The organism is Chitinophaga sp. 22620 (assembly GCF_052044405.1).
In the GTDB taxonomy this organism is placed as follows: domain Bacteria; phylum Bacteroidota; class Bacteroidia; order Chitinophagales; family Chitinophagaceae; genus Chitinophaga.
Map to the genome: position 1 here is coordinate 418,167 of NZ_JBQEMV010000002.1, position 114,549 is coordinate 532,715.

Below are 114,549 nucleotides of genomic sequence, written 5' to 3' on the forward strand. Positions count from 1 at the left end.
GCCGGCCGGTGGCGATGCCGCCCGCGGCTATCACGGGTATTTCAGGGAAGGCGTTCCTGAGCGCGGGCACCAGCACATGCATGGGGTAGGGGCCGGCATGGCCGCCCGCGCCCGCGCACACCGCGATGAAAGCGTCCGCCCCGTTCCGGGCGGCCTTTTCGGCGTGCTCCAGGTTGGTCACGTCGCAGATCACTTTGGCGCCGTAGCTGTGCGCGGCTTCGGTCACGTCGCGCGGGTTGCCGAGGGAGGTGATATAAAAGGGGACCTGTGCCGCCACGCAGGCGTCCAGGTGTTTTTTATAGAGCGGATTCGTTTTTTGCACAATGATGTTCACGCCGTAGGTACCCTGCGGGTGCTGTGCCTTTGTTTCGTTGAGCCTTTCCAGCAGGGCGGCCAGCTCGCCTTCCTTACGGTAGTTGAGGGAAGGGAAAGTGCCTGCAATACCGCTGCGGATGGCTGCTTTCATCATGGGCTCGTTGCTCACGAGGAACATCGGTGCCATAATGAGCGGGTATTTCATGCCCAGGCTCTGCGTGATGGATGGATTCATGCTGTTATTTAATGGCTTTCGCGCGTTTTCAATTGCCGGGCAACGTATTTGCCCAGGATGTCGAATTCAAGGTTCACGGTATCGCCGGGCCGCAGGTACTGGATATTGGTGTGCTGGAAAGTGTACGGGATAATGGCAACGGTGAAGGCATCGTTGCTGATATTGAACACGGTGAGGCTGATGCCGTTGAGGCAGATGGAGCCTTTTTCCACTATCAGCGGCGCAAACTCAGGCTGGAAGCGGATGCGGTACAACCAGCTGCCGTCCTGCTCCGTAACGGACTCGCAGATGCCGGTGCCGTCTACATGGCCCTGCACAATGTGCCCGTCTATCCGGCTGTTGAACACCATGGCCCTTTCCAGGTTCACGGCCTGGCCGGGTTGCAGCTTGCCGAGATTGGATTTCTGAAGGGTTTCGGTAACCGCCACTGTTTTATACCGCTGCTCTTCCACCGCGGTAACGGTGAGGCAAACGCCGTTGTGAGACACGCTTTGATCTATCTTTAATTCCTGTGCCAGGGGGGAGTGGATGGTGAGCTCCAGGTTGCCGCCGTGCTGAACGGCCCCGGCAACGGTCCCCATTGTTTCGATGATTCCTGTAAACATAATCATCAAAGTTACTGACGAATTGGGTAATTTTGCGCTCCGGCAACAGCAGGAAACACGGAGAGGGGGTGGCGGAAGAAATTTTGACCGGAAAAAGGGAGAAATTTTGCAAATAAAAGAGGATTACTTATCTTTGCCGTCCGTAAAAAACTTAAAGGAGATTTATGTTAATTATCGATTCCAAAGATTGCGAAAACATTGACAAAGCGCTCAAAAAGTACAAGAAGAAATTTGAGAAAGCGAAAATTTTGCTGCAACTGAGAGAGCGTCAGTCATTTACGAAGCCGTCTATCCGTCGCCGCACCCAGGTGCTGAAAGCTGTTTACAAGCAGCAGGTGGCTACCGGCAAGTATGACGTATAGTAAACGAGCCAGTATTTAAATTCTAATACACAAAATTGATGATTGTAAGGTTTTCGATAACTTTACAGTCATCAATTTTTTTGTGTTGGATATGAATGAACTTCCACCGCTTGTACAGGGATTCCTGGCTTACCTTGAGCTGGAGAAGCGGTATTCGCCGCATACAGTGCAATCCTACGGGCTGGACCTCTTCCAGTTCTTCCGTTATCTTTCCGAACAATACGGTGAGCTGCCGTTGACCCGGCTCACGCATTTCCATATACAATCCTGGCTGGCCATGGGGCTGGAGCCGAAGCGGCCTTCCGGCAAAAAGAAGCAGGCCGAGCCTGTAACGCCCGCTACTATCCGGCGGAAGATGTCTGCCCTGAAATCCTTTTTCAAATACGCCATACGCAAAGGCGAGCTGACGCAAAGCCCGATGGCGAAAGTGGTGAGCCCGAAGATGCGGGGCCGCCTGCCCATGTTCGTGGATGAAAAGGCCATGCAGCAGGTGGAGGAGAACCATGCGGACGGAGAGCAATTGTTCGGCGACGATTTTGACGGCGCCACGCAGCGGCTGATACTGGCTTTGCTGTACCAGAGCGGCATCCGCCGGGCGGAGCTGATCGGGCTTACGCACCGGAGCATGGACCTGAGCAACAGCCAGATGAAAGTGCTGGGGAAAGGCAACAAGGAGCGCATTATACCGCTCAGCCGGCCGTTGATCGCAATGATAAGGGAATACGGGGAAAGGCGGCGGAAAGAGGTGGGCGATGCGGGAACGGAGCAGCTGCTGGTAAGGGCCAGCGGCAAAGCGGTGACGAAGGCGTTTGTGTACAGTACGGTGCGGAAGGCGCTGGACAAGGTAACGACCATTTCGAAACGCAGCCCGCACATCCTGCGGCATACGTTCGCCACGCATCTGATGAACAACGGGGCGGATATCAATGCGGTGAAGGAATTGCTGGGGCATGCGAGCCTGGCGAGCACGCAGGTTTACACTCACAATACGATCGAAAAGTTGAAGAAAGTGCATAAGCAGGCGCATCCCAAGGCTTAGCTGGGGAATATCAAGTGTTTTATTGATAAAAAAGTGTACCGCGGCTGACGGAGGTCAGCGGGGGCGGTTGAAATATTGGCTAGCATTGCATTATTGTGATTTTAACAAAATTTTTCGGGGCAAAGTAGGAAAGGGAGTGAAAGTTTATTAAATTAGTAATCCAGTTCTTTACATAAAAAAATCGCCTATGAATGACGACTACATGCTAGAAACTAGATTGTTAAATGTTAAATTTTAGTGCTATGAATGTTCAAATTCAAACTGTGCGTTTTGATGCGGACGCCAAACTCATTGATCACGTGAATAAGAGAATTCAGAAGCTTTCGACCTTTTATGACCGGATCGTCAATGTTGAAGTGTTTTTAAAATTAGATCAGTTAGCCCACCAGGTCAAGGACAAGATTGCAGAAATTAAAGTACACATACCCCGCCACGATTTCTTCGTTAAGCATGAGAGCAAATCCTTCGAAGAGAGCTTTGACCTTGCGTTTGATAGCTTAGTTACCCAGATCAAACGTCAGAAGGAGAAGAATTTACATTAAAATCCTAAAAATATTTTGGAATTCATTTTCTCTTTACTACCTTTGCCATCCCGATTCAAAAAGGGATCGGCGAAGGTAGTAAAGTTCTTTACTGTAGGGCATTTTAGCCAACTTGAATCGGGTTGGAGGATTGCATCCGGGGAGTGAAAAAAATATTTGTTTCTTAAAAAGATTCACGTTTATTTTGCGCTTCCTTTTACAGGATGTGAAACTTTTTCTTGACAGAAAATTGCCAGCATAGCTCAGTTGGCCAGAGCTACTGATTTGTAATCAGTGGGTCGGGGGTTCGAATCCCTCTGCTGGCTCGCAGGTGTTTCGGGTGTAAGAACCTGGCGCGAGAATTTTTTAAGTTGGGCAGGTTCCAGAGCGGCCAAATGGGGCGGACTGTAAATCCGCTGTCTTTCGACTTCACAGGTTCGAATCCTGTCCTGCCCACACCAATTATTACTTTCAAACGAATTACGTTGTGATTTGCTTTCAATTGAAGAGCGTAAAGCTCGGAATTGACGGATGACCGTAATTCGTAATTGAGTATGCGGGAGTAGCTCAGTTGGTAGAGCGACAGCCTTCCAAGCTGTAGGTCGCGGGTTCGAACCTCGTCTCCCGCTCAAAAAAGAATACGCTGTTGTAGCTCAGGGGTAGAGCACTTCCTTGGTAAGGAAGAGGTCGTGAGTTCAATTCTCATCAACAGCTCAAAGAGTAAAAAGGTGAAGGAAGGAATTGCGGCAGAGGTCCGTGGGTTCAATATCTCATCAACAGCTCACAGAGTTTCGGATGCAGGGTAGCCGGATTATCCTTCGGGAAATTTCCGGGGCCGGTGTCCGAAATTTGAAGTTTGACTAAGCCGGTAAGCTCAATGGGTGAGCATCCCGACCGTAATCGGGGAGGAGCGGGTTCAATCCCTGTAATTGGCTCAAGTTTGTTGTGATTTGCTTTCTTTAAAAAATAATATCAAAGTAAACTTTACAAACCATCTTAAAAAAAACATACAATGGCAAAAGAAACCTTTAAGCGGGATAAACCCCACGTTAACATTGGTACCATCGGTCACGTTGACCACGGTAAAACTACCTTGACTGCTGCCATTACTACAATTCTGGCAAACAAGGGCTTGGCTGAGAAGAAAGGATATGATGAGATCGATGCGGCGCCTGAAGAAAAAGAAAGAGGTATTACTATCAATACAGCACACGTTGAGTATCAGACAACCAATCGTCACTATGCGCACGTTGACTGTCCTGGTCACGCCGACTATGTGAAGAACATGATCACCGGTGCTGCCCAGATGGACGGTGCTATCCTGGTGGTTGCCGCTACTGATGGTCCGATGCCGCAAACCAAGGAGCACGTACTGCTGGCACGCCAGGTAGGTGTACCCCGTATGGTTGTATTCATGAACAAAGTAGACCTGGTAGACGATCCGGAACTGCTGGAACTCGTTGAGATCGAACTCCGCGAGCTGCTGAACTCCTATGGTTTCGATGGCGATAATGTGCCCATCATCCAGGGTTCTGCTACCGGCGCTCTCGCAGGCGATCCCCAGTGGGTGGCCAAGATCGAGGAACTGATGGAAGCTGTGGATACTTACATTCCCCTGCCTCCCCGTCCTGTTGATCAGCCGTTCCTGATGTCTGTGGAAGACGTATTCTCTATCACCGGTCGTGGTACTGTTGCTACCGGTCGTATCGAGCGCGGTCGCATCAAAGTTGGTGAGAACGTTGAAATCGTAGGTCTGCAGTCTGAGTCACTGAAATCTACCTGTACTGGTGTTGAAATGTTCAAAAAACTGCTGGACGAAGGTGAAGCTGGTGACAACGCCGGTCTGCTGCTCCGCGGTATTGAAAAAACCCAGATCCGCCGTGGTATGGTTATCTGCCAGCCTGGTTCTATCACTCCGCACACAGACTTCAAATGCGAAGTGTATGTACTGAGCAAAGAAGAAGGTGGCCGTCACACGCCGTTCTTCCAGAAATACCGTCCCCAGTTCTACTTCCGTACAACTGACGTTACCGGTGAGGTTGAACTGCCTGCAGGTGTTGAAATGGTTATGCCCGGCGATAACATCGGCCTGGTAGTTAAACTGATCCAGCCGATCGCTATGGAAAAAGGTCTGAAATTCGCTATCCGCGAAGGTGGCCGTACCGTAGGCGCTGGCCAGGTAACTGAAATCCTGAAATAATCAGTAGCAATACTGACATATAAAAAAAGTCCATTAGCAAGTAACAAGTAATCAATAGTAGATTATATTTGCTAAGACGAACAGTACGGCTAATGGCTTTTTTAAATACGGGTATGGTGCAACGGTAGCATACGGGTCTCCAAAACCTTTGATCTGGGTTCGAATCCTAGTACCCGTGCGGAATAAAAAAATGAATTGCCGGAAAGTTAAATTGCTGGTTTTTTACGGAACACCTGCAATTTTTCTCCACGGCAATTTTTATCGTTCATATCAGGATAACTTATTACCATGAACAAAATCTTCAGCTATTTCAGGGAATCATATTACGAACTGGTTCATAAAGTATCCTGGCCCACCTGGCGGGAGCTGCAATCCTCTACCATGATCGTTCTGATCGCCACTATCATCATTACCCTGATGGTATGGGGTATGGATAGTGCTTCCCACCTTGTTTTAACGCAATACTATAAACTGTTTTCATAATGGACGAAGCACAAGTTCCCACGCAGGAAACCAAATGGTACGTGCTCCGCGTGGTGAGTGGTAAAGAGAAAAAAGTGAAGGAATATCTTGACATCGAGGTTCGCCGCGGTGACTGGGGTGGTATTATCACCCAGATCTTCCTGCCCGTGGAAAAAGTTTATAAAGTGCAGGCCGGTAAAAAGGTGATGCGTGAAAAGAACTTTTACCCCGGTTACGTCATGATCGAAGCCATTGACGGTAAAATGAACGACGAAGTGATCCAGGCCATCCGCAACGTTTCCGGTGTGATCCACTTCCTCGGGAAAGAAAAGCCCATCGCCCTCCGCAAATCGGAAGTGAATAAAATGCTTGGTAAGGTAGACGAGATCTCCGACCAGGGCATTACCATGAGCGAGCCTTATATCGTAGGCGAAACCATCAAGATCATCGATGGTCCGTTCAACGACTTTAACGGTGTGATCGAAGAAGTGCTGGAAGACAAAAAGAAACTGAAAGTAACCGTGAAGATCTTCGGCCGCGCCACACCGGTAGAGCTGAACTTCATGCAGGTAGAAAAGATCAGCTAAGGCTGTTCAGCATATTCAAAAGAAAAAGCCGTCCCGTTTGGGGCGGCTTTTTGATTTCGTTCCGTTGCGTTATTTGCGGGTAAATTTCAGCTCCATACTCTTGTACTCTGTGCCGTTGGACGTCATGTACATCTCCATCACCTGGTTATTATCGTCCACCCATTTAAAGACTTCCCTTACCGGCACCGCTTTGCCTGCAGCGGCATCCGTCATGTTGCCGTTGAAAGTGATGGAACGGGTGGCGTCGTCCCATTTTCCTTCCAGGTACATAATGCCTGTTCCCATGTTGTCGATCCAGGTAGAGTTAAATACTTTCCTGACATTGTCGTAACCCAGCAGGCCTACGCCTTCAAAAGGCTGTCCGTCCATGGTGCTGGTGAAACGGCTTTCCTGGTACCGGCCGCCCATGATCATTTTGTTGGTGCAGGTGCCTGTAGTGGTCATTGGCGGGGCGCCGGGCGCCATCCAGAAGGTCATATCCGTTTTCCATTCGCCATCTGCCATGGCGATCATCTTTTGCATAGAACCGGGAGTGGCGTACTCCATCCAGGCCTTCATGGCGGCCTCGTCCTGTGAGTGCGCGGAGAGCGCAGTAATCATTGCTGTGAGTGCTAACAATATGCGTTTCATAATCGGGGTATTTTTTGGATCATGAAGGTACGCAATAGTTGCTTCAGCAGCTTTTTAGATGGTGCCACATCTAATTTGTTACCAGGTAGTTAGTCCACCCATTTCAGGCAGACCGGCGTGGGTACGGAAAGCTCTTCGCCGGTGGCACTGAGCAGGCCGGTTTTTGTATCCCTTTTGAAGATCACGATCGTATTGCTTTTCTGGTTGGCTGCCAGCAGGTATTCGCCGTCCGGCGTGATGAGGAAATTGCGCGGCTCCTTGCCTAAGGTAGGCTGGTGGCCGATGAGGGTGAGCGTGCCGTCTTTTTCGCTGATGCGGTAGATGGAAAGGGTGTTCAGCTCGCCGCGGGAGGACATATAGAGGAATTTCCCGTCCGGCGAAACATGGATGTCCGCACTACCGAAATTCGAACCTTTATAATCTGCAGGCGCGCCTGAGATGGTTTGCAGCAGCGTGAGGCGGCCGTTGGCATAGCTGAAGGCGGCGGTTTTTCCGCTGATTTCCAGTACCAGGTAGGCATAGCGGCCGTTGGGATGGAAGACGAGGTGCCTGGGGCCGCCGCCGGGTTCTGTGCTTATGAAGGGTTGGGCGGCTGGTTGAAGGGGGCGCATGCCGCGGGTGGGATCGAAGTCGTAGATCATTACTTTATCCGTTCCGAGATCGGGCACGAACAGTTGTTTACCGTCCGGCGAGAAGTTCACAGAATGCACATGCGGGGTTTTCTGCCGTGATTCCACCGGGCCGGAGCCCTGGTGATAGATCTGCTGGATGGGTGCGCCGATGCCGCCGTTAGCCTGCACGGGCAATACGGTAAGGCTGCCGCCGTTGTAGTTGCCGGTGAACACGAAGCGGTTGCCCGGGTCGGTGCTGATATGGCAGGGGCCGGCGCCGGTGCCGGTCTGCTGGTTGATGGCGGTAAGGGCGCCGGTTTGATGGTCGAAGGCATATGCAAACGCGCTTCCGGGGCTGTTTTTCCCGAATTCGCTTACGGCGTATACGTGTTGCTGATCGGGGGAGAGGGTGAGGAAGGAGGGGTTGGGAATGCCTTCCATGGTGTCTGCCGGGGTAAAACGCCCGGTGGCGGGGTCTTTCATGAAAACGTAGATGCCTTTGCTGCCGGTGGATGTGTAGGTTCCAACGAGCAGGAATTGTTTTTTCTGCATGGGTTTGTAGGTTGCGAGGAGTGAAAGAAGGAGGAAAGTGGTGATGATTTTCATTGCGATAGTGATTCTGTGGGATCAAAATACAAAAAATCTGAGGTGTTAACACCGACTTGGAAAATGAATAAACTGAACGGGGGAATTGTGTGGTGGGAGGGGTAAATTGCGGGGGAGGCAATTATAATTTAAACCGTTAAATTTGTTGAAATGCTGGTACACATGAAAAAAGAGGATGCCATCCGTAAACGGCTGCATGACATAATTGACAAAGCGGACAGTAAAACGCTCAAAGCAATGGATAGTGTTTTGGGTGCTACGATCAATGACAAATGGGAGAATAAGGAGTTTTTGGATGATTTGACGAATGCGTGGAAGGAATACATAAATGGTGGAAAAGTGTATACCCATGAGGAGGTGATGGAAATTGCGAAAAGGTCCTTGAAAAACGCTAAACGGCGTTCTGCATGATCTATGAATTGGTGGTTTATCGGCCGTTGGCGTTAAAGGAAGTAAAGGTGGCTGTTAACTGGTATGAAGCAGAGCAGGAAGGCAGAGGGTTGAAATTCTTGCAATATTTGGAGGAAAAATTGCAGTATTTGTGCCGGCATGCTGAAAGTTATCCCATAGTTAAAAGGAATTACAGGGAATTTGTTATAGGGCGATATCCCTATACGATTATATATCGGCTACAAACACGCAAAAAGTTGTTATTTGTCTATTCGGTTTTCCACAATAGCAGAAACCCTGCTGAGAAATATCGGAAATGACGTATCTTTGACCATTGAGGCTACTAACTTATTTTATTGATTAACAATTTGTTAGCCATTAAATTTAATCCCAATCCCCGTATAATAGCAAAAAAAATGCCGAACTCCAAACATTTTTTGCTATTCATTTAAAATATACCTACCTTTGCATCCCCCTTAAAATGTCTTTCTGAGACTTTTGAGTTTTGGGAGTTTTGCCCCGGCAACGGCGGTGGAACGTTTAACCAAATTAAAAACAGACTAATGGCTAAAGAGATCGCAACGTACGTGAAATTGCAGGTTAAAGGCGGCCAAGCCAACCCTGCACCTCCGATTGGTCCCGCTCTGGGTTCCAAAGGTGTGAACATCATGGAGTTCTGCAAACAGTTCAACGCCCGCACCCAGGATAAAATGGGTAAAGTGCTGCCTGTATTGCTGACCGTTTACACAGACAAATCATTCGACTTTGTAATTAAGACGCCTCCGGCTCCCGTACAGCTGCTGGAAGCTGCCAAAATTCAAGGTGGTTCTAAAGAACCTAACCGTAACAAGGTGGGTAAAGTATCCTGGACACAGGTTGAGGCTATCGCCAAAGACAAAATGCCTGACCTGAACTGCTTCACGCTGGAAAGCGCCATGAGAATGGTGGCCGGTACCGCCCGCAGCATGGGTATTACCGTTGACGGTAAAGCTCCCTGGGAAAACTAAATTGTTCACCCTGTTAAAGCAGGTTAACTTTTAAATCATTGTAGAAATGGCAACTAAGAAAAGAAAAGTGGCTGACGTTAAGGTGGACAAAAACAAATCCTATAGCCTGAAAGAGGCTTCCACCCTCGTTAAAGACATTAACTGCACTAAATTCGACTCTTCCGTCGATTTACATATCCGTCTGGGCGTAGATCCCAAGAAGGCCGACCAGGCTATCCGCGGCTCCGTTACACTGCCGCACGGTACTGGCAGGACCAAAAAAGTACTGGTTCTCTGCACGCCCGATAAAGAAGCGTCTGCAAAAGAAGCCGGTGCCGATTTCGTAGGTCTGGACGAATTTATCCAGAAGATCGAAGCTGGCTGGACCGAGATCGATGTGATCATCGCTACGCCTGCCGTAATGCCGAAGATCGGTAAACTGGGTAAGATCCTGGGCCCCCGCAACCTGATGCCTAACCCGAAGACCGGTACTGTTACCAACGATGTGGCAGCTGCTGTAAACGAGGTAAAAGGCGGTAAGATCACCTTCAAAGTGGACAAAGCCGGTATCATTCATGCTTCCATCGGCCGTATCTCCTTCGCTCCCGAAAAGATCGAGGAGAATTCACAGGAACTGATCAACGCGATCATCAAGCTGAAGCCTTCCACAGCAAAGGGCACATACCTGAAAGGCTTATCCATGGCCAGCACCATGAGCCCGGGTATTGTTATTGACACTAAATCTGTTCAAAACTAATTGACCGCCCGGTAGCCGGAGCCCGGAAAGGCGGAGAAGGCGAAAGCGGACAATGTTAAACAAAAAGCAATGAACAAAGATCAAAAGAATGAGGTAATCGAACTGCTGAAAGGCAAGTTTGCTCAATACAACAACTTCTACATCACCAATACAGAAGCTCTGTCTGTGGCGCAGGTGAACCACCTCAGAAGGGTGTGCTTCGATAAGAACGTGGAAATGAAGGTGGCTAAGAACACCCTCATCAAAAAAGCGCTCGAAAGCCTGGACAACGAGAAATATGCAGGCATCTATGAAGCGCTGCACGGCGTAACAGCCCTGATGTTCTCCGACAGCCCGAAAGAGCCTGCATTGATCATCAGCACTTTCCGCAAGGAAAACGCTAAACTGGAAAAACCCGTGCTGAAAGCTGCTTTCGTGGCAGACGAAGTGTACCTGGGCGACAACCAGCTGGCTAACCTGGTGAAGATCAAGACCAAGAACGAGCTCATCGGCGAAGTTATCGGTCTGCTGCAATCTCCTGCAAAACGCGTTATCGCTGCCCTGCTCGAGAAAGGCAAAAAAGAAGACGGTGGCGCTGCAACTGCAGAAGCTGCTGCACCCGCACCGGATGCCCCGGCATCAGATGCACCCGCTGCGGAGTAATCCCGTGGCATATTACACTGGCTTCCAAGTCACAACATAAACAAACATCTGTTTAACAACATTTTAAAAAACTACAAAAAATATCATACAATGGCAGACGTAAAAGCATTAGCTGAACAATTAGTAGGTCTTACTGTTAAGGAAGTACAAGAACTGGCAGACGTTCTGAAAAACGAATACGGTATTGAACCTGCTGCTGCTGCAGTAGTTGTTGCTGCTGACGGTGGTGGCGGAGCCGCTGCTGCTGAAGAGAAAACTGCATTTAACGTAATTCTGAAAGCTGCTGGTGCCAGCAAACTGAACGTAGTGAAAATCGTGAAAGATCTGACAGGTCTCGGTCTGAAAGAAGCCAAAGAACTGGTTGACGGTGCGCCGAAAGCAGTGAAAGAAGGCGTTAGCAAGGCTGAAGCTGAAGATCTGAAAGCGAAGCTGACTGAAGCTGGCGCTGACGTTGAAATTCAGTAATTCTTTGTTTAATATACATCTTTTTTAAGGTCAAAAAGTGCTCCGGTACTTTTTGGCCTTACTCCCTTTGGGAAGGTGTGTTTCCAGGACGTCCGGCAAAACGGGAAATAGGCCGTTCATCTGTGTTGAAACACAATATTTTGGGTGTATTGGCAAAGAATCATTAATTTCCCTTAATCATCAAGTCATATTAACTGCTAACTTCGAATATGTCTCTAAAAAAAGCCCAAACTAACGAAAGAGTAAATTTTGGAAAGATCAAACAAGTTGCTGAGACACCGGATCTGTTGGCTATCCAAATCCAATCTTTCAAGGATTTCTTCCAATTAGAAACCACACCAGACAAGCGTAACAACGAAGGCCTTTTTAAAGTATTCAAGGAAAACTTCCCGATTACAGATACCAGAAATATCTTTAATCTGGAATTCCTGGATTATTTCGTGGACCCTCCGCGTTATACCATCGAAGAATGTATTGAGCGGGGGCTTACGTACTCCGTGCCGCTCAAGGCAAAGCTCCGGTTGAGCTGTAATGACGAGGAGCACGTAGATTTCCAGACCATTGTACAGGATGTATTCCTCGGAAACATCCCTTACATGACCCCCAGAGGTACCTTCGTTATCAACGGCGCTGAACGTGTAGTTGTATCCCAGCTTCACCGTTCTCCAGGTGTGTTCTTTGGTCAATCCATCCATCCCAACGGCACCAAGATCTACTCCGCAAGGGTGATCCCTTTCAAAGGCGCCTGGATGGAGTTTGCTACAGACATCAACAACGTGATGTACGCGTACATCGACCGTAAGAAGAAGTTCCCGGTTACCACGCTGCTTCGTGCCATCGGCTATGAAACAGACAAGGATATCCTGGAGCTGTTTGGCATGGCAGACGAAGTAAAAGCAGACCGCAAGAACCTGGAAAAATACGCCGGCAAAAAGCTGGCCGCCCGCGTTTTACGCAGCTGGGTGGAAGATTTCGTGGATGAGGACACCGGTGAGGTGGTGAGCATCGAACGTAACGAGATCGTTCTGGAACGCGACAGCATCCTGGACGAAAACAACATCGAGCTGATCACGGACATGGGCGTGAAATCTGTATTTGTGCAGAAGGAAGAAGTGAGCGGCGACTTTGCCATCATTTACAACACCCTCAACAAAGATACCTCCAACTCCGAGCTGGAAGCCGTTCAGCACATCTACCGCCAGCTGCGCGGTGCCGATGCGCCGGATGATGAAACAGCAAGGGGCATCATCGATAAATTATTCTTCTCAGACAAACGTTATGACCTCGGGGACGTTGGCCGCTACAAGATCAACCGTAAGCTCGGCCTGCCCACTCCGCTGGACATGAAAGTGCTGACCAAGGCTGACATTATCTCGATCATCAAATACCTGGTGCAGCTCACCAACGGTAAAGCCGAGATCGACGATATCGATCACCTGTCCAACCGCCGCGTACGCACCGTAGGCGAGCAGCTCTACGCCCAGTTCGGCGTGGGTCTTGCCCGTATGGCGCGCACCATCCGCGAACGTATGAACGTGAGAGACAACGAGGTGTTCACACCGGTGGACCTGATCAATGCAAGAACCCTTTCTTCCGTGATCAACTCCTTCTTCGGTACCTCGCAGCTGTCACAGTTCCTGGACCAGACCAACCCGCTGTCTGAGATCACCCACAAACGCCGTATCTCCGCGCTCGGGCCCGGTGGCCTTAGCCGCGAACGTGCAGGCTTTGAGGTGCGTGACGTACACTACTCCCACTACGGCCGCCTCTGTACGATCGAAACCCCTGAAGGACCGAACATCGGCCTGATCTCCACCCTGTGCGTACACGCCATGGTGAATGAAATGGGCTTCATCGAAACGCCTTACCGCAAAGTAAAAGACGGTAAAGTGGATATGGTGAAGATCGAGTACCTGAGCGCTGAAGAAGAAGATTCTGTAAAGATTGCGCAGGCGAATGCTCCTTTGGACGAAAAAGGAATGTTCACCGGCGATAAAGTGAAATCCCGCGAAACCGGCGATTTCCCGATCCTCGACCCGGGAGAGGTGGAATACATGGACATCGCTCCGAACCAGATCGTGGGTCTGAGCGCTTCCCTGATCCCCTTCCTTGAGCATGATGACGCCAACCGTGCGCTCATGGGATCGAACATGCAACGCCAGGCTGTGCCGCTGATCTCCCCGCAGGTGCCCATCGTAGGTACCGGCCTGGAAGGCAAGGCAGCGCGCGACTCCCGCCTGCAGATCACCTCAAACGGCAAAGGCGTGGTTGAGTTTGTTGACGCAAACGAGATCCACGTACGTTACGAGCGTGATGAAATGCAGAAACTGGTGAGCTTTGAAGATGACCTCGTTATCTACCAGCTGACCAAATTCGTAAAAACCAACCAGAGCACCTGTATCAACCTCCGCCCCGCGGTGAAGAAAGGTCAGCGTGTGGTAGACGGAGACTTCCTGACGGAAGGCTACGCCACCCGCGCCGGTGAGCTGGCCCTGGGCCGTAACCTGAAAGTGGCCTTCATGCCCTGGAAAGGTTACAACTTTGAGGATGCCATCGTGATCTCCGAGCGTGTTGCACGCGAGGACTGGTTCACTTCCATCCACATCGACGAATATGAACTCGAAGTACGTGACACCAAGCTGGGTGAGGAAGAACTGACCCCGGATATCCCGAACGTGAGCGAAGAAGCCACCAAGGACCTGGATCAGAACGGTATCATCCGCGTAGGTGCGCATATCAAGGAAGGCGACATCCTGATCGGCAAGATCACCCCCCGCGGTGAATCCGATCCTTCACCTGAAGAGAAACTGCTCCGCGCGATCTTCGGCGACAAGGCTTCTGATGCGAAAGACGCTTCACTGAAGGCGCCCCCGTCTACCGAAGGTGTGGTGATCGACAAGAAGCTGTTCTCCCGTGCTAAAAAAGATAAGAACTCCAAGACCCGCGAAAAAGCGGCGCTGGAGAAACTGGAGAAAATTCACCAGAAGAACGAGGAAGACCTGATGGAAGTGCTGATGGGTAAGCTGCTGACGCTGCTGAAAGAGAAAACCTCCGCAGGCATCACCAACACTTACGGCGAAGTGCTGATCTCCAAAGGTTCCAAGTTCTCCAACAAGAACCTGGCTAACATCGACTTCCAGAACGTGAATCCGCTCGGATGGACGACCGACCAGGAAACCAACGACCAGATCAACACCCTGCTCCACAACTACAACATCAAGTACAACGAGGAGCTGGGCCGTTACAAACGCGAGAAGTTCAACATCTCTATCGGTGACGAGCTTCCTGCCGGCGTGCTGAAACTGGCGAAGGTATACCTGGCCAGCAAACGTAAGCTGAAAGTAGGTGATAAGATGGCAGGCCGCCATGGTAACAAGGGTATCGTAGCCAAGATCGTGCGTGACGAAGACATGCCGTTCCTGGAAGACGGTACACCGGTAGACATCGTGCTGAACCCGCTGGGCGTACCTTCCCGTATGAACCTGGGTCAGATCTATGAAACCGTTCTTGGATGGGCCGGTCAGAAACTGGGTGTTCGTTTTGCAACCCCGATCTTCGACGGTGCAAGCACTGAAGAGATCGCTGAATACATCACGGAAGCCAAGCTGCCCAGCTTCGGCCACACATACCTGAGCGACGGTGAGACCGGTGAACGCTTCCACCAGAAAGCGACCGTTGGTATCATCTACATGCTCAAACTCAGCCACATGGTGGATGACAAAATGCACGCCCGTTCCATCGGACCGTACTCTCTCATTACACAGCAGCCGCTGGGTGGTAAAGCCCAGTTCGGTGGCCAGCGTTTTGGTGAGATGGAGGTTTGGGCACTGGAAGCATACGGCGCATCCAACATCCTGCAAGAGCTGCTGACGATCAAGTCCGACGATATCGTAGGCCGTGCAAAAGCATATGAATCCATCGTGAAAGGAGACAACATCCCGAAAGCCGGTGTGCCTGAATCCTTCAACGTATTGATCCATGAGCTGCGTGGTCTGGGCCTGGACCTGAAATTTGATTGATAATAATATTCCTTCCGTATCCCGGTACAAGCCGGGATACGGTTATATCAGTTTCAGTTCCGGCAATTTTACAGTGAATGTTCGGAAAGCTTAAGGCGGAATACCTGCGGACCAGCTTCACTTACGACATAGAGTTTTCTTTAAAAAACATACAATGGCCATCAAAAAAGAAAATCGTCCTAAATCAAATTTTAGCAGCATTACCATTAGCCTCGCTTCACCGGATACCATCCTGGAGCGTTCTTATGGCGAGGTGCTGAAACCCGAAACCATCAACTACCGTACTTACAAACCGGAGCGTGATGGTTTGTTCTGCGAAAGGATATTCGGCCCTGTGAAGGACTACGAATGCTATTGCGGAAAGTATAAGCGTATCCGTTATAAAGGCATTGTGTGCGACCGCTGTGGTGTTGAAGTTACCGAGAAGAAAGTGCGCCGCGAAAGAATGGGCCACATTCGCCTGGTAGTGCCCGTTGTACATATCTGGTATTTCAAATCATTACCCAATAAAATCGGTTACCTGCTCGGTATGAGCTCCAAAAAACTGGAAACGATCGTGTATTATGAAAGATACGTGATCATCCAGAGCGGGGTGAAACAGGAGAAAGGACTGAACTACGGCGATCTGCTCACAGAAGAAGAGTACCTGGACATCCTGGATACCCTTCCGAAAGACAACCAGATGCTGCCTGACGAAGACCCGAACAAATTCATCGCCAAAATGGGCGCTGAAGCGGTGGAAATGATGCTGGCGCGGATCGACCTCGACGGCCTTTCTTACCAGCTCCGCAACCAGGCGGCTACCGAAACTTCCCAGCAGCGTAAAGCGGAAGCGCTGAAACGCCTGAGCGTGGTGGAAGCTTTCCGTGACGCCAACGGCCGTGTAGACAACCGTCCTGAATGGATGGTAATGCAATACATCCCCGTGGTTCCGCCGGAACTGCGCCCGCTCGTTCCCCTGGACGGCGGCCGTTTCGCATCTTCCGACCTGAACGACCTGTACCGCCGCGTGATCATCCGCAACAACCGCCTCAAACGCCTGATCGAGATCAAGGCGCCGGAGGTGATCCTGCGTAATGAAAAACGTATGCTGCAGGAAGCGGTGGATTCCCTGTTCGACAACTCCAGGAAATCCAACGCCGTGAAAGCTGAAGGCGGACGCGCGCTGAAATCTCTCTCCGATGTTTTGAAAGGTAAACAAGGCCGTTTCCGTCAGAACCTGCTCGGTAAACGTGTGGACTACTCCGGCCGTTCCGTTATCGTGGTAGGCCCCGAGCTGAAACTGCACGAATGCGGCCTGCCGAAAGACATGGCTGCAGAGCTGTTCAAGCCGTTTATCATCCGTAAGCTCATCGAAAGGGGCATCGTTAAAACTGTTAAATCAGCTAAAAAGCTCGTAGATAGAAAAGAAGCAGTGGTTTGGGACATCCTGGAAAATGTACTGAAAGGTCACCCTGTGATGCTCAACCGCGCCCCGACGCTTCACCGTCTGTCCATCCAGGCATTCCAGCCGAAACTGGTGGAAGGTAAAGCGATCCAGCTGCACCCGCTCGTGTGTTCCGCGTTCAACGCCGACTTCGACGGTGACCAGATGGCGGTACACGTTCCCCTGAGCAACGCCGCTATCCTGGAAGCACAGCTGCTGATGCTTTCTTCACACAACATTCTTAACCCGCAGAACGGTACGCCTATCACCCTGCCCTCACAGGACATGGTACTCGGCCTCTACTATATTTCCAAGGGTAAGAAAACCATCGGCGACGAGATCGTGAAAGGCGAAGGCAAGATCTTCTACTCTGCGGAAGAAGTGATCATCGCGCACAACGAAGGCCGTGTGGACCTGCACGCACACATCAAGGTGAAAGCCGATGTGCGTAAAGACGACGGCACGCTGGAGCGCAAGCTGATCGAAACCACCGTGGGCCGCGTGATCTTCAACCAGTTCGTTCCGAAAGAAGCAGGTTATGTAAATGCCCTGCTCACCAAGAAATCACTGCGTGAGATCATCGGCGACATCATTAAAGCGACCGACATTCCGAAAACCGCGAAATTCCTGGACGATATCAAGACACTTGGTTTCCGTACAGCATTCCGTGGCGGTCTGTCCTTCAATATCAACGACCTGATCATCCCCGATGCGAAACAGCTCATGATCGATGGCGCTGCCGGTGAGGTGGATGAAGTGTGGGATAACTACAACATGGGTCTGATCACCAACAACGAACGCTACAACCAGATCATCGACATCTGGAGCCGCGTGGACACGAAAGTGACCGAAACGCTGATCCGCGAGCTGGCTACGGACAAGCAAGGTTTCAACTCAGTTTACATGATGCTTGATTCCGGCGCCCGTGGTTCCAAACAGCAGATCAAACAGCTGGCCGGTTTGAGGGGATTGATGGCGAAACCGCGTAAGAGCGGTTCCACCGGTTCCGAGATCATCGAGAACCCGATCCTTTCCAACTTCAAGGACGGCCTGAACGTATTGGAATACTTCATCTCTACGCACGGTGCGCGTAAAGGTCTTGCGGATACGGCACTGAAAACGGCGGATGCGGGTTACCTGACCCGTCGTCTCGTGGACGTTGCGCAGGACGTTGTGATCACCGAAGAGGATTGCGGAACGCTCCGTGGTATCGCTACTTCAGCGCTGAAAGACAACGAAGAGATAGTAGAACCGCTGTACGACCGTATCCTGGGCCGTACTTCCCTCCATGATATCTTTAACCCGCTGAATGAAGATGAACTCTTCGTGGCAGCAGGCGAACAGATCACGGAAGAGATCGCCCGCAAGATCGAAGACAGCACGATAGACCTCGTTGAGATCCGCTCCGTACTCACCTGCGAAAGCAGGAGAGGGGTGTGCGTAAGGTGTTATGGCAAGAACCTGGCAACCGGGTATACTGCACAACGTGGTGATGCCGTAGGTATCATCGCTGCGCAGTCCATCGGAGAGCCCGGTACACAGCTTACACTGCGTACCTTCCACGTGGGTGGTGTGGCCGGTTCCGCTTCTGTGGAATCTACACTCACCGCCAAGTTCGACGGTACCGTACAATTCGACGGCCTCCGTACCACCACCTACGAAAACAACGAAGGTGAAAAAGTACAGGTGGTTATCGGCCGTACCGGTGAGCTCAGGATCATGGACGTGAAGAACGACCGCCTGCTGATCACCAACAACGTACCCTACGGCTCTACCCTGGTAGTAAAAGACGGCCAGAAAGTAGTGAAAGGCGATGTGATCTGCACATGGGATCCGTTCAACGCCGTTATCGTTTCTGAGATCGCCGGTAAGATCCGCTTCGACAGCATCATTGAAGGTATCACCTTCCGTGAGGAAGCTGACGAGCAGACCGGTCACCGTGAGAAAGTGGTTATCGAAACCAAGGATAAAAACAAGATCCCGTCCCTCCTCGTGGATGGAAACAAGGAAGTGAAGTCTTACAACCTTCCCGTGGGTTCACATATCATCATCGAAGAAGGCGCGCCGGTTAAAGCAGGCCAGGTGATCGTGAAGATCCCGCGTGTGATCGGTAAGCTGAGAGACATCACCGGTGGTCTGCCGCGTGTAACGGAGCTGTTTGAAGCCCGTAACCCGAGCAACCCCGCGATCGTTTCAGAGATCGACGGTGTAGTGGCATTCGGTAATATCAAACGCGGTAACCGCGAGATCATCATCGAAAGCCGTGAAAGCCAGGTGAAGAAGTACCTCGTTCCGCTGACCCGCCACATCCTGGTACAGGACGGCGACTTCGTGAAAGCAGGTACCGCACTGTCCGACGGTTCCATCACCCCGGCAGACATCCTCTCCATCAAAGGTCCTTTTGCCGTGCAGGAGTACCTGGTGAATGAGATCCAGGAGGTTTACCGCTTACAGGGTGTGAAGATCAACGATAAACACATCGAGGTGATCGTACGCCAGATGATGCGTAAAGTAACCATCGAGGATCCGGGAGATACCCGCTTCCTGGAAGGCGACACTACCGATAAATTCGAATTCTTTGAAGAGAACGACCAGATCTTTGACAAGAAAGTGGTAACCGAAGCCGGTGATTCCGGTACCATGAAAGCAGGTCAGATCGTTACCCTCCGCCAGGTGCGCGAAGAGAACAGCATACTGCGCCGTGCAGACAAAAAGCTCGTGGAATACCGCGATGCAGAGTCCGCCACGTCCAGCCCGCTGCTGCTCGGTATCACCAAAGCGTCTCTGGGTACTCACAGCTGGATCTCCGCAGCATCCTTCCAGGAAACCACCAAAGTACTGTCTTCCGCAGCCATCAACGGCAAAACGGACGATATGCTGGGCCTGAAAGAGAACGTGATCACGGGTCACCTGATCCCTGCCGGTACTGGTCTGAGAGAGTTCGAGAACATGATCGTAGGTTCGAAAGAAGAATACGACATCCTCGCATCTTCCAAAGAAGTGTTCCAGTTCGACGAAGAAGAATAGGCCCAAAGCCTTTACTGATAGTCCAGAGGCCGTACCATCCAGGTGCGGCCTCTTTTTTTGATACGGCCACCGCCCGGCTTGTTGCAGGAATATTGTTACCATTTCATAAATTCTCCCGCTGCTATTTTGATATATCCGCCCACCACTGTATTTTGTAACTTTATGTAACAAATATGAAGGCTGAAAGAAATAATCCGTAAGCTTGCGTAACTGATACAAACGAATTCAGAAAACATCCTACCATGCGTTTACGTTATCGATTCATGATCCCGGCATTACTCGCAGCAGCGGCCGTTAGCGGGCAGGTTCCCGCCCTTCACCTGGACAACTACACCATTCCCCTTGGTAAATCCGGGGCAACGGTGGGCAACATCTACACGCCGCAGGGCGCGGCCAAAGGCGTACAGCTGGCGGAAGACACGTCCGGCCTGTTTACCATCAGCAAAAAAGGTGTGCTGCAGCTCAGAAAAGGTAAAAAGATCGGCGCGGACGCGGCCGTGCAATACGCCGTGACGCTTAAGACCGGCGATGCCAGCGAATCTTTCATCCTGGTAAAAGATGAGTTCCACCGCAATAAAGTGGTAGCTCACCGCGGAGCCTGGAAAAACAATGCCGGCAGCCAGAATTCCATCACTTCATTCAGGGATGCCGTGCGCATCGGCTGCGAGGGTTCGGAATTTGACGTATGGCTGTCTAAAGACGGTGTGCCTGTATTGAGCCACGACCCGCATATCGGCGGCAAGACCGTGGAAGAAACGCCCGTTGCGGAACTGACCACCATTGAGTTGAAAAACGGCGACCGTGTACCCTTGTTTGAAGATTATATCAGGGAAGGCATGAAGCAGAACAAGACGCGCCTGGTACTGGAGCTGAAACCCTCCAAAACGGGCCGCAGCGAGCAGCTGGCGCAAACCTGCATGGACCTGATCCGCAAATACAAATGCGAAGCCTGGATGCTGTATATCAGCTTCGACTATACTATCTGCAAGAAGATCGTGGCGATAGACCCGCATGCGAAAGTGGCTTACCTGAACGGAGATAAAACGCCGGAGCAGCTGAAAGCAGACGGTATCTGGGGATTTGACTATAATTTCAAGGTGATCGACAAAGATCCGGGCATCTTCAAAGAAGCCCGTAAGAATAATATAACGGTGAACATCTGGACGGTGAACAATCCTGAGCAGATGACCACCTATCTCAATGCGGGCGCGGACTTCCTTACAACGGACGAGCCGGAGAAAGCACTGGAGATCGTTAAAAAATAATCAGGAGGAGGGCAATGGCCCTCCTTTTTTTCTTTTCCGCTTTGGCAGCTTCCAAACCCTTACCCAGACTTTCTTTTCACGAATTTCATTTTAACGTTTTTTTATATCCCAAAAATGTTATTTTAGCCGCCACAAGATTTTCTATTTCAATTTAAAGGGTTAAAATCTACCGATCAACATGTACACTCGTCAACTTTTTGTGAAAAATGGAATTTTCCTGGCGGCGATTGCCGGAGTATTCGCGGCGTGCCAGCAGGGTAACAACAAGACCGCAGCAACCACCGGCGCCGACTCTTCGGTTCAGACAGCAGGTGCAGCCGGCGGAGCAAGCCAAAAGCTGGCATATGTAGATATTGACTCCCTGGAAGCGCACTACAACTACTTCAAAGAAAAGAAAGCAGAACTCGATAGAAAAAAAGAAGGGGCACAGAACGACATCGTAGGAAGGGAAAGGCAATTGCAGAACGAACTCTATTCACTTCAGCAACGCGCCCCAACCATGACCCAGCAGGAAGGCCAGGCTGCAGAAGCAGGCCTTCAGAAGAAAGCGCAGCAGCATGAGCAGTACAAACAGAACCTGATCGCACAGCTGCAAACGCAGGAAGCACAATTCAACGAAGATCTCCAGAAACGCCTGACCGAGACGATCAAGAAGTATAATGCCAACAAGCGTTATGCTTTCATCTTCTCCTACAGGGAAGGGGCCAGCAACATCCTCTACAAGGATGAAGCGTATGACATTACCGCCGAAGTGATCAAAGAGCTGAACGCGGAAGCCCCGAAAAAATAATGAACGGAAATAACTACATTTAATCCCGGCAATCAGCCGGGATTTTTTTATCAACCATTCATCAACCTTTATGTCAGCAATCAACCAGGAAAACTCTTTTAAACCAAGTCTCAGTCTGGTGGACGCCACCATGATAGTTGCCGGTTCCATGATAGGTTCCGGTATTTTTATTGTATCGGCTGAAGTGGCCCGCTCCGTGGGCTCCGCAGGCTGGATGATGGCCATGTGGGTGCTGGCCGGGGTGGTAACCCTGATCGCGGCCCTGAGCTATGGCGAATTGTCCGGCATGTTTCCCAAAGCGGGCGGCCAGTACGTGTACCTCCGCGAAGCCTACAACCCTTTTATTGCTTTCCTTTTCGGCTGGACGCAGTTCGGCGTGATCCAGACCGGTACCATTGCGGCGGTGGCTATGGCCTTTGCCAAGTACCTGGGTTACCTGGAGCCGGCTTTGGGCGAAAAGAACGTATTATGGTCGCTGGGCGGCTTCTCCGTGAATATGGCCCAGCTGGTGGCTATTGCTTCCATCGTGCTGCTAACCTACATCAATACGCGGGGCGTTAAGAACGGGAAGATCATCCAGACGGTGTTCACCTTCACCAAGCTCTTTTCCCTCTTCGGTCTGATCGTATTCGGCCTTATTCTCGGCGCTAAAGCCGAGATATGGAACGCCAACTGGGAAAATGCCTGGAACAACGCCAGCCTCAGCCTGGTGGACGGCCAGGTGGTGACCACCGCGCTCACCAGCATGGCCTTCATGGGCGCCATTGCCGTTTCCATGAAAGGAACTTTATTTTCCAGCGACGCCTGGAACAACGTGACCTTCATTGCAGGGGAGATCAAGAACCCGCAGAAGAATATCGGCAGGGCTTTGTTCCTGGGCACATTTATCGTGACCATCATCTACGTATCCGCCAATCTCATGTACCTGGCCGTGCTGCCGTTCAACGAGATCGCGTTTGCCGAGCAGGACAGGGTGGGCGTTGCCGCCGCGGAAAACATCTTCGGGGCGGGCATTGGCGCTTATACGATCGCGATCATGATCATTATTTCTACTTTCGGCTGCAATAACGGCCTGATCCTTTCCGGGGCGAGGATCTACTATACCATGGCCAAAGACGGCCTGTTCTTCCGCAAAGCGGGCGAGCTGAACCGCTTTGACGTGCCCGGTTATGGCCTCTGGATACAAGTTATCTGGGCCAGCCTGCTCTGCCTCAGCGGCAAGTATGGCGACCTGCTGGCGATGGTGATCTTCGGGGTGCTCGTGTTTTATGTGATCACGATCCTGGGCATCTTCATCCTCCGCAAAACCCGGCCTGACGTGCCACGCAGTTACAAAGCCTTCGGTTACCCGGTGCTGCCGGCCATTTACATGCTGGTGGCGCTGAGCCTGGCCATACTGCTGCTCATTTATGAGCCGAGATATGCCATTCCCGGCCTGGGTATCATCCTGCTGGGTATTCCTTTATACTTCTTCGCCAAAAAAGAACTGAAATAGCCGTTTCACTGCGGGAAAAGGGCGCGCTGCGAAAGTGGCGCGCCCTTTTTTATGGCGCAACTTTCCGGTTTACAACAATTTAGATGTAACAACACTTAATTTTTCCCACTGCGGAAATATTACAGCCGTTCCTCGTAATTTCGGGGTAAGCCTTAAGACAGCGATATGTTAATGCCAATTTATGCTAACACAGATGTCAACAGTGATTACTAAATAACCCGAACAATACCTGTAGAGAAGATATAACCAGAAAGACACGGAAAATCTCCACCATTTGATTTTCCAGACACATTTTTATTGATCCATGCATAGTTGTTAGCCATGTTGCGGGCGTCTCCAACATGCTAATAACATGCATGAGTATGAAGAATTTAGCAATTTTAATGATTTTCAAAAGCCCTCTTTAGAGAACCATTGAAAGCCTACACAATTGCATTCTCGAACATTCACATGATTTTATGCCCGGCACCTGTTTCTACAGTGTGCCTTTTTTTTGCCCTGAACCCGCGGCGCCTGATGCGGGATTTTCAAAATTCCAGTTTACATTTGCTGCATGTTTACCGCACTTTGTATCAGCACATTTGACCAGAGCATACGGGATTATCACGTTCACGATGATATTCACCGTGTGGTTGAAAATCCTTTTGAAAAGACCACGATAGAACATCTTTTATATGCCAAAAACTGGATCGATACGGTGCAGTGGCACCTGGAAGACGTGATCCGCGACCCTGGCATCGACCCGGTGAGGGCGCTGGAGATGAAGCGCTGGATAGACCGCAGCAACCAGGAAAGGACGGACCTCGTAGAGTATATCGACAGTTATTTTTTAGATAAATACAAAAATGTGATCCCCGTTCCGGACGCTTCCATCAATACGGAAAGTCCGGCCTGGGCCATAGATCGGCTTTCGATCCTGGGCCTCAAGATCTGGCATATGCGTGAAGAAGCCACCAGAGCCGATGCTACGGAGGCTCACCGCGAAGCCTGCCGTAAAAAGCTGGACATCCTCCTGGAGCAGCAGCGCGACCTTGCTACTGCTATTGAAGCGCTGCTGGAAGACATTGGCAGGGGCCGCAAATACATGAAAGTGTACAAGCAGATGAAGATGTACAACGATCCTTCGCTTAACCCTGTGCTGTATGGCCAAAAGCCCTGATAAGAACACGATCCTGGCCATCCGTTTTTCCGCCATGGGCGACGTGGCCATGACCATTCCCGTTATGAAACAGTTGCTGGACGCGCATCCGGAGCTGGTCATCGTGTTCGTAACGAACAAGAGCTGGGGCGCGCTGTGCGAAGGCATTCCTCGCCTCGTATTTTTCCCCGCCGACCTGAAAGGAGCGCACAAAGGCCTGAAAGGCCTGTACCGCCTGTTCAGGGCTATCCGCAAGGCACACCCCGGCATCAGCGCCGTGGCCGATCTGCACCATGTGCTGCGCTCGCGCATCGTGCGAACGTTCTACAAGCTGTCCGGCATCCGCGTGTCGGCCATCGACAAAGGAAGGGCCGGTAAAAAAGCGCTAACGCGGAAGGAAAATAAAGCATTCAAACCGCTGAAAACCACCATAGACCGCTACCGCGACGTGTTCGCCGGTTTGGGATATACCTTCGACCCGGCACTGCCAGGAACGCTGCCGCAGCAACCTGTTGCAGGCAAAAAACAGATCGGCATCGCGCCTTTCGCCACTTACCTTGAAAAGACATATCCGCTCGAAAAAATGCAGCAGGTCATCGGGCAGATACTGCGTGAGGAAGACGTGGAAATTCTGCTGTTCGGCGGCGGGAAAGAAGAAGTGACGAAGCTGGAAACGCTGGCTGCGGGCGATACGCGGCTGACAGTCGTGGCCGGGAAATACAGCCTGAACGAAGAGCTCCGTATTATCAGCGGCCTGTCGCTGATGGTGAGCATGGATTCCGCGAACATGCACCTGGCGTCGTTGTTCGGCGTGCCGGTGGTGTCCGTATGGGGCGCCACGCATCCTTATGCGGGGTTTATGGGTTTCGGGCAGAAGGAGGAGAACGCGGTGCAGATAGACCTGTATTGCCGCCCCTGTTCCGTTTTCGGGAACAAGCCCTGCTTCCGCGGCGACCATGCCTGCATGCAGCAGCTGGCGCCGGAGCTGATCGTCGAAAAAGTGCGTAAAACGTTGGCTGAGCGGGCACTTAGGTAATGTTTCCCGGAAAAAAATGCCAACTTTTTTGGAAGAAATGGAAAAAAGTCTACTTTTGCAATCCCAACGAACGATTGCCCGATAGTATAATGGTAGTACGACAGATTTTGGTTCTGTTTGTCTTGGTTCGAATCCAGGTCGGGCAACGAAACGGTTCTTCACCGGCTTTCAAAGAGCAAAGGACCGGAAAATTCTTAAAAACCGCTGCAGTTATTGATTGTAGCGGTTTTTTCTTTTCCCCCTGCACTAAAAAAGTATTCGCGTAAAGTATAAAAAAAGCCCGCTCACCAGGCGGGCTTCTCCAAATTCAAAGTATTCAATCACTAAAGCTCTTCTTCTCTTTCCAGCATCAGGATGGCGCTTTGCGGCACGATGAAATATTTCTCTCCCTGGTACACCACTTCCGTGGATGCATTCAGCAGGAAGATGGCCAGGTCTCCTTCGCGGGCCTGTAAAGGAATATATTTTACTTTATCCTCTTCCGGCTTCCAGGACTCGCCTTCTTCCGCGGCCGAGGGAATGGCATAACCGGGCCCGGTCTTGATCACGTAGCCCTGCTGTACCTTTTCCTTTTCCTGGATGCCCGGAGGCAGATACAGGCCGCTTTCCGTCCGTTCATTGGGCTGTAGGGTCTTGACCAGCACACGGTCGCCCACTACGATGAGCTTTTTCAACTTGTTATCAGATGTAAGATGAATAGACATTTTTCCCTTCCTTCTTTTTAAAATAAGGATATACCAAATAACGTGCAGATCAAAACGGCCGTGCCATTCTGGCAGAATTTTGCCTCTTATGCACTTTGTGGGCCTCCGTGCAGCTCATCAGGGGAATAAGTCCTTATCCTCCGCCCCATACGTCTGTTTAACGTAATCCGCTATTTCTTCATAGGTATACTGGTTCCGGGTTTCAGCCGTTCTTTTCGCAATCTGGTAAATGAGATCATACTGCTCGTTGTAGCCGGTGGGTATTACCGGGTATGCGGCCATCGGCGTTTTGAAAAGTTCATGGTCAATTTCCGGAACATCCAGCTCCAGCTTCTTCCTGACCTTGAACAGGTTGATCAGCTCCATAGGTACAAGGCCAACGCCAATGAATTCCTCGTAATCCCGTTTATCGGGCTTTAAAAGCGAAAGCTGGTTCAGGTGATATTCACACAACTCGTTCCAGTATTCCTTTTCCAGTTTCGTATAATCATTCCAGTTATCGATCAGAGGCTGGTAGATGCCGTAACCTTTTCCAAACGCAAGCACCTGTTCGAGCGCCGGATTAGTTCCCAGCCATTTTCCCACGAGGAAATGGACGAGATAGGTACTGGGATAAACAGGCTGCTTCTTATGCTCCTTGCTTGTTTTATACACATCAAGGGCCAGGTAATCCAGGGTCTTTTGAATAAGCTGCTCCAGCAGGTCATTCCGCTCTACATACAAAGCGTATTCATAAGCGTTCTTCAGATGGTCCAGCCACTCGTCGTTGAAATCGGATACCGTCCAGAATAAGGCGGTACGTTCAAAATATTTCCAGCATTGATCATTCCCCTGCCACAGCATCTTTTTGGCGGCGCTGTGCGTGGCTTCCGGCAGCCCGAGGAGGGTACCGGAGAACCGGCTGAAATCGTATTTGTTCTTTTTGTAGTTTTTATAGCTGAACTGGTAGTCGTCAAAATATTCCACCGCAGCTTCCTTCACATCAGCCGGTTCATCGTATTTATAATGTTTGATCGCCTTCCTGATCAACTTGTGTTGGTATGGCATGGTTGTATTGTTTACATGTATCCGCAATAGTTTGTTCTACAATCTTCGGTTATATTTTGTTCAGTAGAAAGTGTCGGCAGGTTTTATTTTCCCGGATTTAAATCAAAGGCCGTCAGTTCGTCCCGTCTTCAGCCTGTTTCATCCCATTTCCATCTCCTGCGCCACCGTTCTGGTTATCTTAATAGTCGCAAGCACATTTTCTGAAATTTATATCTCTATAAAAATGAAAAATGTCATTCCAGTTACCCTGCTGCTAATACTGTCCTTACCCTGCCGGCCGCAAACCCAATCCCTTTTCCCGGCCCACAAACGCGCACAGATAGACAGTATGATCAACACCTGGCACCATCACGGTATTTTCAACGGCGGTATTGCCATCATACAAAAAGGCAATGTTGTATACCAACGCTCCGCGGGTTATGCCAACTTCGAAACCGGCGTACTCAATACGGATACGACCCGCTTCAACCTCGCCTCCGTGTCCAAGCCGTTCACCGCGATAGCAGTGCTTCAGCTGGTCCACAAAAACAAGCTGAAGCTGCGTGATGCGCTCGTGCAGTATTTACCGGACTTCCCTTATCCTGTGGTCACCATTGAACAGCTGCTTTCGCATACATCGGGCCTTCCGGAGGCCGGCCAGTTTGAAAAGCCATACATTACGGCGCATCCTGCCGAAATACTTTCGAACCGCAAGATCCATGAAGACCTGGTAGCGCTGAAACCTCCGGTACTGGCCGCTGCAGGAGAGAAGCACTTTTATAACAATCTTAATTTTATACTGCTCGCGATACTGGTGGAAAAAGTTGCCGGGATGCCGTTTGATCATTATATGCAGCGAAATGTTTTCAGGAAAGCAGGAATGAAGAATACCTATGTCCGCAGCCGCATCAGCCCTAATACTGCACGTTACTTCCTGCCAACTTTTTATGATACGGTGTTTCATCACGCGGACTCCATCACCAACCGGAAGATCTATACAGACTACGCGCTGGGCGGCACGCAAGGGGATAATAATGTGATCTCAACCTTGCAGGACATGGTATTGTTCGACAATGCCCTGAACAGCGGGAAGCTGCTGCCTCCGGAGCTGGTAAAACAAATGTATCAACCGGTAAAGCTGGCAAACGGGAAACCTTTTTTCACCGGCGGATCAAAAACTTATACGCTTGGCTGGAACGTCAATGAAAAGAACGCTGCGGGCCAGTTTGCCGTTTGGCACGATGGCAGCCTCGTTGGCCTGACCACTATGCTTTTTGAAAACCGGACGGACGGCATCACTTATATCATGTATGAAAACAGGAACGTTCCCGATTTCTTCCGCCGGTTCCTCGCTATTTCGAATGTGCTGGACAGGAAGAAACCATCCGCGGTTCCGCTGCAAAGATCCCTGGTGAGGGAATATGGGGTAACGCTTGTACAGAAAGGAGCGCATCAGGCGGCCTGCAGGTTCAACGAGCTGAAAACAGATCCGGGATGGTATTTTTATGAGCATGAAATGAATGAACTGGGTTACCAGCTGCTGTTGAAGTCCGGGTTCGGGAACCATGTGGAATTAGCGCTGGAGGTTTTCAGGATGAACACGCTGCTGTTCCCGGGAAGCGCCAATGTGTATGACAGCTATGCAGAGGCGCTGATGGCGGCGGAGTTGCATGCGGAAGCCATTTCGATGTACAAAAAATCGCTCGGTTTAAATCCGGGCAATGAAATGGCGAAGCGTAATATTGAGAAACTAACCAGTCGGTAGTCTAATGCCCTCCTTTCGTATTATATTGTAGTACGTTCCCTATGCTTAACTTTAAAAATCTCAATTGCATGAAAATATCCCTTCTGACTTTAATACTGGCCGCAAGCAGTTTTTTATCCTTTGCACAATCCAGGGCCGTCATGAGTGTAGAAACAGGGGCAACCGCCCAGGAATTGCAAACGATCCTATATTTTGAAGGCATTAGTTATGAGAAATTCAATATCAAATCGGCCGGCCTGAAAGGGAAGGACTTTCAGATACTGATCAAAGAATTCACTAACGGACAACTATCCAGGAAGGATACCGCATTTAACTCAAGAGAGGATGCGTACTTCAGAATAAAGACCGATAGCCTGTCGTTTGCGGTACTCACGAAAATGTCCGAAAGCAATGAGTTTAAAATACACTTCCAGTTTAATGGTTTTTCATCCAGCAGGAAATACAAGGTATTACCCGATGAGCGCGAACAATTCTCATTGAAAAGTTTTTTTCCTCCGCAGCAAACTGAAAAGTCCATTGATCTCAGCAGCAACACTTATATCCTGGCCTATATGACGCCTTATGTCAGGCCGGATAAAAGCACGACGTATTGCGAGGTATCCCAATCAGGTGTTGATCCTGAACAGCTTTATGAAAAATACCAAATTCCTCATTACTTTTTAGTGGAGTTGAAATTTCTATAATCGGCATTTACCGGTCCCGCATAAATGTTCAGTTCCGGACAGCGCCTGTATTGAAAATGGACATATTTTATTTAAATTTAATTTATTTCCTGCTGCTTTGTAATTTCTCGTGGGACTGGTATCCTATTCGCAAAGGGAACAACATATCTTCCCGCGTATGTTTAAAAATTACTTCAAGCTGGCCTGGCGCAGTCTTAAAAAAGACCGTCAATCTTCATTTTTAAACCTGGTGGGGCTTTCCACCGGTCTTGCATGTGCCTTGTTCATTTACCTGTGGGTAACGGACGAATGGCAGGTGGACAAGTTCAATGAAAAAGACAGCCAGGTATTCCGCGTCATGGAGAACCGCATCAGAACAGGCAGCATCTGGACTTCGCCTACTACTTCAGGACCCATGGCCGCCGCCATGAAAGCGGAATTCCCGGAAGTGATGTATGCCGTTGCGGAAATACCTGAGCGGAGATTTACCATTAGCGTGGGAGACAAAAATATCAGGAGCGAAGGGAAATTTTCCGGGAAGGATTTCTTCCATATTTTTTCCTACACGCTGATACAGGGAAACCGTGGCCAGGCATTGGCCGATAACAGCTCCATCGTACTGTCCGAGCCGCTGGCGATGAAATTATTCAATTCCACTGATATCATCGGGAAAACGGTAGAGCTGGAACATGAAGAGCAGCTTACGGTAAGCGGCGTATTTAAATCCCCGTCGGCCAATGCTACAGAGCAGTTCGATTTTGTGCTGCCGATAGAAGGGCAGTTCGCTAAATACAATTGGATCAAAAGCTGGGGAAATACCGGTGTGAATACACGCATCCTGCTGAGGGAAGGAACGGACGTGGATGCGTTCAACCGGAAGCTGGCGGGTTTTGTAACCGCCAAAACAAATGGCGAAACCACTCACCGTACGCCTTTTATCCAGCGTTATTCTGAAAATTACCTGTTCGGCTCTTACGAGAACGGCCTGGTTACCGGCGGGCGCATCTCCTATGTAAGGCTGTTCATCATTATCGGCATTGCTATCCTGATCATCGCCTGCATCAATTTCATGAATCTCTCAACGGCCAAGGCTGCAAAAAGAATGAAGGAGATCGGCATCAAAAAAGTGGCCGGCGCCAGCCGTGGTTCGCTGGTATTGCAATACATGGGCGAATCTGTGCTGCTCAGCTGCATAGCGCTTGCCATTGCGCTGCTCGTGGTGGCCTTGTTGCTGCCGTCCTTCAATACTATAACGGGCAAGCAGCTGGTCCTTACATTTGGCTGGAAACCTGCGGTTTCTTTCCTGCTGATCGCCCTGTTTACGGGACTGCTGGCGGGTAGTTATCCCGCGCTGTACCTTTCCGGGTTCAAACCCGTTACTGTACTGAAAGGCAGGCTGGCCAACTCTATAGGAGAGCTGTGGATACGCAAGGGCCTGGTCGTTTTTCAATTCACGATCTCGGCGGTGCTGGTAGTATCCGTACTGGTGGTTTATAAACAAATAAAGTTCGTTCAAAATAAAAACCTGGGGTATAAGAAAGATAATGTGATCACTATATGGCGGGAAGGGAAGCTCTCCTCCGGAGATCATCTCGAAGCATTCATGGAGCAGGTGCGGAAAGTTCCCGGCGTAGTGAATGCCACATTTATTGCGCACGACATGGCAGGCCACAATAGCGGCACTTCCGGGCTGAAATGGCCCGGCAGGGATCCGGAAGACAGGACCGAATTTGAGAACGTAGCAGTTTCCTACGGCATGCTGGAAACCATGAAATTTGAATTGAAGGAGGGAAGGGCATTTTCAAAAGATTTCGGTGCGGACAGCAATGCGATCATTTTTAACGAAGCGGGCATCAAATACATGGGCCTCAAAGAGCCGTTGGGGAAAACGGTGCAGCTATGGGGCGAAACACGGCAGATCATTGGTGTCGTAAAGGATTTTCATTTTGAATCGTTGCATGAGGAAGTAAAACCCTTATTCTTCCGGCTGAACCCGGGCGCGACATACCAGGCCGCCATCAAGCTGGAGGAAGGTAAGGAAAAGGAGACCATCGCCAGCCTGGAGAAACTGTATGCCGGTTTCAATCCCGGCTTTTCATTCAACTACAAGTTTCTCGACGAAGTTTACCAGCGTATGTATGCCGCTGAAAACAGGATCAGCGTACTTTCCCGGTATTTTGCCGGGCTCGCTATCCTCATATCCTGCCTGGGCCTGTTCGGGCTTGCGGCTTATACCGCCCAGCGCAGGCAGAAAGAAATAGGGGTGCGCAAGGTAGTAGGCGCATCCGTCAGCAATGTGGTGATGATGCTCTCACGCGATTTTCTCAAGCTGGTGATTGTTTCGGTGCTCATCGCTTTCCCGCTGGCATGGTGGGCTACCAACCAGTGGCTGCAGGGGTTTGTGTATCACATCACCCCCGGCGCCGGTACATTCCTGGTGGCCGGCGGGGCCATGTTGCTGATCACCTGCATCACCATTAGCTTCCAGGCTGTAAAAGCCGCGCTGGCCAACCCGGTGAACAGCCTCCGAGCAGAATAAGGTGTAATAACAACTATATAAAAACCGCTACAGACAATAGTTTGAGCGGTTTTTTCGTTTTGGCGGGTCATAACATCATGTTCTTCATCTGGCGTTAATTCGTTAACTTAGTCTGCCAGCTAACACCACCGCTTATGGACAACCTGAGATCAGCTTTCTGGAAAACAGGCTTGCAGGACAATGACCTGGATATCATTTGCGCCTGGTTCCGCGCAAAGCAGTACGACAAAAATGAATACCTGTCAAGGCCGGGAGAGGTTGCCCATAAATTGTACTTCATCGAAAAAGGCAGCGTGATTCTCGGCCAGGAGGCAGACGACCGGATCGTTACCAGGCACCTGGCGCTCGAAAATGAATTCATAGGCTGCCTTGAAAGCTTCAGCAAACAGGCCGCCACACCTGAATTCCTCCGCGCCACAGCGCCCTCGCTGGTGTACGAAATATCCAAAACTGACTTTGATACGGCACTTAAAACGTATCCTCCATTACAACATTTCTACCAGCAGTTCATTTTCGAAACCCTGCTGAAATGCCAGCAAAGAATAACGGACCTGATCGGTAAGGATGCAAAGTCTTATTACCAGGACATTATGCAGAACCGTCCCGATTATATCCGGAAGATGCGCCAGTACGATCTTGCTTCCTACATGGGTATTGAACCGCAAAGTCTGAGCCGCCTGCGCACTGCGCAGAAAAATGACCCGCAGGCGTAATTTCTTAACAAATGTGATTTTTTTGCCGGGAGGTTATTGGTTGTTTTGAAGAAATAACCAGCTAATTATGAAGGCAAAACAAATTTTTCTCCTCTCCATGCTGTTCAGCCTGGCCTGCTCCGCCACCGCGCAGGACACTGCGTTCCGTAAACCCGGTCTTGCCCTGGAAACCCGTATCACTACTTATCTTCAAGGCGGTTACGACCTCGGGATCTTTTGCCACCCGCGGAATACAAGGTTGAGCATCGGCATCTTCGGTGCAAATCATGACATTACCGGCATGACCAAAGAATGGGTGTTCAGCAGCAATAACCACGATAACCTGGATATACAGCTGAACTGGCTGTTTAGCCTGATGACCCGTTATCATCTTGCCGAACATGGCGAAGGTTTTTTCGCGGAACTGGGGTTGGGCATGGAGGAATTTAAAGTATCTGCCAGCGGGCAAAGCATTGCCAACACCAATGGATTTGTTTCTCCTTCCGTCGGTTACACCTGGTACCCATGGAAGAGAAGCGGCCTGTACATAATGCCCAAGCTCACAGCGAACTTTATCCTCTTCAGGGAAGAGGAGCAAACGATCCATACTTCAACCTTTCGTTTAAAGCAGGTGTTTGCCGCGCCCAGTTTTGCCATCGGCTGGAAGTTCGATTTCAGGTAAACCAACTCGAAGCTGATCTTCCGTATCCGGTCCTGCCTATCGCGCCGCACATCCCCGTGAAATTTGATTTCAGCAAATCTTTCGTATTTTTCTCGGGATGATCTCACTGAAAAGAGCATTCCTGCTGCTGTGCCTTACCTTTTCCCGCATGGCGGCCGATGCAGCCGGCAGCCCGCTGTGGCTGCGTTACCCGGCTATCTCGCCGGACGGTAAGACCATTGCATTCACCTACCGGGGAAACCTCTACAAAGTGCCCGCTGCCGGCGGAACGGCCACGCCACTCACCATGGACGGGGCGAATAACAGCATGCCGGTGTGGAGCCGCAACGGGGCCTCCATCGCCTTTGCGGGCAACAGGTCCGGCAACTTCGACGTGTACGTGGTGCCTTCCGCAGGCGGTGAGGCCAAACGCCTCACCTGGCATTCCGCGGACGAATTCCCCTACGACTTTACAGACAAAGGTGTGATCTTCGGCGCAGTGCGTCTGGACGATCCCAATAACCGGCAGTTTCCTTCCGACGCTTTACAGGAACTTTATCTGGTGCCCGCAACAGGCGGCCGCGTCGCACAATTGCTCACCACGCCCGCCGAAGATGCGAAAGTGAGTCCTGACGGGCGCTTCATCGCATATCACGACCGGAAGGGGCGGGAGAACATCTGGCGCAAACACCAAACCTCTTCCATTGCGCGCGATGTGTGGATATACGACAGCCGGCTGAAAACACACCGTAAGCTCAGCACATTCACCGGCGAAGACCGCAGTCCCGTGTGGGCCGGAGGCGGTGATATCTTTTACCTCAGCGAGAAGAACGGGAACTTTAATGTTTACCGGTGTTCCCTCCGCGAAAACAATGAGCCGCAGCAGGTCACTTTCCTGGAAAAACATCCCGTGCGTTTCCTGAGCACCGGCAACGGCACGCTTTGCTTCGGGTTCAACGGGGAGATCTATGTGAAAACACGGGATGGGAATCCTGTGAAAGTGGCCGTCAGCATACCGGCAGCCGGCAAAAACGACGATGAGCAACGCGTCCCTTTTTCAGATATCACCGAAATGGCGGTATCGCCTTCCGGCAAAGAAGTGGCGTTTATCATGCGCGGCGAAGTATTTGCCGGCAGCACGGAAGGTAATATGGTGAAACGTATTACCAGCACGCCGGGAGCCGAAGCCGGTCTTAGCTTTTCGCCGGACGGGCAGGCGCTGCTCTATGCAGGAGAACGCAACGGCCGCTGGAATATTTACCAGAGCGAAATGACCAACCGTGACGAGCTTTTTTTCTTCAATGCAACATCGCTGAAAGAAACCATGGTGATCGGCAACGATCATGAAAACTACCAGCCCAGGTTTTCCCCCGACGGGAAAATGATCGCATTCATAGAAGACAGGACGACGCTGAAGATCTATCATGCCGCCACCCGGCAAACCCACGCCATCATAGGTCCGGACCAGCTTTACAGCCGCAGCGACCACGACCAGTATTTTGAGTGGAGCCCGGACAGCCGCTGGCTGCTCGTGAAATATAACGAACAGGGAAGCGGGAATGACGAAGTGGGCATTATCGCGTCTTCGGGCAAAGAGAAGCTGCTGAACCTTACCCGCAGCGGCTACAGCGACGCCAACCCGCAATGGGCGATGAACGGCAGGATGATGATCTGGCAAACCGACCGGAACGGCCTGCACAGCTATGCGAACAGCAGCACGCGGCAGAACGATGTGTACGCCCTCTTCTTCGACCGCCAGCTGTGGAATGGTTTTAATCTCAGTAAAGACGAAGCCGCTTTGCAAAAAGAACTGCAGGCCCGCTTGCCGAAACCTGCCGAGGCAAAGGGAACAGACATAGACTGGGCCGGGCTGGAGCTCCGTAAAGCGCGGCTTACCACGCATCCGTTGCTGCTGAGCAGCGCCCTGATGAGTAAAGACGGCGAAGTGCTGTATTACCTGGCAAAGTTTGAAAAGGATTACGACCTCTGGAGCTGCAACCTGCGCACAAAAGAAACCAAACTGCTCCTGCCGCTGAACATCGAAAGCGCTTCCATGCAGTGGGGCAAGGAGAAAAAATACTGCTACCTGCTGGCCGGCGGGAAAATGCTGCGCATCGATCCGGCTGCCGCGAAGAAAGAGAACATTTCTTTTACCGGCGAAATGACCGTGAACACTGCGGAAGAACGCAAGGAAATGTTTGAGCACGTTTGGCGCAGAACGAAAGAGACCTTCTACACCGCCGGCATGCATGGCGTGGATTGGGATGCGCTGAAAACGGATTACGAAAGATTCCTGCCTCACATCGATAACAATTACGATTTCGCGGAGCTGCTGAATGAATTGCTGGGCGAGCTGAACGTGAGCCATACCGGCGCCGGCTTCAGCGAAGAAAGAAAAGACGCGGATGTGACCGCCTCCCTCGGCGTATTTTACGACCTTTCGTACGCAGGCCCGGGTATGGCCATCCGCGAAGTGATGCAGGGCGGCCCGCTGGATGATCCTGCTTTTGAAATAACGCCGGGAACGGTGATTGAAGCAGTGGACGGGGAAACCGTGAATGCGAAAAAGGATTTTGCAGCCTGGCTGAACAGGAAGGCGGGCAAAAAGGTATTGCTCACGCTCCGCTCGGGCAATCGCAGCAGGCAGGTGCAGGTAAAGCCCGTAACGCCCGGAAAGGAATTTGACCTGTTGTATGAACGCTGGGTGAAGCGCAACGAAGCGGAAACGGACAGCCTCAGCAACGGCCAGCTGGGTTATGTGCATCTCTACCGGATGAACGACGCCGCATACCGCCGCACTTACGAAGAGGTGCTGGGTCGCTTTCCCGGAAGGAAAGGCATCGTGGTGGACACGCGTTTCAACCGCGGCGGCGACCTCGCTTCAGAGCTGATCATGTTCCTCAGCGGCAAAAAGATACGGAACAACACGACAGACCGCTTCCTCGTAAACAGCGAGCCCGCTTTCCGCTGGACCAAACCTTCCGTAGTGCTCGCCTGCGAGGCGAACTACAGCGACGGGCATTGTTTTGTGCACGACTACCAGGTGCTGAAAATGGGCAAGCTGGTGGGCATGCCCGTTCCCGGCAGCTGCACCTGGATGACCGGGCAAACGCTGCACGACAATTCCATACATTTCAGCGTGCCCACACTGGGCGTCAAAGACCTGGAAGGGCGGTATCTTGAAAATTCACAAACACAGCCTGATATTGAGGTCATGAACACATTCGATACAGTGGCCGCCGGCCGCGACCGGCAGCTGGAAGCCGCCATACAGGCACTGATGAAAGAACCAAGCGCAAACCCGTGACAGCGGAAGAAAACAATAATATCGTTTACTGGGAAGGGATCAGGAAAGGCAACAAACAATCCTTTTTTGATCTCTACAACAATACGTATTTCCATCTCGTCAGGTTTGGGTTGAAGATCACGGCCAATGACGAGCTGGTCAAAGATTCCGTTACCCAGCTGTTTTTACAGATCTGGGAAAAGCGCCACCGGCTGAATGCCGTTACACAGGTAAGGGCTTATCTTTTTACCGCGCTGCGCCGCATGCTGGTGGACCAGCTGGAGTATCACGCCAAAATAGAAACCGCCATCCACAGGATGGGCCAGCAGGAGGCCGCCAGCGAGCTGCCTTACGAGGAGATCATCGTGCGGGTGCAGCAGGACGAAGAGCTGAAGCGCAAGCTGTACCACGCCTTACAGCAGTTAACCCCGCGGCAGAAAGAGCTGATAGACCTCATGTTCTTTGAAGGGTACAGCTACCAACAGATCGCCAGTCACACCTCCCAGAGCGTAAAAACGGTGTACAACACGATGTATGCCGCCATCAAGCTGCTCCGCGGGCTGCTGAAATGAACTTTCTGAAAAAAATCCGGGAATTTTTTGGGCAAAACCGCATTTTCCGCCGTCAGTTAGGGAAAGGTGCATGTAAATGAGCGATCATTACCGTAATGCGGAAGATTTTGTCTGCGACGAATCATTCCAGCGATACTGCCTCGGAACGGACCAGTCCGCCATTGATCACTGGGAAAGCTGGATCATGGAGCATCCTGAAGCTTCCGGCGAGATAGCCGAGGCCAGGAAGATATTTTCCATGCTGAATGGCAGGCAGGGCAATCTCCGTGAGCAGGCGCGCGAGCTGAAAGACGGCATGGAACGCTCCATGTTGCTCAAAGAAGAGTTCGGCCAGCGCGAAGCAGCCGTGCGCAGGCCACGCCGGGTGCTGTACGCAGGCATGGCCATTGCCGCTTCCGCGCTGCTGGTGATAAGCGCGCTTTTTATCCGGAACAGCTACCGCGGCGGCGGGGATCAGTCTTTATTGCCTCCTATGGCCGCCACCGTGCAATCCGGCAGCGAGCCGCGTAAAACGCTGATGCTGGCAGACGGCTCTGTACTCACCATGCGCCACAACAGCACCATTTCCCTTGCCGAAGGTTTCAGCAAAACAAACCGGGTGCTTACCCTTACGGGCGAGGCCTTTTTTGACGTAAAGGCCGATCCTTCGCATCCTTTCATCGTACACACCAAAGACGCCAGCATTGAAGTGCTGGGCACCGTTTTTAACGTAAGCGCTTATCCTGAAAACTCATATACGGAAACCGCACTGTTTAGGGGAAGGGTGGAGGTAACATCCAAAGAGGACCCTTCCCGCAAAACAGTTCTCCTGCCCAGCCAGAAGCTCGTGATACAGTCGGGCGGCAAAAAGGATACGTCTTTTTCCGTACGCTCGCTCGCGGTAGACCCGGTGGACCATAAAGCCAAAGAGATCGCCTGGGTAAGGAACCGGCTTAAGATACAGGATGAGACGCTGGAGCAGATCGCGGGCCGTTTGCAGCAGTGGTACGGCATTCCCATCATCATTACAGACGAAGAAGTAAAAAAATACAGCTATTCCGGGACATTCGAGAGTGAAACTGTCATCAAGGCGCTGGAAGCCCTGCAGTTATCTTATCCCTTCAGCTTTAAAGTAGAACAGACTAGGATCGTTATCAGTAAATAAACAACCAGGATCAGACTGTCGCAGGTAATCAATTAAATACCAGCTGGTAACAAACAGGATTGTTGGCGCAATCAGGCTTGTTGCCGTAATCAACCAGGATCATTTATAAAATAAAAAATGGGAAGTGTTGGCGCACTTCCCGGCGGTTAGAAAATGTATAAGGCTATTCACTCACTAAACCATAACAAAGTTATGAAACTCCCGCTATTGTTGGCTATGAAACTAATTACGCTATTGCTTCTACTGGGTTTCCAGGTGTACGCCGTTACCGGCTCGGGGCAGGACAGGATTAGTCTTGACCTGCACAAAAGCAGCATCCGGAATGTTCTCAACCAGGTAGAGAAACAAACCAGCTACCGCTTTGTATATCACACGGGCACGCTGCCGGAAGGCCAGCGGGTCAGCATTTCCGTGCAGAATGCAGAGCTGTCGCAGGTATTATCCCGTGCCTTTGCCGGCCTTGGGCTGGATTATGTGATCAAGGAAGATAACCTGGTGGTGATCCGCGCCGCAGGGCAGCCCGTTGCGCCGGACAGGATCGTGAAGGGCCGTGTAACCGGCGCTTCCAACGAGCCGCTGCCGGGGGTGGCCGTTCGCGTAACAGGTACCAACACAGGCACCGCAACCGACGGCGACGGCAGGTTTGCCATCAGCGTGGGCGACGCAGCAAAAACCCTCGAATTCTCGTTACTGGGTTTCGTTTCACAGCAGGTGACCATCGGGCAGCTCACGGAATTCAATGTTGTGCTGCAACCTTCCACCACCAGCCTGGGAGAAGTGGTGGTAACGGGCTATACCGGTTATAACAGGAGCAAATCCGTTTCAGCAGCCACTACTATCGGGGCGGACAAGATCAACGAAGTGCCCGCAGCCACTTTCGAACAGGCGCTGCAGGGGCGCGTGCCGGGCTTACAGGTAAACGCAGTGTCCGGCCAGCCGGGTACCAGCGCCAATGTTACCCTCAGGGGCATCGGAACCATCGCGGGCAATACCAGCGTGCTGTATGTGATGGACGGCGTGCCCATCGAAGCGGGCGCTTTCCAGGCCATCAACCCGGGAGACATTGAATCCGTTACCGTACTGAAAGACGCTTCCGCTAAAGCGCTCTACGGTTCACGCGGTTCCAACGGCGTGATCGTGATCACCACCAAAAAAGGAAAATCAGGGAAAGTGGCCGTGGAATACCGTTCGCAATACGGCGTGTCCACCCTTACCACGCCCCGTTTCAATATGATGAACTCCGCCGAAAGAAAAGAATTTGAAGAAGGCATCGGCGTAGAGACCGGCGCGGAAGCAGGCCCTTTCTGGACCTATTCCAAGCTGAACCCCGATTACGGTGGCTACAGCTCGACAGAAAAAACGGAAGCCGACCGCATCGTGGACAGTCTTTTGCAAATGAACACCGACTGGCGCGACCTCTTCATGCGCAACGGCAAATACATGGAGCAGCAGGTAAGCGCCAGCGGCGGCAATGAAAATATCAGGTTCTATACATCCCTTAACTACTTCGACCAGCAGGGACTTGTAAGGGTCTCTGACATGAAACGTTACACAGTAAAAAACAATCTCGACTTCACCGCGGGCAAATTCTCCGCCAACCTGAACGCGAACGTAGGGTATTCAAAAAGCAACCTTATACAGCAGGAAGGCAGCACGGCGGCCAACAACCCGCTGTCTGCCGTGTATTACGCGCTGCCTTATGAATATCCCTATGCTCCGGACGGCAAGCTGGTGACCACCGGCGACGGCGCGGACTATCCTGTGCTGGATCTCCGCGAGGGCAGCGATTCCTACGAAAGAATGCTGAACACCTCCAAAAAGCAGAACCAGCTGAAAATGATCCTGAGCACTTCGCTCAATTACGAGATCATCAAAGGGCTGGTGGCCAAAACCAGGCTGGGTATCGATTATAAAGACCTGACCACCGAAGACTGGTTCAACCCTGATTCCTACGCTGGCCGCAGGGTATCCAACGGCAACCTTGGGAGCTACGGCGAAGGCGTTTCCCGCCGCACTTCCGTGATCTCCACTTCGGGCCTTACTTATACCAATGTGCTCAACAGCAAACATGAAGTGGAAGTATCCGGCTACTTCGAATACCTGAAGAACACCTTCCGTTCCTTCGGCTACACCGGCTACGGGCTGGACCCGCGCCTTCCCCGGACACCCGCCGGCGTGGGCGATCCCGGTACGTATACGCCCCTGCTGAGCGGTGGCAAATCTTCCAACGCTACGGCTTCTTTCATCGGGCTGCTGCGGTATACCTACAACAACAAATACACTTTCAACGGAAGCTACCGCCACGACGGCTCTTCCATGGTGCCTGAAAATAACCGCTGGCACGGCTTTTACTCCGCAGGGGTAAGCTGGGAAGCCAAACGCGAAGCATTCCTCGCCGATGCGGACTTCCTTGCAGTCCTGCGTTTCAGGGCCAGCTATGGTACTACAGCCAGCCAGTTCCTGAATGATTTTGCCTACCTCGCCACCTTTGAAAGAGCCTCCTATGGCGGCAATCCGGCTATCGTGCCTAACCAGCCCGGCAACGCGGATTACGATTGGGAATATGCAAAAGAGCTGAACATCGGTTTCGACATCGGTCTTACCAGCAGCAACCGCATCCGCCTGACCGCTGAATATTACAACCGCATCACCAGCAACCTGTTCATCGACCAGCGCCTGTCTTTCACAGCGGGCGTGCCTGACGAAACACTGCCCATCAGTTCCGGCAAAATGCGTAACAGGGGCGTGGAGATAGACCTGCAGGGAGATATCGTGCGCAGGGCGGACCTCACCTGGACCGTGGGCCTGAACATGGCCTACAACAAAAACAAAGTGCTGGATCTTGGCGGTGCGGATGAATTTGAGCACGGGTATACCGGTATCATCCGCGTGGGCCTGCCCTTCGGCGCGCACTACGCGCCCAAATGGGCCGGCGTGGACCCGGCCAACGGCGACCCGCTTTATTATGACATAGAGGGCAAGATCACCACCGACTACGATGCAGCTACCATGAGCGTGGCGGAGTTCGGTACTTACATTCCGGAACTGACCGGCGGTTTCAACACCGGCATTACCTGGAAGAACTTTTATGCCAACGCGCTGCTGAGCTTCAACGCCAAAGTGATGCGTTACAACAACGAAGATTATTTCAACGAGAACCCCAGCTTTATCACCAGCAACCAAAGCACCCGGCTGCTGTACGACCGCTGGAAAAAACCGGGAGACAATGCCATACTGCCGCGCATCAGCGCAGACCGCAACTTCACCTCGCGCGACATACAGGATGCGTCGTTCCTGCGCCTGCGCAATGCGAACATCGGTTACAACCTGCCGAAGCATGTGCTGAACAACCTTCGTATCATCAAAGGCGCAACAATTTATGTACAAGGCCAGAACCTGTTCACCTGGACGAAATGGAGGGGCTTCGACCCTGAGAACGGCAACGAATACGCCCGCTTCAGCTATCCCACTCCCCGCACCTATGTGGTAGGTTTAAACGTTAACTTTTAATCTTGCGCAGTATGAAAAAATATTTGCTTTATATATCCATCATAACCATTGCCGCTTCAGCCTGCAACAAGCAGCTGGACCTCCGCCCTTCGGATTACATTGATCCTGAAGGAGCCTACCAGAACGTGGAGGATGTGAACCAGGGATTGCTCGGCGCTTATTCCGCGCTGAGCTATTATTCCAGCATCCGGTACACTTCCCTCATTACCGACGAAAACATGCTGCCCTCCGAAAACAGTACCGGATCGGGCTTTGCCACACACCGCTGGCAGTACGACGGCAGCTTCCTGCACGATGCATGGAAAGACAATTACATTGCCATCGACCGGCTGAACAGGGCTTTGAGCGCATCCTACCGTGTGGCCGTAAAACCTTCGGAGCATGAAGCGCTTGCCCAGTACCGCGGCGAGTTGCTGGCGCTGAGGGCTTATTGCCACCTGGAGCTGGTGCGTAATTTTGCCGAGAAGTACGAACCCGGTGCCCTGGGCGTGCCGTATATGGACAGTTCCTTTATCGGCAAGCCCGCCAGGCTGAGCTTTGCTGCAAGCATGAGCAGGATCAACCAGGACCTTGCCGCCGCGAAAGGCATGATCCCCGCCGGTTTCGACGACCGTACCAGGATCAACAAAGCTGCGGTGGCCGCATTGCAGGCGCGTGCGGCATTGTACGAAAAGAACTGGGACAATGCGATCACCTACGCCACCGAAGCGATCGATGCGCTGCCGCTGGCCAACCGCGCACAGTTCCCGCAGATATGGAAAGACAACAGCACCGCCGAAGTTTTCTGGAAGCTCAAACGCGTGACCGGCGATGAGGAGATCGGTAACTTCTACACACAGGCGGGCTTCCTGGACAATCCCGCCGGCAGGAGGTTATATTATGCAGCCTCTTACAAACTCACTAACCTTTTCGACAAGGTCAACGACATCCGTTTTTCCTCTTACATCAGGATCGACGCGGGTCGCCTGGCTGCCGGCAATGTGCCTAATGCCGTGGTGAAATATATTGCCGCCAATACCGCCAGCAACCTGGTAGACATCAAGCTGCTGCGCACCGGCGAAATGTACCTGATCCGCGCGGAGGCATATGCGGAGAAAGATCAGCCCGGCCTCGCGGCAAATGATCTGAACAGCCTGCGTGCCGCACGCATAGCCGGTTACACGCCGCAGACCTTTGCGGATAAAGCCGCCATCATTGCCGCGGTGTATAGCGAGCGATTTAAAGAACTGGCATTCGAAGGCCACCGGCACTTTGACCTGAGAAGAAGGAATCTGAATATTTCCCGGAACCCTGAAGATGCTGTGAATGCGCTCGGCGCGGTGCTGCTCACGCCCAACGACCCGGAATACGTATTCCCCATTCCCAACAGCGAGCTGCGCGCCAACCCTAACATGAAACAAAATCCCGGCTACGTGAATAAATGAGACGGCTAAACGATATTTTGAAATGATGCAACGATTACTGACAGTTATTTTAATAGGGCTCTCCGCTTATGCGCAGGCTCAAAGGCCGGCGCGGCTTGCGGGCGGAAGAACAGCGTCGCTGGGCTTTACGGGCGACACGGCGGACGTGGTGACCAAAACCCGCGGCGGCGTGGCCCTGGTGGGCGGCGGAGGCGATGTGCCCGGCGCATTCAGGTGGATGATCAACAGGAGCGGGGGAGGGAATGTAGTGGTGATACGCGCTTCCAGCAATTACCTCTACAACAATACGATAGACAGTCTTGGCAAAGTGAGCTCCGTGGAAACCCTGCTGATCGATTCCCGCGAGCTGGCCAACAGCCCGGAAGTAGCGAGGGTGATCCGGAACGCGGAAATGCTTTTTATTTCCGGCGGCGACCAGTCCAACTACATGAACTTCTGGCGGGGCACCAAAACCGCTGAAGCCATCAATTACCTGCTGAATGAGAAAAAAGTGCCGGTTGGCGGCACCAGCGCGGGTTGCGCCGTGCTTACCGGCATGTACTACAGCGGCGAGACCGGCAGCGCCACCGCCAAAGCACTGCTCAATCCGTACGACAGTCTCGTGACCCTTTATAACAACGACTTCCTGCAACCGCCATTCCTGCACAACGTGATCAGCGACCAGCACTACGTGGCCCGCAAGCGGCAGGGGCGGCATATGGCTTTCCTGGCCCGCATTATCACCGACTGGAAAGTGTTTCCCAAAGGCATTGCGCCCGATGAAAGAACTGCCGTGTGTATAGACGACAAAGGAAATGCGCAGGTGTTCGGCGAAGGGAAAGCCTACTTCCTGGCCACCAGCGCCAAACATACGCCAGAGCAGTGTGCGCCGGGCAAACCCGTGGAATGGTCAGGCAACCGGGAAGCTGTGAGCGTATACGAATTGCAGGGCACGGAGAACGGCAACGGTCATTTTTCTGTCGCAGATTTTAACCCTGCCAAAGCACAAGGCGGGAAATGGTATTTTTGGTGGGTGGAAAACGGTATCTTAAAAGAAAGAACTAAATAATATGCGCAAAAATTATTTCCATATAGCATTCATCCCCGCCTTAGCCGTACTGCTGGGCGCCTGCATGCAAAAAGCCCCTGAAAGCAAAGCGGGTAATTATGTACTGGTGATACACGGCGGAGCGGGCACCATTCTCAAAAAGAACATGACGCCCGAAAGGGAAGCGCTGGTGCGAGCAGGCCTCGAAGCCGCGCTTAAAAAAGGTTATGAAGTGATACAAGCCGGCGGCTCCAGCCTTGATGCAGTGGAAGGCGCCATCCGCATATTGGAGGACGATCCGCAGTTCAACGCCGGTAAAGGCGCGGTATTCACGCACGATGGCCGTAATGAGCTGGACGCCGCCATCATGGACGGCAGCACGCTGGCGGCCGGTTCTGTGGCGGGTGTGCGTACTATCAAAAACCCGGTCTCGCTGGCAAGGGCTGTCATGGAAAAATCGGAGCACGTGATGATGGCCGGGCGCGGCGCTGAACAATTCGCCGCGGAAGCAGGCATCGAAATAGTGGATACATCATATTTCAGGACGGAAGAACGCTGGCGGGGCCTGCAAAAGGCGCTGGCGGAAGATTCCGCGAAAACAAAGCTGGACCACAGTTCCACTAAACTGGGTATTATGAACATCGATAATAAATTCGGGACTGTGGGCTGCGTGGCGCTGGACAAAAAAGGTAACCTCGCGGCGGGCACTTCCACCGGCGGCATGACCAACAAAAAATACGGCCGCATCGGCGATGCTCCGGTCATCGGCGCGGGCACTTATGCGAATAACAACACTGTGGCTGTTTCCTGCACCGGCTGGGGAGAATTCTACATCCGCAATGTGGTGGCTCACGATCTTTCCGCGCTGATGGACTACAAAGGGCTTTCGGTGGAAGAAGCCGGCAAGGCCGTGATCAAAAAAGTAGGCGACCTCGGCGGCGATGGCGGATTGATCGCGCTGGACAAAAACGGCAATATGGCGATGCCTTTCAATACAGAAGGGATGTACCGCGGGTCCGTTACGAAAGATGGAAAAATAGAGATACTGATATACAAGAACTAACCTGCAACGTGGATAAAGGCCAGCCGCTTTACCGCAAGGGAAGCGGCTTTTCCTTTTCTACCAGATGAATGCGGTAAGCCCCAGCCCGAACACGAAATGGTTAAAACGCACTTTTTCCTGCCCGATATTTTTGAACAGGAATTTCCCGTTGGCGTCCACATCATCCACGATGTCGATGTCAAAGTCATGGTCTGAATCGAAGTAGTTTGCGTAAGCTTTAATGCCCAGGTTGCGCGCAATGCGTTTCTGGATGCCTACTCCTGCGGACCAGCTGAACGTGGCTTCCGGCTTATACCGCAGGTAGGGGAATTCGTTCATCTCCAGCAGCTCTTTCCAGGTTTCGTTCAGGATCAGCACCACATTTCCGTCTGCCCCCAGTGAAGAGCCTGCCAGCACTTTGCCGGTGATAAACCAGTTTTGCGGAAGCGGTACGCTGAAGAACGGCCCCAGGTGCAGGTAACGGATGCCCATGGGCTGGGTGTAATGGGCGTCGCTTATTTCAGTAACATCAGGATCGTCTATCACGAGGCCGTCGTCGTTGATGGGAAAGCTGGTGAAGGCAAATTCCCCGCCCACGCCGATATTCCGGTGGAAGAACCATGCGCCTTCCACGCCGAGATTGAAGCCCTGCTTGGCTTTTACGCCGTTCACTTTACCAGTGAGGTCTTTGGTGGTGGCCGTGGCAAAGCCCATGCGCATTTCGAGGAAGCTGGGCTTGCCGTCTACAGGGATGGGGTCTTTATGCAACACAGGCCGTTCACCTTTATCCTTGTATACTTTTTCGGCAATGAGGTAACCCAGCTCTGTGGAAAGAATACCGATGCCTGCGCCAGCCAGCACATCGCTCACCCAGTGCCGGTTGTTCAGCTGCCGCCCGATGGCCGTGGCGGTAGACATGGCGTAGCCGCCCACACTGTAGAGCGGATGCCGGTACTGCCCATATTCTTTATGCAGGAAAGTGGCGTTCATAAATGAATTGGCGGTATGGCCGGAAGGAAATGAGTTGGCTTCCGAGCCATCAGGCCTTTCCACTTTGGCTGTATACTTGATGGCGTTGACGGTAACGCCCATAATGACCGCGGAAAACGCGTAGGAGAAGAACGCGCGCTTCAAGGTATGTTTTCCCTTCACGCCTGCCGCATTCAGCCCGAAAACCGCCACTGCGGGCACATACTGCATATAGTCGTCGAAATGGTAACGGAAGGTGGGGATGTAGCGGTTGCGCAGTTCCCTGATATTTTTGCGCTCGCCCCAGGTAAGGGCGCTGCCGGCAAAGAGGATGAGGGGAACAGTGGAGATGCGTACCGCTTTGCTTTGCCAGAAGCCTTGCGGGGCGGTGCTGTCTTCTTCCATCAGCCTTGAAGGAAAGGTGAAATGGCCTGCCTGTGCCGGTTGTATGATGGAAGAAGATATACCAGGCGCCTGTTGTAAAGGGAAATGGAAGCCCTGCAACGGAGCAGCGCTGTCTGCCTGTATTTCCTGCGCGGAAGCAGATAATACAGAAGCGGCGGCAAGGCTCATAAGGAATAGTCTTTTGCTGGAGCGGATGATCATATGTTGAAGAGTTAATGGGGGATCAATCTTTATACTTGATGGAACCGGCGCACACATCACCTTCTTCCGTGCCTTCGAGCCATTGTTTCAGGTATTTGGTGCGGTCGAGGGTAATGCCCGTCCAGGCGTTCGACCGGCACATGGGTGTTACGCTTCCCTGCAGCGGGTTAGGTGGGAACTGTGCATCCACATCCGCATTTCTCAGCTGCAGCCATATGCGCTGGGCAGCTTTAAGGTTCCGGATAAAAGCAGTATCTGCTTTGTACTGGACGAGGATTTTCTGGTAAACGGTATTTAATTCCTTTTCGGCTTTCTGCAGATCCTTATCAGCCGAGGCATTCAGGTCGTACTGAGACTGTGCGGAACAAACCTGGATGGAGATGAGGAGCAGGGTTGCCATTGACAGGGTTCTGATATACAGCATATGTCGGGTTTTTCAGGAATAACAATGAAACCTGCGGATTGTTGAGTGCCATTAAAAGGAACAATCCTTCATTCCGGCCGCTCCATCCTTCACTTCAGCCTCTCTTCCTTGCAGGCCGGCCCTGTATTCAGGAGCTTTATTCCTTTTAATCACACTTAGTTATGAAGAAATATTGTTTGCTTTATTTGCTCTGCATGATGATGGCGCATGCCTGCAAAAAATCCCCTGGAAGTCCCGGTCTTATTTCCAGGCCGGAGCCGATCGTATCAGGCAAAGGTATCCCTGAAGGTTCGCCGGTCCGTAAAACCATCGGGCCCGCGGGAGGATCGCTTGCCACTGCGGACGGTTTGGTGACCATTACCGTTCCCCCGGGCGCCGTTGCGGCCAATACGGAATTCGGCATTCAGCCCATCACCAACACCCTTACCGGCGATCCTGCCATGCTCAACTACCGCCTGACGCCAGAGGGGACCACCTTCCCCAAACCGGTGCGTGTGGCTTTTCGTTACGACCAGGCTGGTTATTCGGGCATGGCTGAGAACGGGATATACCTCGCGTATCAAACTGCAGCAGGTACATGGAAAGCCGTGCCCTCAGCGCTCAACAAACAGGCTAAAACGGTGAACATTGCTACTACACATTTCAGCGACTGGTCCATTGTAGCCTCGCTGAATCTTGTTCCTGGTAAAAAAGAGCTGGTCGCGATGGAGGAAACACATTTTAAGATCGAGGGAATATTGCCGGTGGAAGAAGACGACTACCTGCTGGCACCGCTCTCTAAAAGAGAACTGGACGGCTGGGTGCAGAATGTCCGGAACTGGCGGCTCATTGCAGGGCCCGGTTCGCTGAGCGACATTACCAATGAGCCGCTCGTGAAAGTATTCCACGCACCGGAAACCATATCTGCCACGCAGGTCGCGGAAGTGCAGGTGGAACTCACAGGCAACATGTGGGTGCCGGACACCACGGCCCCCGACGGGAGAAGGCCCATGGGACAGGTGATATTATTAAATAGTGTAACCGTGCTGGGCGGCAACTACATGGCGGGCTCTTTTATTGAATCCATCGATACGGACCAGGTATTCGCGTTGTATTCCGCCGGCAAGATCTTCATTACTGCGCATACGTCTTACGGCTCAGTGGGATTTGAATTGAACGGAAGCTCGGCACGCGCTTATCCCTGCGGGGACAGGAACCTGCCCGGCACCTGCTTTGCATCCGCCTCCCGCGACAAATTGCCCGGCGTATATGCCTATGCCTCGGAATATACGCGTTGTGAGCCTCCACATGACATTGTGTATTCGGGGGGCACCTTAAACCTGAAAAGATGGGGCAATGTGGGAGAGCCGGTGGAAGGGGAGTTTACCGGGAAACTGTTTACCGGCTCCTGCGACAATTTAAAGGAAAGAACGTTGAATGTGAAGTTCAGGACGATACGGGCGATGTGAGTTTTTGTCAGGAAGAAAGAGGATATGAACGTTAGCGTTCATATCCTCTTTTAAATTTAAGGCAGCAGCACTTTTACATTCACCTGCTTCCAGTCGCCCCGGTTAGGCGCGGCGGAAGATGCTTCTGAACTGGTCGGGATAAAGGTGATGAAAGACGAGCCCAGCACATCTACCGGCTTCAGCCCGAAAACGGGATGCTGCGTTGGCCCGGCGGAACGCAGCTTCAACTGCCTGCCGTCCGCCAGCCGCGCGAATATCTTGTATTTGCCTATAGGAATATTGTTGATGTTGCAGTGCAGGTTACCTACCTTTTTGCGGATGACGAAGGCCTTTTGTTCGCCATACAGGAAATTGTCCTGCGGAGTAAGGGTGATAATGATCTCCGCATTGGGCGGCAGGGAACCGACGGGGCGCCAGATGTCGTTCGGGTCTCCGATATCATAGTTCAGGAAAATGGAACCGCCATAGTAATTGTTACTATACCAGGGGCGGTTCACAATGTCCGCGGGATTGGCGCGGCCGTAAGACAGCAGCACGAAATGCTTCACCGCACCTCCGGCGGAACTGAATACGCCAAGCTGCCCGTCCGTGGTGTGCAGGCCGAGAGGCACGGTTGCGCCGGCATAATTCACCAGGGTGCCTGCCGCCCAGAAATGCACGCTGCCGAGGGGAACGTCCATTTCATAATACCCTTTGTTGTTGGAAGTTCCGCTGGAATAGCTGTAAGACCCGCCCACGGCTGAACTGCGTACGCCGATGTAAGCTCCTTCGATGGGTTTTCCGCTCAGGTCCGTCACGAAACCGATAAGCTTGCCCGGTTTTTTTGCCAGCTGCGGGTAGCTGGGAATGCGGCCCGGGAGCGCGCCCATGACGTTGACGTTGTCTGCGTTTGCTGCCAGGGAAAACGAGGTGTCGCCGGTTACGGAGGGCAGGGGAATAGTGGTCGGCGCGGGGTCGCCGCCGCCTGGCTGCTCGCCGGGATCTGGTTCGCTGCCGCCTTTGGAGCAGGCGGATGCAAAGCAGATCAGCACTGCGGGGATAAGAACAGATAATTTCATAAAGAATATTTAAATAAATGGGCAAGCTAATACAACCGGTTTGCTGCGGAAACAGCCACAGTAACGGAGTGGCTGACGGGGCTGCTGTAATGGCGGATATGAGATTTGTAATGTTTTTATTTGGATTTCAGTAATTTATTGCGTAATATTGCAGCCCGATTGAGAGAAATTGCCGAATAGTATAACGGTAGTACGACAGACTCTGACTCTGTTTGTCTTGGTTCGAATCCAGGTTCGGCAACAAAAAACGGGCAGGTACACAATTACCTGCCCGTTTTTTTATGATAATATTCCTCCCCGGGATATTTTCCGGGCTTTTTTCGCCCTTGTCGGTTTTGTTCTATTTTCCGGCTTGCCACCGTCCTAGTTTTGTATCATAAAATTTACAAATCATGATAGCAATTACAGGAGCCAATGGCAACTTAGGCAAAGCCACTATTTCATTCTTACTGAAAAAAACAGCACCCGCCAATATCGTGGCTGTGGTGAGGGACGCTGCAAAAGCGCAGGATCTGGCGGACGCCGGCATACAGGTACGGGTAGCGGATTACAACGATCCGGCCTCCCTGCGCAAAGCGTTTGAAAATGCAGATAAAGTACTGCAGATATCCACTGCCAGCTACGGGGAGCCGGCCATGCGCGAAGAAGGTAATGTTGTGCAGGCCGCAAAGGACCAGGGCGTAAAGCACATTGTATATACCAGTACGCTCACACCCGGCGAGGACGTGCATTTCCTGGCCGCCCGCACCTGCAACAATACCGAGCGCGCCATTAAGGCTTCCGGCATGGATTACACCATTTTCAGGAACAGCATGTACCTCGAAACCATTCCCCTGTTCATCGGCAGCGCCATGGAAGACGGGCAGGTATATTACCCCGCCGGCGCCGGGAAAGTGAGCTTCGTGTTCAGGCCCGATATCGCGGAAGCGCTGGCCAATGTGCTCACCAGCGAAGGCCATCAGAATAATGTGTACAACATCACCGGCAGCGAAGCTTACAGCTTTGGCGACATTGCCGACCTGCTGCGCTCAGAAAAAGCAATGGACGCCGCGTATTTCGACATCCCGGCCGATGCCTACCGAGCGGAGCTGGTGAAATTCGAGATGCCCGAATCCGAGATCGACTTCTACCTGAGCATGGCCCACAGCATCAAAGCAGCGGAATTTTCGCGAACGGACGATATGCTGGAAAGGCTGCTGGAACGCCCGCGCCTCGGTATCCGCGAGTTCATCCGGAGCATCTGAATCATTGAAGATCAAATCCCGGGCTGCTTTACAGGCGTAAGGCGGCCCTTTTTCAGTTGTACAAAAGCTGCGCTTTGATGTATATGGAGGCGAACAAATCCCGCCGGATGCGTGTTTTCAGTATATTCCCGCACAAAATCATGCATACATTATGGCACAACTGATTACCGGCATCCACCACATTACAGCGATGGCCGACGACTCGCAGAAAAACGTTGATTTTTATACCGGCATCCTGGGGCTCAGGCTGGTAAAGAAAACCGTGAACTTTGACGCGCCCGATGTGTATCATTTTTATTATGGCGACGAAGCCGGCAATCCCGGCAGCATACTTACCTTTTTCCCTTTCCAGGGCATCAGCAAAGGCCGCCGCGGCAAGGGAATGCTGAACACCACGGCTTTTTCCGTTCCGGCAGCCTCATTGGATTACTGGCAGGAAAGGCTGGTGAAATTCGGCGTCACCCCAAAGCCGCCACAGGAAAGGTTTGCGAAGGAAACGGTTATTTATTTTGAAGACCAGGACGGCATGGGCCTCGAGCTCGTGTTCAACGATGCGGACAAGCGACCCGGCTTCACATATGGCCATATACCGGCTGAACATGCCATCAAAGGTTTTTACAACGTCGAGATCTGGGAAGAAGGATATGAAAGAACCGCCGCGCTGCTCACCGAACAAATGGATCATAAGCTGATCGCCGAAAGCGGCAACCGCTTCCGCTTTGCGGCTACGGATTCGCCGGGGAATTATGTAGATATCCTCTGCTCTCCCGACAGCCTGCGCGGCCTTGGCGGCGGCGGTACCGTGCATCACATTGCATTTGCAACACCCGACCATGCCACGCAGGAACAGGCCCGCGAAAAGCTGCGCATGATGAATCCCACGCCCATCCTGGACCGCAGCTATTTCACCTCTATTTATTTCCGCGAGCCGGGCGGCGTATTGTTTGAGATAGCCACTTCCGGCCCGGGCTTTGCCACCGATGAAACGAAGGATCATCTGGGAGAAGCGCTGAAGCTGCCTCCTCAGTATGAGCCTATGCGTTCCGAGCTGGACCAGTCGCTGCCACCCGTTTCCGTGAACATTGATAAATTCAGGTAATATGCATCAGAAGAAAATATTTACCGGCGGCAAAAAACTGAGCGAGGCAAAACGCGCGCTCGTGCTGATACACGGCAGGGGCGGCAGCGCGGAAGATATACTCACATTGGCGGATCACCTGGATGTAAAAGATTTTGCGCTGGTGGCGCCGGAAGCCGCCGGCAACACCTGGTACCCGCATTCTTTCCTGGCGCCGCCCGCGCAGAACGAACCCTGGCTGTCGTCTGCCATCGCGGTGCTGGAAGAAGTGGTGGACGATATTGTTGCGGAAGGAATAACGAAAGAGAATATTTTCTTCACCGGCTTTTCGCAGGGCGCCTGCCTTACGCTGGAATTTGCAGCGCGAAATGCCGCGAAATACGGCGGGCTGGCGGCTTTCACAGGCGGCCTTATTGGCGACCGCATCTATCCTGAAAATTATAAAGGAAGCTTCGGGCAAATGCCCGTGTTCATCGGCAGCGGCGACCCGGACATGCATGTGCCGGTAAAACGGGTGGAAGAAACCGCCGCCATCCTTGATTCCATGGGCGCGAAAGTAACGCTGCAGCTGTATCCCGGCCGCGCGCACACCATCAGCCTCGACGAGCTTGCGCTGGCGAACAAACTGGTGTTCAATACTGCATCATAAGCTCCTGGAAACATTCCAGGTATTGGCCTACATGGTATCCGTCCATCAGCGCATGATGCACGTGGATGGATACCGGCATGCTGCGCTGGCCGACCGTTTCCGTCATTTTCCCGAAGGATATCTTGGGAATGCTGTCTTTAAAAGAAAAGCTGCGCGCATGCGACAATGCCGTGAACTTTACCCAGGGAATGGAGGAATAATGGATCACATTTTCGCCGGATACCGCGGGGATGAGGCCGGTGCTTTGCTGCACTTTTTCTATTTCCTGCTGCGCGGAAGTCTGGAATGCGGCAAAGTCTTCGTGGTAGTCCATATAGGCAAAACCAAAAGTGCCGTCAGGCCGGTTGATGGTGGGAGAGGCGTGTACTGCATCGTACTCCCACACTTCGCCGTCCGCGATCCTGTACCGGAAGGGCGCAACCTGGTTGGCCGCTTTCAGGGAACGGTAGAGGTAATACAGGAAGAAGGAAATGCCCTGGGCTTTAGCTGCATCGTAGGCGCGCGTGCAGTCTATTTCGGCGCAAAGGCCGAAGTACGGCTCTTCAAACTGGCTGAAGAATGTAAAATGGTCCCGGCGGGGCCATTGCTGAAGGTCTATTTTTTGTTTCATGCCAACAGTACCGGTAAGATGTCAGAAATGGTGTTCAGCTGGCGGAACTGTGCATGCTCCACGTTGTGGTCCACCTTTTCGTGGGTCCAGGTAACGTGGTAGGGGATATGCACGGCATGCCCGCCGATGGCCAGCACGGGCATTACGTCTGACTTGAGCGAATTGCCGATCATGAGGAATTCCTCCGGCTTGCAGTCCAGGTGGCGGATGAGTTTTTGATAATCTTTCTCCTGCTTGTCGCTCATGATCTCGATGTGATGGAAGTAGTGGGAGAGGCCGGATTTGAGCAGCTTCCGCTCCTGGTCCAGCAGATCGCCTTTTGTGGCCACTACGAGCCTGTATTTTCCTTTCAGCGCTTTCAGCACATCTTCTACCCCTTCCAGCAGCTCCACGGGTTTATTGAGCATTTCCTTGCCTGTTTCGATGGCTTTCATGATCAGCTCGGGGCTGGCGGTGTTGTTCGTTACGCGGATGATCGTTTCGATCATACACAGCATAAAAGCTTTGATGCCGTAGCCGTAGAGCGGGAGGTTGGCCATTTCCGTTTTGAAAAGCTCCTGCGAGGTGGAATGCATGGGCAGGTAGTCTTCCAGCAGGGCGCAGAACTGCTGTTCCGTTTCCTGGAAGTAAGGCTCGTTCACCCATAAAGTGTCGTCCGCGTCGAATGCAATAACCTGTATGTTAGTCATGGTGCCTGATGTCTTTTGGTAATTGTCCGAAATGTTTTTTGAATGCTTTGGAAAAGTTGGCCGTTTCGCTGTACCCCAGGGAATCCGCCACGTCGAATACGGAGCGGGAGGTATCCCTGAGCAGCTGGAGCGCATGGTTCATTTTCAGTTCGTTAAGATAACCAAAAACCGTGGCGCCGAACAATTCCCTGAAACCTTTCTTCAGTTTAAAATCATTCAGCCCGCAATACCGCGCCACTTCCAGCAGCGAGAAGGGTTCCAGCATATGATCTTTCACAAACTCCCGTGCTGCGTACAGCTTTTCCCGGTCCGCCGGCCTGATGCGCGGCGGGCGCAGGCCCTGCAGCTGCTGCGCCTGTTCCATCTGGAGCAAAAAAAGGTCTGTAATGCGCGACTCCAGGAACAGCTGCTTCATAAAACCGCTGTAACGGCCGTATTGAAGGTCCGATATGGCTGCCATCTGCCGGCCGGTAACGGGCATGGGCCGGGAGGTAAGACTGGCGGCCTCGCCGTTGCGCACCCTTTCCCAGAACCTGTCCGAAAATCCGTCTTCGTCAGACATGAACCGTTCAAAGAAAGGTTCTTTCATTTCAATGCTCAACAGCCTGATGACCGGGCTGCTGATGCTGTAATACCCGTGAAACTCAGGCGTGTAAAAGATGGTATGCTGGGCATCGCCCATGGTGGGCGACACGGGGTTGTCGTAAGAATGCGCCCTGCTGCTGCCTTCCAGGCAAAAATACATGTCCAGGAAAGGTTCCGTGCGGTCGTCTGTCCTTTTCACTTCTTTTTGCTGGAACCCGCTGGCGAAAATGATGCTCACCCCTTCGAACGAAGCGGTACGCACTTCCGCGTCAGCATGGTCATCCGTTTGCCGGAATTTTTGTTCTGTAAGCGTGTATTGTGCAGGCATTCAGCGTATGTTAGGCGGAGCGGTTAAACAAATCGGGGATCAAATATAAACCATTTCCGCGTTCGCAACGCCTGTTTACAATAAGAAAAGTGAGAGTACATACACAATGGCAAAAGTGACCGTGCCCATGATGATCGTGGCGCCGGAATAAACTTTCAGCATCGGGTTCATTTCCAGGCCGGAAAATTTGCTGATCACCCAGAAGTAGGCGTCGTTCGCATGGGAGATCATCATGGAACCTCCCCCGAGCGCCAGCATGCACAGCAGGCGGCCCATATCGCTGTCCAGCCCCAGCACCGGCAACAGCGGCTGGATGATGGACGCGGCGGTGATAATGGCTACGGTGGAAGAGCCCTGTGCGGTTTTCAGCAATACGGTCAGCAGGAAAGGGAAGATGATGCCGATATGGCCCAGTTGCAACGAGGAGGAAAAATGATCGCCGATCTTCGTGGTGGCGAGTATGGCGCCAAAAGCGCCGCCTGCGCCGATGATCACGAGAATGCCGCCGGCTTTTTCGGCGGCTTCGGTCATCAGGTGGCTTACGGCCGCGCGTTTCCAGCCTTTACCCGTGTAAAAAGCAAGCAGCACGCCCACTGCAAGGGCTATCACCGGGTCGCCGAGCACATGCAATACGCCGCCGCCTTTTTTCAGGTCGGTAAAAGCGCCCGCGGCAATCAGCACGATGGGCAGTATAATGGGCAGGAATGCTTTCCAGGCGGGCGTATCCGGTAATTCTTCCGGTTCATGCTCCTCTGCGGTATCTGTAACAGGTATGCGTTTCCCCATGAACGCAGCCCACCAGCAGCCCGCCACCGCGGCGGGAATGGCTACCAGCGCGCCGGTGAGTATCAGCTTCCCGATATCGGCGCCGATGATGCCCGCGGCGGCCGTAGCCCCTGGATGCGGCGGTATCAGGCAGTGTACCGCGTACAGGCCCGCCGCCAGGGAAACGGACATCACCAGGATGGACGCCCCGCTGCGCCTCGCTACAGAACGGTTCAGCCCGCTCAATACAATGTATCCCGAATCGCAGAAAATAGGCAGGCCCACGATAAAGCCGGTGATCCCCATCGCCACCGCCGCTCTTTTTTCTCCCACGATCTTCAGGATGGCAGCGGCCATCACCCGCGTGGCGCCGGTGTATTCCAGTACCACGCCCAGCATGGTGCCCAGCATGATGATAAAACCAAGGTTGCGCAGTATGTGCCCGAACCCGTCTTTCATGGTGTTGATAACGTCGGCAAAGGAAAGCTGAACGCCCAGCCCTACCACGAAACAGGCAAGGAACAGCGCGAAAAAAGCGTGTACCCTGAACCGTACGGTCAGCAAAACAATGAGGCCAATGCCCGCTGCGAGAGAGAGCAGTACTTGCAGGAAGGATGTGGTCATAACCACAATATAATGATAAATCCCGGTCAGATCAGGTCAAATGCCTGCGCAAAACGCGTGATGTCGTAAGAGGATTGCGCATTGAGCTTGTTCTTGATGTTGCGGCGGTGCGTAGACACTGTTTTTTCTGAAATATTGAGGGTGGCTGCGATGTCCGCGGAGTTTTTCCCGAGCGCCATCAGCCGCATTATTTCCTTTTCGCGGTGCGTGAGCGCGGCAAACACATGTTTGTATTTGCGGAGGAAATTATTTTCTTCCAGCAGCCGGTTCACCTTCACGGTGATGTGATGCCCGGGATGGATGGGCATGGCCAGCGTGATGCAATGGGTGGGCGCGCCTTTGTCGTTGCGCATGAATATCCGCGTGGCGCTCAGGTACCACTCCCAGTCGAGCCCGGGATGCGCGCGCACCTGCTGGAAAAAGGAAACGAACGCATCGTCACGGTTCTCGTTGATGAGCTGCATGATGCGGGGAAGGTAATCTTCCATTTCCTGCGGATTAAAAAAACGGTGATGGTATTCAGGGCCCATGGCGCGGAGTTCGGCCAGGTTGGTCTGCAGGATGGCCTGCCCCTTGGGCGACATGTATTCTACGGATTGTGTGTCGAGGTTGTGGACGATGATAACAGCAGGGAATTCTTCCCCCATTCTCTCCAGTGCTGCTATTTTCTGATACAGGGATTGCGCCGGATTGCTCATATACACAAGATACACAGAAAGTTATGCATCAGGAAACGTTTGCCGGAAATAATCTCAGCCGCTGCCGGTCTTCTTAAACCTTTCGCGGGAGCCGGAACATACCCTGCGACGCCAGGTGCGGCAAATGCTGGAAAAAAGCCATCCAATTGTTTAATTTAGCCGGATCACAACTACGAGCAACCATGAGATGGATATTTATACTAATGCTTTTTACCTACTCCGCGCAGGCGCAGAAAAAGATCACTTACGCGGTTAAAGGCAAGGACACCCTTTACCTGGATCACTACGAACCCACCACAAAGCCCAACGGTATGAGCATCATGTTCGTGCACGGCGGCGGTTTTAACAGCGGGAACCCTGGGGGCCAGAAGCCTTTTGCGGAAGGTATGCGAAAAAGGGGATACAATGTGTTCGTGATCTCTTACCGCCTGTACCTGAAAGGCGGCAGCTTTGGCTGCAACACGGCCACGCCGGTGAAGCTCAAAGCTGTCAGCACCGCGGTGGAAGACGCTGCCGATGCCGCGAAATATATCATCGTGAACGCATCCGGGCTCGGCGTCGATACGTCGAAATTCTTTATTTCCGGCAGCAGCGCGGGCGCGGAAACCATTCTCCAGCTGATGTATAATCCATGGGCTGCTACAGATAAAGCGCGCTACGGCTATTTCGCCACGCCCCGCTTCAAAGGCGCGCTGGTGTTTGCCGGCGCTCTCATAGATATCAACACCCTCAGGCAGGACAATTGGGTGCCTATGCTGCTGATGCATGGCACGAAAGACCAGCTGGTGCCCTACGGTACGGCCGTTCACCATTACTGCAATGCCAATAGCGACGGCTGGCTGATAATGTTCGGCGGAAAGACCATCCTGGAGCAGGCCCGGCAATGGAACAAACCGGCCATCCTGTATACGTATACGGGCGGGGGCCATGAAGTGGCCAACTTCATGTTCCGCGAATTCGACAAGATCGACGCATTTATGCAGGATGTGGTAAAAGGGAAAGAGATTAAACCGGAAGATATAGTGTTGAATGCGCCTGTGAAATAGGCTGCTTTTTATTTTTTTGAAAGCCTCGCCGGATGGCGGGGCTTTTTGTTATCAGAGCAGTTTGCCCAGCTCATCCGGGTCCGGCAAAATGTCTTTCATGGAGCTGGGTACTTCCGTTGTTACCTTTATTTCTTCCGGCAGGCTGAGATCGAAGTTGTGAGATATCTTACCCTGTTTCTGGAAATATCCCGTATCAATGTGGAAATCCAGCATGCGGAAGGACCATTGGTTTTTGTAAGCCGCTGTCATGTAAAACCATCTTTCTGCGGGATCTTTTAGCGCCATTAACCTGCAATGAAGAGTGAATCCTATTCCCTTGAACATTTCAAGAAACGTATCTGCATTTACCTGCTGAAGTAATGACGGGAAATTCTCGGAGGATTCACTTTTCTCCAATTGGCTCAACACTGTTGAGCCAATTATAATTGATTGTAAATCAGGGTGCGACTGATAGAATATCCGCATTTTTTCAGGTTTTGAGCGCTGAATCCTTTTGGAGATTCTTTATAAAAGAGTAGTCACAAGAAGCTATTTTAAACGATTTATTATCAATTTATTGGGGTGCATTGGAAATATTAGTAACGATTTGATGGCTTAAAGCAAGTGAATGATACTTGATTCCCGGTATAATGGGACTCCGAAAAAAAGAGATAATTTTCTCCCCCGAACAATGTATTTTGAGGCCCTCCTAACAACCTGTCACTGTTTATGAAAGTATCCGGATTCACCTTTGTGCGAAATGCAGTTAAATTTGATTATCCCGTGGTGGAATCCATCCGCTCCATCCTGCCGCTCTGCGACGAAGTGGTCGTGAGCGTAGGGGATTCGGAAGATGAAACCCTGGCGCTCATCGAATCCATCAACTCTCCCAAGATCAAAATATTCCATTCCGTCTGGGACGATTCCTTGAAAGAAGGAGGGCGCATTCTCGCCGTGGAGACCGATAAAGCTTTCGCGCATGTAAGCCCCGACGCTACCTGGGCCTTCTACATCCAGGCGGATGAAGTGCTGCATGAAAATGATTACGGCAACATCCGCGCGGCCATGGAGCAATATAAGGACGATAAAAGAGTGGAAGGCCTGCTTTTTAAATACCTTCACTTCTATGGCAGCTACGACTATATCGGCGATTCACGCACCTGGTACAACCAGGAGATCCGCATCGTGAGGAACCTTAAGGACGTCCGCTCATACAAAGACGCACAGGGCTTCCGCCTCAACGGCCGGAAACTGCGCGTGAAGCCCGTCAACGCCTGCGTTTACCACTACGGCTGGGTGAAAGACCTGCTGCACGCAATGAATAAATGGAAGAACACGGCAAAACTCTACCATGGCAACCACCCGGAGAAGATCAAGCATGTGATAGAAGCGGAATGGTTCGACTATTCCGGGATCGATTCGCTGAAACACTTTACCGGTTCGCACCCTTCCGTGATGAAAGACCGCATTGCCGCCAGGAACTGGGAGTTCAAGCACGATGTGAGCAAGAAGAAATTCAAAAGCTTCAGCAAAAAGCTGCTTTACTGGATCGAGCAGAAAATGGGAAAACGTTTATTCGACTACAGGAATTACAAACTGATAAGATAAAAAAAGAGCCCATCGGGCTCTTTTTCGTTTATGATTTGCGTATCTCTATTTTATAATCCCCTTTCACTCCCTGCGCTTTCCCTTTCAGGACGATCCTTTCCAACCCGCCGGGCCAGCTTCTTTCCAGCCTCGGGTCTTTGTTGTCGATGTGCTCGCTGCTGGCTTCCAGCTGGCGCGCGTTGTAGCTCATGCTCAGCGTGAAGTTCTGGCCGGTGAGTTTGATCACGCCGGGTACGGAGGCATCCACTTTGCAGGCCGTGAGAAAGTGCAGCTCAGGCGGCGCCACAAAGGAATCCAGCACATAAGCGTCGCTGATGGTGAAGGATTTTCCACGTTGCAGGGAATATCCTCTTTTCCATGACTTTACTTTAGCCTCAGCAGGGTATGCGGTCGCAATGTCTGCCGTGAAATTCACCTGTTTGGCGGTTGCGGAAAACGCTGCGGATGCGGCTTTGAACTCGCGGCCGTTCTTCTGCTGCACGCCGTTGATCAGCGGCAGGTTGTGGTAGGCGGACTGCATCGTCCATATCTTGTAACGGTCCGGGCTGAAGGTCTGCCGCACGTAAGTGCCTACGCCGGCGTCCACGAGGCAGGGCAGGCCGTTGTAGTAAAGTATGAAAGTGCCCACATCGTTGTGGTTATGCGATTCTGCGTTATGCCCGCCTTTGCCGGCAAAATAGAATCCCTGTTTGCTGCCGGGGTATTCCCTGGCGATGGCCACCTGGTTGTCCGGGTACCAGGCGTGGTCTGTAAGCGGCTCGCGCGCGGGGCTGGCCATGATCTCCTTCATGGAGGTGAGGTCTGTGATCACTGCTTCGATAGTCCCGGAGGAAGGGTGTTCATCCATTTTTTCCTTCTGTGCATAAAATGCGCCGAAGCCCATCATCACCGGGTCGCCGATGGCTTTGCCGTAGCGGTACACCATGCCTTCGTTGATGCCGCCTTTGGCGCTGGCGTCCGCGAAGTTCACGAAATAAGGGTCGTTGATGTAAACATTGGCGATGTATTGGCCCATGTTCCTGATCAGCGGGTGGGAAAAAACGTTGAGCTTGCCGCGGGTGGCGTGGTGCAGCAGCTCAAGGCATTCAAAATATTTGCCGCCGGCATGGCTCCAGTACGAAGGGCCTTCGTCGCATGCGCCGTCTGGATGGTACCAGTCGGTGAACCGGTCTATGGACTGCATGGCTTTGTAAATGTTCTTCGAGCGGGCGGCCTGGTCTTCTTCCAGCAGCAGTATGCACTGCATTACGTTGTAGTTGATCCATGGGTTCCAGTTGTTCTGCGGGCGGTCGTTGAAGCCCATCCACCAGAAATCATTCCTTTTGTAATAGGGCTCCAGGATCTTGTTGCGCACTTCGTACCGGATGCGCGCGGCAATGAGCGGGTTCACCTCATCCAGCTTTGCGCGGAAGAAATGATGCACCCAGGCCAGGAGTGCGCCCGCATCGGCGGAGCCAAGGTCTATCACCGGGTTGGTAACGTCGGGCACCAGGTCTTTGCCGCGGGTAACGGGAAGGTGGGCGCTCAGCACCCATGAACTTTGCTCGCAAACGGCCCATATGCCGTTGATGAGCTGGTCGGTGAACCGGCCTTTCCCTTCAGCCAGCTCTGCCAGCGCAAGGGCCTGCAGGGCGTTCTTGCGGTCGCTGTTCGGGTTCTGCATGATATTGCGGTCGCCCGTCCGGGTAAATTCCATGTAATCGGTGGCTTTCACAACGCCCCAGTTGAATTTGAGCAGGCCTTCACCGCGTTTGATGAACTCGCTCCTGATGGAGGCGGGAAGGCCGTCCCAGAATCCGCGGTTGGAATAGGCGGGAAGGGTCACCCAGTCCTGGTTGTTGACGAGCATGCCGCTCAGCTGGGCTTCAGAGTAGCTGCGGGTAAGCAGTTTTTGGTGATCCTGCGCATGGGTAATGACTGGCAGCAGGAAGGCCAGTAAGACTAGTGTTCTTTTCACGTGGAAATAAATTTGATACAAAATAGCACCAAATTTATTGGGATCAAATAGCGCCGGCCGCTATCTTTCCTTCAGCTTGTTCAGGTTGATCTTGAATGTTTGTCCCACGGGCAGGCTCTCATCCAGTACCACCACATGCCGCGGCCCCCATTCTTCCACTTTGTCCGCCGCTATGATATAGGATTTGTGGATGCGCACGAAGTGGCAGTCCGGCAGCAGCTTTTCCATTTCGGCGGTGGTGGCGTTCACGATCAGGCATTTGTTTTCGAGGTAAACCTTCACGTAGTTGCCCATGCTCTGCACGTAGTAAATATCCATCGGGTCCACCGTGGTTTGGGTGCTGCCTGTTTTGAGCACCAGCGGCTCTACGGGCGGCGTGCTCACGGGGGCTTCCTGCTGGAGGATCTTGTTCACCGCTTTGAGGAAACGCGGGAAGCTGATGGGTTTGAGGATATAATCCACCACATCGTACTCATAGCTTTCCAGCGCAAATTCGCTGTAAGCAGTGGTGAGTATGATCTTCGGGTGATTGTTGTTGAGCGTCTTCAGGAGGTCCAGCCCGCTTAGTTCCGGCATATTGATGTCCAGGAATACCACGTCCACTTTCTCGCGGTGGAGGAAGTTGGCGGCCTCCATGGCGTTGTAGCAGTGACCCACTACCTGCAGGGCCTGTACTTTTTCAATATGGGCTTCCAGCACGTAGTGCGCCCCGGGTTCGTCATCTACGATCAGGCAACGGAGTGTTTGCATGGCGGTCCAGTGTTAAGATAAGTTCTGTATAATAAATATTGTTCTCTTCATGCGTAATGAGGGTGTGCCGCTTGGAATAGGCCAGCGCCAGGCGCTGCTTTACGTTGTTCAGCCCCACGCCCGTCGAAGATACGGATTGTTTGTTGTCCGGCACGGTATTGCGGATCTTCATATGCAGCGTTTCCCCCTTTATTTCCAGCTCCACCTTGATGTAGCTGGCGCTCATGCTGGAAGGGGCGTATTTGAACGCGTTCTCCACGAAAGCGATCAGTATCAGCGGCGTGATCAGCAGGTCTTTTTCATGGCCTTTTTTCTTGAAGTTCACCTGGCAGCGCTGGCGCACGCGGGCCCTTTCCAGGTGCACGTAATTGCGGATGAACTGGAGCTCGTCTTCCAGCGGCACAAATTGCTTGCGGGAGCTTTCCAATTGGTAGCGCATCAGTTCGGATATGCTGAGGATCAGCTCAGGCGTTTTGTTGGGATAGCGGAGGCTCACCCCGTAAAGGTTATTAAGGGTGTTGAAGAAGAAGTGCGGGTTGAGCTGGCTTTGCAGGTATTGCAGCTCTTTTTCCCTTAACAGGAGCGAGTTGCGCAGCTCCATGGTTTGCAGGGTGGCGCCGCGGTAAAGGAACCAGAGCCCGATGCCGATCAGCAGGCAGGCCAGGGCAAACACGAAATCCCCGATCCAGAGCATGTCCATATCGGTTTTGAATACTTCCACCCGCAGGGTATAGGTCACAAAGGTGGTCACGGCCAGCCCGCTGCAGATCACCCCGAAGTATTGCCAGTAATGCCTTTTGATGATGAGCAGCTGCAGGGCGAACTTATTGTGCAGCGCGGCCATGATGTAAACGAACACCAGCGATACCCCCTGGTAAACGTAAAGGTTGGTATTACTGATAGGTTCATATTGCAGGTTGATGAGCAGGTTCACTCCCAGCAGCACTATCAGGAACAGAATATTGACTACCCAGCTATTGTTGAATATGTTCTTAAAAGCCATACAAACGGCAAATTAAGACGATCCGGGAGTAAATGGAGCCATTTTTCTGATATCCCGCATTCGTCATTTCCCACGCGGCTTTGGTCAGCTATTTTTGGCAGTCAACTTTTCAAGTCGCAGCTTTGTGTCCTGAAAAACAATTCAGCCGCCATTCTAAAACTGAAGTTGTTAGTTAGTCTCAAACCATTGTTAACCATTTAACCGCCAGGGGCGGGCCTTCAGCCGGCCTGCCTCTTTTCTTTATCACCTGTTTCCCGGCCTGTACATGTTCTTCCCACCGGTGCTTTTCAGCCCCAGCAGGTGGCTCAGCAGCACCAGGGGCACTACCAGTGCGGGCAGCAGTACATAAGGAAAACGGCTGACGGCGGTATTGGGCTGGCCGAAGCCCAGCTGTTGAATGGGGGAAGGAGCGGAAAGGATGGCCATGGTGACGATAATAGCGAGAAAAACGATCCCTGCAATATTCCATATCCTGTAAAAGCGCCGGCCGATGCCCTTGCCGGAGTACCCGCGCCTGGCCAGCAGCGCGATGGCAGACAGCCCGATGATGATATCAAAGTTCCAGCCTTCGAAGGTCATGACCTGCGGCACGTATCCCGCCAGGAAAAGCCGGTACAGCACGATCTCCACCGGCACCCGCAGCGTGTGAACGGCCAGCAGGTAGTTCTGGCTCACTTTGCCTGCATCCAGCCGGCGGTAGAGATAAACAGCATACGCGGCAGCCGGGAGGATCAGGCTCAGCATCATTTTCGGCAATCCCAGCTTTTCATCCCGGAAAAAGCCCGTCAGCGATACGGCGGCCACGAATACGCTCCACAGCGCGAGAACGGCCAGCACGCGGGCATTTCTGCCGGTTCCCAGGTAAAAAAGCAGGATGGCGGCTGCCACGATGGCGATAAAAAACGCGCTGAGCATACAAGAGGATTTAATGATTGAACTGCCGCAGGTGATGATCCGTATGTTTGAAAACATACTGCCCGATCTGCTCCCGGGTCATTTCTCCGAAAAAGGGATGTACGAATGCCTGGACGCTGGCGAGGTGGTAGGCGTTCAGCAGGTTGATCCATTTTTGTTTCTCCGCCTCAAAATCACCGCTGCCGCTGATCCTGAACTCGGGATGGGTAGGCTGGTTCCTTTTCATCGGGCTTTCATCTTTCAGGATGCCGCGAAGCGCCATAGGGCCGAACAGGCGGCCGATGAAAAGGCGTTTGTACGTTTTCATGCCCAGGAACATTTCTTCGCTTTTCGTGCAATGCCGGAGCATCTGGAAAGCGGTCATTTTGCCCCATAAAGCAGTGCTGCCGGGCGGAAGGGATTGTATCCGTTCTTTCAGCAAGGCAAGGGTCGGTTGATCGAATATCGTTTTCATGATCCGGGGATTTACATGGGGAGGTTGTTTCTTACTTCCACGGTGCCGCCCCTGAAGAGGAGCATAAAATCCTGTAGCTTTTCCATTGTGTAAGGTTTAGGGTGATGGAATGATGTAAAGCTACCCGCAATGGAAAAGATTTCTCTTGCCATATGGCAAGAAAGTTATTCGCTGGAAATTTCCTTCCGTATCCTGCTCAGCGAGGTGTCTGTAATGCCCAGGTAGGTGGCGATCTGCTTGAGCGAAACGTTCTGAAAGATCTGCGGTTTCTCCTTCATCAGCCTTTGGTAACGGTCTTTCGCCTGGTCCGCGATCATGGAAATGTTATGGCTTTTTAATTCGAAGTAACTTTGCACCAGCCGCTTGCGGCCCGCTTCCCTGAAGGATTCTATGCTGTGGAAGAGCTGCTGGAAAGTTTCGAAATCCAGCTGCCAGCAGGTGCAGTCCGTTAACGCCTGGATGTTTTCCCGGGTGGGAGTGCGGAGGAAAAAGGAAGTCCAGTCGATCACGATATCGCCCGTGGTGTAAAAATCGATGCTGATATCTTTTCCTTCCGTATCGGTCACAAAAGAGCGGGCATAACCCTGCTGGATGAACCAGTAATGCTGGGCTGTTTTTCCTTCGGCCAGCAGGTAATCGTTCTTTGCAAAGCTCACTTCACGGAATTGCGGGATGATCCGTTCCAGCTCCTGCGGGGTGAACTGGTCTTCTCTGAAGATGTTGGTGAGGAAATGTTTTTCCATTTTCGGCTGCAGGTTAATAGTGGCGAAAATCAAATATAACAGTAAAAGCTTATAGTAATAGGATACCGGTTTCAGTGGTTATTATTGAATATTTTTCATTAAATTGCCTGAAAATCAGAATATTTTCTATATAACACGGAGGTGTTTTGAATTTTGAAATTAGTTCCTACATTTGCACCGGATTACAATTATGAACAACAACGTACATACACATCATCACCATACTTACCCGACCGGTAGGCAGGGGATGCTGTAGTATTACCTTACAGATATTCACCATCAAAGGCTTACCGGACACGGTAGGCCTTTTTTGTTTCCGTAAAAAATGCCCGGATGAGGCCGTGAGGCCCCATCAGGCTTATAAAAAAGACAAACAACTACTGATGAAACTGCGAATTGCCATTCAGAAATCCGGCCGCTTACACGAAGATTCTATCAAACTGCTGAAAGAATGCGGGATAGACATCAACAACGGCGTGAACAAACTCAAGACAGAAGCCACCAACTTCCCCCTGGAAGTGTTCTTCCTCCGCGATGACGATATTCCGCAGTACGTGGAAGACGGCGTGGCAGACCTGGGCATCGTAGGCGAAAACGTAGTGCTGGAAAAGAGCCGGCCGCTCAACACCGTGGAAAAGCTCGGCTTCGGCAAATGCCGTTTAGCCATCGCCGTACCCAAAGCCATGCAGTACAACTCCATCCGCGACCTCCAGGACCAGCGCATCGCCACCAGCTACCCCGTGATCGTGAACGATTTCCTGGGAAAACTGGGTATTCAGGCCGAGATACACGAGATCAGCGGTTCCGTGGAAATAGCCCCCGGTATTGGTTTGGCGGATGCCATCTGCGACCTCGTGAGCAGCGGCTCCACCCTGTTCATGAACGGGCTGAAGGAAGTGGAAACCGTATTGCGCTCAGAAGCCGTGCTGGTATCCAACGACAGGCTGGCGCCCGAACAGCAGCAACTGCTGGCCAAGCTGCAATTCCGCATACAGGCCGTGAAAAAGGCCAAGAACAACAAATACATCTTGCTGAACGCGCCTAACAACAAGCTGCCCGAGATCATCGGACTGCTGCCCGGTATGAAAAGCCCCACCGTACTGCCTTTGGCGGAAGAAGGCTGGAGCTCCGTCCACTCCGTACTGAATGAAAACGATTTCTGGGACATCATCGAAAGCCTGAAGGCCGCCGGTGCGCAAGGCATACTGGTAGTGCCGATCGAGAAAATGGTCGTTTAAAAAAAAGAGCTATGCAAATTATCCGTTACCCGGAGAAAGATACATGGGGCGAACTGCTGAAACGCCCTGTTTTTGACACACGCCAGCTGGAATATACCGTTTCCGCCATTCTCGGCGACGTGAAAGAGAACGGCGATGAGGCCCTGCGCCGCTACACGGAACAGTTCGATAAAGTATCGCTGGACGGTATCCTGGTATCCGCAGAGGAGTTTGAAGCGGCGGACGCTGCGCTGGAAGAATCCCTCAAAAGCGCCATCCGCACCGCTGCCGCCAATATTGAAATGTTCCACCGCGCGCAGGTGGAACCGGTGACGCTGCTGGAAACCATGCCCGGCGTACAATGCTGGCGCAAGCCGGTAGGCATCGAAAAAGTAGGTTTATATATTCCCGGCGGCACCGCCCCGCTGTTCTCCACCATCCTGATGCTGGCCATTCCCGCCAGGCTGGCCGGTTGCAGCGAAATAGTGCTTTGCACGCCCCCGGGGAAAGACGGCGCCGTGCATCCCGCGGTGCTCTGGGCCGCCCGTTATACCGGCATCACGCAGGTGTTCAAGATCGGCGGCGTACAGGCCATCGGCGCCATGGCTTACGGTACGGAAAGCGTGCCGAAAGTGTATAAGATATTCGGGCCGGGCAACCAGTACGTGACCTGCGCCAAGCAGCTGGTAAACAGCGCAGGCGTAGCGATCGACATGCCGGCAGGCCCCTCCGAAGTAGCCGTGTTTGCAGACGATTCCTGCGTGCCCGCCTTCGTAGCGGCAGACCTGCTTTCGCAGGCGGAACACGGGGCGGACAGCCAGGTGCTGCTCGTAACCACTTCCGAAACAGTGATCGCAGCCGTTGAAAAAGAAGTGGCCGCCCAGCTGGCCCTGCTTCCCCGGAAAGAGCTTGCCGCCAAAGCGCTGGACAACAGCAGGCTTGTGCTCGTAAAAGACCGCGACGAAGCCATGGACATGCTCAATGCCTATGCGCCGGAGCACCTCATCATGGCCTGCGAAAACGATGAGATCCTTGCCACCCGCGTGGTGAACGCCGGTTCCGTTTTCCTCGGCAACTATTCCCCTGAAAGCGCGGGCGATTACGCATCCGGCACCAACCACACCCTGCCCACTAACGGCTACGCCACAGCTTACAGCGGCGTGAGCGTGGACAGTTTCGTGAAGAAGATCACCTTCCAGCGCCTCTCCCGCGAAGGGCTGAAGGCCCTGGCGCCGGCCATCGAGGCCATGGCGGCGGCTGAAGGACTGGAAGCGCACAGGAACGCAGTTTCAATCAGAATTAAAAACATGTAGACATATGTTCGACCTGGATAGTATTTTAAGGGACAATATCAAAAGACTGGTGCCTTACTCCTCCGCCCGCGACGAGTTCAAAGGCGAGGCTTCCATATACCTGGACGCAAACGAGAACAGCTTCGGCTCCCCGCTTCCAACGGCCTATCATCGTTACCCGGACCCGCTGCAGTGGAAGGTGAAATACCGCCTGGCGGAGATCAAGGGCGTGCCGCCGCAGAATATCTTTCTCGGCAACGGCAGCGACGAAGCGATAGACATCCTTTACCGCGCCTTCTGCCGCCCGGGTATAGACAACGTGATATTGTGCCCGCCCACTTACGGCATGTACGAAGTGAGCGCCAACATCAACGATGTGACCGTGCGCAAAGCCTCTCTCACACCGGATTTCCAGCTGGACCTGGAGGCGATCGAAAGCGCAATGGATGAAAATACGAAACTCATCTTCATCTGTTCCCCCAACAATCCCACCGCCAATGCCATCAACCGCGAAGACATTGAAATGGTGCTGAACAACTTCGACGGCATTGTAGTGGTAGACGAAGCGTACATCAATTTTTCCCGGCAGAAGTCCCTCATACAGGAACTCACCGAATACCCGAACCTCGTGATCCTGCAAACGCTTTCCAAAGCCTGGGGCCTGGCCGCATTGCGCGTGGGGATGGCCTTTGCCAGCGAAGATATCATCAACGTGTTCAACAAGATCAAGCCGCCTTACAATATCAACCAGGCTTCACAGGAGCTGGCTTTGCAGGCGCTGGACAATATCGACCAGGTGAATGGCTGGATCAAAGAAACCGTGGAAGAGCGCAATAAATTGCAGGCAGGGCTGGAGAAGCTGCCCATCGTGGAGCTGGTGTATCCCAGCGATGCGAACTTCCTGCTGGTGAAAACCGTGGATGCAAAAGGCATTTACAACAAGCTGGTGGCACAGGGCATTATCGTGCGCGACCGTTCCAAAGTGGAGCTCTGTGCCGGCTGCCTCCGCATTACCATCGGTACGCCTGAAGAAAATGTTACATTGCTTAACACTTTACAATCTATACCTGCATGAAACCGAGCGTAATTAATTTATCACTGGGGGATGAGCTGCGAGGTTCCATCCGTCCCGTAAAAAATAACTTGAACGGATGAAACGCGTATTGTTTATAGACCGCGACGGTACCATGATCCGCGAAGTACCGCCCACTTACCAGATCGATTGCCTGGAGAAGGTTGAATTCTATCCCCAGGTATTCACCTACCTCGGGAAGATCGCCAGGGAACTGGACTACGAGCTGGTGCTGGTGAGCAACCAGGACGGTATGGGCACGGATTCCTTCCCTGAGCACACCTTCCACCCGCCGCACAACCATATCATCCGCACATTTGCCAACGAAGGCATTGTGTTTGCCCGCGAGCACATCGATGCGTCGCTGCCGGCAGACAACAAGCCCACGCGCAAACCCGGCATCGGTATGCTGAGCCAGTATTTCACCCCGGAATACGACCTCGCCAATTCTTTCGTGATCGGCGACCGTATTACAGACGTGAAGCTCGCCCAGAACCTGGGCGCAAAGGCCATCTGGCTGAACGAAGGCACCGGCCTGGGCGCCGCCGAAGTAAAAGGCGATGAAACCCTCAAAGAGGTGATCGTGCTGGAAACAACGGACTGGGCGAAGATCTACGAGTTCCTCAAGATCGGGCTGCGTACGGTAAAACATACCCGCACCACCAAGGAAACCGATATCCATATCAAGCTGAACCTGGACGGTACCGGGCAGGCGGACATCCATACCGGCCTGGCCTTTTTTGACCATATGCTGGACCAGATCGCCCGCCACGGCAGCATAGACCTGGCCATCCGCGCCAAAGGCGACCTGCATATCGACGAGCATCACACCATCGAAGACACTGGTATTGCGCTGGGAGAGGCCTTTGCCATGGGGCTTGCGGACAAAAAAGGCATGGAGCGCTACGGCTTCTGCCTGCCCATGGACGACTGCCTGGCCCAGGTGGCCATTGATTTCGGGGGCCGCAACTGGATCGTGTGGGATGCGAAGTTCAGCCGCGAAAAAGTGGGGGATATGCCTACGGAAATGTTCTTCCATTTCTTCAAATCCTTCTCCGACGCGGCTAAATGCAACCTGAATATCAAGGCGGAAGGGGAGAACGAGCACCATAAGATAGAAGCGATCTTCAAGGCGTTCGCCAAGGCCGTTAAAATGGCCGTGAAGCGGAATCCGGACAATATGCAATTACCCAGCACCAAAGGCGTACTGTAACATGAATAAAATAAAATTTGCATTTTCCGATAAAACCCTGCATATTTGCCTCCATAATGCAAATGAACAACACATACAAACTCTGGTGGCACGCAGGCAATTTCTCCGCTGTGTAGCAGTGCCGTGTTTGTATTGAACATACTAAAAAGAAGGCTCGCTGTACACAGCGGGCCTTCTTCGTTTTCAGCCGGTTCCGTACCGGAAAAAAAGAGTTACGAATGGCACCGAAGGTGCCATTCGACAAATGAAAAGTCAAATATGCACGTATGACACCGAAGGTGCCATGCGGCCTTTAAAAAAGACAAAAGAGTTTCGCATGAAACAAATTCAGGTAAAAACAAAGTCAAAGAAGATGCTCGCTGATGTGTTCACACCCGTCAGCATTTACCTCCGCATCCGCGACAAATTCCCCGGCTCCATCCTCCTGGAAAGCACGGATTCAAATGCCAGCGAGAACAGCTGGTCCTTTATCGGGATCAAGCCCATTGCAGGCATTGAAGTGACCTCCACGGACATCTTCGAGTTCAAATACCCGGGCCAGCCCGTTGAGCGCAAGCAGCTCGCCGGCAAAGCCGCCGTGCTCAAAGAGATGGATACCTTCCTGAAAAGTTTCACCTTCGCCGAAAAACCGCCAATCCCCTTCGGAGAAGGCCTTTACGGCTACAGCGCTTACGATTCCGTGCAGTTCTTCGAAAAGATCAGCTTTAAAAAACGCGCGGCCGCAGGCAATACCATCCCGCTGATGCGCTACCGTTTTTACCAGTACGTGATCGCCATCAACCATTTCAAGGACGATATGTACCTGATCGAAAACCAGGTGGACGGACAGGAAAGTGAGTTCGAATTCGTGGAGTCGCTTATCCGCAACAAGGACTTCCCCATGTATTCCTTTGCCGGTAAAGGCGAGGAACAGTCGAACATGACGGACGAAGCCTATATGGAAATGGTGGAAAAAGGCAGGCAGCACTGCTTCCGCGGCGATGTGTTCCAGATCGTGCTCTCCCGTGCCTTTCACAGGCAATTCAGCGGCGACGAGTTCAACGTTTACCGTGCCCTCCGCTCCATCAATCCTTCCCCTTACCTCTTTTATTTCGATTACGGCGATTACAAGCTGATGGGGTCTTCGCCTGAAGCGCAGCTCATCATCAAAGACCGCAAGGCCGTGATACACCCGATAGCGGGCACTTTCAGGCGCACCGGCAACGACGAGCAGGATAAGCTGCTGGCGGACCAGCTGCTGGAAGACCCGAAGGAAAACGCCGAGCACGTAATGCTGGTGGACCTTGCACGCAACGACCTGAGCCGTTACGCTAAAGACGTTGAAGTGGAAACCTACCGCCAGATCAAATATTACTCGCACGTGATCCACCTCGTGAGCGAGGTGACCGGCCGGCTGGAACCCAATAGCAGCCCGTTCGACATACTGGCGGCCACTTTCCCGGCAGGCACTTTGTCCGGCGCGCCCAAGTACAAGGCCATGGAGCTGATAGACAGCTATGAGCCTACCGCGCGTGGGTTCTACGGCGGCTGCGTGGGTTTTGTGGGCTTCAACGGCGATTTCAACCATGCCATCATGATCCGCTCCATCCTCAGCAGGAACAATACGCTGTATTACCAGGCAGGCGCGGGCGTGGTGGCCAAATCCGTGGCCAGCTCCGAATTACAGGAAGTGAACAATAAACTCAATGCATTAAAACAGGCCATTATCCTGGCGCAAAATATCTGACATGAACATCCTGGTATTTGATAATTACGATTCGTTCACCTACAACCTCGTTCACCTCGTGGAGAAGATCATCGGCGGAAAGGTGACCGTGGTAAGGAATGACGAGATCAGGCTGGAAGATGTGGACCAATACGACCGGATCATTCTTTCCCCCGGCCCCGGCATTCCCGAAGAAGCGGGCTTGCTGTTGCCTTTGATCAAACAATATGCGCCCACCAAAAAGATATTTGGCGTGTGTTTGGGCCAGCAGGCCATCGGCGAGGCTTTCGGCGCAAAGCTGACCAACCTTACCGATGTGTACCATGGCGTGGCCACTCCTGTGAACATCATTTCCCGCAGCGGCAGGCTGTTCAGCAACCTGCCCGAAGAGCTGGAAGTAGGCCGTTACCATTCCTGGGTGGTGGATGAGTCCACGCTCCCCGCGGAGCTGGAAGTGACCGCCCGCGACGAACATGGCTACATCATGGCGCTGCAGCACAGGAAATACGACGTCTGTGGCGTGCAGTTTCACCCGGAAAGCGTGCTCACACCGCAGGGCGAGCAGATCCTCCGCAACTGGTTAGGGCTGTAACACAAATAAAATCAGGACAATGAAAAAGATACTCAACTATCTGTTCGAACATAAAACATTCAGCCGCGACAGCGCAAGGGAAATACTGACCAATATTTCCAAAGGCGTATACAACGAAAGCGAGCTGGCCGCCTTCATGACCGTGTTCCTTATGCGGAGCATCACCATCGAGGAGCTGCTGGGCTTCCGCGACGCGCTGCTGGAACTCTGCGTGCCGGTGAAGCTGGAAGATAACGTGCTGGATATTGTAGGCACCGGCGGCGATGGCAAGAACACTTTCAATATCTCCACCCTCAGCTGCTTTCTGGTGGCGGGTGCGGGCGGAAAGGTGGCCAAACATGGCAACTACGGCGTATCTTCCATCAGCGGCGCTTCCAACGTGATGGAAAACCTGGGTTACAAGTTCAAGAACGATGAAAGCAGGTTGAAACAGGAAATGGAGCAGGCCGGCATTTGTTTCCTGCATGCCCCGCTGTTTCACCCGGCGTTGAAAAACGTAGCGCCGGTGCGCCGTCAGCTGGGCGTTCGCACGTTCTTCAACATGCTCGGCCCGCTCGTGAACCCGGCGTTTGCGCAGCACCAGCTGATCGGCGTGTACAGCCTCGAAATGGCGCGCATCTACAATTACCTGTTCCAGCAAACGGATAAACATTACGCCATCGTGCACAGTCTTGACGGTTATGACGAGATCTCCCTCACCGGCGATACCCGCATCATCACCAACAAAGGCGAGCAGGACTGGACGCCCGAAGCCCTCGGTAAAAGGAAGGTGCACGCGGAAGATATTTTCGGCGGCAACACCACCGAAGACGCGGCGAAGATCTTCCTGAAAGTGCTGAAAGGCGAAGGGAGCTGGGCGCAGCATTCCGTGGTAATGGCCAACGCCGCCATGGGATTGTATTGCCTCGAGAAATACCCGACGTACGACGAATGTTTCCAGGCGGCTGTGGAATCGCTGGAATCAGGCGCGGCATATAAAGTATTCCAAAAACTCATTTCCTTACAATAACACCGTATGAAGAACATCCTGGCAGAAATAACCGCGCACAAGGCCGTGGAGGTAGCGGAAAGACAAAAGGTAAGACCCGCGCAGGAACTGGAGAGCACCTCCATGTTCCAACGCACGCCGCTGTCGCTCCGCAGCTTCCTGAAACAACCGGGGCGCAACGGCATTATTGCGGAATTCAAACGCCAAAGTCCTTCCAAAGGCGTGATCAACGACACTGCCAACGTACAGGATGTGACCACCGCCTATGCCCGCCACGGCGCATCGGGCCTGAGCGTGCTCACCGATCAGAACTATTTCGGCGGTTCTATGGACGACCTGCAAATGGCGCGGGCGGTGAACATCATTCCCATTCTGCGGAAAGATTTTGTGATAGGAGAGTACCAGATACTGGAAGCCAAAGCCATTGGTGCGGACGTGATATTGCTGATCGCCGAATGCCTTACACAGGCGGAAGTGAAGCATCTCGCGGAGTTTGCGCATAACCTGGGGCTGGAAGTGCTGCTGGAAGTGCATACTGCGGACCAGCTGGACAAGATCACCCCGCACACGCACCTCGTAGGCATCAACAACCGCGACCTGAAAACGTTCCAGGTAGATATTTACCGTTCCATGGAGCTGCTCAAACAAATACCGGCTGAATACAGCAAGGTGGCCGAAAGCGGCATGGACGACCCCGCCACCATCGTCACCCTCCGCAACGCGGGCTTCGACGGGTTCCTGATCGGCGAACATTTTATGAGGTCGGAAAACCCGGGTGCGGCGTTCGAATCATTCACCCAAAAACTGGCTTCGTTATGAAGATAAAAGTCTGCGGCATTACCCGGAAAGAAGACCTTGACGCGCTGGTGCAGCTGAATGCGGATTACGCCGGGTTCATCTTTTACAACAAATCCCCGCGCTTTGCCGGCAATAAGCTGGACGGGCGCACCGTGCGCGAGATAGGGCAGCAGATCGGGAAAGTGGGCGTGTTCGTAAATGCGGACCCGCAGCAGGTACTTCAGACGGTGAAAGATTACGGGCTGGATATGGTACAGCTGCATGGCGACGAATCTATTGCGGTTTGCCAGCAGCTACGTTTGTCCGTTCCCGTTGTAAAGGCCTTCCCGATGGGAGAGCAACCCAACGGCGCGGATAATGCGGAGCCTTTTATGCCTGTAACGGACTACTTCCTGTTCGATACCGCCAGCAAGGAATACGGCGGCACCGGCAGGCAGTTCAACTGGGAATTGCTCAATGACTACAGCTACGACAAACCATTCTTCCTCAGCGGCGGCATTGGCCCGGACGATACCGGGGCCGTGCTGCAATGGCGGCATAAAAGCCTGTTCGCGCTGGACGTGAACAGCCGGTTCGAAACCGCTCCCGGCGTGAAGGATATGGACAAAGTAGCGGCATTCATCAACACCATAAAAAAATAAAGCATCATGGATATCGCGGTGAATACATCACAATCCAAGTATCATGTCAATAAAAAAGGCTACTACGGCGATTTCGGCGGTGCATACATCCCCGAAATGCTGTATCCCAACGTGGAAGAGCTGCAGCAGCAATACATGCAGATCATTGCCGACCCGTCTTTCCAGCAGGAATTTGAACAGCTGCTGAAAGACTACGTGGGCCGGCCTTCTCCCCTGTATTTCGCCAAACGTTTGTCTGAAAAATACAAGGCGGACATTTACCTCAAACGCGAAGACCTTAATCATACCGGCGCCCATAAGGTAAACAACACCATCGGGCAGATATTGCTGGCCAAACGGCTGGGCAAAAAACGCATCATTGCCGAAACTGGCGCGGGCCAGCACGGCGTGGCCACCGCCACCGTTTGTGCGCTGATGGGCCTGGAATGCGTGGTGTACATGGGCAGTGTAGACATCCAGCGGCAGGCGCCCAATGTGGCCCGCATGCGCATGCTGGGCGCTACCGTGGTGCCCGCCACCAGCGGCAGCAAAACCCTCAAAGACGCTACCAACGAAGCTATCCGCGACTGGATCAACAACCCCGTGGATACGCATTACATCATCGGGTCGGTCGTAGGGCCGCATCCTTATCCTGACATGGTGGCGCGTTTCCAGTCTGTGATCAGCGAGGAGATCAGGCAGCAGCTTACCGAAAAGACCGGCAGGCCCGAGCCTGATTACGTGATCGCCTGCGTAGGCGGCGGCAGCAATGCCGCGGGCGCATTCTTCCATTTTACCGATGCCGGAAATGTGAAGCTGGTGGCTGTTGAAGCAGCAGGCCAGGGCGTGAACAGCGGTTTTTCCGCCGCTACCAGCCAGCTCGGTAAGCCAGGCATCATCCATGCCAGCAAAACCCTGCTGATGCAAACGGACGACGGGCAGATCGTGGAGCCGCATTCTATTTCCGCCGGGCTGGATTATCCCGGTGTAGGCCCCATGCACGCCAATCTCTACGCTACCGGCCGCGCGCTGTTCCTGAACGCTACAGATGATGAGTCGCTGGCGGCAGGATATGAGCTGAGCCTTCTCGAAGGCATCATTCCCGCCCTGGAGTCGGCCCATGCGCTGGCCAAGCTGAAAGACCTGCCGCTGAAGCCCGAAGACGTGGTGGTGGTATGCCTCAGCGGTCGCGGCGATAAAGACCTGGAAACCTATATCAAACATTTAAAGTAAAGAGCATGAACAGGATCGATCAACTCTTCCAGCATAAACCGAAAGACATTCTCAACGTGTATTGCACGGCCGGGTACCCTTCGCTGAACGATACCGTGGCCATCGTGGAAGCGCTGCAGCAGAGCGGGGCAGACATGGTGGAGCTGGGTATGCCCTTTTCCGATCCCCTGGCTGATGGCCCGGTGATACAGGAAAGCAGCACCCGCGCCATTAAGAACGGCATGCGCATCAGCGTATTGTTCGAACAGCTGAAAGGCCTGCGTGACAAGGTTTCCCTGCCGCTCATCCTCATGGGTTACATGAACCCTGTGCTGCAGTTCGGCGTGGAGAATTTCCTGCAAAAATGCGCCGAAACCGGCGTGGACGGCCTCATTCTGCCAGACCTGCCAATGGACGAATACGAATCTGAATACAAGCCGCTGTTCGAAAAATACGGCCTGCACAATATTTTCCTCGTAACGCCCGAAACCAGCGAGGCGCGCATCCGGAAAATAGACAGTGTGAGCAGCGGTTTCGTGTACGCGGTATCCTCCTCTTCCACCACGGGAAAGGACAAGGATATGGCTCACCAGGAAGCGTATTTCCAGCGGCTGAAAGCCATGAACCTGCGTAACCCGGTCCTGATCGGGTTCGGCATCAGGGACAGCAAGACCTTCCGCGAAGCCTGCCGCCACAGCAACGGCGCAATTATCGGCAGCGCATTTGTGAAAGCCATCGAAAACAGTGCTAACTTGCAGGCTACCGTGAAAGAATTTGTGGCAGGCATCAAAATATGAACAGATGAAACGGAGTTCCATCTGACCGCTAAAAAAGACAAATATTAACAGATGAAAACAGCGATCATTAAATACAACGCCGGCAATACCCGCTCCGTGCTGTTCGCTCTCGAAAGGCTCGGGGTGGAAGCTACGGTGACGGATAATCCGGAAGAGCTGAAAGCGGCGGACAAGGTGATATTCCCCGGCGTGGGAGAAGCCAGCACAGCCATGGCTTACCTGCGCGAACGCAAGCTGGATACGCTTATCAGGGACCTGAAGCAGCCGGTGCTGGGCATTTGCCTGGGCATGCAGCTGCTTTGCAAACACTCTGAAGAGAATGATACGGACTGCATCGGCGTGTTTGACCTGGAAGTGAAGAAGTTCCAGAGCCCGGTGGAGAACCTGCTGAAGATCCCCCAGATAGGCTGGAACAACATCACCGGCCTGCACAGCGTGATATTCGAGCATGTGAACCAGAACGACTACATGTATTTCGTGCACAGCTATTTCGCGGAGCTGGGCTCCGAAACCACGGCTATCGCCAATTACGTGATCAATTACAGCGCGGCTTTGCAGAAAGATAATTTCTACGCCGTGCAGTTTCACCCGGAAAAGTCTGCGGAAGCAGGCCAGAACATCATCGAGAGCTTTTTACGACTGTGAGCATACAAATCAGGAATATCACCACAGCAGATACACTGCAGCTGCGCAGGGACGTGATGTATCCGACCTGGCCGCTGGAACGGGTAACGCTGCCGCATGATGCGGACGGCCTGCATTACGGGCTGTATGAGGACGGGCGGCTGGTAACGGTCGTTTCGCTTTTTATTGAAGGCGATTCCGCGCAGTTCCGCAAGCTCGCCACTGCCAACGATCAGCAGGGCAAAGGTTTCGGGAAACAGATGATGCAGCACCTGCTGGAAGTTTGCCGCGCGAAAGGCATCGGCACACTCTGGTGCAATGCCCGCGAAAGCGCGCTGAGCTTTTACCGGCAGCTAGGCTTCACTGTTTTCAGCGACCGGTTTTTTAAAGACGACCTACCTTTCCTCAAAATGAAAATAACCGTGGAACCTGCTTCCAAAAAGAATTTCAATATTATTCCCGCTATAGACATCATCGGCGGTAAATGCGTACGCCTCACACAGGGCGATTATGCGCAGCAAAAAGTATACAACGAGAACCCGCTGGAAGTAGCGCAGGAATTTGAGGACAGCGGCATCCGGCGTTTGCACCTGGTAGACCTCGACGGCGCAAAAAATGGCGCCGTGGTGAACTGGAAAGTGCTGGAGGCTATTGCCGGGAAAACCGGGCTGGTCGTAGATTTCGGCGGCGGCATCAAAACCGGCGACGATCTGAAGGTCGTGTTCGAATCCGGCGCGGCGCTGGCTACCATCGGCAGCGTGGCCGTTAAGCAGCCGGAACTGTTCTTCAGTTGGCTGGACCAGTATGGACCAGATAAGATGTTCCTCGGCGCGGATGTAAAAGAAGAGAAGATCGCCGTGGGCGGATGGCTGGAAACCACCGACCGCAGCGTTTTCGACTTCCTGCGCACCAATCTTGAACGCGGCGTGAAAGAGGTGTTCTGTACAGACATTGCGAAAGACGGCCTGTTGCAGGGCCCTTCAACCGACCTTTATAAAAAGATCATCGCGGAGCTGCCCGGCATCCAGCTCACCGCCAGCGGCGGCGTGAGCCGGATGAGCGACGTGGAAGAATTGCAGGCCGCGGGCCTGGCCGGCGTCATCATCGGCAAAGCCATTTACGAAGGCCGCATTACATTACAGGAACTGAAGAAATTTATCTGATATGCTTACAAAACGCATCATACCCTGCCTCGATATCAAGGACGGACGCACCGTGAAGGGCGTGAACTTCGAAAATATCCGCGACGCCGGCGACCCCATTGAGCTGGGCGCGCTGTACGCAGAGCAGGGCGCGGACGAGCTGGTGTTCCTCGACATCACCGCCACTAACGAAAGAAGGAAAACCCTTTCAGAATTGGTGACCCGGATAGCCCGCCATGTGAACATCCCGTTTACCGTAGGCGGCGGCATTTCTTCCGTGGAAGATGTGAGCGTGCTGCTGAACGCCGGTGCGGACAAAGTGTCTGTAAACACTGCTGCGTTCAAAAATCCGCAGCTGCTCAACGATCTTTCCCGTGAGTTCGGCAGCCAGTGCATCGTGCTGGCCATAGACACGCGGTTCGAAGAAGGGGACTGGTTCGTATACCTCAACGGCGGCCGCGTGAAAACCGAGATCCGCACTACAGACTGGGCTAAAGAAGCCGTGGACCGCGGCGCGGGAGAGATACTGCTCACGTCCATGAACAACGACGGCACTAAACAAGGCTTCGCGCTCGATATTACAGGCCGCCTGTCCCGCAACCTGCATGTGCCCGTGATCGCTTCCGGCGGCGCAGGTACTATGGAGCACTTTGCGGACGTTTTTGAGAAAGCAGGCGCAGATGCGGCACTGGCTGCCAGCATCTTCCACTATAAAGAAATGGAAATACCGGAACTGAAGAACTTCCTCTACAAGAGAGGCGTGCAGATCCGTTTCTGATTAATATATATTTATTATATTTAAAGTGATTTTACCCATATGGAGGTAGATTTTTCCAAGTCACCGGACGGATTGGTGCCGGCAATCATACAGGACGCCATCAGTCACCGTGTGCTGATGCTGGGGTACATGAACCGGGAAGCGCTGGACAAGACCCTGGCGGAGAAAAAGGTAACGTTCTTTAGCCGTTCGAAGAACAGGCTGTGGACCAAAGGGGAGGAAAGCGGCAATTTTCTGAACCTGGTGAGCGCCGCGCTGGATTGCGACCAGGATACCCTGCTGCTAAAGGTTCACCCCGTAGGCCCCGTTTGCCACACCGGCGCGGATACCTGCTGGAATGAAACCAACAAGGACGCGGCGTCGTTCCTCAGCGGGCTGGAACAGGTGATCCGCAACAGGAAAGAGAACCCGACCGAAAAGTCGTATACCGCTTCACTGTTTGCCAAAGGCATCAACAAAGTGGCGCAAAAGGTGGGCGAAGAAGCCGTGGAACTGGTGATAGAAGCCAAAGACGACAACCGGGAACTGTTCCTGGGCGAAGCAGCGGACTTATTGTTCCATTATTTAATTTTGTTGCAGGCCAAGGGCTTTACGCTCGAAGATGTAATAACCATATTAAAAGACCGTCATAAATGAGAACCGTATCCATCCTCTTTTCCTTTCTGGCAGCGGCTTCTGTTGCCAGCGCGCAGTTCAGGGTAAGCGGCAGCATAGCACCGGCCCAGGAAGGGCAGAAATTGTATTTCGTCAGCGAAGACGGCAATACGCGTGATTCGTCCGTACTGAAAGACGGGACGTTTTCCTTCCAAACCGCCTACAAACCGGCTAAGGACGATATGTTCGCCCTGGTGCTCGAAGGCAGGCAATACCCGATGCTGCTCGTATCGGAAAACAACGAGGTGGAAGTACGGGGCGACGCAGCCGCTTTTCCCGTGGCCAAAGCCGTGAAAGGAGGGCAGCAAACCCAGTGGATGCAGGCCTACCATAAAGCCATGGAACCTGTGCTGAAAAAAGTGCAGGAGCTGAACAGCGAAGCAGCTGCCATCAACAGCGACGACGAAGCCGCCAAAGCCGCCTTCCGCGCCAAGGCCACCGAATTTGAAACGCAGCTGTTGAATACAGGCATGAGCTTCGTAAAAGCCCATCCCAAAGCGCAGGCCAGCCTGTTCCTGCTTTATGGGGAATTAAAAGACCGGCTTACCGAAGACGAGTTCAGCAAACAATTCGGTTCGCTGGATGCTTCCGTGAGGAACACCAAATTCGGGCGGTCTATTGCAGAAGAGATCTCCGCGGTAAAGGCCGAAAAGGCCGATGCCGGTATGGCAAAGGATTTTGAACAGAAAGACCCTAACGGCAAGCTGGTAAAGCTCTCCTCTTTCCGTGGCAAGTATGTGCTGATAGACTTCTGGGCCAGCTGGTGCGGCCCCTGCAGGCAGGAGAACCCCAATGTGGTGGCTGCCTACCATAAATTCAAGAACAAGAACTTCACCATCCTCGGCGTATCGCTGGATAAAAGTAAATCCTCCTGGCTGGAAGCCATCGAGCAGGACCGCCTGGAATGGACCCAGGTGTCTGACCTCCAGGGCTGGGCAAACGCCGTGGCGCAGCTTTACCGCGTGCAGGGCATCCCGCAGAACTTCCTCGTAGACCCGGAGGGGAAGATCATTGCCAGCAATCTCCGCGGCCGCGCACTAGAAAAGAAGCTGGAAGAGGTGCTGCAATAAGCCCCTGCCGGACCGCTTATCATTTTAGCCTTGCTTTTAGCGGGTGGAATAGCCAACTTTGTTACAGACATCATAAACTGTTACCAAGTATGAAGAAATTGATCCTTGCAGCTGTGCTGATAAGCCCGGCTGCAGTGTTGTTGGCGCAGGATAAGAAAACAAAAAACTACCAGTACCATATCGAGGGCAGCATAGCGGATGCGAACCAGGAAAAGCCGGCCAAGTATTATCTCCGTATGAGAACGGCGGGGGTTTTTAAGATGGACAGCGCAATCGCCAACGATGGAAAATTCTCTTTTACCGGTGAAATACCCGAACCGCAACTGGCGCAGATCTTCGCCATGGTTCCCGGAACGCCCGACAATCCAATGGGCAGGAAGGAAGTAGCGCTTATTTTCCTCGGGAAAGGCACTACCCAGCTGAACCTTGCCACTCCCGCCTCCAAAGCGGAAGCCGGCGGCACGCACGAGCAGGGCGCCTTCAACGAGCTGAACGACCTTCTTCGCTCTGTAAATAAAGACTACGAAACAGCCGTGAAAAAATACCGCGACGCCGCGGAATCGAGGGATGAGGATAAGCTCAAAAAAGCGGAAACCCGCCTGGAACAACTGGAGGCCAGTAAAAAGGCCGTAATGCGGAAGTACCTGGAAGACAACCCCGAAACGCCCATCGGCATGTACGTGCTGAACCAGGTGGCCGGTTATGAGCTGAACCCGGATGAAGTGGAGCCGCTTTTTAATTCACTCTCCAGATCCGTCCGCAAATATCCTTCAGCCAAAGAATTCGAGCACCGCGTGGAGCTCGCCAGGAAACTGGCCGTGGGGCAGCCTGCCATCGACTTCAACCAGAGGGACGCCGCTGGCAATCCCGTGACCCTCGCTTCTTTCCGCGGAAAATATGTGCTGGTGGATTTCTGGGCCAGCTGGTGCGGCCCCTGCCGGGCAGAGAATCCCAACGTCGTAAAGGCTTTCAACCGCTTCAAAGAAAAAGGTTTCACCATCCTCGGCGTTTCCTTCGACGAGCGCAAAGATAAATGGCAGCAGGCCATTGAGCAGGACGGCCTCACCTGGACCCATGTTTCCGACCTCAGGGGCTGGGGCAACGAAGTGGGCAAGCTGTACGGCATCCGCGCCATCCCGCAGAACGTGCTGGTAGACCCGGAAGGAAAGATCATCGCCCGCAATCTCCGCGCGGAAGACCTGAACCGCAAGCTGGAAGAACTGCTTAAATAACTAACGTCTTCACCATAACAAGGCCGGCCTCCTCAAAAGGCCGGCTTTTTTCATGTTCCTGAAAATATTATTTGGAAGTATTACGAACTGTTCGTAGATTTACGATAGTATCGTAATTATGAGAATTGTTTTGCTTGGAATATGGATCTGGCTGGTTGTGGGACTAACGCCGGCTGTTGCGCAAACGGTATTCAAAGTTTCCGGCAGGGTGCAGGACGAAAGCGGCAAACCGCTGCCTTTTGCAAGCGCCTTCCTTAACCAGACTACGCTGGGAGACAGGACTACAGAGGCAGGGACATTCACGGTCCGGAATATTCCTCCCGGCAAATACGAGTTGATCGTTTCTTATCTTGGATATGAGCCGGTGATAATGCCGGTGGAAGTACAGGCAGATGTGAGCGGCGTGACCGTGGTGCTGAAGCCGAAAGCGGGCGTGCTGAAAGAGTACGTCGTGCGCAGGGACCCGGAACGCGAGAGATGGATGAAGATGTTTGTACAGACGTTTGTAGGGCGGAGCAGCTTCGCGCAGCAATGCAAGCTGCTGAACGGCGAGATAGTGGACCTGAAGTATGACCGGGCTACCAACACGCTCACCGCCGCCGCAGACGACTTCCTGGTGATAGAGAATGCAGCGCTGGGTTACCGCATCAGGTTCCTGCTCATGCATTTTACGTTCGACATGCGGAAGGGTTACTCCATGTATTACGGCAACCCGATGTTTGAGCCGATGAAACCGAAGAACAAAAGGCAGATGCAGAAATGGACGGACAACAGGAAGGCCGCGTATCTTGGCTCAACCATGCAGTTCTACAAAAGCCTGGCGAATAAAACACTGGAGCAGGACGGTTATACGGTACAGAAACTGGTGCGCAAGGAAAGGAAACGTGATTTCGTGGAACCGGAAGAGGAATTGAAATCGGGACAGGTGAAGATGCAAAAGCCGGGGACGTTTTCGAAGTATGTAAACTACCTGTACACCACACCTTTGCCATACGACAGCATCGTGTACAGATCAGGCAACAGTTACGTGATGAATTTCAAAGATCTTCTTTACGTGACCTATAAAAAAGAAAAAGAGGACCGGCTGTACGTCAGCGCCATGCTGCCGCCGAATGCCAAACGCAACTGGCAGACCTCGGTGCTGCAACTGCTGGCGCCGGAAGTGAAAATGGATCAGAACGGTAACATTGAAGCCCCTATGGACGTGATCTGCGAACAGTACTGGGGTTGGGAAAAAATGGCGGAAATGCTGCCTTTGGATTATAAACTTTAAAATTTCAAATCGTTCATTATATGGAAAAACTCACCAAACAGGAAGAAGCCGCCATGCAGGCCATCTGGAAAGTGGGCAGCGGGTTTGTGAAAGACTTCCTTGAAGCGCACGCCGCGCCGGCTCCGCCTTATACCACGCTCGCCTCCACCATCAAGAACCTTGAGAAAAAAGGATACGTGGAAGCCCGTAAGATGGGTAACGTGTACGAATACACGCCATCGATCGAAGAAGGGGAGTATAAGAAGAAGTTCATGAGCGGTTTCGTAAAGGATTATTTCGAGAACTCCTATAAAGAACTGGTCACTTTTTTCGCCAAAGACAAAAAGATCAGTCCTGAAGAATTGCAGGAGATCATCAACATGATCGGGAAAAAGTAATGCTGAACCTATAAATCAATGGTATGACCGCATTGTTCATATACCTGATAAAAGCCAATATCGCGCTCTGCCTCTTCTACCTTGCTTACCGCCTGGGGCTTCGCCGGCTTACCTTTTATACGCTCAACCGCGTGTTCCTCGTTACGGGGATCGTCTTTTCATCTTTGTTCCCCCTGGTGGATGTGAACGATTTTTTCACCCGCAACGAAACGCTCGCCTACCAGGTGGTGCAGTACGTGCCTGATTTCAGCATGCTGCAGCAGGCCGCGAAGCCGGAGATATTTACCATATGGGTGCTGCTGGAATGGGTTTTCTGGACGGGCGTGGCCGTAATGGGCCTCCGCCTGCTGATACAGCTGGTGTCGCTGCTGATGCTGCATACCAGAACAGAGCGGGTAACGCTGCAGGACCAGTCCATCCGCAAAATGGACGGTAATGTGAATCCTTTTTCGTTTTTCCGCAATATCTATGTGAATCCTGAACTGCATACGCCGGAAGAGCTGGAGGCCATCGTTCTGCACGAACAGGTGCATGTAAAGGAATGGCATTCGGCGGATGTTATGATGAGCGAGCTGAATAATGTTTTTTACTGGTTCAATCCCGGTGCGTGGCTCATGAAAACCGCCGTGAAAGAAAATCTTGAATTCCTGACCGACCGCAGGATACTGCGCTCCGGTGTGAACGCCACCGCTTACCAATACAGTCTTGTGAAGGTGAGCGCCGCACAATACGCGGCAGGCGTGGCCAATAACTTTAATTTCTCTCATTTAAAAAACCGCATAAAGATGATGAACAAAACAAGATCGTCGCGCGTGCAGCTCTACCGCTATGGAGTATTGGCATGCGTGGTATGCGGCGTCCTTTTATCCCTGAACTATACAAAAGCCGGCACGGTGGTGAATCACGTGGTGAGTGAAGTGAAAGAAGTGCTGGAGCCGCAGAAGAGGGATACGATGCCGCCCACAGTGACACTTTCGACAACAGACGTATTCAACGCCGTGGAAGACCAGGCTCAGCCCCGGTCCGTGGAAGACAAATTCAAATCCGTGAAAGCGGACGAATTCCAGACCATCAACGGCAAAAGCGTTAAACCCGAGACCGTTACAGTCACCGGTCTCAGCCTGGCCGGGCAGGTTAGCGGGATCAGGATTAACCACACAGCCGATACTTCCATTTCCGGCAAGCCTGCTACTACTATCACCGTGCGGGAAACTGCCGGCGGGCAGCCCGGCCGGCGGACCTTGCTGGCGCTGAACGGCTCAGGCAGTAACACCCTCGCGCCTGATACCGGCCGCCAGCCGCTGATCGTGTTGGATGGAAAGTCTTACCCGCCCGGTAAAGCCGGCTATTCTGCCCTCGATAACCTTGACGCGAATTCCATTGAATCCATTCACGTGCTGAAAGATAAATCTGCCGCCGCATTATATGGCCCTGCCGGGCAAAACGGTGTGCTGGTCATTTCTACAAAAAAGCAGCCTAAGGAAAAAAGGCTGGAAGAGGTGGTGGTGACCGGTTATGCTACCCCCGGGCAGGCTACTGCAACGGAAGAAGCGCGGCAGTTAAATGGCGTAGTGGTGGTGGGTTACGGCACCCAGCCCGCAGCAACCTCCATGTCAGCAGGTGCGAGCCCTGACGAGGTGATAGTAACCGGTTATGGCCGGAAAAGAACGGCAACAACAACGGCACGCGAACCGCAGCAGCTTACAGAAAAAACAGTCATAGGCAGGCATGCGCCCCAGGCCTCAGGCGATTCCATCCAGGCGGCTGAAATAGCCCGCGGTACAAAGAAGGGTGTGCTGAGCCTGGCTAAAACCGGCGCGCCTACCGGCACTACCTGCACTATTTATCCTAATCCCACCAAAGGGATCGTGAACATTTCTTTCAGCAATCCTGAAACAGGAAGCGGGGTGCTTGAAGTGAGAGATATGAATGGCAGGCCGGTTTACCACCAGTCGCTGTCTGAATTCAAGGGCAGCTATAAAGGCCAGGTGGACCTGAGCCGTTACCCGGCGGGCGCTTACGTGGTAAGGCTGAAGCTGGATGGTTCTGAAGTAAGCACGGACATAGTGGTGAAACAATAATTTCGAAAATTGATAAAGTATATAAAATGAAACCACGGCGGGCTTTTCAGCCTGCCGGTTTTCGTTTATATACTACCGTGCACCGCGCACACAGCGGAAACCGAGGTTGGATAAGCCTGAGGAAGGCGTCGTTTTCATTCTTGCCGATACCCTGTAACCCCTGCAATATTCATCGCTGCACATAAAAGAGCCGCCGCGTATCACGCGCTTTACATTCGCCGGATCGTCAGAAGGATCGTTCGGCGTATTGGATCCTTCCGGGTTCCGCGTTCCCGGTTTTACCTGGCTGTAATAGCTGTTGTCGTACCAGTCTGCGGTCCATTCCCATACGTTGCCGGCCATGTCGTATAACTTATAAGCGTTGGCGGGAAATGATTTTGCGGGAGCTGTGCCGTAAAAACCATCGGCCTGCGTGTTCTGGTAGGGGAAGTGGCCGTTCCAGATATTGGTTTTGCCCGGGCTTGCCTGCGGCGTTTCCGAGCCCCAGGGGAAGGGCTGGCCTTTCAACCCGCCGCGTGCGGCATATTCCCATTCGGCTTCCGTAGGCAGTCTTTTCCGGGCCCATTTGGCGTAAGCCTGCGCATCGTCCCAGCTGATATGCACAACGGGATGCTGTTCTTTTCCTTTAAGATCGCTGCCGGGGCCTTCGGGGTGCTGCCAGCTGGCGCCGCGCTCGAAGCTCCACCACTGGCTCACATCGTTGAGGTCTACGGCTGTTTGGGTAGGTACAAAAACGAGGGAGCCGGGGAGCAGGTCCATACTGTCGGGCTCAGGCGAGCCGGGCGGCAGGGAGGCCATGATCTCTTCTTTGGAAATGGGCTTTTCGGCAGTGGTGATGTAGCCGGTAGCTTTCACGAAAGCCGCGAATTCGGCATTGGTCACTTCATGCTCATCCATCCAGAAAGAATCGATCTTTACCAGGTGCCTCGGGTATTCGTCCGGCTGGCCGGAATCATCGTCCGCGCCCATTTCAAATTCCCCTCCGGGCACGAGCTGCATGGGGTTCAGCTGTTCCACCACCGGGGGTACGGCGTGGTCTTTCTGCTTCGCGGGTTGGTTGCATGCTGCCAGCATTATGATCAGGGCCAGGCTCTGGCCGGGATATTTAATTATCATACGTCTGCAAAGGTACAACGGGGCCGTGAAATTGTTAAATTGTTAAATTGTTGCCGGAGAGCCCAAAAATGAGCATAATCCGTAACTTGCCTGTCATGGCTTTCACGCGAGAAGATTTCGGGCATGACTTCAAATGGGGTGTGGTTATTTCTGCTTTCCAGAACGAAGGCTCCCACGATGTTCACGGCAAGGGACTTTCCATCTGGGATGCTTTCCAGGACAGGAAAGGGAGGATCAAAGACCGCACGCATGCCCGCACCGCCTGTGACTTTTACAACCGTTACCGGGAAGACATCTTCCTGGCGCGTTCCCTCGGCTTCACCGTATTCCGTTTTTCCCTCTCATGGCCCCGCATCATGCCTAAAGGCACTGGCGCGGTGAACCAGCCAGGCATCGATTTTTACCACCGGGTGATAGACACCGTCCTGGAAGCGGGCATGGAGCCTTACGTGACGTTATATCACTGGGACCTTCCGCAGGCGCTGGAGCAAAAAGGCGGCTGGTGCCACCGCGGCACCGTGTTCGCTTTCGAGGAATTCGCCAACCTCTGCGCCCGTGCGTATGGCCATAAAGTGAAGAACTGGATCGTGCTGAACGAGCCTTTCGGTTTCACCTCGCTCGGGTATATGCTGGGCGTGCATGCCCCTGGTAAGTTCGGGCTGAGCTATTTTTTTCCTGCCGTGCATCATGTGGCGCTGGCGCAGGCGGAGGGAGGCAGGGCGGTTCGCACGGAAGTATCCGGCGCGCGCATTGGCACCACTTATTCCTGTTCCCAGATCATTCCATATACGAACAACGAGCGCGACCAGCAGGCTGCGCTGCGGGCGGATGCGCTGTTCAACCGTCTTTTTATAGAACCCGCGCTGGGCTTGGGTTACCCCACCGACGTATTTCCCCTGCTTAAGCGGATCGGCCGGCGGTACACGCTCTGGCGCGATTGGGAAAAGCTTCCTTTCGATTTCGATTTTATAGGCGTACAGAATTATTTCCCGCTGGTGATCCGTTACAACGCATTCATGCCTTACATACAGGCGTCTGAAGTGAAACCGGGCTCGCGCCGTGTGCCGCAGACCGCGCTGGGCTGGGAGATCAGCGGGTCGGGCATGTACAATATCTTACAGCAGTTTTCCGCCTACGAAGGCGTGAAAGAGATCATGATAACAGAAAGCGGCGCCGCTTTTAAAGATACGATGGTGAACGGCGCGGTAAACGATACGGACCGCACCGCATATTTCCAGGAATACCTGCAGGCCGTGCTGCGGGCCAAAAGAGCAGGTGTGCCCGTGACCGGTTATTTCGCATGGACGCTCACCGATAATTTTGAATGGGCCGAAGGATATAACGCACGCTTCGGGCTGGTGCATGTGGATCATGAAACGCAGGCGCGGACAGTGAAAGCATCAGGCCACTGGTTCCGGGAACTGCTGGGTAAAGGCCCGCACGGACTAAGGACCGCCGGAAATGAAAGCTGGCACCGCGAAGGCCATCGGTAAACAAGCGCCGGCGGGCAAAAGAAAAACCGCTTTTGAGGTTAACGCCGTATAAAGGTTGCTGAGTATGGTATTCCTTTTACCCGCCGGGCCGTGTTTATAATTCTTTGCGTTTGAAGAACCAGCTGTCGCGCAGGCCGAGATGCAGCACGATGTTGAAATAAGATTCCGTGATAAGCCCGTTGGAGGAAGTGCCGCGCTGCCCGCCTTCCAGCCCCAGGTAATACCTCAGGTGGCCGGTTCTGCTGGGCAGCGACGCGCCCACGGAAAGCCCGAAATCATTGATCTTTTCACCTTTCACCTGTATATACCCCGTGTGATAGCTCAATCCCGCCTGGATGGACAAATGCTCCGTTTTCCTGTCGAAATAATATTTGTAGAACGAATACTCCATGCCACCCGCGAAACGCTGGGAATTCACATATTTAAAATCCGTTTGTTTCCCGTTCAGGCCTTCCCATTGCTGCCTGCGGTAATCCGCCAGCCAGGTGATATGCTCGTTGGAGAGCGAGAGGCCGAGACCCAGCTGCGCGGGCAGGTAATAATTCCCGGTGCTGCTCTTGCCTTCGTACAGCATATTGTCGTTTGCATCGCGGATGGAAAATTCATCCTCGGCATGGAGGCGGGTTTGCCAGCGGTACGTAGCGCCGGCACCCACATCCCAGGCGCCTGCCTTGCCCGTGTATTGTAGTCCTGCCGTAAAATTGAAGCTGCGGTAGAAAGAACGTTTTTCGGTATGTATCTCGTTATTCCCCAGGCTGTCCGTAATAGTTACCGGGCCGAAAAGCAATGCGGACGATAATCCCGCGTAAAAATTCCTACTGATCTTAACGCCGTTTGAAAAGTAAAGGCGGTTGATGCCGCCGGTGCCTTCAACCGCGTTCTGGATCTCGGCTTCCGTGCCCGCAATGTGCGTGTTGTTCACCAGTTTAAAGTCTACGCGGCTATATGGCATCAGGCCGAAACTCAAACCCCACCTGCGGTTCACCTTAAATCCCATGGCAAAACGTTTGAACGCGATATCGCCGGCGGACTGGCTGATGTCGGAGCTGTTGTACTGGAGCGATTTTGCGGCAACGGAGGCTTCAAAAAAGAAAGTTTCCATGGGTATGCGGCCATAGGAAGCGGGATTGAGCTCGTTCAGGAAACTGCCGGAGGAGCGTGCAATGCCCGCGCTGCCTGTGCCGAAGTTGCGGCTGTAATCTTTTTCCTCGAGGTCGCCGATGCCGTAGGCGGAATACAGCGAGTTCACGCCTTTCTGCGCCTGCGCCTGCACGGCGAGCAACAGCAAACAGCCGATGGTATATTTTCGCATCATTGGTATAACAGGTAATAGATTTTTAATTGCGCGCGGTACTGCCTGTTGCCGCCGTCGCCCACCACCAGCCGGTTGAGCTGTGTATGGAACTCACTGAAAGGCGCAGCCAGCAGCAGGCCACGGTAAGTATACACGTCCGCCGTCATCATGGCGCGGCAGTATTCAGTCACATCCCAGGAATACTGGTTGTTCTCCGGGTAAAGCTTGTCCACCCGCAGGTTGCCGTACTGGTTTCCGGCTGTGGAGGCGAGCGTGTCGCCCTGTGCCACGATGTTCTTTTTATCAGCCAGCGTGAGCGTAAGCCGCGATGGCAGCGGGTAATCTTTCAGCGTGCTGTTGTCCGGCTTTATGATCAGTTCCGCCTGCATGATGCGGCCGTAACGGCCCAGTTCCAGCAAGCCGGCAATGGTAGGGAAGTCTATGCGGGTTACCGCACCGGTGAGCGGCTGTACGAATGTGCGGTTCGCCGTTGTTTCGCCTGGCAGGCCTTCCGCGCCGGGTTGCAGGCTGGCGATGGACGTATTGCTGCGGTCGTAGGTAAACGAGTTGAATTGCAGTTCAGGAAGGTTCATCCGGAAGTCCACCGTTTTTTCTTCCACTGTTTCTTTCGCGATATGATAATGCAGCCGCATTATTACCGCTGTATCGTTCATGAGCAGGCGGAAGGCAGCGGTATTGTTCACGCCGCGGATGTTCAGCCCTTTGAAATAATCCCGCCAATAGTCTTCGTTGGAAAGGATGTCCGACTTGTTCTTCAGCATTTCAAACAATTCGATCCCTTTCGCATCGTCCATCTTCAGGTGAACCACGTCGCCGGAGGTGGGGCGGATGTATTGCGTCACGTCCGCCAGCGGCGCTGCTGCAATGGGGAACTGCTGATGGCTCCACAGTACGTAATAATCGTCGGGCAGCAACAGCGGGCGGGTGAGCTGGAATACCTGGAACCTTTGCGGGGGAAGGGTATCACCGTAATAATGCCCGTCAGGCCTGATGATCAGTTCCAGTGAATCATAAATGGCGCGCAGATCCGGTGCGGTATTAACTGGAAGGCCTACACGAAATGTGGTATGGGAAGTGAATTTCCCGAACACGGGATCGGTATAGCTGCCAACGAGGCCCGTGCCGGTGCCGGAAGTGCGCACGGAATCCAGCTGCACGGTGCGCATCTGCACCTGGAGAGTATCCATCAGCGAGTATTGCACGTTTCCCCCGTCGATTACGTTATCATACGAAAATCCGCTCTTGTCACATGCGGAAAAGCAGGCCACGACGGCCAGCGCGCTTAACCGCTTCATTAAGCAATGGTTTGTAAGTTGCATAGCTGCGCAATGATAGTCAGCTTCGCCAGCCCGATGCGGCGGTAATATGCAGGCCCTGACTTTTTACCGGTCAATTCCGGTTATTTCCCGGCGAGTGGTGTTTTAAGACGAATAAAGGCGGTTTGCGGGCAAAGCGGCAAAACGGCAGGGTTGGCAGACGAAAAGCGCTTATTCGTCCTTAAATGCCCATTGTCCGTCTATTTTAAAGTACCCATAACAGTTCCCCGGATAATTTTGGCCGTGTTAAAAAAAACTATTGTATGCAGAAAGCAAGAATTTATTGCTGGATACTCGCAGGCCTTTTGGCCGGGTGTTCCAAAGACGACGATGACGACGACGAGGTCGGCAACTGGGTGGAATTGTCTGAACTGGCAGGCGATCCGCGGGCTGAGGCCGTGTCGTTCGTGATAGGGGATACCGCTTACCTGGGTACCGGCTTTAACGGGGAAGATTATTTGCGCGATTTCCTGAAGTACACGCCGCGCAGCGGATGGTCGCAGATCGCGGACCTGCCCGCCGATGCCGATGCGCGCACCAGCGCCGTGGCTATGGTGATCGGGCAGACCGCCTACGTGGGCACGGGTCAGAACGAGCTGGGATACCGCCTGAACGACTTCTGGGCCTACACGCCTTCGAAGGGGTATTGGGAAAAGAAAGCAAAGCTTATTGGTCCCAATCCCGCCCTGGACCTGTCCCGCAAGGATGCCGTGGCCTTCGCGGTGAAAGGAAACGGTTATGTGGCCACCGGCTATAATGACGGTGCGCTGAAGGATGTATGGAAATATGTTCCCGGTGAAGACAGATGGTACCCGATGCAATCGTTCGAAGGTTCCAAACGTACCGAAGCCGCCGCGTTTGTGATCCAGGACAAGGCATATATCGTTACCGGTGTGAACAACAGTGAGAATAAGATCGATTTCTGGGAGTACAATCCTGACCAGGACGATTGGGTAGAGCTCCGTGAAATAGCCAACACCAACGACGACGAGGATTATGACGACGATTACGACATCTCATGCAGCAATGCCGTCGCATTTGTGAAGAACAACAAGGCCTACATCAGCACCGGCACCAAAGGAGGGAATTCAGTGCTTACCTGGGAGTACAATCCTGTTACCGATATGTGGATACAACGAAGGGAGTTTGAAGGCGTAGCCAGAACGGGCGCCGTAGGCTTCACGCTGGGGAACGTACTGTACCTGGCTACCGGCCGCAGCAGCGGGTCCTACTTCGATGATCTTTACAGCTTCGATCCCGAAGCGGAATATAACGAGGACGATTGATATTCAAGCCAACGCAACTTATGAGGAAACTATGCTTATTCGCAGCCATTGTATTGACACTGCTGGCATGCCGCCGGCAGTCAATACTGCGGCTCACCACGGAAAAAACGCAGCATGGATGGGCTTACAGGATCACAAAAAAAGGGAAACCGCTCATCTTCCAGGAATATATCCCCGCGATTCCTGGTTATCATCCATTCAAAAGCAGGAGCGACGCGCAACGGACAGGCCAGCTGGTATTATCCAAACTGAAGAACCGCAGGTTCCCCTCGCTCAGCATGCGGGAGGTGGACAGCCTGCAGCTCACACGGTAACTTTAACACTTGCTTAAGAGTCTCGGCAACTCTTTTAACACTTGCTTAAGAGTATGTGGAGTAAGTTTATCGCCGATTCACACCTATGATCAGTATCAGGCATATTTTCAGGAATAAATTAGTGCTGGTGGCCGTTCACGTGGCTGCGTGGCTTTGCCTTTTCCTGTTCCCTTTCTTTATATACCGCATCAGGGTGGAGGATCATTTCTTTTACCTTAAGGAGGCCATCAACACATTATTTATCATCGGGCTTTTTTACCTGAATATTTATGTGCTGATCCCGCGCTTCTTCACGTTGAAACGGATCAGTATCTATATAGGGTTCGTGCTGCTGTCGCTGCTGTTCATCGGTGTGCAGCAGGCGCTGGTGGAATACCAGTTCATGAAAAGGATCATGACCGTGAGAGCAGGCGCTTTCGGAATGGCCATGACCTCGCCGGGAATGATGATGCCTCCGGGCGAAAGGGTGCTGATCAGGGGCGGCGCGATACTGGATGATGCGCCGTCTATGCACGTTGTGCCGCGGGGATGGCGGAAACATGTGATCACCAGCTACCGCAACAGCCGGCCGGTGATAACAACCGTAGGATTTACGGATAGCATAGGTCCGTCGGATTCCGCTATGGCGCAGCCTGCTATGCCGCTGCCGCTGGCCGATAGTATTTTTATCCGGCATTTCTTTTTCCCGGAGATCTTCCGCAAGAGCGCCACTTTTACCTTGCTGATGCTCTTCATGAGCGGGTTCATCAAAATAGGGCTGGAATGGTTCAAGAGTGAAAAACAAAGGGAGGAACTGAAGCTGGCCAACCTGAACGCCGAGCTGAAATTCCTGAAATCGCAGATCAACCCGCACTTCCTGTTCAACAGCCTGAATACGATCTATTCGCTGGCCCACCGCCGCTCTCCGGAAACGGAACATGCGCTGGTGAAGCTGTCCAACATCCTGCGGTATATGATCTACCAGAGCAATGAAGACAAGGTACAGCTGGGCAGCGAGCTGCGGTATTTACAGGATTACATAGATATACAACGCTTACGCATGACGCGCAACATTCCCGTGGAATTTAGCCAGGAAGGCGATCCGGCGGGACTGGAGATTGCGCCGATGCTGCTGATCCCCTTCGTGGAGAATGCCTTCAAGCATGGGATCAGCTACAGGGAAGAAGCATTCATCAACATCCGCCTGCACATAGAACCCGGCGGGGTGCTGCACCTGGTGGTGCGCAACCGGCTCTTTAAACAACGTGTGGCGGAGAAAGGGGGAGTTGGATTGAATAATGCGCTCAAACGGTTGAGTTTATTATATAATGATGCACATACCATAACTGTCCGCGAGCATGGAGATGAATATATTGCTGACCTTAAAATTGCGTTGAAACATGATGAAGTGCTTAGCGTTGGATGATGAGCCGCTGGCTCTGGAGATCATTGCCGATTTTGCCGCGAAGGCGCCCGTTCCCATGCAGCTGAAAACTTTTGAGAGCGCTGCGCTTGCGCTGAAATATCTGCAGGAGGAAACCGTGGACCTGATCTTCCTTGACATTAAAATGCCGGACATCACCGGCATACAATTCCTGAAATCACTGAAACATCCGCCTATGGTAATATTCACCACCGCCTATGAAGAGTATGCGCTGGACGGGTTTGAGCTGGATGTAGTGGATTACCTGCTGAAGCCGATCCCGTTCGAACGGTTTATGAAAGCGGTGATACGTGCGCAGGAATACCTGAGCGTGCTGCAGCCTAAGGCTGCGGACACGGATTATATTTTTGTAAAAACAGAGTACAAGATCATTAAGATCAACCTCGAAGACATCCTCTACATCGAGGCGCTGAAAGATTACATCAAGATCTACACTGCGCACCAGCCGGTGCTTACACTCAAAAGCCTGAAGTCGTTCGAAAGCCGCCTGCCGAAAGATAAGTTCATGCGCGTGCACCGCAGCTACCTGGTGGCGATGAATAAGATCAATTCGGTGGAACGGAATACGGTGATGATCGCCAATCAATCCATCCCGATCAGCGAGGGATACAGGGACAGGTTCTATGATGTGATCACACGATACTCATGATGATAATGTATGCCATCGCGAAAACAAATATGTGAAAATGAGGTCACCCTTGTGTGTGGTTTTGCTGTCTTTATAGATAGAAAAACCGCATACACTTATGGCATCATTTTATGACTTTGACTACATCATTGAATTGAATGAGAAAAGAATGGAACAGTATTCGAATGCTTACCACCGGTATGTAGAGAAGTTCACAGTACTGTTGGTAATTTATTCCGCATTTGCAATCTTCCTCATTCCGATTATTCAATCACTGTTTTTTACGGAAGATGAATGCTATTGGCTTCATCATGTTGCATTTTACCTGTTTATTGCGTTCCTTTTGTGTTCTGTTTTTTTTACGATTAAGCTGCTAACACCAGTGGATGTCGTATACCTCACAGAGCCCAGGATCTATTACGAGGTCTACAAGGAAAAATACGAGAAAGAGGGGAATGATCCTGCAAATACAGATTCCAGGCTAAAGGCGGGATACATTTATGAGCTGGAGAGTGTAGTAAGCAGGAACAACGTAATTTACAAACGAAAGAGCAGGTTTTACAGCTGGGCGTTTTCATTTGCGATATTTGCAACGCTGCCCTACCTTGTTTGTTTGGGTTTTCATGTTCGAAAGGCGAAAGATCACAAGCAGCCGATTAGTATAATTGAAAAAATCATTAACTTTAGCGAAATGTAATTTTATGGAAAGGAATTCTAATAAATTACAGGACAAGAAAACACTCCGTCGCCGGGTTAATTTACCTGAGATGGGCAATGTCGAAATTTTAACTCCTGAACCTGAATACGTAACAGAAGGGGTTGATTTTAGTTTTTTTGTAGAAGCCTGGAAGGAAATAAAAAAAGTTGCACATAAAATAGGCGCCTGGTAAGGCGCCTATTCTTTTTCCACCAATAAAAAAACCGCTTCAGCACTACACCAAAGCGGTTCCTTCAATATCTCATCAGATCATTCAGATCAACTCCTTCAGCTTCTCCACCACTTTATCCACCTCTTCTTTCGTATTATGCCTTGAGAACGAGAACCTCACCGCAACCCTGTTCGGATCGTTGTTGATGGCGCGGATCACGTGAGAGCCTGCATCCGCACCGGAGGTACACGCACTGCCGCCTGAGGCGCAGATGCCGTTGATATCCAGGTTGAACAGGAGCATTTCGCTCTTTTCGGACTTGGGGAAAGAAACGTTCAGCACAGTGTAAAGGCTGCGGCCATAAAGGTCGCCGTTGAAGCTGACACCCGGAATATGTTTTTGCAGCTGCTCTGCCATGTACAGGCGCACGCCGTTGATATAGCTGCTGTGTTCTTCAAAGTGTTCGGTGGCCAGTTCCAGCGCTTTGGCAAAACCCACGATGCCGTAGAGATTTTCAGTGCCGGCGCGCATATTCCTTTCCTGCGAACCACCCTGGATGTAAGGCGTGATCTTCACATTCTCGTTGATGTACAGGATGCCCACGCCCTTCGGGCCATGGAACTTATGCCCGGCGCCATTGATGAAATGCACGGGCGTGTTGCGCAGGTCGAAAGGGTAGTGGCCCACGGTCTGCACGGTATCGGAATGGAAGATCGCATCGTATTCCTTGCAAAGGTTGCCCACTGCATGAAGGTCCAGCAGGTTGCCGATCTCGTTGTTGGCATGCATGAGCGATACCAGGCTTCTCTCTTTGGAACCGGCCAGCAGCGCGCGGAGGTCGTCCATATCCACGTGGCCGTCAGGCAGCAGCTTCACCCAGGATACCTTCACGTCTTCCTTATGCCCGGCATGCTCCACCGTATGCAGGGTGGCATGGTGCTCGATGGGGGAGGAAATGATGTGGCGGCAGCCCAGGTCGCGGATAGCGGCCGCGATGGCAGTGTTGCTGCTTTCAGTGCCGCCGGAGGTGAAAAATATCTCACCGGGGTGGGCGCCGAGTATCTTTGCAACGGTTTTACGGGCATTTTCGATTCCAAGACGGGATTCCCGGCCATAGGAGTAAATGGAGGACGGGTTGCCGAATTTTTCGGTCATATAAGGCAGCATGGTATCCAATACTGCCTTGTCAAGCGCCGTGGTGGCGGCATTGTCGAAGTAGATCCTTTCCAATTTCTTGCGGTGGTTTGGTTTTTGACTAAAAAGTGCCACAAATTTACGGAATTAGCCATAAACAAAAACGGATGACGGTTTGTTCCGTCATCCGCTCATGTATATTTAAGTCTATAGGAATTATATAAATTCCTTGATATCCTGCATGATCTTGCGTGCAATGTTGTCTGCCGTGGTCTCATTCTGGCTTTCCGCGTAAATACGGATAATGGGCTCTGTGTTGGACGTGCGCAGGTGCACCCAGTCCTTGTCGAATTCGATCTTCAGGCCGTCTTCGGTGTTCTGGGGCTGGTTCTTGTATTTACCTTTGATCTTTTCGAAGATCTCTTTCACGTCGATCCCTTTGTCCAGCTCGATCTTATTCTTGGAAATGAAATAATCGGGATATGAGTTGCGGAGGGCTTTGATGGTCTTTTTGCTCTGCGCCAGGTGGCTGAGGAACAGCCCGATGCCGATGAGCGCGTCGCGGCCGTAATGCAGGTCCGGCACAATGATGCCGCCGTTGCCTTCGCCGCCTATCACGGCATTCACGGCTTTCATGCGGTTCACCACGTTCACTTCGCCAACGGCTGAAGGATGGTATTCACCGCCGTTCCTGAGGGTGATATCCTTCAAAGCCTGGGTAGAACTGAGATTGCTTACGGTGTTGCCTTTCCTGTGTTTCAGCACATAGTCGGCCACCGCCACCAGGGTATATTCCTCGCCGAACATGCTGCCGTCTTCACATACAAAGCAAAGGCGGTCCACATCAGGATCCACGGCAATGCCGAAGTCTGCCTGCGATTTGTTCACCTCGTTGGAAAGGGCCGTCAGGTTTTCGGGGAGGGGTTCGGGGTTATGGGCAAACTTGCCGTTCACCTCGTCGAAGAGTACGGTCACTTCTGCCACGCCCAGGGCCTTCAGCAACGCCGGTACGAAGATGGCACCGGTGGAATTCACCGCATCCACCACCACTTTAAAGCCGGCCGCTTTGATGGCGGCAACGTCTACCAGCGGGTAGTTCACCACGAGGTCCACATGTTTCTGGAGGTAAGAATCGTCTGTGCGGTAGGAACCGAGCTTTGAAACATCTGCAAACACAAAATCTTCCCTGGCTGCAATGTCCAGCAATTCGGCGCCGTCTGGGCCGGAAATGAATTCGCCTTTGGCGTTCAGGAGCTTCAGCGCGTTCCATTCCCTGGGATTATGGCTGGCAGTGAGAATGATGCCGCCCGCAGCCTGTTCCATGGTTACGGCGATCTCCACCGTAGGGGTGGTGCTGAGATCCAGGTCCACCACGTCGATACCCAAACCGTTCAATGTGGATACCACGAGGTTTTTGACCATTTCCCCGGAAATACGCCCGTCGCGGCCGATCACCACCTTCCTGTTCTCGGCGTTCTGCTTCAACAGCCAGGTGCCATAAGCGGCAGTGAATTTCACCACATCAAGAGGGGAAAGGCCTTCTCCCGGCTTACCGCCGATCGTTCCACGAATGCCCGAAATTGATTTAATCAGTGCCACAATTGTTGGATTTTTTTAGGACAGCAAAGATAGTCGATTAGAACTTTATCCCACCCGTTAATTTGCTATGAACAAAGCATTAAATGCTTGTTGCCGCAATTAGGCTATATTTGCAGCTACGTATAAAATTTAACGAGAATATAATATAATGAGTCATCTTTGGTCGCGTATACCCAGGTACATCCGGTATATCTTTATGCAAACCCTGTACCTTTTCGGATTCCTGGTTCTCTGGCGCGTGATCTTCTACTGCTTCTTCCTTACCAGCACCATCCGCGATTCCGCGGTGATCCTGAGAGCCTGGGGCCTGGGCCTGAGATTCGACCTGCGGCTCGCGCTCGTGCTCATGATCCCCATGGGCCTTATAGCGGTCATTGCCCGCGACCGGCTTTTCGGTACCGGGGCGCTCCGCCGGATCAATTACTGGTATTTTTTTATAATATATCTGCTGCTGTCCGTTTTTTACGTGATAGACCTGGGGCATTACAGCTACCTCGGCATCCGCGTGGATCCTTCCGTAACGCGCTTCCTGGCGGCAGGTGAAAGGGGCACCAATGCCCGGATGCTGTGGGAAAGTTACCCCGTAGTGTGGGGCCTGCTGGGGATCGGGCTGTTGCTGCTGCTGGTGAACTGGAGCGTGAGGAATATTTTCCGGCGTTATGCCGGCAAAGAAGGCATTCCTCTCCGGCCCAAACGTTTTGCCGCCTGGGTAGTGGCGCTGGTATTGCTTTTCAGCCTGGGTATCTATGGCAACATGGCCTACTTCCCGCTTCGCTGGAGCCAGGCGATGTTCACGAGAGACAACGGGATCACCAGTCTCGCCCTCAACCCCATCACCTACTTCATTTCCAGCTTTTCCGTGAAAGATGATACGTTCGACCGCGAAAAGACCCGCAAATATTACGCGCCCATCGCGGAATACCTGGGGGTGGACCATCCCGATGCGGACAAGCTGAACTATGCGCGGAGCTTTTCCGCGGACAGTACCAAACCCCGCCAGAACGTGATCATCGTGATGCTGGAATCGGGCGGGGCGGCGATGATGAGCATGTTCAACAATCCCATGCAGGCCACGCCTAACCTGCAAAAGCTGGCGGACCAGGGATTGCTGTTCACAGACTTCCATGTGCCCGCCATGAGCACCGCCAAAACAGTATTCGGCGTTACCACGGGCCTGCCGGACGTTTGTAAGTTCAAAACCGCCAGCCGCCACCCGGGCATCGTGGATCAGCGGGTGATCATGGACCAGTTCGACGGGTATGAAAAATATTACCTGCTCGGCGGGAACACCAACTGGGCCAATATCCGCGCCGTTTTCACCAACAACGTGGAAGGCATCAGGATCTTCGAGGAGGGGTATTTCAAAGCGCCGAAAGCAGACGTGTGGGGCGTGTCCGACTTCGACCTCATTACCGAATCGGACGAGATATTTAAGGCCGCGCACGACCGCAAACAGCCGTTCATCGCCTACCTGCAGACCGCGGATAACCACGAACCTTACACGACCACCGAAGGCAAAGGGGATTTTAAGAGAGTGACGGAGAAAGACATTGATATGGCGGCTTTCAAAAAAAGCGGCTTCCTGTCCATAGACCAGCTGAACGCCCTGCGGTACATGGATTACAACATCGGTTACCTGATGGAAAGGGCCGCCCGGAGCGGTTACCTGGACAATACGATTTTCGTGTTCTTCGGCGACCACAGCGCCCGGCTGAATCCTTTCAAACACATGCCGCTGCCTGAATACGAAATGGGGACCTTCGTGGATCATGTTCCCTGCATCATTTACAACCCGAAGCTGCTCAGGCCGCAGAAGATCAGCCGCATGGGCAGCCTGCTGGACGTGTATCCCACCGTGGCAAAGCTGGCCGGCCTCCCTTTCACCAATTACACCATGGGCGTGGATATGCTGGATACCACCACGTACAGGGGTGAACGTTATGCCTTCATCACCTACACCCGCAACCTGCAATCGTTTTACGCATTGCAGGGGCAGCAGTATCTTTGCGAGATCGGGCTTGAATCCGGCGACATGCGGTTGTACGACCTGAAGGCCGATCCGTTAAGGGATGTAAAGGAAAAACATCCCGAAACAGCGGCCGCCCTCGATAAATTAACGCGGGGTTTTTACGAAAGCTCCCGATATTTGATGTTTAACAATAAGAAACCGAGATAACACAGCGCAGCGAATGGAAGTTCCGAAACAATGGTTCAAAGACTGGTTCAATTCACCTTATTATCACCTGCTGTACAGCAACAGGGATGAAAGGGAAGCCTCTTCTTTTATTGCCAAACTGGTGGAATACCTGCACCCCGCGCCCGGCGCCCTCATGCTGGACGTGGCCTGCGGCAGGGGCCGGCACGCCAAGTTCCTGGCAGACAAAGGGTTCAACGTAACCGGCATCGACCTCTCCGAAGAAAGTATTGCGGCCGCCCGCAAGCTGGAGAACGACCATCTCAGCTTTTTCCAGCACGATATGCGGCTGCCGTTCAGGATCAATTACTTCGACCTGGTGTTCAATTTTTTCACCAGCTTCGGGTATTTCGAGACCCGCCATGAGAACGATAATGCATTGCGTACCCTTGCCAACAGCCTGAAGCCGGGCGGGAAGCTCGTGCTGGACTACCTCAACAGCGTATACGCCGCCGCCCACCTGGTGGAAAATGAAGTGAAAGAGCTGGACCATGTGGTGTTTGACATCCACCGGGAAATGGAGGGCGGGAAATTCCTCAAAAAGATCCACATCCTCGATAAAAAACAATTGCTGCGGGCCACATTCGCCGAGAGTGTGAGCGCCTTCCGCCGGAAGGACTTTGAAGAGATGTTTGCACTGCAGGGATTGCAGATCACCGATGTGTTCGGCGACTATCATTTCAATATCTTCGATGAGGAGCACTCTCCGAGGCTCATCCTCATTGCACAAAAACCAATTGGCTGATGAACGACCTGCTTACCTGGGACCTGAAACTGTTCTTTTATATTAACGGCAGATGGACGAACGGATTTTTTGACTTCCTGCTGCCCTGGATGCGGGAGCCCTACGTTTGGGCGCCGCTTTACCTGTTCCTGCTCGTATTTGTGCCGTTAAACTTCCGCTGGAAGGGCTTTTTCTGGATCGTGTTCTTCATCATCACCTTCGCCATTACAGACCAGTCCAGCATGTTCTTCAAGAACCTGGTGGGCCGCCTGCGGCCGGGGAACGACCCGGTGATAGCCCCTTACGTACGGGTGCTGGTGGAGTATTATCCCAGGAGCGGGAGCTTTACATCCTCTCACGCCGCCAACCATTTCGGGCTGGCGATGTTTTCTTTTATAACTTTAAGACCGCAGATCGGGAAATGGGCCTGGCTGTTCTTCGTGTGGGCCGCGGTGATATGTTATTCCCAGATATATGTAGGCGTGCATTACCCGCTCGACATTGTGGGGGGCGCTTTACTGGGAATGCTGGCGGGCACGATGAGCGGAGGATTTTTTCAACGAAGAATAAGACTGGAACCGGAACAGACAACATGAACTTAACATACCTGATATTGATACTGGCCGCCACCATCGGCGGAGGTATGATCCCCATGCTTTTCAAAAGGGTGCATCCCGGCCTGCCTATCTACCTGCTGGCATTTACGGGCGCATTCCTGTTCGGGATCACTATTATGCACCTTCTCCCGGAAGTGTACGAGGAGCTGGACCACTCCGCGGGCATTTATATCGTTCTGGGCTTCTTTTTACAGGTTTTCCTGCAGCAGCTGAGCCACGGTATGGAACATGGGCACACCCACCTGCCTGCGGCAGGCCACCAGCACCATGTAGCGGTGCTGCCGCTGCTGGTCGGGCTGAGCATACATGCTTTTATGGAAGGTATCCCGCTGGGATTCAACTACGAGGATCAATCCGCCCTTCCTTCGCTGATGCTGGGAGTAATGGCGCATAAAGTGCCGGAAGCGCTCACGCTCATCACTGTAATGATGCACGCGCACCAGTCCAAAACGCAATTGTGGAAGATTCTCATTATCTTTTCGCTGATCACTCCTTTATCCGCTATACTGGCTGCGCAGCTGGGCAGGGAATTTGAAGTAGTCACAAATTCGCTGGTTTACCTGGTGGCGCTGGTTGTAGGTGCGTTCCTGCACATTTCCACTACCATCTTTTACGAAAGCGGTACCAAACATCATGAACTAAGCCGTCAGAAAGTGCTGGCCATTGCCGCCGGCCTTGCTTTAGCTTTTGTTACACTGATATTTGAATAATTAATTATTTTTAGGCTTAATATTATGGAAGTCGTCATTATCCTCGTCCTTATTTTGCTCAACGGTATCTTCTCAATGGCGGAGATAGCCCTGGTTTCCGCACGGAAAGTGCGGCTTGAGAATGCAGCCAGGCAAGGGGACGATAAAGCCAAAGCCGCTCTTAAATTATCCAATAACCCGGATACGTTCCTGTCTACCGTACAGATCGGCATTACGCTGATCGGTATCTTAACCGGTTTGTACTCCGGCGAACAGCTGAAAGAAGACGTAAAGCTCTTTTTCACCAACTGGCCGCTTCTGGCGCCCTACGCCAACGGCATTGCCACAGCCGTGATCGTTATCTGCGTCACCTACTTCACCCTCGTGCTGGGCGAACTGCTGCCCAAAAGGATCGGGCTGGCCAACCCAGAGCTGATCGCCAAGCTGGTGGCCAAACCCATGAACTTCATCTCCCGGGTTACTTTCCCCTTCGTTTGGCTGCTGAGCCGCTCCACCACCGTGCTGGTGAAGGTTATCGGGCTCAAACGCTCGTCGGACAGCAATGTGACGGAAGAAGAGATCAAGGCCATCATCAGCGAAGGCACCTCATCAGGCGCCATAGAGGAAACAGAACAGGAGATCATCGAGCGCGTTTTCCACCTGGGAGACCGCAATATCACCTCCCTCATGACCCACCGGACGGACATCATCTGGCTGGACATCCATGAGGACGGCGAAAGCTATAAACGCAAGATCAAAGCCGCCCCGCACTCCGTTTACCCCGTTTGCGAAGGCCAGATAGACCATATCAAAGGCATTCTCACCATCAAGGACCTGTACGCCGCCGGCAACCTGGCCGTGCTGAAAGACGTGATGAGGAAGCCCCTTTTCATCCCGGACAACAACACCGCCTACCAGGTGCTGGAAAAATTCAAGGAAACCCAGATCCATGCCGCGTTTATCGTGGACGAATACGGCACTTTCCTTGGAATGATCACGCTGAACGATATCCTGGAGGCCATTGTGGGCGATATGCCCGAAACCGGCCAGGACGATTACAACATGGTGAAACGGGACGATGGTTCGTATCTCATTGACGCTCAGATACCTTTTTATGATTTCCTTAGCGAATTCGACATGCAGGACCTCATGGCGGAGTTCGAACAGGAATTTGACACGCTCGCCGGCTTTATCCTCCACCACCTGGAACACATACCCCAGACAGGCGAAAAACTGGAATGGAGGGACTTTACCTTTGAAATCGTAGACATGGACGCCCACCGCATTGATAAAATATTAGTGACTCCCCCTGAAAATATAGCGGAAGAGTAATACATTTACATCAGAAAACGCTGTCCGGCAGCGTTTTTACGTGTCTTAAAGCCGAAACTTAACCGAAAGAACGGAAAACCTGCAACAGCGATTAAAACTAGTTGAATGCCAAGCCGGTAACAGTAAAGTTATCAGTGATAAAAATTTTATAGGGGATATTAAAAAAAATCCGTCTTTATACTATTTTTGAGCACTTTTTTACATAAACAAATAATTTAATTTAAGATAATGGTCGTACTTGGAAGTAAGGTGCTTTCTTTGGAAGAAGTGCATAGAGTACTGTTTGGAGGGGAGGAGCTTGTTTTGGACGAAGCCGCTGTTAAAAATGTGAATGACAACTTTGAGTTCCTGGAAAAATTCTCATCAAAAAAGCTCATTTACGGTATAAATACCGGTTTTGGCCCGATGGCGCAATACCGCATCCCCGAACAGGACACTTTCCAGCTGCAATACAACCTCATCCGCAGTCACAGCTCCGGCGCCGGCAAATGCCTGGCTCCCGTGCTTACCAAGAGCCTCATGATCGCGCGCCTCAGCAGCTTCATGCAGGGTTATTCCGGCGTACATACAGACCTGGTGCACCTCCTGCGCGACATGATCAATCACAACATTTACCCTTGTATATATGAGCACGGCGGCGTTGGCGCCAGCGGCGATCTCGTGCAGCTCGCGCACCTGGCCCATGCGCTCATCGGCGAAGGAAACGTGCTGTATGAAGACGAGATCCATCCAGCAGCGGTAATATTCGCCCGGCTCAACCTTAAGCCGCTGGACGTGCGCATCCGCGAAGGCCTTGCTGTGATCAACGGCACTTCCGCCATGACCGGTATTGCGCTGGTGAACATCATCGAAGCGCGCAAGCTGCTGCTCTGGAGCTGCAGTCTCAGCGCCATGATCAACGAAGTAGTGGAAGCGTTCGACGATCACCTGAGCTACGAGCTGAACGTGGTGAAAAAACATAACGGGCAGAACAAAGTGGCGGAAATGATGCGCGGCATGCTGAAAGGCAGCAAAATGATCCGCCACCGGCCCGATCACCTTTATAAAGAGCTGGAAGAAGAGATATTTAAAGATAAAGTACAGGAGTATTATTCCCTCCGCTGCGTGCCGCAGATACTGGGCCCCATTTATGACACCCTGGTGCATGCGGAGAACATCGTGGTGGGCGAGCTGAATTCAGTGAGCGACAACCCCGTGGTGGACCACCGGCAGAAGAACGTGTTCCACGGCGGCAACTTCCATGGCGATTATATTTCCCTGGAAATGGACAAGGTGAAGATCGCCATGACCAAGCTTTCCATGCTGAGCGAGCGCCAGCTGAACTATTTGCTGAACGATAAGCTGAACCACAAGTTCCCCCCGTTCATGAACCTGGGCAAGCTGGGCTTCAATTTCGGCATGCAGGGCGTACAGTTCACCGCCACCTCCACTGTGGCTGAGAACCAGACCCTCAGCTTCCCCATGTATATCCACAGCATCCCGAACAACAATGACAACCAGGATATCGTGAGCATGGGCTGCAACGCGGCGCAGATGACATACAAGGTAATTGAGAACACTTTTGAAGTGCTCACTGTGCAGGTAATGACCCTGTTGCAGGCCGTGGATTACCTGGGCTGCCAGGACCGCCTGGCCGGCTTCTCGTACAAGATATACCAGGACATCAGGGCGATTTTCCCTAAATTTATTGAAGACGCTCCGCGCTATAATGATGTACAGAAGATCAAAGCCTATCTGATGCGCCATGAACCTTCCCTGACGGAACCTGCCGTGGAGAAAAAACATAAATCATCACCCGTACAATAACAGCAGAGAATAAACGAAAATTTTAATGGCAAATAACTGCGCACTAGTAACAGGAGGTTCCAGGGGAATAGGAAGGGCGGTATGTATCAAACTGGCGGAACAGGGATATCATATCCTGATCAATTATAAAGGCAATACGGCTGCCGCGGAAGAAACGCTGGCGGCTGTCCGCGCAAAAGGGTCAGACGGTACCCTGATGCAATTCAACGTAGGGAAGGAAGAAGAAGTGCAGAATGTGCTGGGCGCATGGATAGACGCGAATAAGGACAAACAGATAGAAGTGCTGGTGAACAATGCCGGTATCCGGCAGGACATGATGATGTTCCAGATGAGCACGGAAAACTGGAAGAGCGTGCTGGAATCCAGTCTCGACGGGTTCTTTTACGTAACCAAGCTGGTGCTTACCGGCATGCTGCTGAAGCGTTACGGCCGTATTGTGAACATGGTTTCCTTGTCCGGCCTGAAAGGCACACCCGGGCAGGTGAACTACAGCGCCGCCAAAGCCGGCCTGATAGGCGCCACCAAAGCGCTGGCGCAGGAAGTGGCAAAACGTAATGTGACAGTGAACGCCATTGCACCCGGTTTTATCAGGACCGATATGACGGAAGGCCTTCCTGAAAAGGAATTATCCGCCATGGTGCCCATGCAGCGTTTCGGAACGGCGGAAGAAGTGGCCGAAGCAGTGGCATTCTTCGCTTCGAAAGGAGCGTCGTACATCACAGGAGAGGTGCTGAACATCAACGGCGGCCTTTATTCCTGATCCACAGAACTGAATAAAACATTGTTGGCCCGCATCCAATTGGCGGCATACAAAGATCAACGAGCATGAACAGAGTAGTGATAACAGGTATCGGCATTTACTCCTGCATCGGCAAAGACCTGGAAGAGGTCCGGGAATCGCTGTTCCAGGGCCGCTCCGGCATAGTGCTGGATGCGGAGCGCAAGCAATTCGGCTACCGCTCCGGCCTCACCGGCTATGTGGCCCGCCCCGAGCTGAAAGGGCTGCTGGACCGCCGGGCCCGGCTGATGATGCCCGAACAGGCGGAATACGCCTATATGTCCACCCGCGAGGCCCTTGCCAATGCCCGCATGGACCAGGATTATATTGATACCAGGGAAGTAGGCCTGCTGTTCGGCAACGACAGCTCCGCCAAACCCATTATAGAAGCCACCGACATCATCCGCGAAAAAAAGGATACCATGCTGGTGGGCTCGGGGTCCGTGTTCCAGACCATGAACTCCACCGTGAACATGAACCTGGCCACCATCTTCAAGCTCAAAGGCGTGAATTTCAGCGTGAGCGCGGCCTGCGCCAGCGGCTCGCATGCGATCGGCCTCGGTTATATGTTCATCCGCAACGGTTTGCAGGATGCCGTGATCTGCGGCGGCGCGCAGGAAGTGAACAAATACGCCATGGGCAACTTCGACGCCATTGCGGCCTTTTCCGTGAAGGAAGACGAGCCCACCAAAGCCTCCAGGCCCTTCGACCGGGACCGGGACGGGCTGGTGCCCAGCGGCGGCGCGGCTACAGTGATACTCGAAAGCCTTGAATCCGCCCAGCGCAGGGGAGCCCCCATCCTCGGCGAGGTGCTGGGATACGGCTTCTCCAGCAACGGCGCCCACATCAGCAATCCCAGTGTGGACGGGCCGATGCGCAGCCTCGAAATGGCCCTCCGCGAATCGGGCCTCAACGCTTCCGATATCGGCTACATCAACGCCCACGCCACTTCTACCCCCGCCGGCGACGCCAGCGAGGCCAAAGCCCTGGCAGCCATCTTCGAAAGCGCCAAAACCCCCGTCAGCTCCACCAAAAGCATGACCGGGCACGAGTGCTGGATGGCCGGCGCCAGCGAGATCGTTTACTCCATGCTGATGATGCAGAACGACTTTATCGCCCCGAACATCAACTTTGAGAACCCCGACGAGGATTCCGCCAGATTAAATATCATCACGAATACAATTAATAAAAATTTTAATATATTTTTGTCTAATTCTTTTGGCTTTGGGGGAACAAACTCTTCTCTTGTAGTCAGGAAATGGCAATAATAGGATGTATGCTGCGGTTATGGGCATAATTTGCATAATTTTGCCGAAGCATAGCCCCATTAAAGAACGGGAATGCTTATTTGTCTAATCAACCTATATCTGGAACACACTTTTTTATGGAAATTAACGAGATCATCACAAGAACGAATGCTTTTCTGGCGGAGGAATTTGAAGTTGCCCCGGAGAGCATCACCCCCGGGGCCGATCTGAAGGCCACGTTGGAGCTGGACAGCCTGGACTATATAGACCTGGTGGTAGCCATTGAGAACAACTTCGGTTTTAAGGTTAAACCGGAAGACTTCCAGGGTATTGTTACCTTCCAGGACTTCTATGATTATGTAATTGCCCGTGTTAAACAAAAAGAGTTGGTATAATGCCATCCTGGCAGGGTAAGTCCAAAGGAAATAAGCTGGGGTATCGGATATTTATTGGTGTTTTGCGATATGGAGGAGTGCAGCCGGCTTATTTTCTCCTGGGATTTGTTGCAATGTATTACTGCCTTTTCTCCTATCGTTCCACCAGATCCATTTACCAGTATTTTCATCAAAAGGCCGGCTACAGCCGTTTCCGCTCGCTGATCAACGTTTACCGCAACTATTACGTGTTCGGGCAGACGCTGATAGACAAGATAGTGGTCATGGCGGGCATTCCCAACCGGTTCACCTTCCAGTTCGACGGGGAAGAGCACCTTCACGAGGTGGTTTCCGGCGGAAAGGGGGGCATCCTGCTCAGCGCCCACCTGGGTAACTGGGAAGTGGCAGGGCACCTGTTCACCCGTTTGCAGACCCGCATCAACATCGTGATGTTCGACGGGGAGCATGAAAGGATCAAAAATTACCTGGAGGGAATAACCGGGGGGAGGAATGTAAATGTAATTGTTTTAAAGGACGATTTATCGCATATTTACGCTATCCACGACGCGCTGAGCAAGCAGGAGCTGGTATGCATGCATGCGGACCGCTTCCTGGAGGGAAATAAAACAGCGGGAATGCCGTTTCTCGGAGAAGCTGCGCGCTTCCCGGTTGGCCCGTTCCTTTTGGCTTCCACCTTCAGGGTGCCCGTTTCGTTCGTTTTTGCATTTAAGGAAACCAGTACGCATTATCACCTGTACGCAACCCCGCCAAAGACCTACCAGGGCGCCAAACAGGGCGGACTGGAAGCATCCATGCAGGATTTTGTGGAGGTAATGGAAGAGAAAGTGCGGCGGTACCCGCTGCAGTGGTTCAATTATTATGATTTTTGGTCGAAAAAGACTGATATACCAGAACACCCATGATCAATAAAGAAGATATCACGGAATACATTCCCCAGCGCCCGCCGATCGTTATGATCAGCCGCCTGCTGGAAGCAGGGGAGAAGAACATCCGCACCGGCTTCGATATCGCGGAGGATAATGTATTTGTGCAGAACGGCACTTTCATGGCGCCAGGACTGGTGGAAAACATCGCGCAGACCGCCGCCGCGCGCATCGGGTATCTCGCCAAAATGCACAATGTACCCGTGCCCCTCGGCTTCATCGGCGCTATCCAGAACCTCGAGATACTGGAGCTGCCGCTCGCCGGCACCAGCCTCGAAACGGAGATCGTGATAGAGCACGAAGTGTTCAACGCAACGGTGATCCACGGTACAGTGAAGCAGAACGGCCGCCTTATGGCCGAATGCGATATGAAGATTTTTGTGTCCCAAAATAAATAAGCAATGAAAATCAAACACCTGGCTCTGCCCGTTGTGGCAATGATGCTGACAGTAACCACAGTAACCGCACAAACCGCTAAGGACGTATTTGACAAGTCAGTAAAACTGACTTACCTGGGAATCGATTTCACCAAATCAAAGATCATTGGTGACGCAGCGCTCAAAACCGACGACATTCCTGAGGTACACTACGCCAGCATTAATCAGAAAGTAGTCAACGAAGCCAAAAAGTTTACGATCGCCGAGGCTTTCAACAGGAGCGAGGTGAGCACAGACATAGGCCCGGTAAACAAAAGAAATGCAAAGATCGACGAGGATGATATCAAATCCGACAACTCCGACGATTACCAGGCATTAAAACCCGAAGACGTAACGGCGCTGGTAAAAGGTTTCGACTTTAACGGGAAAACCGGACTGGGCCTGCTTTTTGTGGCAGACGGTATGAACAATACCAAAAAACAGATCTCCATCTACGTAACTCTTGTGGACATGGGAGCCAAAAAAGTGCTGTTCACCGAACGCGTGGAAGGCTCTCTGGGCGGCCGTATTGGCATTACGTTCGGCCTGGCCAACAAATATCTCAGCGGTGTGAAAGACATCATAGACGAGATCGAGAAGAAAAAATACAAAGAATGGAAATCCACCTACGGCGGATAATTCATCAATCAGTATAAAAAATTACATGCAACCTGTATTGAGCGAGAGTGCTGAAGTTTTGATCCGGTTCAACGAAGCCGATCCCTTGGGAATTGTATGGCATGGCCACTACATCCGGTATTTTGAAGACGGGCGCGAGGCATTCGGCAGCAAATACAGGTTGCGTTATTTAGACATTTTCGGCCACGGCTACACAGTGCCCGTGGTGAACGTGGAATGCAATTACAAGCGGCCGCTCCGGTATGGGGACAAAGTAGTGGTGGAAACCCGCTACGTGCATACAGAAGCCGCCAAGATCCGTTTTGAATACACGCTTTACAACGCGGAAACCCGCGAAGTGGTGTGCACCGGTTCTTCCATACAGGTTTTCCTGGACAAAGAAGGGTCCATGTTACAACTTACCGTTCCGCCCTTCTTTACGGAATGGAAAAAGCAGTGGGGTTTGATATGATGGAGGTTTTTGTAGCTGCGGGAAACATCCTTTCGCCGCTGGGAACAACCGCCCGTGAGAATTTCGAACGGGTACGCGCAGGGGAGAGCGGTATCAGCCGCCAGCCCGGCGGGTTCTTTGCCTCCGTGATACCGGACGCGCTGCTGCAACCGCTGGTAGCGGCTTCCGGCCTTTCAGGCCACACCAAGTTCGAGCAGCTGCTCATCCTGAGCATACAGGATGCGCTGTTGCAAACCAGCATCAGCCTGCGCGACAAACGCACGGCTTTTATTGTTTCTACCACCAAGGGCAATATCGCCCTGCTGGAACAGGGGCTGGGCGCTGATATCGGGCCTATGCAACTGCACAATACCGCGGTAAGGACAGCGGAATATTTCGGCGCCGCCAACCGCCCCGTAGTGGTCAGCAATGCCTGCATCTCCGGCCTGCTGGCCATTTTGATCGGGCAGCGGATGATCCGCTCCGGCCGGTACGACCACGCCGTGGTATGCGGCGCGGACCTGATGACAAAATTCGTGTTATCCGGCTTCCAGTCCTTCCAGGCCGTGAGCGACGAGCCCTGCCGCCCGTTTGACGCGGACAGGAAAGGCATTACGCTTGGCGAAGGCGCTGCCACCGTTATTTTAACCAGGAACAAAACATTGTTGCCGGGGAAACAAGCCATCCGCCTCGGCGAGGGAGCTTCCAGCAACGATGCCAACCATATTTCAGGCCCGTCCAGAACAGGCGCCGAGCTTGCTGCCGCCATTACCACGGCCATGCAGCAGAGCGGCGTTCAGCCTTCAGACATCGGGTTTGTATCCGCGCACGGTACCGCTACTTTGTACAACGACGAAATGGAAGCGAAAGCGTTCCATCTCTCGGGCCTGCAGCAGGTGCCGGTGAACAGCCTTAAAGGGTATTACGGCCACACTCTTGGTGCGGCCGGGCTCATAGAGGCGATCGTCGGCATGTACAGCATGCAGGAAGAAGTAGTGATACCCACTGCCGGCTTTGCCTCATCCGGAACCAGCCAACCATTGATGGTGAGCAGTCAATTAGAGCCACGGCCCATGGCGCATTACCTCAAAACAACCTCGGGTTTCGGGGGATGTAATGCCGCAATGGTGTTCAGTAAAGTGACATTGTAAATCTTTAAAAAAAGCAGATCACCGATGAATTTTTTTACCAAGGAAACGAAAACCGCATTACAGGCTAAAGAACAGGCGCTCTGGCTGGCGTTCGCGCCGATAGCTTTCCAGGCTTCCAAAGCGCTGAGAGACCTGGGCATCCTGCAGGTAGTGGCGGACAGTGGCATGAATGGCGTTACCATCGAAGAGATACTGGAGCACGTGAAACTTTCGCGCTACTCCGCCCGCGTGTTGCTCGAAGCAGGCCTGGGCCTCGAAATGCTGGTGGTGAACGATAAAAGATATACGCTTACCAAAACCGGGTTCTTTATCCTCAGCGATACGCTCACCCGCATCAATATGGACTTCTCGCATGATGTATGTTATAAGGCCATGTATCATCTGCAGGACAGTCTTACCGAAGGCAAACCCCGCGGCCTGCAGGAGCTGGGCCCCTGGGAAACCATCTACCAGGGCCTTTCCATCCTCCCGGAGCCTTCCCGCACCAGCTGGTTCAATTTCGACCACTACTATTCCGATCTGGCTTTCCCCGGCGTGCTGCCTATCGTATTCGAACATCAGCCCAAATCGCTGCTGGACATCGGCGGCAACACCGGTAAATGGTCCATGGCCTGCGCCAAACACGACCCGGATGTACATATCACCATCATGGACCTGCCCGTGCAGGTAAATGTGGCGAGGAAAAATATTGCAGAAGCCGGCCTGGAAGACCGTGTTTCATTTTACGAAACAGATATTCTCGACGAGAGCCTGCCCTTCGCGAAAGGTTTCGACGTGATCTGGATGAGCCAGTTCCTGGACTGCTTCTCCGAAGCCGAGATCATCAGCATCCTGCGCCGTTGCCGGGAAGCGCTGAACGAAGGCGGCAGCGTTTTTATACTTGAACCTTTCTGGAACAAACAGCAGTTCAAATCGGCTGCTTTCTGTTTACAGCAAACATCCCTTTATTTCACCGCCATTGCCAACGGCAACAGCCAGATGTACCATACAGACGATTTCTTCGCCTGCATCCGCGCCGCCGGGCTGGAGGTAGTGTTGGAGAATAACAATGTAGGGCTGAGCTACACCCTGCTGCGTTGCGTGAAAGCTTAGAAAATTTAAACCCTTTAATATGCAAACTGAAAAGGTGGATGTACTTGTAATAGGCGCCGGCCCTGCCGGAACGGTAGCCGCATCCATAATCAACAAAGCCGGTTATTCAGTTAAGATCGTCGAAAAGCTGAAATTTCCGCGTTTCGTGATCGGCGAAAGCCTCTTACCCCGCTGCATGGATGCCCTTACCGAAGCAGGTTTCGTTGAAGCCGTTTCGGAGCGCGGCTTCCAGAAGAAATTCGGCGCCAAGTTCGTCAAAAATGGCAAGGTCTGCGATTTCACCTTTGAAGAACAGCATACACCCGGCTGGACCTGGACCTGGCAGGTGCCCCGCGCGGAATTCGATCTCACCCTCGCCAATACCGTCGAAAAGATGGGCGTGCCTGTGGAATACGAAACAACCGTGACGGCCATTCAATTTTCCGGCTCCGATTCCGTAACAACCGTGGAAGATATTCATGGCAATAAAAAGCAGATAGCAGCCCGTTTTATAGTGGACGGCAGCGGTTACGGCCGTGTGATCCCGAAACTGTTCAACCTGGAAAAACAATCCGTTCTCCAGCCCCGCAAAGCGCTTTTCGCCCATACCAACGACATCCGCCGTTCCATGGCGGACGAGCCTAACCGCATCACCGCCGTTGTGCACGAAAAAGGCGTGTGGATCTGGATCATTCCCTTTTCCACCGGCGTAACATCCGTGGGTTTCGTGGGCGATCATACCTTCCACGACCGCTTCAGCGGTACGCCGGAAGAGCAGTTCCGCGCCATGCTCGATTCGGAGCCTTATACGAAAGAGCGTTTCAAAGACGTGCCCTTCGTGTTCGAACCGCGCAAGCTGGAAGCCTGGAGCGCCACCACCGATAAATTTTATGGCGAGGGATTTGTGCTTACCGGCAACGTAACGGAATTCCTGGACCCGATTTTCTCATCCGGCGTAACTTTGGCTACCGTTTCCGCGCAAACGGCGGCAAAGCTGGTGATCAGGAAGCTGAA

Annotated in this window: 107 protein-coding genes and 7 tRNA genes (2 of these 114 running past the window's edge); 87 read left to right on the forward strand and 27 right to left on the reverse strand. The window is 52.6% G+C overall.

Going from position 1 to position 114,549, the window contains the following annotated elements:
* Positions 1-550: the 5' portion of an NAD(P)H-dependent flavin oxidoreductase gene (locus tag ACTJIK_RS11395; protein WP_440646485.1), read on the reverse strand. The gene continues 437 nt to the left of window position 1, outside the view; only the first 550 of its 987 coding nucleotides appear in the window; it begins with the start codon at positions 548-550; its stop codon lies off the left edge, out of view.
* A gap of 8 nt (positions 551-558) precedes the next feature.
* Complete coding sequence (locus ACTJIK_RS11400; protein ID WP_440646486.1) at positions 559-1,155, reverse strand: riboflavin synthase; 597 nt, start codon at positions 1,153-1,155, stop codon at positions 559-561.
* A gap of 164 nt (positions 1,156-1,319) precedes the next feature.
* Here ACTJIK_RS11400 and rpsU point away from each other — a divergent pair, with 164 nt between their 5' ends.
* The 11 genes from rpsU (at position 1,320) to nusG (ending at position 6,326) form a co-directional block, all read left to right on the forward strand.
* Positions 1,320-1,517 (forward strand): 30S ribosomal protein S21, encoded by a 198-nt coding sequence (gene rpsU / locus ACTJIK_RS11405; RefSeq protein ID WP_120516847.1) that lies wholly within the window; start codon positions 1,320-1,322, stop codon positions 1,515-1,517.
* A 91-nt stretch (positions 1,518-1,608) separates the two neighbouring features.
* Complete coding sequence (locus ACTJIK_RS11410) at positions 1,609-2,556, forward strand: tyrosine-type recombinase/integrase (RefSeq protein WP_440646487.1); 948 nt, start codon at positions 1,609-1,611, stop codon at positions 2,554-2,556.
* A gap of 242 nt (positions 2,557-2,798) precedes the next feature.
* On the forward strand, positions 2,799-3,098 hold the full coding sequence (locus ACTJIK_RS11415; RefSeq protein WP_346318792.1) for an HPF/RaiA family ribosome-associated protein: 300 nt from the start codon (positions 2,799-2,801) through the stop codon (positions 3,096-3,098).
* A 231-nt stretch (positions 3,099-3,329) separates the two neighbouring features.
* Positions 3,330-3,403 (forward strand) — tRNA-Thr (locus ACTJIK_RS11420).
* A gap of 47 nt (positions 3,404-3,450) precedes the next feature.
* Positions 3,451-3,533, forward strand: a tRNA-Tyr gene (locus ACTJIK_RS11425).
* Positions 3,534-3,633: 100 nt separating this feature from the next.
* A tRNA-Gly gene (locus ACTJIK_RS11430) sits at positions 3,634-3,706 on the forward strand.
* A 13-nt stretch (positions 3,707-3,719) separates the two neighbouring features.
* Positions 3,720-3,791 (forward strand) — tRNA-Thr (locus tag ACTJIK_RS11435).
* Between the two features lie 298 nt (positions 3,792-4,089).
* Positions 4,090-5,277 carry an elongation factor Tu gene (gene tuf, locus ACTJIK_RS11440; RefSeq protein ID WP_440646488.1) on the forward strand — a complete coding sequence of 396 codons (1,188 nt, stop codon included), beginning with the start codon at positions 4,090-4,092 and terminating at the stop codon, positions 5,275-5,277.
* A gap of 107 nt (positions 5,278-5,384) precedes the next feature.
* Positions 5,385-5,455: transfer RNA gene (locus tag ACTJIK_RS11445), tRNA-Trp, on the forward strand.
* A gap of 110 nt (positions 5,456-5,565) precedes the next feature.
* A complete protein-coding gene (secE, locus tag ACTJIK_RS11450) occupies positions 5,566-5,760 on the forward strand; it encodes a preprotein translocase subunit SecE (RefSeq protein WP_120516843.1) in 195 nt (64 codons plus the stop codon).
* On the forward strand, positions 5,760-6,326 hold the full coding sequence (gene nusG, locus ACTJIK_RS11455) for a transcription termination/antitermination protein NusG (protein WP_346318790.1): 567 nt from the start codon (positions 5,760-5,762) through the stop codon (positions 6,324-6,326). The genes secE and nusG overlap by 1 nt, the downstream gene beginning before the upstream one ends.
* A 69-nt stretch (positions 6,327-6,395) precedes the next feature.
* Here nusG and ACTJIK_RS11460 read toward each other — a convergent pair whose 3' ends face one another.
* Together ACTJIK_RS11460 and ACTJIK_RS11465 are read right to left on the reverse strand one after the other, a co-directional pair.
* Positions 6,396-6,956 carry a DUF1579 domain-containing protein gene (locus tag ACTJIK_RS11460; RefSeq protein WP_440646489.1) on the reverse strand — a complete coding sequence of 187 codons (561 nt, stop codon included), beginning with the start codon at positions 6,954-6,956 and terminating at the stop codon, positions 6,396-6,398.
* An 89-nt stretch (positions 6,957-7,045) separates the two neighbouring features.
* A complete protein-coding gene (locus ACTJIK_RS11465; RefSeq protein WP_440646490.1) occupies positions 7,046-8,173 on the reverse strand; it encodes a lactonase family protein in 1,128 nt (375 codons plus the stop codon).
* A gap of 162 nt (positions 8,174-8,335) precedes the next feature.
* Here ACTJIK_RS11465 and ACTJIK_RS11470 point away from each other — a divergent pair, with 162 nt between their 5' ends.
* The 14 genes from ACTJIK_RS11470 to ACTJIK_RS11535 all read left to right on the forward strand — a co-directional run bounded on the left by ACTJIK_RS11470 (position 8,336) and on the right by ACTJIK_RS11535 (position 25,755).
* Entirely contained in the window at positions 8,336-8,584 is a 249-nt protein-coding gene (locus ACTJIK_RS11470) for a hypothetical protein (protein WP_440646491.1), read from the forward strand.
* Positions 8,581-8,883, forward strand: a complete 303-nt coding sequence (locus ACTJIK_RS11475) for a type II toxin-antitoxin system RelE/ParE family toxin (protein ID WP_440646492.1) — start codon at positions 8,581-8,583, stop codon at positions 8,881-8,883. The genes ACTJIK_RS11470 and ACTJIK_RS11475 overlap by 4 nt, the downstream gene beginning before the upstream one ends.
* Before the next feature lie 243 nt (positions 8,884-9,126).
* Positions 9,127-9,570, forward strand: a complete 444-nt coding sequence (gene rplK, locus ACTJIK_RS11480; protein ID WP_346318786.1) for a 50S ribosomal protein L11 — start codon at positions 9,127-9,129, stop codon at positions 9,568-9,570.
* Between the two features lie 46 nt (positions 9,571-9,616).
* A complete protein-coding gene (rplA, locus tag ACTJIK_RS11485; RefSeq protein ID WP_440646493.1) occupies positions 9,617-10,306 on the forward strand; it encodes a 50S ribosomal protein L1 in 690 nt (229 codons plus the stop codon).
* A 69-nt stretch (positions 10,307-10,375) separates the two neighbouring features.
* Positions 10,376-10,948, forward strand: coding sequence for a 50S ribosomal protein L10 (rplJ, locus tag ACTJIK_RS11490; protein ID WP_440646494.1), 573 nt, complete (start codon positions 10,376-10,378; stop codon positions 10,946-10,948).
* A 90-nt stretch (positions 10,949-11,038) separates the two neighbouring features.
* On the forward strand, positions 11,039-11,413 hold the full coding sequence (gene rplL, locus ACTJIK_RS11495; protein ID WP_440646495.1) for a 50S ribosomal protein L7/L12: 375 nt from the start codon (positions 11,039-11,041) through the stop codon (positions 11,411-11,413).
* A 209-nt stretch (positions 11,414-11,622) separates the two neighbouring features.
* Positions 11,623-15,432: a DNA-directed RNA polymerase subunit beta gene (rpoB, locus tag ACTJIK_RS11500; protein ID WP_440646496.1), complete on the forward strand. Its 3,810-nt coding sequence runs from the start codon at positions 11,623-11,625 to the stop codon at positions 15,430-15,432.
* Positions 15,433-15,586: 154 nt separating this feature from the next.
* On the forward strand, positions 15,587-19,885 hold the full coding sequence (rpoC, locus tag ACTJIK_RS11505) for a DNA-directed RNA polymerase subunit beta' (RefSeq protein ID WP_440646497.1): 4,299 nt from the start codon (positions 15,587-15,589) through the stop codon (positions 19,883-19,885).
* Positions 19,886-20,127: 242 nt separating this feature from the next.
* Entirely contained in the window at positions 20,128-21,150 is a 1,023-nt protein-coding gene (locus tag ACTJIK_RS11510) for a glycerophosphodiester phosphodiesterase (RefSeq protein ID WP_440646498.1), read from the forward strand.
* Between the two features lie 178 nt (positions 21,151-21,328).
* A complete protein-coding gene (locus ACTJIK_RS11515; RefSeq protein ID WP_440646499.1) occupies positions 21,329-21,940 on the forward strand; it encodes an OmpH family outer membrane protein in 612 nt (203 codons plus the stop codon).
* A gap of 70 nt (positions 21,941-22,010) precedes the next feature.
* A complete protein-coding gene (locus ACTJIK_RS11520; protein ID WP_440646500.1) occupies positions 22,011-23,435 on the forward strand; it encodes an APC family permease in 1,425 nt (474 codons plus the stop codon).
* A gap of 553 nt (positions 23,436-23,988) precedes the next feature.
* Positions 23,989-24,594, forward strand: a complete 606-nt coding sequence (locus ACTJIK_RS11525; protein WP_440646501.1) for a DUF4254 domain-containing protein — start codon at positions 23,989-23,991, stop codon at positions 24,592-24,594.
* Positions 24,578-25,609 (forward strand): glycosyltransferase family 9 protein, encoded by a 1,032-nt coding sequence (locus ACTJIK_RS11530; protein WP_440646502.1) that lies wholly within the window; start codon positions 24,578-24,580, stop codon positions 25,607-25,609. Before ACTJIK_RS11525 ends, ACTJIK_RS11530 begins: the two co-directional genes overlap by 17 nt.
* A 75-nt stretch (positions 25,610-25,684) precedes the next feature.
* Positions 25,685-25,755: transfer RNA gene (locus ACTJIK_RS11535), tRNA-Gln, on the forward strand.
* 177 nt (positions 25,756-25,932) lie between these two features.
* Here the strand turns inward: ACTJIK_RS11535 and ACTJIK_RS11540 are convergent.
* On the reverse strand, positions 25,933-26,283 hold the full coding sequence (locus tag ACTJIK_RS11540; RefSeq protein WP_440646503.1) for a co-chaperone GroES: 351 nt from the start codon (positions 26,281-26,283) through the stop codon (positions 25,933-25,935).
* Between the two features lie 147 nt (positions 26,284-26,430).
* The gene (locus ACTJIK_RS11545; protein WP_440646504.1) at positions 26,431-27,360 is read right to left on the reverse strand and encodes a hypothetical protein; all 930 of its coding nucleotides are present in this window, start codon (positions 27,358-27,360) and stop codon (positions 26,431-26,433) included.
* 223 nt (positions 27,361-27,583) lie between these two features.
* On the opposite strand from ACTJIK_RS11545, the gene ACTJIK_RS11550 reads away from it, so the two are divergent.
* From ACTJIK_RS11550 to ACTJIK_RS11605, 12 genes are all read left to right on the forward strand, one after another.
* Positions 27,584-29,104: a serine hydrolase gene (locus tag ACTJIK_RS11550; RefSeq protein WP_440646505.1), complete on the forward strand. Its 1,521-nt coding sequence runs from the start codon at positions 27,584-27,586 to the stop codon at positions 29,102-29,104.
* A gap of 68 nt (positions 29,105-29,172) precedes the next feature.
* Positions 29,173-29,787, forward strand: coding sequence for a hypothetical protein (locus ACTJIK_RS11555; protein ID WP_440646506.1), 615 nt, complete (start codon positions 29,173-29,175; stop codon positions 29,785-29,787).
* 157 nt (positions 29,788-29,944) lie between these two features.
* Entirely contained in the window at positions 29,945-32,305 is a 2,361-nt protein-coding gene (locus ACTJIK_RS11560) for an ABC transporter permease (RefSeq protein ID WP_440646507.1), read from the forward strand.
* Between the two features lie 134 nt (positions 32,306-32,439).
* Positions 32,440-33,018 (forward strand): Crp/Fnr family transcriptional regulator, encoded by a 579-nt coding sequence (locus ACTJIK_RS11565; protein ID WP_440646508.1) that lies wholly within the window; start codon positions 32,440-32,442, stop codon positions 33,016-33,018.
* A gap of 67 nt (positions 33,019-33,085) precedes the next feature.
* Positions 33,086-33,679: a hypothetical protein gene (locus ACTJIK_RS11570; RefSeq protein WP_440646509.1), complete on the forward strand. Its 594-nt coding sequence runs from the start codon at positions 33,086-33,088 to the stop codon at positions 33,677-33,679.
* Between the two features lie 97 nt (positions 33,680-33,776).
* Positions 33,777-36,965, forward strand: coding sequence for a S41 family peptidase (locus ACTJIK_RS11575; protein ID WP_440646510.1), 3,189 nt, complete (start codon positions 33,777-33,779; stop codon positions 36,963-36,965).
* Positions 36,962-37,516, forward strand: coding sequence for an RNA polymerase sigma factor (locus ACTJIK_RS11580; RefSeq protein WP_440646511.1), 555 nt, complete (start codon positions 36,962-36,964; stop codon positions 37,514-37,516). Before ACTJIK_RS11575 ends, ACTJIK_RS11580 begins: the two co-directional genes overlap by 4 nt.
* A 76-nt stretch (positions 37,517-37,592) precedes the next feature.
* Positions 37,593-38,660 carry a FecR family protein gene (locus tag ACTJIK_RS11585; protein ID WP_440646512.1) on the forward strand — a complete coding sequence of 356 codons (1,068 nt, stop codon included), beginning with the start codon at positions 37,593-37,595 and terminating at the stop codon, positions 38,658-38,660.
* Positions 38,661-38,852: 192 nt separating this feature from the next.
* The gene (locus ACTJIK_RS11590) at positions 38,853-42,170 is read left to right on the forward strand and encodes a SusC/RagA family TonB-linked outer membrane protein (protein ID WP_440646513.1); all 3,318 of its coding nucleotides are present in this window, start codon (positions 38,853-38,855) and stop codon (positions 42,168-42,170) included.
* A gap of 11 nt (positions 42,171-42,181) precedes the next feature.
* Positions 42,182-43,594 carry a RagB/SusD family nutrient uptake outer membrane protein gene (locus tag ACTJIK_RS11595; RefSeq protein ID WP_440646514.1) on the forward strand — a complete coding sequence of 471 codons (1,413 nt, stop codon included), beginning with the start codon at positions 42,182-42,184 and terminating at the stop codon, positions 43,592-43,594.
* A gap of 22 nt (positions 43,595-43,616) precedes the next feature.
* The gene (locus tag ACTJIK_RS11600) at positions 43,617-44,642 is read left to right on the forward strand and encodes a cyanophycinase (RefSeq protein WP_440646515.1); all 1,026 of its coding nucleotides are present in this window, start codon (positions 43,617-43,619) and stop codon (positions 44,640-44,642) included.
* A gap of 1 nt (position 44,643) precedes the next feature.
* A complete protein-coding gene (locus ACTJIK_RS11605; protein ID WP_440646516.1) occupies positions 44,644-45,684 on the forward strand; it encodes an isoaspartyl peptidase/L-asparaginase family protein in 1,041 nt (346 codons plus the stop codon).
* Positions 45,685-45,741: 57 nt separating this feature from the next.
* On the opposite strand, the gene ACTJIK_RS11610 is transcribed toward ACTJIK_RS11605, so the two are convergent.
* Together ACTJIK_RS11610 and ACTJIK_RS11615 are read right to left on the reverse strand one after the other, a co-directional pair.
* Complete coding sequence (locus ACTJIK_RS11610; protein WP_440646517.1) at positions 45,742-47,238, reverse strand: phosphatase PAP2 family protein; 1,497 nt, start codon at positions 47,236-47,238, stop codon at positions 45,742-45,744.
* 22 nt (positions 47,239-47,260) lie between these two features.
* Positions 47,261-47,662, reverse strand: a complete 402-nt coding sequence (locus ACTJIK_RS11615) for a lysozyme inhibitor LprI family protein (protein ID WP_440646518.1) — start codon at positions 47,660-47,662, stop codon at positions 47,261-47,263.
* Positions 47,663-47,823: 161 nt separating this feature from the next.
* On the opposite strand from ACTJIK_RS11615, the gene ACTJIK_RS11620 reads away from it, so the two are divergent.
* A complete protein-coding gene (locus tag ACTJIK_RS11620; RefSeq protein ID WP_440646519.1) occupies positions 47,824-49,110 on the forward strand; it encodes a hypothetical protein in 1,287 nt (428 codons plus the stop codon).
* Positions 49,111-49,166: 56 nt separating this feature from the next.
* Here the strand turns inward: ACTJIK_RS11620 and ACTJIK_RS11625 are convergent, their stop codons facing one another.
* Positions 49,167-50,168 carry a hypothetical protein gene (locus ACTJIK_RS11625; RefSeq protein ID WP_440646520.1) on the reverse strand — a complete coding sequence of 334 codons (1,002 nt, stop codon included), beginning with the start codon at positions 50,166-50,168 and terminating at the stop codon, positions 49,167-49,169.
* A 170-nt stretch (positions 50,169-50,338) separates the two neighbouring features.
* Here ACTJIK_RS11625 and ACTJIK_RS11630 point away from each other — a divergent pair.
* The 4 genes from ACTJIK_RS11630 (at position 50,339) to ACTJIK_RS11645 (ending at position 53,139) form a co-directional block, all read left to right on the forward strand.
* Positions 50,339-50,409 (forward strand) — tRNA-Gln (locus ACTJIK_RS11630).
* Between the two features lie 151 nt (positions 50,410-50,560).
* Entirely contained in the window at positions 50,561-51,412 is an 852-nt protein-coding gene (locus tag ACTJIK_RS11635) for an SDR family oxidoreductase (RefSeq protein ID WP_440646521.1), read from the forward strand.
* Positions 51,413-51,563: 151 nt separating this feature from the next.
* Positions 51,564-52,511, forward strand: coding sequence for a ring-cleaving dioxygenase (locus tag ACTJIK_RS11640; RefSeq protein WP_440646522.1), 948 nt, complete (start codon positions 51,564-51,566; stop codon positions 52,509-52,511).
* 1 nt (position 52,512) lies between these two features.
* On the forward strand, positions 52,513-53,139 hold the full coding sequence (locus ACTJIK_RS11645) for an alpha/beta hydrolase (RefSeq protein ID WP_440646523.1): 627 nt from the start codon (positions 52,513-52,515) through the stop codon (positions 53,137-53,139).
* On the opposite strand, the gene ACTJIK_RS11650 is transcribed toward ACTJIK_RS11645, so the two are convergent.
* The 5 genes from ACTJIK_RS11650 to ACTJIK_RS11670 all read right to left on the reverse strand — a co-directional run bounded on the left by ACTJIK_RS11650 (position 53,123) and on the right by ACTJIK_RS11670 (position 57,438).
* A complete protein-coding gene (locus ACTJIK_RS11650) occupies positions 53,123-53,749 on the reverse strand; it encodes a CatA-like O-acetyltransferase (protein WP_440646524.1) in 627 nt (208 codons plus the stop codon). The genes ACTJIK_RS11645 and ACTJIK_RS11650 overlap by 17 nt on opposite strands.
* Positions 53,746-54,438, reverse strand: coding sequence for an HAD family hydrolase (locus ACTJIK_RS11655; RefSeq protein WP_440646525.1), 693 nt, complete (start codon positions 54,436-54,438; stop codon positions 53,746-53,748). The genes ACTJIK_RS11650 and ACTJIK_RS11655 overlap by 4 nt, the downstream gene beginning before the upstream one ends.
* Positions 54,431-55,351: a helix-turn-helix transcriptional regulator gene (locus ACTJIK_RS11660; protein ID WP_440646526.1), complete on the reverse strand. Its 921-nt coding sequence runs from the start codon at positions 55,349-55,351 to the stop codon at positions 54,431-54,433. Before ACTJIK_RS11660 ends, ACTJIK_RS11655 begins: the two co-directional genes overlap by 8 nt.
* A 75-nt stretch (positions 55,352-55,426) precedes the next feature.
* Complete coding sequence (locus ACTJIK_RS11665) at positions 55,427-56,740, reverse strand: GntP family permease (RefSeq protein WP_440646527.1); 1,314 nt, start codon at positions 56,738-56,740, stop codon at positions 55,427-55,429.
* Positions 56,741-56,766: 26 nt separating this feature from the next.
* Positions 56,767-57,438: a response regulator transcription factor gene (locus ACTJIK_RS11670; protein ID WP_440646528.1), complete on the reverse strand. Its 672-nt coding sequence runs from the start codon at positions 57,436-57,438 to the stop codon at positions 56,767-56,769.
* Between the two features lie 182 nt (positions 57,439-57,620).
* Here ACTJIK_RS11670 and ACTJIK_RS11675 point away from each other — a divergent pair, with 182 nt between their 5' ends.
* The gene (locus ACTJIK_RS11675) at positions 57,621-58,484 is read left to right on the forward strand and encodes an alpha/beta hydrolase (RefSeq protein ID WP_440646529.1); all 864 of its coding nucleotides are present in this window, start codon (positions 57,621-57,623) and stop codon (positions 58,482-58,484) included.
* A gap of 51 nt (positions 58,485-58,535) precedes the next feature.
* On the opposite strand, the gene ACTJIK_RS11680 is transcribed toward ACTJIK_RS11675, so the two are convergent.
* Entirely contained in the window at positions 58,536-58,733 is a 198-nt protein-coding gene (locus tag ACTJIK_RS11680) for a hypothetical protein (RefSeq protein ID WP_440646530.1), read from the reverse strand.
* Between the two features lie 459 nt (positions 58,734-59,192).
* Here ACTJIK_RS11680 and ACTJIK_RS11685 point away from each other — a divergent pair, with 459 nt between their 5' ends.
* A complete protein-coding gene (locus ACTJIK_RS11685; protein ID WP_440646531.1) occupies positions 59,193-60,071 on the forward strand; it encodes a glycosyltransferase family 2 protein in 879 nt (292 codons plus the stop codon).
* Between the two features lie 28 nt (positions 60,072-60,099).
* Here ACTJIK_RS11685 and ACTJIK_RS11690 read toward each other — a convergent pair whose 3' ends face one another.
* From ACTJIK_RS11690 to ACTJIK_RS11720, 7 genes are all read right to left on the reverse strand, one after another.
* Positions 60,100-62,028, reverse strand: a complete 1,929-nt coding sequence (locus tag ACTJIK_RS11690) for a heparinase II/III domain-containing protein (RefSeq protein ID WP_440646532.1) — start codon at positions 62,026-62,028, stop codon at positions 60,100-60,102.
* Between the two features lie 60 nt (positions 62,029-62,088).
* Positions 62,089-62,778: a LytR/AlgR family response regulator transcription factor gene (locus tag ACTJIK_RS11695; RefSeq protein ID WP_440646533.1), complete on the reverse strand. Its 690-nt coding sequence runs from the start codon at positions 62,776-62,778 to the stop codon at positions 62,089-62,091.
* Positions 62,747-63,781 (reverse strand): sensor histidine kinase, encoded by a 1,035-nt coding sequence (locus ACTJIK_RS11700; protein ID WP_440646534.1) that lies wholly within the window; start codon positions 63,779-63,781, stop codon positions 62,747-62,749. The genes ACTJIK_RS11695 and ACTJIK_RS11700 overlap by 32 nt, the downstream gene beginning before the upstream one ends.
* A gap of 243 nt (positions 63,782-64,024) precedes the next feature.
* On the reverse strand, positions 64,025-64,696 hold the full coding sequence (locus tag ACTJIK_RS11705) for a hypothetical protein (protein ID WP_440646535.1): 672 nt from the start codon (positions 64,694-64,696) through the stop codon (positions 64,025-64,027).
* 10 nt (positions 64,697-64,706) lie between these two features.
* Complete coding sequence (locus tag ACTJIK_RS11710; protein WP_440646536.1) at positions 64,707-65,150, reverse strand: DUF1569 domain-containing protein; 444 nt, start codon at positions 65,148-65,150, stop codon at positions 64,707-64,709.
* 11 nt (positions 65,151-65,161) lie between these two features.
* The gene (locus tag ACTJIK_RS11715; RefSeq protein WP_440646537.1) at positions 65,162-65,302 is read right to left on the reverse strand and encodes a hypothetical protein; all 141 of its coding nucleotides are present in this window, start codon (positions 65,300-65,302) and stop codon (positions 65,162-65,164) included.
* A gap of 12 nt (positions 65,303-65,314) precedes the next feature.
* On the reverse strand, positions 65,315-65,893 hold the full coding sequence (locus ACTJIK_RS11720; protein WP_440646538.1) for a Crp/Fnr family transcriptional regulator: 579 nt from the start codon (positions 65,891-65,893) through the stop codon (positions 65,315-65,317).
* A gap of 383 nt (positions 65,894-66,276) precedes the next feature.
* Here ACTJIK_RS11720 and hisG point away from each other — a divergent pair, with 383 nt between their 5' ends.
* The 20 genes from hisG (at position 66,277) to ACTJIK_RS11820 (ending at position 86,630) form a co-directional block, all read left to right on the forward strand.
* Complete coding sequence (hisG, locus tag ACTJIK_RS11725; protein WP_440646539.1) at positions 66,277-67,131, forward strand: ATP phosphoribosyltransferase; 855 nt, start codon at positions 66,277-66,279, stop codon at positions 67,129-67,131.
* Positions 67,132-67,142: 11 nt separating this feature from the next.
* Positions 67,143-68,423 (forward strand): histidinol dehydrogenase, encoded by a 1,281-nt coding sequence (hisD, locus tag ACTJIK_RS11730; RefSeq protein WP_440646540.1) that lies wholly within the window; start codon positions 67,143-67,145, stop codon positions 68,421-68,423.
* 4 nt (positions 68,424-68,427) lie between these two features.
* On the forward strand, positions 68,428-69,477 hold the full coding sequence (gene hisC, locus ACTJIK_RS11735; protein ID WP_440646541.1) for a histidinol-phosphate transaminase: 1,050 nt from the start codon (positions 68,428-68,430) through the stop codon (positions 69,475-69,477).
* Positions 69,478-69,553: 76 nt separating this feature from the next.
* Positions 69,554-70,687, forward strand: coding sequence for a bifunctional histidinol-phosphatase/imidazoleglycerol-phosphate dehydratase HisB (gene hisB / locus ACTJIK_RS11740; RefSeq protein ID WP_440646542.1), 1,134 nt, complete (start codon positions 69,554-69,556; stop codon positions 70,685-70,687).
* Positions 70,688-71,003: 316 nt separating this feature from the next.
* A complete protein-coding gene (locus ACTJIK_RS11745) occupies positions 71,004-72,413 on the forward strand; it encodes an anthranilate synthase component I family protein (protein WP_440646543.1) in 1,410 nt (469 codons plus the stop codon).
* A 1-nt stretch (position 72,414) separates the two neighbouring features.
* Positions 72,415-72,984: an anthranilate synthase component II gene (locus ACTJIK_RS11750; protein ID WP_440646544.1), complete on the forward strand. Its 570-nt coding sequence runs from the start codon at positions 72,415-72,417 to the stop codon at positions 72,982-72,984.
* Positions 72,985-73,003: 19 nt separating this feature from the next.
* A complete protein-coding gene (trpD, locus tag ACTJIK_RS11755) occupies positions 73,004-73,993 on the forward strand; it encodes an anthranilate phosphoribosyltransferase (RefSeq protein WP_440646545.1) in 990 nt (329 codons plus the stop codon).
* Between the two features lie 6 nt (positions 73,994-73,999).
* Complete coding sequence (gene trpC, locus ACTJIK_RS11760; RefSeq protein WP_440646546.1) at positions 74,000-74,791, forward strand: indole-3-glycerol phosphate synthase TrpC; 792 nt, start codon at positions 74,000-74,002, stop codon at positions 74,789-74,791.
* Positions 74,788-75,411 carry a phosphoribosylanthranilate isomerase gene (locus ACTJIK_RS11765; protein WP_440646547.1) on the forward strand — a complete coding sequence of 208 codons (624 nt, stop codon included), beginning with the start codon at positions 74,788-74,790 and terminating at the stop codon, positions 75,409-75,411. Before trpC ends, ACTJIK_RS11765 begins: the two co-directional genes overlap by 4 nt.
* Before the next feature lie 6 nt (positions 75,412-75,417).
* Complete coding sequence (gene trpB, locus ACTJIK_RS11770) at positions 75,418-76,623, forward strand: tryptophan synthase subunit beta (protein WP_440646548.1); 1,206 nt, start codon at positions 75,418-75,420, stop codon at positions 76,621-76,623.
* A gap of 5 nt (positions 76,624-76,628) precedes the next feature.
* Positions 76,629-77,399: a tryptophan synthase subunit alpha gene (gene trpA, locus ACTJIK_RS11775; RefSeq protein ID WP_440646549.1), complete on the forward strand. Its 771-nt coding sequence runs from the start codon at positions 76,629-76,631 to the stop codon at positions 77,397-77,399.
* A gap of 51 nt (positions 77,400-77,450) precedes the next feature.
* Entirely contained in the window at positions 77,451-78,044 is a 594-nt protein-coding gene (gene hisH / locus ACTJIK_RS11780; RefSeq protein ID WP_346318709.1) for an imidazole glycerol phosphate synthase subunit HisH, read from the forward strand.
* Positions 78,041-79,186, forward strand: coding sequence for a 1-(5-phosphoribosyl)-5-[(5-phosphoribosylamino)methylideneamino]imidazole-4-carboxamide isomerase (gene hisA / locus ACTJIK_RS11785; protein WP_440646550.1), 1,146 nt, complete (start codon positions 78,041-78,043; stop codon positions 79,184-79,186). Before hisH ends, hisA begins: the two co-directional genes overlap by 4 nt.
* A 1-nt stretch (position 79,187) precedes the next feature.
* The gene (gene hisF / locus ACTJIK_RS11790; RefSeq protein ID WP_440646551.1) at positions 79,188-79,943 is read left to right on the forward strand and encodes an imidazole glycerol phosphate synthase subunit HisF; all 756 of its coding nucleotides are present in this window, start codon (positions 79,188-79,190) and stop codon (positions 79,941-79,943) included.
* 39 nt (positions 79,944-79,982) lie between these two features.
* Positions 79,983-80,579, forward strand: coding sequence for a bifunctional phosphoribosyl-AMP cyclohydrolase/phosphoribosyl-ATP diphosphatase HisIE (gene hisIE / locus ACTJIK_RS11795; protein ID WP_440646552.1), 597 nt, complete (start codon positions 79,983-79,985; stop codon positions 80,577-80,579).
* On the forward strand, positions 80,576-81,667 hold the full coding sequence (locus ACTJIK_RS11800; protein ID WP_440646553.1) for a redoxin domain-containing protein: 1,092 nt from the start codon (positions 80,576-80,578) through the stop codon (positions 81,665-81,667). Before hisIE ends, ACTJIK_RS11800 begins: the two co-directional genes overlap by 4 nt.
* Before the next feature lie 89 nt (positions 81,668-81,756).
* Complete coding sequence (locus tag ACTJIK_RS11805) at positions 81,757-82,899, forward strand: redoxin domain-containing protein (RefSeq protein WP_440646554.1); 1,143 nt, start codon at positions 81,757-81,759, stop codon at positions 82,897-82,899.
* Positions 82,900-83,017: 118 nt separating this feature from the next.
* Positions 83,018-84,172 carry a carboxypeptidase-like regulatory domain-containing protein gene (locus ACTJIK_RS11810; protein ID WP_440646555.1) on the forward strand — a complete coding sequence of 385 codons (1,155 nt, stop codon included), beginning with the start codon at positions 83,018-83,020 and terminating at the stop codon, positions 84,170-84,172.
* Positions 84,173-84,192: 20 nt separating this feature from the next.
* Positions 84,193-84,549: a BlaI/MecI/CopY family transcriptional regulator gene (locus ACTJIK_RS11815; protein ID WP_440646556.1), complete on the forward strand. Its 357-nt coding sequence runs from the start codon at positions 84,193-84,195 to the stop codon at positions 84,547-84,549.
* Positions 84,550-84,572: 23 nt separating this feature from the next.
* Positions 84,573-86,630: a T9SS type A sorting domain-containing protein gene (locus ACTJIK_RS11820; protein ID WP_440646557.1), complete on the forward strand. Its 2,058-nt coding sequence runs from the start codon at positions 84,573-84,575 to the stop codon at positions 86,628-86,630.
* Positions 86,631-86,702: 72 nt separating this feature from the next.
* Here ACTJIK_RS11820 and ACTJIK_RS11825 read toward each other — a convergent pair whose 3' ends face one another.
* Entirely contained in the window at positions 86,703-87,746 is a 1,044-nt protein-coding gene (locus ACTJIK_RS11825; protein ID WP_440646558.1) for a formylglycine-generating enzyme family protein, read from the reverse strand.
* Between the two features lie 95 nt (positions 87,747-87,841).
* Here ACTJIK_RS11825 and ACTJIK_RS11830 point away from each other — a divergent pair, with 95 nt between their 5' ends.
* Positions 87,842-89,239 (forward strand): GH1 family beta-glucosidase, encoded by a 1,398-nt coding sequence (locus tag ACTJIK_RS11830; protein ID WP_440646559.1) that lies wholly within the window; start codon positions 87,842-87,844, stop codon positions 89,237-89,239.
* Positions 89,240-89,333: 94 nt separating this feature from the next.
* On the opposite strand, the gene ACTJIK_RS11835 is transcribed toward ACTJIK_RS11830, so the two are convergent.
* Positions 89,334-90,554: a hypothetical protein gene (locus tag ACTJIK_RS11835; RefSeq protein ID WP_440646560.1), complete on the reverse strand. Its 1,221-nt coding sequence runs from the start codon at positions 90,552-90,554 to the stop codon at positions 89,334-89,336.
* Positions 90,551-91,849 carry a DUF4270 family protein gene (locus ACTJIK_RS11840; RefSeq protein ID WP_440646561.1) on the reverse strand — a complete coding sequence of 433 codons (1,299 nt, stop codon included), beginning with the start codon at positions 91,847-91,849 and terminating at the stop codon, positions 90,551-90,553. The genes ACTJIK_RS11835 and ACTJIK_RS11840 overlap by 4 nt, the downstream gene beginning before the upstream one ends.
* A 284-nt stretch (positions 91,850-92,133) precedes the next feature.
* Here ACTJIK_RS11840 and ACTJIK_RS11845 point away from each other — a divergent pair, with 284 nt between their 5' ends.
* The 6 genes from ACTJIK_RS11845 to ACTJIK_RS11870 all read left to right on the forward strand — a co-directional run bounded on the left by ACTJIK_RS11845 (position 92,134) and on the right by ACTJIK_RS11870 (position 96,411).
* Entirely contained in the window at positions 92,134-93,156 is a 1,023-nt protein-coding gene (locus ACTJIK_RS11845; RefSeq protein WP_440646562.1) for a Kelch repeat-containing protein, read from the forward strand.
* A gap of 20 nt (positions 93,157-93,176) precedes the next feature.
* Positions 93,177-93,470 carry a DUF4907 domain-containing protein gene (locus tag ACTJIK_RS11850; protein WP_440646563.1) on the forward strand — a complete coding sequence of 98 codons (294 nt, stop codon included), beginning with the start codon at positions 93,177-93,179 and terminating at the stop codon, positions 93,468-93,470.
* Between the two features lie 85 nt (positions 93,471-93,555).
* Positions 93,556-94,875, forward strand: coding sequence for a sensor histidine kinase (locus tag ACTJIK_RS11855; RefSeq protein ID WP_440646564.1), 1,320 nt, complete (start codon positions 93,556-93,558; stop codon positions 94,873-94,875).
* Positions 94,850-95,542: a LytR/AlgR family response regulator transcription factor gene (locus ACTJIK_RS11860; RefSeq protein WP_440646565.1), complete on the forward strand. Its 693-nt coding sequence runs from the start codon at positions 94,850-94,852 to the stop codon at positions 95,540-95,542. Before ACTJIK_RS11855 ends, ACTJIK_RS11860 begins: the two co-directional genes overlap by 26 nt.
* A gap of 97 nt (positions 95,543-95,639) precedes the next feature.
* Entirely contained in the window at positions 95,640-96,218 is a 579-nt protein-coding gene (locus ACTJIK_RS11865) for a hypothetical protein (RefSeq protein ID WP_440646566.1), read from the forward strand.
* 4 nt (positions 96,219-96,222) lie between these two features.
* Complete coding sequence (locus ACTJIK_RS11870; RefSeq protein ID WP_440646567.1) at positions 96,223-96,411, forward strand: hypothetical protein; 189 nt, start codon at positions 96,223-96,225, stop codon at positions 96,409-96,411.
* Positions 96,412-96,492: 81 nt separating this feature from the next.
* On the opposite strand, the gene ACTJIK_RS11875 is transcribed toward ACTJIK_RS11870, so the two are convergent.
* Entirely contained in the window at positions 96,493-97,620 is a 1,128-nt protein-coding gene (locus ACTJIK_RS11875; RefSeq protein ID WP_440646568.1) for a cysteine desulfurase family protein, read from the reverse strand.
* Positions 97,621-97,740: 120 nt separating this feature from the next.
* Entirely contained in the window at positions 97,741-99,123 is a 1,383-nt protein-coding gene (gene glmM / locus ACTJIK_RS11880; RefSeq protein ID WP_440646569.1) for a phosphoglucosamine mutase, read from the reverse strand.
* Between the two features lie 196 nt (positions 99,124-99,319).
* Between glmM and ACTJIK_RS11885 the strand changes: the two genes are divergently transcribed.
* From ACTJIK_RS11885 to ACTJIK_RS11960, 16 genes are all read left to right on the forward strand, one after another.
* Complete coding sequence (locus tag ACTJIK_RS11885) at positions 99,320-101,299, forward strand: LTA synthase family protein (protein WP_440646570.1); 1,980 nt, start codon at positions 99,320-99,322, stop codon at positions 101,297-101,299.
* 13 nt (positions 101,300-101,312) lie between these two features.
* Positions 101,313-102,062 (forward strand): class I SAM-dependent methyltransferase, encoded by a 750-nt coding sequence (locus ACTJIK_RS11890; protein ID WP_440646571.1) that lies wholly within the window; start codon positions 101,313-101,315, stop codon positions 102,060-102,062.
* Positions 102,062-102,637 carry a phosphatase PAP2 family protein gene (locus tag ACTJIK_RS11895; RefSeq protein WP_440646572.1) on the forward strand — a complete coding sequence of 192 codons (576 nt, stop codon included), beginning with the start codon at positions 102,062-102,064 and terminating at the stop codon, positions 102,635-102,637. Before ACTJIK_RS11890 ends, ACTJIK_RS11895 begins: the two co-directional genes overlap by 1 nt.
* Positions 102,634-103,368 (forward strand): ZIP family metal transporter, encoded by a 735-nt coding sequence (locus ACTJIK_RS11900; protein WP_440646573.1) that lies wholly within the window; start codon positions 102,634-102,636, stop codon positions 103,366-103,368. Before ACTJIK_RS11895 ends, ACTJIK_RS11900 begins: the two co-directional genes overlap by 4 nt.
* Positions 103,369-103,392: 24 nt before the next feature.
* On the forward strand, positions 103,393-104,679 hold the full coding sequence (locus ACTJIK_RS11905) for a hemolysin family protein (protein WP_440646574.1): 1,287 nt from the start codon (positions 103,393-103,395) through the stop codon (positions 104,677-104,679).
* A gap of 228 nt (positions 104,680-104,907) precedes the next feature.
* Positions 104,908-106,485: an HAL/PAL/TAL family ammonia-lyase gene (locus ACTJIK_RS11910; protein WP_440646575.1), complete on the forward strand. Its 1,578-nt coding sequence runs from the start codon at positions 104,908-104,910 to the stop codon at positions 106,483-106,485.
* A 25-nt stretch (positions 106,486-106,510) separates the two neighbouring features.
* Entirely contained in the window at positions 106,511-107,245 is a 735-nt protein-coding gene (gene fabG, locus ACTJIK_RS11915) for a 3-oxoacyl-ACP reductase FabG (protein ID WP_440646576.1), read from the forward strand.
* A 65-nt stretch (positions 107,246-107,310) separates the two neighbouring features.
* Entirely contained in the window at positions 107,311-108,531 is a 1,221-nt protein-coding gene (locus ACTJIK_RS11920) for a beta-ketoacyl-[acyl-carrier-protein] synthase family protein (protein ID WP_440646577.1), read from the forward strand.
* Positions 108,532-108,647: 116 nt separating this feature from the next.
* Positions 108,648-108,905 (forward strand): phosphopantetheine-binding protein, encoded by a 258-nt coding sequence (locus ACTJIK_RS11925; protein ID WP_346318679.1) that lies wholly within the window; start codon positions 108,648-108,650, stop codon positions 108,903-108,905.
* 62 nt (positions 108,906-108,967) lie between these two features.
* Complete coding sequence (locus ACTJIK_RS11930) at positions 108,968-109,807, forward strand: LpxL/LpxP family acyltransferase (RefSeq protein WP_440646578.1); 840 nt, start codon at positions 108,968-108,970, stop codon at positions 109,805-109,807.
* A complete protein-coding gene (locus ACTJIK_RS11935; RefSeq protein WP_440646579.1) occupies positions 109,804-110,226 on the forward strand; it encodes a 3-hydroxyacyl-ACP dehydratase in 423 nt (140 codons plus the stop codon). The genes ACTJIK_RS11930 and ACTJIK_RS11935 overlap by 4 nt, the downstream gene beginning before the upstream one ends.
* 3 nt (positions 110,227-110,229) lie before the next feature.
* Complete coding sequence (locus tag ACTJIK_RS11940; RefSeq protein WP_440646580.1) at positions 110,230-110,883, forward strand: hypothetical protein; 654 nt, start codon at positions 110,230-110,232, stop codon at positions 110,881-110,883.
* Between the two features lie 25 nt (positions 110,884-110,908).
* Positions 110,909-111,334, forward strand: coding sequence for an acyl-CoA thioesterase (locus ACTJIK_RS11945; RefSeq protein WP_440646581.1), 426 nt, complete (start codon positions 110,909-110,911; stop codon positions 111,332-111,334).
* A complete protein-coding gene (locus tag ACTJIK_RS11950) occupies positions 111,331-112,464 on the forward strand; it encodes a beta-ketoacyl-[acyl-carrier-protein] synthase family protein (RefSeq protein WP_440646582.1) in 1,134 nt (377 codons plus the stop codon). The genes ACTJIK_RS11945 and ACTJIK_RS11950 overlap by 4 nt, the downstream gene beginning before the upstream one ends.
* Positions 112,465-112,488: 24 nt before the next feature.
* Entirely contained in the window at positions 112,489-113,556 is a 1,068-nt protein-coding gene (locus ACTJIK_RS11955) for a methyltransferase (RefSeq protein WP_440646583.1), read from the forward strand.
* A 19-nt stretch (positions 113,557-113,575) separates the two neighbouring features.
* Positions 113,576-114,549, forward strand: partial view of an NAD(P)/FAD-dependent oxidoreductase gene (locus tag ACTJIK_RS11960; protein ID WP_440646584.1) — the 5' portion only. It continues 274 nt past the right edge of the window; 974 of the gene's 1,248 nt are visible here — the first part of the coding sequence; it begins with the start codon at positions 113,576-113,578; its stop codon lies off the right edge, out of view.

What these genes read in the sequence shown, in the direction of transcription:
- ACTJIK_RS11400 (WP_440646486.1), bottom strand. Translation starts at nt 1,155, where the DNA reads ATGTTTACAGGAATCATCGAAACAATGGGGACCGTTGCCGGGGCCGTT.
- rpsU (WP_120516847.1), top strand. Translation starts at nt 1,320, where the DNA reads ATGTTAATTATCGATTCCAAAGATTGCGAAAACATTGACAAAGCGCTC.
- ACTJIK_RS11410 (WP_440646487.1), top strand. Translation starts at nt 1,609, where the DNA reads ATGAATGAACTTCCACCGCTTGTACAGGGATTCCTGGCTTACCTTGAG.
- ACTJIK_RS11415 (WP_346318792.1), top strand. Translation starts at nt 2,799, where the DNA reads ATGAATGTTCAAATTCAAACTGTGCGTTTTGATGCGGACGCCAAACTC.
- tuf (WP_440646488.1), top strand. Translation starts at nt 4,090, where the DNA reads ATGGCAAAAGAAACCTTTAAGCGGGATAAACCCCACGTTAACATTGGT.
- secE (WP_120516843.1), top strand. Translation starts at nt 5,566, where the DNA reads ATGAACAAAATCTTCAGCTATTTCAGGGAATCATATTACGAACTGGTT.
- nusG (WP_346318790.1), top strand. Translation starts at nt 5,760, where the DNA reads ATGGACGAAGCACAAGTTCCCACGCAGGAAACCAAATGGTACGTGCTC.
- ACTJIK_RS11460 (WP_440646489.1), bottom strand. Translation starts at nt 6,956, where the DNA reads ATGAAACGCATATTGTTAGCACTCACAGCAATGATTACTGCGCTCTCC.
- ACTJIK_RS11465 (WP_440646490.1), bottom strand. Translation starts at nt 8,173, where the DNA reads ATGAAAATCATCACCACTTTCCTCCTTCTTTCACTCCTCGCAACCTAC.
- ACTJIK_RS11470 (WP_440646491.1), top strand. Translation starts at nt 8,336, where the DNA reads ATGAAAAAAGAGGATGCCATCCGTAAACGGCTGCATGACATAATTGAC.
- ACTJIK_RS11475 (WP_440646492.1), top strand. Translation starts at nt 8,581, where the DNA reads ATGATCTATGAATTGGTGGTTTATCGGCCGTTGGCGTTAAAGGAAGTA.
- rplK (WP_346318786.1), top strand. Translation starts at nt 9,127, where the DNA reads ATGGCTAAAGAGATCGCAACGTACGTGAAATTGCAGGTTAAAGGCGGC.
- rplA (WP_440646493.1), top strand. Translation starts at nt 9,617, where the DNA reads ATGGCAACTAAGAAAAGAAAAGTGGCTGACGTTAAGGTGGACAAAAAC.
- rplJ (WP_440646494.1), top strand. Translation starts at nt 10,376, where the DNA reads ATGAACAAAGATCAAAAGAATGAGGTAATCGAACTGCTGAAAGGCAAG.
- rplL (WP_440646495.1), top strand. Translation starts at nt 11,039, where the DNA reads ATGGCAGACGTAAAAGCATTAGCTGAACAATTAGTAGGTCTTACTGTT.
- rpoB (WP_440646496.1), top strand. Translation starts at nt 11,623, where the DNA reads ATGTCTCTAAAAAAAGCCCAAACTAACGAAAGAGTAAATTTTGGAAAG.
- rpoC (WP_440646497.1), top strand. Translation starts at nt 15,587, where the DNA reads ATGGCCATCAAAAAAGAAAATCGTCCTAAATCAAATTTTAGCAGCATT.
- ACTJIK_RS11510 (WP_440646498.1), top strand. Translation starts at nt 20,128, where the DNA reads ATGCGTTTACGTTATCGATTCATGATCCCGGCATTACTCGCAGCAGCG.
- ACTJIK_RS11515 (WP_440646499.1), top strand. Translation starts at nt 21,329, where the DNA reads ATGTACACTCGTCAACTTTTTGTGAAAAATGGAATTTTCCTGGCGGCG.
- ACTJIK_RS11520 (WP_440646500.1), top strand. Translation starts at nt 22,011, where the DNA reads ATGTCAGCAATCAACCAGGAAAACTCTTTTAAACCAAGTCTCAGTCTG.
- ACTJIK_RS11525 (WP_440646501.1), top strand. Translation starts at nt 23,989, where the DNA reads ATGTTTACCGCACTTTGTATCAGCACATTTGACCAGAGCATACGGGAT.
- ACTJIK_RS11530 (WP_440646502.1), top strand. Translation starts at nt 24,578, where the DNA reads ATGGCCAAAAGCCCTGATAAGAACACGATCCTGGCCATCCGTTTTTCC.
- ACTJIK_RS11545 (WP_440646504.1), bottom strand. Translation starts at nt 27,360, where the DNA reads ATGCCATACCAACACAAGTTGATCAGGAAGGCGATCAAACATTATAAA.
- ACTJIK_RS11550 (WP_440646505.1), top strand. Translation starts at nt 27,584, where the DNA reads ATGAAAAATGTCATTCCAGTTACCCTGCTGCTAATACTGTCCTTACCC.
- ACTJIK_RS11555 (WP_440646506.1), top strand. Translation starts at nt 29,173, where the DNA reads ATGAAAATATCCCTTCTGACTTTAATACTGGCCGCAAGCAGTTTTTTA.
- ACTJIK_RS11560 (WP_440646507.1), top strand. Translation starts at nt 29,945, where the DNA reads ATGTTTAAAAATTACTTCAAGCTGGCCTGGCGCAGTCTTAAAAAAGAC.
- ACTJIK_RS11565 (WP_440646508.1), top strand. Translation starts at nt 32,440, where the DNA reads ATGGACAACCTGAGATCAGCTTTCTGGAAAACAGGCTTGCAGGACAAT.
- ACTJIK_RS11570 (WP_440646509.1), top strand. Translation starts at nt 33,086, where the DNA reads ATGAAGGCAAAACAAATTTTTCTCCTCTCCATGCTGTTCAGCCTGGCC.
- ACTJIK_RS11575 (WP_440646510.1), top strand. Translation starts at nt 33,777, where the DNA reads ATGATCTCACTGAAAAGAGCATTCCTGCTGCTGTGCCTTACCTTTTCC.
- ACTJIK_RS11585 (WP_440646512.1), top strand. Translation starts at nt 37,593, where the DNA reads ATGAGCGATCATTACCGTAATGCGGAAGATTTTGTCTGCGACGAATCA.
- ACTJIK_RS11590 (WP_440646513.1), top strand. Translation starts at nt 38,853, where the DNA reads ATGAAACTCCCGCTATTGTTGGCTATGAAACTAATTACGCTATTGCTT.
- ACTJIK_RS11595 (WP_440646514.1), top strand. Translation starts at nt 42,182, where the DNA reads ATGAAAAAATATTTGCTTTATATATCCATCATAACCATTGCCGCTTCA.
- ACTJIK_RS11600 (WP_440646515.1), top strand. Translation starts at nt 43,617, where the DNA reads ATGATGCAACGATTACTGACAGTTATTTTAATAGGGCTCTCCGCTTAT.
- ACTJIK_RS11605 (WP_440646516.1), top strand. Translation starts at nt 44,644, where the DNA reads ATGCGCAAAAATTATTTCCATATAGCATTCATCCCCGCCTTAGCCGTA.
- ACTJIK_RS11610 (WP_440646517.1), bottom strand. Translation starts at nt 47,238, where the DNA reads ATGATCATCCGCTCCAGCAAAAGACTATTCCTTATGAGCCTTGCCGCC.
- ACTJIK_RS11615 (WP_440646518.1), bottom strand. Translation starts at nt 47,662, where the DNA reads ATGCTGTATATCAGAACCCTGTCAATGGCAACCCTGCTCCTCATCTCC.
- ACTJIK_RS11620 (WP_440646519.1), top strand. Translation starts at nt 47,824, where the DNA reads ATGAAGAAATATTGTTTGCTTTATTTGCTCTGCATGATGATGGCGCAT.
- ACTJIK_RS11625 (WP_440646520.1), bottom strand. Translation starts at nt 50,168, where the DNA reads ATGAAATTATCTGTTCTTATCCCCGCAGTGCTGATCTGCTTTGCATCC.
- ACTJIK_RS11635 (WP_440646521.1), top strand. Translation starts at nt 50,561, where the DNA reads ATGATAGCAATTACAGGAGCCAATGGCAACTTAGGCAAAGCCACTATT.
- ACTJIK_RS11640 (WP_440646522.1), top strand. Translation starts at nt 51,564, where the DNA reads ATGGCACAACTGATTACCGGCATCCACCACATTACAGCGATGGCCGAC.
- ACTJIK_RS11645 (WP_440646523.1), top strand. Translation starts at nt 52,513, where the DNA reads ATGCATCAGAAGAAAATATTTACCGGCGGCAAAAAACTGAGCGAGGCA.
- ACTJIK_RS11650 (WP_440646524.1), bottom strand. Translation starts at nt 53,749, where the DNA reads ATGAAACAAAAAATAGACCTTCAGCAATGGCCCCGCCGGGACCATTTT.
- ACTJIK_RS11655 (WP_440646525.1), bottom strand. Translation starts at nt 54,438, where the DNA reads ATGACTAACATACAGGTTATTGCATTCGACGCGGACGACACTTTATGG.
- ACTJIK_RS11660 (WP_440646526.1), bottom strand. Translation starts at nt 55,351, where the DNA reads ATGCCTGCACAATACACGCTTACAGAACAAAAATTCCGGCAAACGGAT.
- ACTJIK_RS11665 (WP_440646527.1), bottom strand. Translation starts at nt 56,740, where the DNA reads ATGACCACATCCTTCCTGCAAGTACTGCTCTCTCTCGCAGCGGGCATT.
- ACTJIK_RS11670 (WP_440646528.1), bottom strand. Translation starts at nt 57,438, where the DNA reads ATGAGCAATCCGGCGCAATCCCTGTATCAGAAAATAGCAGCACTGGAG.
- ACTJIK_RS11675 (WP_440646529.1), top strand. Translation starts at nt 57,621, where the DNA reads ATGAGATGGATATTTATACTAATGCTTTTTACCTACTCCGCGCAGGCG.
- ACTJIK_RS11680 (WP_440646530.1), bottom strand. Translation starts at nt 58,733, where the DNA reads ATGACAGCGGCTTACAAAAACCAATGGTCCTTCCGCATGCTGGATTTC.
- ACTJIK_RS11685 (WP_440646531.1), top strand. Translation starts at nt 59,193, where the DNA reads ATGAAAGTATCCGGATTCACCTTTGTGCGAAATGCAGTTAAATTTGAT.
- ACTJIK_RS11695 (WP_440646533.1), bottom strand. Translation starts at nt 62,778, where the DNA reads ATGCAAACACTCCGTTGCCTGATCGTAGATGACGAACCCGGGGCGCAC.
- ACTJIK_RS11700 (WP_440646534.1), bottom strand. Translation starts at nt 63,781, where the DNA reads ATGGCTTTTAAGAACATATTCAACAATAGCTGGGTAGTCAATATTCTG.
- ACTJIK_RS11705 (WP_440646535.1), bottom strand. Translation starts at nt 64,696, where the DNA reads ATGCTCAGCGCGTTTTTTATCGCCATCGTGGCAGCCGCCATCCTGCTT.
- ACTJIK_RS11710 (WP_440646536.1), bottom strand. Translation starts at nt 65,150, where the DNA reads ATGAAAACGATATTCGATCAACCGACCCTTGCCTTGCTGAAAGAACGG.
- ACTJIK_RS11715 (WP_440646537.1), bottom strand. Translation starts at nt 65,302, where the DNA reads ATGGCAAGAGAAATCTTTTCCATTGCGGGTAGCTTTACATCATTCCAT.
- ACTJIK_RS11720 (WP_440646538.1), bottom strand. Translation starts at nt 65,893, where the DNA reads ATGGAAAAACATTTCCTCACCAACATCTTCAGAGAAGACCAGTTCACC.
- hisG (WP_440646539.1), top strand. Translation starts at nt 66,277, where the DNA reads ATGAAACTGCGAATTGCCATTCAGAAATCCGGCCGCTTACACGAAGAT.
- hisD (WP_440646540.1), top strand. Translation starts at nt 67,143, where the DNA reads ATGCAAATTATCCGTTACCCGGAGAAAGATACATGGGGCGAACTGCTG.
- hisC (WP_440646541.1), top strand. Translation starts at nt 68,428, where the DNA reads ATGTTCGACCTGGATAGTATTTTAAGGGACAATATCAAAAGACTGGTG.
- hisB (WP_440646542.1), top strand. Translation starts at nt 69,554, where the DNA reads ATGAAACGCGTATTGTTTATAGACCGCGACGGTACCATGATCCGCGAA.
- ACTJIK_RS11745 (WP_440646543.1), top strand. Translation starts at nt 71,004, where the DNA reads ATGAAACAAATTCAGGTAAAAACAAAGTCAAAGAAGATGCTCGCTGAT.
- ACTJIK_RS11750 (WP_440646544.1), top strand. Translation starts at nt 72,415, where the DNA reads ATGAACATCCTGGTATTTGATAATTACGATTCGTTCACCTACAACCTC.
- trpD (WP_440646545.1), top strand. Translation starts at nt 73,004, where the DNA reads ATGAAAAAGATACTCAACTATCTGTTCGAACATAAAACATTCAGCCGC.
- trpC (WP_440646546.1), top strand. Translation starts at nt 74,000, where the DNA reads ATGAAGAACATCCTGGCAGAAATAACCGCGCACAAGGCCGTGGAGGTA.
- ACTJIK_RS11765 (WP_440646547.1), top strand. Translation starts at nt 74,788, where the DNA reads ATGAAGATAAAAGTCTGCGGCATTACCCGGAAAGAAGACCTTGACGCG.
- trpB (WP_440646548.1), top strand. Translation starts at nt 75,418, where the DNA reads ATGGATATCGCGGTGAATACATCACAATCCAAGTATCATGTCAATAAA.
- trpA (WP_440646549.1), top strand. Translation starts at nt 76,629, where the DNA reads ATGAACAGGATCGATCAACTCTTCCAGCATAAACCGAAAGACATTCTC.
- hisH (WP_346318709.1), top strand. Translation starts at nt 77,451, where the DNA reads ATGAAAACAGCGATCATTAAATACAACGCCGGCAATACCCGCTCCGTG.
- hisF (WP_440646551.1), top strand. Translation starts at nt 79,188, where the DNA reads ATGCTTACAAAACGCATCATACCCTGCCTCGATATCAAGGACGGACGC.
- hisIE (WP_440646552.1), top strand. Translation starts at nt 79,983, where the DNA reads ATGGAGGTAGATTTTTCCAAGTCACCGGACGGATTGGTGCCGGCAATC.
- ACTJIK_RS11800 (WP_440646553.1), top strand. Translation starts at nt 80,576, where the DNA reads ATGAGAACCGTATCCATCCTCTTTTCCTTTCTGGCAGCGGCTTCTGTT.
- ACTJIK_RS11805 (WP_440646554.1), top strand. Translation starts at nt 81,757, where the DNA reads ATGAAGAAATTGATCCTTGCAGCTGTGCTGATAAGCCCGGCTGCAGTG.
- ACTJIK_RS11810 (WP_440646555.1), top strand. Translation starts at nt 83,018, where the DNA reads ATGAGAATTGTTTTGCTTGGAATATGGATCTGGCTGGTTGTGGGACTA.
- ACTJIK_RS11815 (WP_440646556.1), top strand. Translation starts at nt 84,193, where the DNA reads ATGGAAAAACTCACCAAACAGGAAGAAGCCGCCATGCAGGCCATCTGG.
- ACTJIK_RS11820 (WP_440646557.1), top strand. Translation starts at nt 84,573, where the DNA reads ATGACCGCATTGTTCATATACCTGATAAAAGCCAATATCGCGCTCTGC.
- ACTJIK_RS11825 (WP_440646558.1), bottom strand. Translation starts at nt 87,746, where the DNA reads ATGATAATTAAATATCCCGGCCAGAGCCTGGCCCTGATCATAATGCTG.
- ACTJIK_RS11830 (WP_440646559.1), top strand. Translation starts at nt 87,842, where the DNA reads ATGGCTTTCACGCGAGAAGATTTCGGGCATGACTTCAAATGGGGTGTG.
- ACTJIK_RS11835 (WP_440646560.1), bottom strand. Translation starts at nt 90,554, where the DNA reads ATGATGCGAAAATATACCATCGGCTGTTTGCTGTTGCTCGCCGTGCAG.
- ACTJIK_RS11840 (WP_440646561.1), bottom strand. Translation starts at nt 91,849, where the DNA reads ATGAAGCGGTTAAGCGCGCTGGCCGTCGTGGCCTGCTTTTCCGCATGT.
- ACTJIK_RS11845 (WP_440646562.1), top strand. Translation starts at nt 92,134, where the DNA reads ATGCAGAAAGCAAGAATTTATTGCTGGATACTCGCAGGCCTTTTGGCC.
- ACTJIK_RS11850 (WP_440646563.1), top strand. Translation starts at nt 93,177, where the DNA reads ATGAGGAAACTATGCTTATTCGCAGCCATTGTATTGACACTGCTGGCA.
- ACTJIK_RS11855 (WP_440646564.1), top strand. Translation starts at nt 93,556, where the DNA reads ATGATCAGTATCAGGCATATTTTCAGGAATAAATTAGTGCTGGTGGCC.
- ACTJIK_RS11860 (WP_440646565.1), top strand. Translation starts at nt 94,850, where the DNA reads ATGATGAAGTGCTTAGCGTTGGATGATGAGCCGCTGGCTCTGGAGATC.
- ACTJIK_RS11865 (WP_440646566.1), top strand. Translation starts at nt 95,640, where the DNA reads ATGGCATCATTTTATGACTTTGACTACATCATTGAATTGAATGAGAAA.
- ACTJIK_RS11870 (WP_440646567.1), top strand. Translation starts at nt 96,223, where the DNA reads ATGGAAAGGAATTCTAATAAATTACAGGACAAGAAAACACTCCGTCGC.
- ACTJIK_RS11885 (WP_440646570.1), top strand. Translation starts at nt 99,320, where the DNA reads ATGCAAACCCTGTACCTTTTCGGATTCCTGGTTCTCTGGCGCGTGATC.
- ACTJIK_RS11890 (WP_440646571.1), top strand. Translation starts at nt 101,313, where the DNA reads ATGGAAGTTCCGAAACAATGGTTCAAAGACTGGTTCAATTCACCTTAT.
- ACTJIK_RS11895 (WP_440646572.1), top strand. Translation starts at nt 102,062, where the DNA reads ATGAACGACCTGCTTACCTGGGACCTGAAACTGTTCTTTTATATTAAC.
- ACTJIK_RS11900 (WP_440646573.1), top strand. Translation starts at nt 102,634, where the DNA reads ATGAACTTAACATACCTGATATTGATACTGGCCGCCACCATCGGCGGA.
- ACTJIK_RS11905 (WP_440646574.1), top strand. Translation starts at nt 103,393, where the DNA reads ATGGAAGTCGTCATTATCCTCGTCCTTATTTTGCTCAACGGTATCTTC.
- ACTJIK_RS11910 (WP_440646575.1), top strand. Translation starts at nt 104,908, where the DNA reads ATGGTCGTACTTGGAAGTAAGGTGCTTTCTTTGGAAGAAGTGCATAGA.
- fabG (WP_440646576.1), top strand. Translation starts at nt 106,511, where the DNA reads ATGGCAAATAACTGCGCACTAGTAACAGGAGGTTCCAGGGGAATAGGA.
- ACTJIK_RS11920 (WP_440646577.1), top strand. Translation starts at nt 107,311, where the DNA reads ATGAACAGAGTAGTGATAACAGGTATCGGCATTTACTCCTGCATCGGC.
- ACTJIK_RS11925 (WP_346318679.1), top strand. Translation starts at nt 108,648, where the DNA reads ATGGAAATTAACGAGATCATCACAAGAACGAATGCTTTTCTGGCGGAG.
- ACTJIK_RS11935 (WP_440646579.1), top strand. Translation starts at nt 109,804, where the DNA reads ATGATCAATAAAGAAGATATCACGGAATACATTCCCCAGCGCCCGCCG.
- ACTJIK_RS11940 (WP_440646580.1), top strand. Translation starts at nt 110,230, where the DNA reads ATGAAAATCAAACACCTGGCTCTGCCCGTTGTGGCAATGATGCTGACA.
- ACTJIK_RS11945 (WP_440646581.1), top strand. Translation starts at nt 110,909, where the DNA reads ATGCAACCTGTATTGAGCGAGAGTGCTGAAGTTTTGATCCGGTTCAAC.
- ACTJIK_RS11950 (WP_440646582.1), top strand. Translation starts at nt 111,331, where the DNA reads ATGATGGAGGTTTTTGTAGCTGCGGGAAACATCCTTTCGCCGCTGGGA.
- ACTJIK_RS11955 (WP_440646583.1), top strand. Translation starts at nt 112,489, where the DNA reads ATGAATTTTTTTACCAAGGAAACGAAAACCGCATTACAGGCTAAAGAA.